The organism is Niabella sp. (assembly GCF_030150205.1).
In the GTDB taxonomy this organism is placed as follows: Bacteria; Bacteroidota; Bacteroidia; order Chitinophagales; family Chitinophagaceae; genus Niabella.
This window is the reverse complement of record NZ_JASLGT010000002.1, coordinates 173,015-288,357: the sequence shown is the minus strand read 5'-3', so window position 1 is coordinate 288,357 and position 115,343 is coordinate 173,015. Positions and strand designations below refer to the sequence as shown.

99 protein-coding genes (2 of these 99 running past the window's edge) are annotated in these 115,343 nt (G+C 46.1%); 42 read left to right on the top strand and 57 right to left on the bottom strand.

Annotation, left to right across the window (positions count from 1 at the left end; translation table 11 throughout):
* The 7 genes from gyrB to Q1V85_RS01770 all read right to left on the bottom strand — a co-directional run.
* Positions 1-298: the 5' end (the start) of a DNA topoisomerase (ATP-hydrolyzing) subunit B gene (gene gyrB / locus Q1V85_RS01800; protein ID WP_300596825.1), read on the bottom strand. Its footprint begins 1,682 nt before the window's first position; only the first 298 of its 1,980 coding nucleotides appear in the window; the start codon lies at positions 296-298; its stop codon lies beyond the left edge, outside the window.
* A gap of 272 nt (positions 299-570) precedes the next feature.
* A complete protein-coding gene (locus Q1V85_RS01795; protein ID WP_300596823.1) occupies positions 571-984 on the bottom strand; it encodes an SRPBCC family protein in 414 nt (137 codons plus the stop codon).
* Positions 985-1,028: 44 nt separating this feature from the next.
* A complete protein-coding gene (locus Q1V85_RS01790) occupies positions 1,029-1,439 on the bottom strand; it encodes a DoxX family protein (RefSeq protein ID WP_300596821.1) in 411 nt (136 codons plus the stop codon).
* Positions 1,440-1,941: 502 nt separating this feature from the next.
* Positions 1,942-3,603, bottom strand: a complete 1,662-nt coding sequence (locus Q1V85_RS01785) for a hypothetical protein (RefSeq protein WP_300596819.1) — start codon at positions 3,601-3,603, stop codon at positions 1,942-1,944.
* 204 nt (positions 3,604-3,807) lie between these two features.
* Positions 3,808-5,211, bottom strand: coding sequence for a bifunctional UDP-3-O-[3-hydroxymyristoyl] N-acetylglucosamine deacetylase/3-hydroxyacyl-ACP dehydratase (locus Q1V85_RS01780; protein WP_300596817.1), 1,404 nt, complete (start codon positions 5,209-5,211; stop codon positions 3,808-3,810).
* A gap of 93 nt (positions 5,212-5,304) precedes the next feature.
* Positions 5,305-6,339, bottom strand: coding sequence for a UDP-3-O-(3-hydroxymyristoyl)glucosamine N-acyltransferase (lpxD, locus tag Q1V85_RS01775; RefSeq protein WP_300596815.1), 1,035 nt, complete (start codon positions 6,337-6,339; stop codon positions 5,305-5,307).
* Positions 6,340-6,356: 17 nt separating this feature from the next.
* Positions 6,357-7,580, bottom strand: a complete 1,224-nt coding sequence (locus Q1V85_RS01770; RefSeq protein ID WP_300596813.1) for an HD domain-containing protein — start codon at positions 7,578-7,580, stop codon at positions 6,357-6,359.
* A 210-nt stretch (positions 7,581-7,790) separates the two neighbouring features.
* Here Q1V85_RS01770 and Q1V85_RS01765 point away from each other — a divergent pair, with 210 nt between their 5' ends.
* The 7 genes from Q1V85_RS01765 (at position 7,791) to Q1V85_RS01735 (ending at position 12,066) form a co-directional block, all read left to right on the top strand.
* Complete coding sequence (locus tag Q1V85_RS01765; RefSeq protein WP_300596811.1) at positions 7,791-8,081, top strand: hypothetical protein; 291 nt, start codon at positions 7,791-7,793, stop codon at positions 8,079-8,081.
* 153 nt (positions 8,082-8,234) lie between these two features.
* Complete coding sequence (locus Q1V85_RS01760; protein ID WP_300596809.1) at positions 8,235-9,014, top strand: MBL fold metallo-hydrolase; 780 nt, start codon at positions 8,235-8,237, stop codon at positions 9,012-9,014.
* A 130-nt stretch (positions 9,015-9,144) separates the two neighbouring features.
* Positions 9,145-9,417 (top strand): DUF2089 family protein, encoded by a 273-nt coding sequence (locus Q1V85_RS01755; protein ID WP_300596807.1) that lies wholly within the window; start codon positions 9,145-9,147, stop codon positions 9,415-9,417.
* Positions 9,410-10,009 carry a hypothetical protein gene (locus Q1V85_RS01750; RefSeq protein WP_300596805.1) on the top strand — a complete coding sequence of 200 codons (600 nt, stop codon included), beginning with the start codon at positions 9,410-9,412 and terminating at the stop codon, positions 10,007-10,009. The genes Q1V85_RS01755 and Q1V85_RS01750 overlap by 8 nt, the downstream gene beginning before the upstream one ends.
* Positions 10,010-10,060: 51 nt before the next feature.
* Complete coding sequence (locus tag Q1V85_RS01745; protein ID WP_300596803.1) at positions 10,061-10,558, top strand: DUF1648 domain-containing protein; 498 nt, start codon at positions 10,061-10,063, stop codon at positions 10,556-10,558.
* Positions 10,559-10,563: 5 nt separating this feature from the next.
* Positions 10,564-11,064 (top strand): PH domain-containing protein, encoded by a 501-nt coding sequence (locus Q1V85_RS01740; RefSeq protein ID WP_300596801.1) that lies wholly within the window; start codon positions 10,564-10,566, stop codon positions 11,062-11,064.
* Positions 11,065-11,133: 69 nt separating this feature from the next.
* A complete protein-coding gene (locus tag Q1V85_RS01735) occupies positions 11,134-12,066 on the top strand; it encodes a sugar phosphate isomerase/epimerase family protein (protein ID WP_300596799.1) in 933 nt (310 codons plus the stop codon).
* Between the two features lie 39 nt (positions 12,067-12,105).
* Here the strand turns inward: Q1V85_RS01735 and Q1V85_RS01730 are convergent, their stop codons facing one another.
* The 3 genes from Q1V85_RS01730 to Q1V85_RS01720 all read right to left on the bottom strand — a co-directional run bounded on the left by Q1V85_RS01730 (position 12,106) and on the right by Q1V85_RS01720 (position 16,891).
* Complete coding sequence (locus Q1V85_RS01730; RefSeq protein WP_300596797.1) at positions 12,106-12,864, bottom strand: HEAT repeat domain-containing protein; 759 nt, start codon at positions 12,862-12,864, stop codon at positions 12,106-12,108.
* A 33-nt stretch (positions 12,865-12,897) separates the two neighbouring features.
* The gene (locus Q1V85_RS01725) at positions 12,898-15,168 is read right to left on the bottom strand and encodes a S9 family peptidase (protein WP_300596795.1); all 2,271 of its coding nucleotides are present in this window, start codon (positions 15,166-15,168) and stop codon (positions 12,898-12,900) included.
* A gap of 253 nt (positions 15,169-15,421) precedes the next feature.
* A complete protein-coding gene (locus Q1V85_RS01720; protein WP_300596793.1) occupies positions 15,422-16,891 on the bottom strand; it encodes a glycine--tRNA ligase in 1,470 nt (489 codons plus the stop codon).
* 228 nt (positions 16,892-17,119) lie between these two features.
* Here Q1V85_RS01720 and Q1V85_RS01715 point away from each other — a divergent pair, with 228 nt between their 5' ends.
* Positions 17,120-17,605, top strand: coding sequence for a GNAT family N-acetyltransferase (locus Q1V85_RS01715; RefSeq protein WP_300596791.1), 486 nt, complete (start codon positions 17,120-17,122; stop codon positions 17,603-17,605).
* Between the two features lie 280 nt (positions 17,606-17,885).
* Complete coding sequence (locus Q1V85_RS01710; RefSeq protein WP_300596789.1) at positions 17,886-18,824, top strand: hypothetical protein; 939 nt, start codon at positions 17,886-17,888, stop codon at positions 18,822-18,824.
* 99 nt (positions 18,825-18,923) lie between these two features.
* Here Q1V85_RS01710 and Q1V85_RS01705 read toward each other — a convergent pair whose 3' ends face one another.
* The 10 genes from Q1V85_RS01705 to deoC all read right to left on the bottom strand — a co-directional run bounded on the left by Q1V85_RS01705 (position 18,924) and on the right by deoC (position 33,559).
* Positions 18,924-20,099 carry a hypothetical protein gene (locus Q1V85_RS01705; RefSeq protein WP_300596787.1) on the bottom strand — a complete coding sequence of 392 codons (1,176 nt, stop codon included), beginning with the start codon at positions 20,097-20,099 and terminating at the stop codon, positions 18,924-18,926.
* 13 nt (positions 20,100-20,112) lie between these two features.
* Positions 20,113-21,354, bottom strand: coding sequence for a YaiO family outer membrane beta-barrel protein (locus tag Q1V85_RS01700; protein ID WP_300596785.1), 1,242 nt, complete (start codon positions 21,352-21,354; stop codon positions 20,113-20,115).
* A gap of 52 nt (positions 21,355-21,406) precedes the next feature.
* The gene (locus tag Q1V85_RS01695) at positions 21,407-23,470 is read right to left on the bottom strand and encodes an LTA synthase family protein (RefSeq protein ID WP_300596783.1); all 2,064 of its coding nucleotides are present in this window, start codon (positions 23,468-23,470) and stop codon (positions 21,407-21,409) included.
* Position 23,471: 1 nt separating this feature from the next.
* Positions 23,472-24,896, bottom strand: a complete 1,425-nt coding sequence (locus tag Q1V85_RS01690; protein ID WP_300596781.1) for a glycosyltransferase — start codon at positions 24,894-24,896, stop codon at positions 23,472-23,474.
* A complete protein-coding gene (locus tag Q1V85_RS01685) occupies positions 24,893-25,975 on the bottom strand; it encodes a hypothetical protein (RefSeq protein ID WP_300596779.1) in 1,083 nt (360 codons plus the stop codon). The genes Q1V85_RS01690 and Q1V85_RS01685 overlap by 4 nt, the downstream gene beginning before the upstream one ends.
* 49 nt (positions 25,976-26,024) lie before the next feature.
* Positions 26,025-26,402: a response regulator gene (locus Q1V85_RS01680; protein ID WP_300596777.1), complete on the bottom strand. Its 378-nt coding sequence runs from the start codon at positions 26,400-26,402 to the stop codon at positions 26,025-26,027.
* 296 nt (positions 26,403-26,698) lie between these two features.
* Positions 26,699-28,474, bottom strand: a complete 1,776-nt coding sequence (locus Q1V85_RS01675) for an ABC transporter ATP-binding protein (RefSeq protein ID WP_300596775.1) — start codon at positions 28,472-28,474, stop codon at positions 26,699-26,701.
* Entirely contained in the window at positions 28,475-29,674 is a 1,200-nt protein-coding gene (locus Q1V85_RS01670; RefSeq protein WP_300596773.1) for a hypothetical protein, read from the bottom strand. It abuts the gene before it with no gap.
* A gap of 9 nt (positions 29,675-29,683) precedes the next feature.
* Positions 29,684-32,275: a glycosyltransferase gene (locus Q1V85_RS01665; protein WP_300596771.1), complete on the bottom strand. Its 2,592-nt coding sequence runs from the start codon at positions 32,273-32,275 to the stop codon at positions 29,684-29,686.
* Positions 32,276-32,890: 615 nt separating this feature from the next.
* Positions 32,891-33,559 (bottom strand): deoxyribose-phosphate aldolase, encoded by a 669-nt coding sequence (deoC, locus tag Q1V85_RS01660; protein WP_300596769.1) that lies wholly within the window; start codon positions 33,557-33,559, stop codon positions 32,891-32,893.
* Positions 33,560-33,814: 255 nt separating this feature from the next.
* Between deoC and aspS the strand changes: the two genes are divergently transcribed.
* The 3 genes from aspS (at position 33,815) to Q1V85_RS01645 (ending at position 37,465) form a co-directional block, all read left to right on the top strand.
* On the top strand, positions 33,815-35,641 hold the full coding sequence (gene aspS / locus Q1V85_RS01655) for an aspartate--tRNA ligase (protein WP_300596767.1): 1,827 nt from the start codon (positions 33,815-33,817) through the stop codon (positions 35,639-35,641).
* Between the two features lie 503 nt (positions 35,642-36,144).
* Entirely contained in the window at positions 36,145-36,495 is a 351-nt protein-coding gene (locus Q1V85_RS01650) for a hypothetical protein (RefSeq protein WP_300596764.1), read from the top strand.
* 76 nt (positions 36,496-36,571) lie between these two features.
* Positions 36,572-37,465 (top strand): alpha/beta hydrolase, encoded by an 894-nt coding sequence (locus Q1V85_RS01645; protein ID WP_300596762.1) that lies wholly within the window; start codon positions 36,572-36,574, stop codon positions 37,463-37,465.
* A gap of 82 nt (positions 37,466-37,547) precedes the next feature.
* Here Q1V85_RS01645 and Q1V85_RS01640 read toward each other — a convergent pair whose 3' ends face one another.
* The 8 genes from Q1V85_RS01640 to Q1V85_RS01605 all read right to left on the bottom strand — a co-directional run bounded on the left by Q1V85_RS01640 (position 37,548) and on the right by Q1V85_RS01605 (position 45,365).
* Complete coding sequence (locus tag Q1V85_RS01640) at positions 37,548-38,000, bottom strand: hypothetical protein (RefSeq protein WP_300596760.1); 453 nt, start codon at positions 37,998-38,000, stop codon at positions 37,548-37,550.
* A gap of 9 nt (positions 38,001-38,009) precedes the next feature.
* Positions 38,010-38,684, bottom strand: coding sequence for a hypothetical protein (locus Q1V85_RS01635; RefSeq protein ID WP_300596758.1), 675 nt, complete (start codon positions 38,682-38,684; stop codon positions 38,010-38,012).
* A 24-nt stretch (positions 38,685-38,708) separates the two neighbouring features.
* Positions 38,709-39,401 carry a hypothetical protein gene (locus Q1V85_RS01630; RefSeq protein WP_300596756.1) on the bottom strand — a complete coding sequence of 231 codons (693 nt, stop codon included), beginning with the start codon at positions 39,399-39,401 and terminating at the stop codon, positions 38,709-38,711.
* Between the two features lie 15 nt (positions 39,402-39,416).
* On the bottom strand, positions 39,417-40,184 hold the full coding sequence (locus Q1V85_RS01625) for a hypothetical protein (protein ID WP_300596754.1): 768 nt from the start codon (positions 40,182-40,184) through the stop codon (positions 39,417-39,419).
* 198 nt (positions 40,185-40,382) lie between these two features.
* Positions 40,383-40,946, bottom strand: coding sequence for a hypothetical protein (locus Q1V85_RS01620; RefSeq protein WP_300596752.1), 564 nt, complete (start codon positions 40,944-40,946; stop codon positions 40,383-40,385).
* 130 nt (positions 40,947-41,076) lie between these two features.
* Complete coding sequence (locus Q1V85_RS01615; RefSeq protein WP_300596750.1) at positions 41,077-41,844, bottom strand: hypothetical protein; 768 nt, start codon at positions 41,842-41,844, stop codon at positions 41,077-41,079.
* A gap of 702 nt (positions 41,845-42,546) precedes the next feature.
* Complete coding sequence (locus tag Q1V85_RS01610; RefSeq protein WP_300596748.1) at positions 42,547-44,631, bottom strand: ATP-binding protein; 2,085 nt, start codon at positions 44,629-44,631, stop codon at positions 42,547-42,549.
* A 2-nt stretch (positions 44,632-44,633) separates the two neighbouring features.
* Positions 44,634-45,365: a LytTR family DNA-binding domain-containing protein gene (locus Q1V85_RS01605; protein WP_300596746.1), complete on the bottom strand. Its 732-nt coding sequence runs from the start codon at positions 45,363-45,365 to the stop codon at positions 44,634-44,636.
* Between the two features lie 252 nt (positions 45,366-45,617).
* On the opposite strand from Q1V85_RS01605, the gene Q1V85_RS01600 reads away from it, so the two are divergent.
* From Q1V85_RS01600 to Q1V85_RS01590, 3 genes are all read left to right on the top strand, one after another.
* Entirely contained in the window at positions 45,618-46,199 is a 582-nt protein-coding gene (locus tag Q1V85_RS01600; protein ID WP_300596744.1) for a GNAT family N-acetyltransferase, read from the top strand.
* Positions 46,200-46,462: 263 nt separating this feature from the next.
* Positions 46,463-49,405 carry an insulinase family protein gene (locus tag Q1V85_RS01595; protein WP_300596742.1) on the top strand — a complete coding sequence of 981 codons (2,943 nt, stop codon included), beginning with the start codon at positions 46,463-46,465 and terminating at the stop codon, positions 49,403-49,405.
* Positions 49,406-49,653: 248 nt separating this feature from the next.
* Positions 49,654-50,247 carry a rhodanese-like domain-containing protein gene (locus Q1V85_RS01590; RefSeq protein WP_300596740.1) on the top strand — a complete coding sequence of 198 codons (594 nt, stop codon included), beginning with the start codon at positions 49,654-49,656 and terminating at the stop codon, positions 50,245-50,247.
* Positions 50,248-50,878: 631 nt separating this feature from the next.
* Here Q1V85_RS01590 and Q1V85_RS01585 read toward each other — a convergent pair.
* The 3 genes from Q1V85_RS01585 to Q1V85_RS01575 form a co-directional block, all read right to left on the bottom strand.
* Positions 50,879-51,223 (bottom strand): translation initiation factor, encoded by a 345-nt coding sequence (locus Q1V85_RS01585; RefSeq protein ID WP_300596738.1) that lies wholly within the window; start codon positions 51,221-51,223, stop codon positions 50,879-50,881.
* A 293-nt stretch (positions 51,224-51,516) separates the two neighbouring features.
* Entirely contained in the window at positions 51,517-52,374 is an 858-nt protein-coding gene (nadC, locus tag Q1V85_RS01580) for a carboxylating nicotinate-nucleotide diphosphorylase (protein ID WP_300596736.1), read from the bottom strand.
* A 66-nt stretch (positions 52,375-52,440) separates the two neighbouring features.
* Positions 52,441-52,833, bottom strand: coding sequence for a DUF4783 domain-containing protein (locus tag Q1V85_RS01575; RefSeq protein ID WP_300596734.1), 393 nt, complete (start codon positions 52,831-52,833; stop codon positions 52,441-52,443).
* A 212-nt stretch (positions 52,834-53,045) separates the two neighbouring features.
* On the opposite strand from Q1V85_RS01575, the gene gpmI reads away from it, so the two are divergent.
* Both gpmI and uvrC read left to right on the top strand, forming a co-directional pair.
* Positions 53,046-54,587, top strand: coding sequence for a 2,3-bisphosphoglycerate-independent phosphoglycerate mutase (gene gpmI, locus Q1V85_RS01570; protein ID WP_300596732.1), 1,542 nt, complete (start codon positions 53,046-53,048; stop codon positions 54,585-54,587).
* Between the two features lie 231 nt (positions 54,588-54,818).
* Positions 54,819-56,618, top strand: a complete 1,800-nt coding sequence (gene uvrC / locus Q1V85_RS01565; RefSeq protein WP_300596730.1) for an excinuclease ABC subunit UvrC — start codon at positions 54,819-54,821, stop codon at positions 56,616-56,618.
* 427 nt (positions 56,619-57,045) lie between these two features.
* Here uvrC and Q1V85_RS01560 read toward each other — a convergent pair whose 3' ends face one another.
* Together Q1V85_RS01560 and Q1V85_RS01555 are read right to left on the bottom strand one after the other, a co-directional pair.
* Positions 57,046-58,341, bottom strand: a complete 1,296-nt coding sequence (locus Q1V85_RS01560; RefSeq protein WP_300596728.1) for a hemolysin family protein — start codon at positions 58,339-58,341, stop codon at positions 57,046-57,048.
* On the bottom strand, positions 58,341-58,958 hold the full coding sequence (locus tag Q1V85_RS01555; RefSeq protein WP_300596726.1) for a phosphatase PAP2 family protein: 618 nt from the start codon (positions 58,956-58,958) through the stop codon (positions 58,341-58,343). Before Q1V85_RS01555 ends, Q1V85_RS01560 begins: the two co-directional genes overlap by 1 nt.
* Before the next feature lie 215 nt (positions 58,959-59,173).
* On the opposite strand from Q1V85_RS01555, the gene Q1V85_RS01550 reads away from it, so the two are divergent.
* From Q1V85_RS01550 to Q1V85_RS01540, 3 genes are all read left to right on the top strand, one after another.
* Entirely contained in the window at positions 59,174-61,147 is a 1,974-nt protein-coding gene (locus Q1V85_RS01550) for an LTA synthase family protein (protein WP_300596724.1), read from the top strand.
* 239 nt (positions 61,148-61,386) lie between these two features.
* Positions 61,387-62,775 carry a phosphoglucosamine mutase gene (gene glmM, locus Q1V85_RS01545; RefSeq protein WP_300596722.1) on the top strand — a complete coding sequence of 463 codons (1,389 nt, stop codon included), beginning with the start codon at positions 61,387-61,389 and terminating at the stop codon, positions 62,773-62,775.
* A gap of 189 nt (positions 62,776-62,964) precedes the next feature.
* Positions 62,965-64,092, top strand: a complete 1,128-nt coding sequence (locus Q1V85_RS01540; protein ID WP_300596720.1) for a cysteine desulfurase family protein — start codon at positions 62,965-62,967, stop codon at positions 64,090-64,092.
* Positions 64,093-64,416: 324 nt separating this feature from the next.
* Here Q1V85_RS01540 and Q1V85_RS01535 read toward each other — a convergent pair whose 3' ends face one another.
* The 4 genes from Q1V85_RS01535 to Q1V85_RS01520 all read right to left on the bottom strand — a co-directional run bounded on the left by Q1V85_RS01535 (position 64,417) and on the right by Q1V85_RS01520 (position 71,306).
* Positions 64,417-65,358 carry an RICIN domain-containing protein gene (locus Q1V85_RS01535; RefSeq protein ID WP_300596718.1) on the bottom strand — a complete coding sequence of 314 codons (942 nt, stop codon included), beginning with the start codon at positions 65,356-65,358 and terminating at the stop codon, positions 64,417-64,419.
* A 627-nt stretch (positions 65,359-65,985) separates the two neighbouring features.
* Positions 65,986-68,241, bottom strand: coding sequence for a hypothetical protein (locus tag Q1V85_RS01530; RefSeq protein ID WP_300596716.1), 2,256 nt, complete (start codon positions 68,239-68,241; stop codon positions 65,986-65,988).
* 172 nt (positions 68,242-68,413) lie between these two features.
* The gene (locus Q1V85_RS01525) at positions 68,414-69,187 is read right to left on the bottom strand and encodes a LytTR family DNA-binding domain-containing protein (RefSeq protein WP_300596714.1); all 774 of its coding nucleotides are present in this window, start codon (positions 69,185-69,187) and stop codon (positions 68,414-68,416) included.
* A 307-nt stretch (positions 69,188-69,494) separates the two neighbouring features.
* A complete protein-coding gene (locus tag Q1V85_RS01520) occupies positions 69,495-71,306 on the bottom strand; it encodes an ABC transporter ATP-binding protein (protein ID WP_300596712.1) in 1,812 nt (603 codons plus the stop codon).
* A gap of 320 nt (positions 71,307-71,626) precedes the next feature.
* Between Q1V85_RS01520 and Q1V85_RS01515 the strand changes: the two genes are divergently transcribed.
* Entirely contained in the window at positions 71,627-72,427 is an 801-nt protein-coding gene (locus tag Q1V85_RS01515) for a glycosyltransferase family A protein (RefSeq protein WP_300596710.1), read from the top strand.
* Between the two features lie 4 nt (positions 72,428-72,431).
* Here Q1V85_RS01515 and Q1V85_RS01510 read toward each other — a convergent pair whose 3' ends face one another.
* Positions 72,432-74,501 (bottom strand): tetratricopeptide repeat protein, encoded by a 2,070-nt coding sequence (locus tag Q1V85_RS01510; RefSeq protein ID WP_300596708.1) that lies wholly within the window; start codon positions 74,499-74,501, stop codon positions 72,432-72,434.
* A gap of 145 nt (positions 74,502-74,646) precedes the next feature.
* Between Q1V85_RS01510 and Q1V85_RS01505 the strand changes: the two genes are divergently transcribed.
* Positions 74,647-75,336: a glycosyltransferase family 2 protein gene (locus Q1V85_RS01505; protein ID WP_300596706.1), complete on the top strand. Its 690-nt coding sequence runs from the start codon at positions 74,647-74,649 to the stop codon at positions 75,334-75,336.
* Positions 75,336-75,683, top strand: coding sequence for a DUF2304 domain-containing protein (locus tag Q1V85_RS01500; RefSeq protein WP_300596704.1), 348 nt, complete (start codon positions 75,336-75,338; stop codon positions 75,681-75,683). The genes Q1V85_RS01505 and Q1V85_RS01500 overlap by 1 nt, the downstream gene beginning before the upstream one ends.
* Before the next feature lie 209 nt (positions 75,684-75,892).
* Here Q1V85_RS01500 and Q1V85_RS01495 read toward each other — a convergent pair whose 3' ends face one another.
* The 5 genes from Q1V85_RS01495 to Q1V85_RS01475 form a co-directional block, all read right to left on the bottom strand.
* Positions 75,893-77,440, bottom strand: coding sequence for a YifB family Mg chelatase-like AAA ATPase (locus Q1V85_RS01495; RefSeq protein WP_300596702.1), 1,548 nt, complete (start codon positions 77,438-77,440; stop codon positions 75,893-75,895).
* A gap of 165 nt (positions 77,441-77,605) precedes the next feature.
* A complete protein-coding gene (locus Q1V85_RS01490; protein ID WP_300596700.1) occupies positions 77,606-77,911 on the bottom strand; it encodes a hypothetical protein in 306 nt (101 codons plus the stop codon).
* A 34-nt stretch (positions 77,912-77,945) separates the two neighbouring features.
* On the bottom strand, positions 77,946-78,671 hold the full coding sequence (locus Q1V85_RS01485; RefSeq protein WP_300596698.1) for a hypothetical protein: 726 nt from the start codon (positions 78,669-78,671) through the stop codon (positions 77,946-77,948).
* Positions 78,672-78,735: 64 nt separating this feature from the next.
* The gene (locus Q1V85_RS01480) at positions 78,736-79,398 is read right to left on the bottom strand and encodes a hypothetical protein (RefSeq protein WP_300596696.1); all 663 of its coding nucleotides are present in this window, start codon (positions 79,396-79,398) and stop codon (positions 78,736-78,738) included.
* Between the two features lie 92 nt (positions 79,399-79,490).
* Entirely contained in the window at positions 79,491-80,102 is a 612-nt protein-coding gene (locus Q1V85_RS01475) for an outer membrane beta-barrel protein (RefSeq protein WP_300596694.1), read from the bottom strand.
* Positions 80,103-80,310: 208 nt separating this feature from the next.
* On the opposite strand from Q1V85_RS01475, the gene Q1V85_RS01470 reads away from it, so the two are divergent.
* Entirely contained in the window at positions 80,311-82,248 is a 1,938-nt protein-coding gene (locus Q1V85_RS01470; RefSeq protein ID WP_300596692.1) for an ATP-binding protein, read from the top strand.
* On the top strand, positions 82,235-82,879 hold the full coding sequence (locus tag Q1V85_RS01465; RefSeq protein WP_300596690.1) for a response regulator transcription factor: 645 nt from the start codon (positions 82,235-82,237) through the stop codon (positions 82,877-82,879). The genes Q1V85_RS01470 and Q1V85_RS01465 overlap by 14 nt, the downstream gene beginning before the upstream one ends.
* 70 nt (positions 82,880-82,949) lie before the next feature.
* Here Q1V85_RS01465 and Q1V85_RS01460 read toward each other — a convergent pair whose 3' ends face one another.
* Positions 82,950-83,393, bottom strand: coding sequence for a tail fiber domain-containing protein (locus Q1V85_RS01460; protein WP_300596688.1), 444 nt, complete (start codon positions 83,391-83,393; stop codon positions 82,950-82,952).
* Positions 83,394-83,461: 68 nt separating this feature from the next.
* Positions 83,462-83,698: a hypothetical protein gene (locus tag Q1V85_RS01455; protein WP_300596686.1), complete on the bottom strand. Its 237-nt coding sequence runs from the start codon at positions 83,696-83,698 to the stop codon at positions 83,462-83,464.
* 249 nt (positions 83,699-83,947) lie between these two features.
* Here Q1V85_RS01455 and Q1V85_RS01450 point away from each other — a divergent pair, with 249 nt between their 5' ends.
* Positions 83,948-84,397, top strand: a complete 450-nt coding sequence (locus Q1V85_RS01450) for a GNAT family N-acetyltransferase (protein ID WP_300596684.1) — start codon at positions 83,948-83,950, stop codon at positions 84,395-84,397.
* Positions 84,398-84,504: 107 nt separating this feature from the next.
* Positions 84,505-84,918: a DUF5684 domain-containing protein gene (locus tag Q1V85_RS01445; protein ID WP_300596682.1), complete on the top strand. Its 414-nt coding sequence runs from the start codon at positions 84,505-84,507 to the stop codon at positions 84,916-84,918.
* Positions 84,919-85,056: 138 nt separating this feature from the next.
* Here Q1V85_RS01445 and Q1V85_RS01440 read toward each other — a convergent pair whose 3' ends face one another.
* Entirely contained in the window at positions 85,057-86,130 is a 1,074-nt protein-coding gene (locus Q1V85_RS01440) for a porin (RefSeq protein WP_300596680.1), read from the bottom strand.
* A gap of 370 nt (positions 86,131-86,500) precedes the next feature.
* Here Q1V85_RS01440 and efp point away from each other — a divergent pair, with 370 nt between their 5' ends.
* The 8 genes from efp to Q1V85_RS01400 all read left to right on the top strand — a co-directional run bounded on the left by efp (position 86,501) and on the right by Q1V85_RS01400 (position 96,416).
* Complete coding sequence (efp, locus tag Q1V85_RS01435; protein ID WP_300596678.1) at positions 86,501-87,067, top strand: elongation factor P; 567 nt, start codon at positions 86,501-86,503, stop codon at positions 87,065-87,067.
* Positions 87,068-87,259: 192 nt separating this feature from the next.
* The gene (gene accB / locus Q1V85_RS01430; RefSeq protein ID WP_300596676.1) at positions 87,260-87,733 is read left to right on the top strand and encodes an acetyl-CoA carboxylase biotin carboxyl carrier protein; all 474 of its coding nucleotides are present in this window, start codon (positions 87,260-87,262) and stop codon (positions 87,731-87,733) included.
* A gap of 114 nt (positions 87,734-87,847) precedes the next feature.
* On the top strand, positions 87,848-89,188 hold the full coding sequence (gene accC / locus Q1V85_RS01425; RefSeq protein WP_300596674.1) for an acetyl-CoA carboxylase biotin carboxylase subunit: 1,341 nt from the start codon (positions 87,848-87,850) through the stop codon (positions 89,186-89,188).
* Positions 89,189-89,541: 353 nt separating this feature from the next.
* A complete protein-coding gene (locus Q1V85_RS01420; protein ID WP_300596671.1) occupies positions 89,542-90,138 on the top strand; it encodes a c-type cytochrome in 597 nt (198 codons plus the stop codon).
* Positions 90,139-90,506: 368 nt separating this feature from the next.
* Positions 90,507-93,437 carry a two-component regulator propeller domain-containing protein gene (locus tag Q1V85_RS01415; protein WP_300596669.1) on the top strand — a complete coding sequence of 977 codons (2,931 nt, stop codon included), beginning with the start codon at positions 90,507-90,509 and terminating at the stop codon, positions 93,435-93,437.
* A 9-nt stretch (positions 93,438-93,446) separates the two neighbouring features.
* Positions 93,447-94,508: a sensor histidine kinase gene (locus tag Q1V85_RS01410; protein ID WP_300596667.1), complete on the top strand. Its 1,062-nt coding sequence runs from the start codon at positions 93,447-93,449 to the stop codon at positions 94,506-94,508.
* Positions 94,505-95,542 carry a histidine kinase gene (locus tag Q1V85_RS01405; RefSeq protein ID WP_300596666.1) on the top strand — a complete coding sequence of 346 codons (1,038 nt, stop codon included), beginning with the start codon at positions 94,505-94,507 and terminating at the stop codon, positions 95,540-95,542. The genes Q1V85_RS01410 and Q1V85_RS01405 overlap by 4 nt, the downstream gene beginning before the upstream one ends.
* A gap of 109 nt (positions 95,543-95,651) precedes the next feature.
* Positions 95,652-96,416: a LytTR family DNA-binding domain-containing protein gene (locus Q1V85_RS01400; protein WP_300596665.1), complete on the top strand. Its 765-nt coding sequence runs from the start codon at positions 95,652-95,654 to the stop codon at positions 96,414-96,416.
* Between the two features lie 7 nt (positions 96,417-96,423).
* Here the strand turns inward: Q1V85_RS01400 and Q1V85_RS01395 are convergent, their stop codons facing one another.
* The 10 genes from Q1V85_RS01395 to Q1V85_RS01350 form a co-directional block, all read right to left on the bottom strand.
* The gene (locus Q1V85_RS01395; protein WP_300596664.1) at positions 96,424-97,515 is read right to left on the bottom strand and encodes a lytic transglycosylase domain-containing protein; all 1,092 of its coding nucleotides are present in this window, start codon (positions 97,513-97,515) and stop codon (positions 96,424-96,426) included.
* A 79-nt stretch (positions 97,516-97,594) separates the two neighbouring features.
* Entirely contained in the window at positions 97,595-99,214 is a 1,620-nt protein-coding gene (locus Q1V85_RS01390) for a cell envelope integrity protein TolA (RefSeq protein WP_300596663.1), read from the bottom strand.
* A gap of 62 nt (positions 99,215-99,276) precedes the next feature.
* Complete coding sequence (locus Q1V85_RS01385) at positions 99,277-100,614, bottom strand: type VI secretion system contractile sheath protein TssC (RefSeq protein WP_300596662.1); 1,338 nt, start codon at positions 100,612-100,614, stop codon at positions 99,277-99,279.
* 21 nt (positions 100,615-100,635) lie between these two features.
* Complete coding sequence (gene tssD, locus Q1V85_RS01380) at positions 100,636-101,115, bottom strand: type VI secretion system tube protein TssD (RefSeq protein ID WP_300596661.1); 480 nt, start codon at positions 101,113-101,115, stop codon at positions 100,636-100,638.
* A gap of 19 nt (positions 101,116-101,134) precedes the next feature.
* Positions 101,135-101,584, bottom strand: coding sequence for a hypothetical protein (locus tag Q1V85_RS01375; protein WP_300596659.1), 450 nt, complete (start codon positions 101,582-101,584; stop codon positions 101,135-101,137).
* A 43-nt stretch (positions 101,585-101,627) separates the two neighbouring features.
* A complete protein-coding gene (locus Q1V85_RS01370) occupies positions 101,628-102,281 on the bottom strand; it encodes a hypothetical protein (RefSeq protein ID WP_300596657.1) in 654 nt (217 codons plus the stop codon).
* Positions 102,282-102,295: 14 nt separating this feature from the next.
* Positions 102,296-104,275 (bottom strand): hypothetical protein, encoded by a 1,980-nt coding sequence (locus tag Q1V85_RS01365; RefSeq protein ID WP_300596655.1) that lies wholly within the window; start codon positions 104,273-104,275, stop codon positions 102,296-102,298.
* Positions 104,276-104,291: 16 nt separating this feature from the next.
* On the bottom strand, positions 104,292-104,918 hold the full coding sequence (locus Q1V85_RS01360; protein WP_300596653.1) for a PAAR domain-containing protein: 627 nt from the start codon (positions 104,916-104,918) through the stop codon (positions 104,292-104,294).
* 14 nt (positions 104,919-104,932) lie between these two features.
* Positions 104,933-105,547 carry a DUF4123 domain-containing protein gene (locus Q1V85_RS01355; protein WP_300596651.1) on the bottom strand — a complete coding sequence of 205 codons (615 nt, stop codon included), beginning with the start codon at positions 105,545-105,547 and terminating at the stop codon, positions 104,933-104,935.
* 4 nt (positions 105,548-105,551) lie between these two features.
* Positions 105,552-107,465 (bottom strand): phage baseplate assembly protein V, encoded by a 1,914-nt coding sequence (locus Q1V85_RS01350; RefSeq protein ID WP_300596650.1) that lies wholly within the window; start codon positions 107,463-107,465, stop codon positions 105,552-105,554.
* A gap of 306 nt (positions 107,466-107,771) precedes the next feature.
* Between Q1V85_RS01350 and Q1V85_RS01345 the strand changes: the two genes are divergently transcribed.
* The 7 genes from Q1V85_RS01345 to Q1V85_RS01315 are packed head-to-tail and all read left to right on the top strand — an operon-like array spanning position 107,772 to position 114,706.
* On the top strand, positions 107,772-108,641 hold the full coding sequence (locus Q1V85_RS01345) for a hypothetical protein (RefSeq protein ID WP_300596648.1): 870 nt from the start codon (positions 107,772-107,774) through the stop codon (positions 108,639-108,641).
* Between the two features lie 39 nt (positions 108,642-108,680).
* The gene (locus Q1V85_RS01340) at positions 108,681-109,532 is read left to right on the top strand and encodes a TssN family type VI secretion system protein (protein ID WP_300596646.1); all 852 of its coding nucleotides are present in this window, start codon (positions 108,681-108,683) and stop codon (positions 109,530-109,532) included.
* 23 nt (positions 109,533-109,555) lie between these two features.
* The gene (locus Q1V85_RS01335; RefSeq protein ID WP_300596644.1) at positions 109,556-110,707 is read left to right on the top strand and encodes a hypothetical protein; all 1,152 of its coding nucleotides are present in this window, start codon (positions 109,556-109,558) and stop codon (positions 110,705-110,707) included.
* A 50-nt stretch (positions 110,708-110,757) separates the two neighbouring features.
* Positions 110,758-111,279 (top strand): type VI secretion system TssO, encoded by a 522-nt coding sequence (gene tssO, locus Q1V85_RS01330; RefSeq protein WP_300596641.1) that lies wholly within the window; start codon positions 110,758-110,760, stop codon positions 111,277-111,279.
* A gap of 25 nt (positions 111,280-111,304) precedes the next feature.
* Positions 111,305-112,396 carry a PKD domain-containing protein gene (locus Q1V85_RS01325; protein ID WP_300596639.1) on the top strand — a complete coding sequence of 364 codons (1,092 nt, stop codon included), beginning with the start codon at positions 111,305-111,307 and terminating at the stop codon, positions 112,394-112,396.
* A gap of 11 nt (positions 112,397-112,407) precedes the next feature.
* The gene (locus tag Q1V85_RS01320; protein ID WP_300596637.1) at positions 112,408-112,836 is read left to right on the top strand and encodes a GPW/gp25 family protein; all 429 of its coding nucleotides are present in this window, start codon (positions 112,408-112,410) and stop codon (positions 112,834-112,836) included.
* Between the two features lie 37 nt (positions 112,837-112,873).
* Positions 112,874-114,706, top strand: coding sequence for a hypothetical protein (locus Q1V85_RS01315; RefSeq protein WP_300596635.1), 1,833 nt, complete (start codon positions 112,874-112,876; stop codon positions 114,704-114,706).
* Between the two features lie 33 nt (positions 114,707-114,739).
* On the opposite strand, the gene hemW is transcribed toward Q1V85_RS01315, so the two are convergent.
* A protein-coding gene (gene hemW / locus Q1V85_RS01310) for a radical SAM family heme chaperone HemW (RefSeq protein WP_300596633.1) crosses the window boundary here: on the bottom strand, positions 114,740-115,343 show its 3' portion. The gene runs 518 nt beyond the window's last position; the window shows 604 of its 1,122 coding nt (coding positions 519-1,122); the start codon falls outside the window, past its right edge — the gene reads right to left on this strand; the stop codon is at positions 114,740-114,742.

The window sequence follows — 115,343 nt, the reverse complement described above, 5'->3', positions numbered from 1 at the left end:
CACTTACTCCCTGTTTTTGATTAATGCCTGTAGGAATCCCCCGGCCATCATCCTCTACAGAGATGTGGTTGTCCTCATGAATGGTTACAATAATATTTTTACAATATCCGGCCAGCGCCTCATCAATGGAATTGTCTACCACCTCATAAACCAGATGGTGCAATCCTTTTACACCGATATCTCCGATATACATGGCCGGACGTTTCCGCACCGCTTCCAGCCCCTCTAATACCTGGATACTATCTGCTCCGTATGCGGGGGGAGAAACCGCTTCAACATCCTTTAATTCTTCACTCATACAATATGAAAATTTTTAATGCGTGTTCAATTGAGTAGTCTACAAATTTACGAAAAAATACCCGTTTTTTGGGTATAATTTACCCCAAATGTGGATAACCGCAGATGCTGCAAAAATCAATATTTCAAATTGAATATCATACACTTATACATATTTCATAAAAGACAGGGGCAACCCTGCACTGTATATGTGCCTTAAACGACACCGGCCGAACCTCTTAAGAAGTCCGGCCGGTGCTGAAGGCGGTTAAAAAATGACGTGGTTCCGGCAATTTAATGTGCCTCCGAATAACGCTTAAAGTTATCCAGGATGGCCTGCCATCCGGCCTGCTGCATCTCAACTGGATTTGTTTGTTCCGCATCAAAGGTTTCGGTAATGGAAGTTTGATTGTCTGCTCCGGCAAAAAGAATAGTTACTTTCCGGCCATCCCCCATGGTATAATCGATCTGCTCATGGTTTTTCACTTCGTCGTATATACCACCGAAATCAAATCCCATGCTGCCGTCTCTTGCTTCCATCCGTGACGAAAAACGGCCTCCTGTACGAAGATCATTCTCCGCATGGGGCGTATGCCAGTCATCTGAAGCACTGTTCCATTTCTTTATATGCTCCGGCTCTGTCCAGTATTCCCATACTTTTTCCACGGGTGCATTGATCGTTGTTTCGACTGTAATTTTTGTAGCCATTATTGTAGTTTTTGATTTTTTTTAAAGATCGGTTTTATTTAAGATCATCCCAAACTGTATTGCAGCGAAGGATTGGAACGATGCTTTGTTTCCTGCCGGCGCAGTTTGTGATAATAATGATAGGACGCCGCCAGGATCAACAGCGCAACCAATGGAAATATGGTTTGTCCACCAAAGCCATCCACCATTGTATGCGAAACCGCTGCGCTGATAAAGTTAAAGGTAAAACCGGCATAAGCCCATTCTTTAATGCGTCCTTTGATAAAAGGCAGGGCCAGCAACAAGGTGCCGGTCACTTTGAAGACCGTTAATAATACCCGGAAATAATCGGGATAGCCCAGGTGGCTGATTCCTTGTTTGGCCAGTTCGGTATGTGAAGTAAGTGCGGGCATTACGCCATCCAGCAATACGATGAGCCCGGTAAATGTCCAGTAGAGGATTTTTGTCTTTTTCATTTTTATCGTTTTTAATTGTTTAAGATCTGATGCAATCACCATGCAAACATACTATGGCGCAGAACCGGATCTGCTGTGTAAAAACGACAATTGAAAAGGCTGTTTGCGACGGGGAATTGGGGGAATGTGGAAATGAGCGAATTTGAAAATTTGAAAATGCCGTTCCGCTTCGATGATCTTTACTCCGATCGATATTTGATGGACGTTTGATGTTAAATGCGAAAAAGCGCTTCAGCCATAAAGCGGTCTTCAGGTTTCAGTTATTCCGATGGAATCATGGGATCGAAAATCAGAAGCTGACCTGAAACGGTGAATGGGCAATCGTCTTTGGATCATTGTGTGTAAACGGATCCAACCCGCCATGGCAGGCAAGCCTGGAACATTGAATGTGGAACTATAAAAGCGGAACGCCGCTAGGGAGGCTTCATTTTGAGCTGGGGTCAATCACACTCTCAGTGTTTCTTTATACCATCCTCACGTTGTGCTTCTGAAACATTATTCTCTAAAATCTTCCAGGGAACGTAGGCGGTGCCGGCACTTTAAAATCATTCATCATCATGCGGTTCATCATTTGATTCATCATCAGGAAATTAAGATTGTTATTGTAGTATCTTACGGGCTTCCTGTAAAAGCGGTTGATGCCAAACTCAAAAGGGATGACCGTTTCAATAAAAAACGCAGTCCGCTTTTTATTCTTAACATTGGTAACAAGCTTATACCCGGAAAACAGATACTTCCTGATAAATCCGTTTGCAAGACTGTCTATTTCCGGATGAATGGAATTTAAAATTTTACCGGATCTAACCGCTCCCTTATGATCAATAAGTACGGAAACAAGCAGCGTTCCCTGGGCATTTACACTCAGGGCTTCATCATACTGTTTCGTAAGCATATAGTTGTCGAACTTTTTTTGAAGCGGGGCGATCTTAAAATCAAAATCCCGGTTTACAGTTTGAAATATTGTGTCTTTACCCTGTAAACGATAGGCGTTACGCAGTGTTCCGTTTTGAAACAAATAGTTGTAGGCAGATCCGTCAAAAGGGTCTATCACGGCATGTGCCACCATTTCATTGCCCGTCTTAATGACATTCTCACCCACGGCATTTGTTACCGAAACAAATTGAATCAAATCATCGCTCGCTTCTTCCCTTTTCCGTTTTTTACCATTTTCCCATTTTCCTCCAGCCAAATAATGACACGTCTGCCGGCCATGCTCATCAAATAGGTTTGTTTCTTTTGGCTCATCCTGTTTATACAAAATCGTTTCCCTGATCTTCCCGTCTGGATAATATAAAATAAAATCACCCTCTTTTATATTGGGATAAAAAGAGCTGTAATGTGCTGAAAATAATTTTGTCTTGTCCCTGTAATACTCAAAGGTCCATATAGAATCATGCCGGTCACGGATCTCGGCTCTGTAAGTGGCCCTGCCTGCGTCTCTTACCTCCTGCCAATATTGATCATAATAAACAGGACTCGCCGTTTGCTGGTTATGGTAATACGCAGCCATTTTGATGAGACATAATGTTGCATCATTTGACGATTGAGCCGCTTTAAATCTTTTTTCCATATTGGGAATCTGTGAAAAATACTTTTGGAGGCTTTTGTGTACGTTTCCCTTATCATTTAACAGTTCCCATGTATCACTATTATCGGCTTTTACAAGGAAGGTTTCAATAACCGGAGGCTTACCTCCATATTGCTGGGCTACGCCTGAAGGAAAGTAATAGTGTTTTACAAATGTATACCCATCAAAGCTAGCAATGTACTGTGCATACTCCCATTCATTTTTTTTCCGATCATTATGATAATAGTTTGAAATGGCAATAAAAGAATCTATACCAATCACAAACTGCTTTATTTCGCGGGGCCTGATCTTATCTCTCGATTCTGTTTTCCCGCTTTTGAAAAAGATTTTGTCCCCTTTAAACCGGATTAGTCCCGTTATCTTCCGGCCATCCGTATCAAAGTAATATCCCTTTTCATAAGAGTCCGAATAATAGATGGCCGTTATTTTTTCCTTTGGATTATAGGTCAGCGGATCAAAATACCCGTTTAATGGAGTACTATTAATATCATATTTTAAACCGACTGGAATTTGTGCCTGAAGCAATTTTGATAAAAAGGTCAGCAGTAGCAGGAGGGTAGCAATTTTCTTTTTCATTGATCACGTTGGATATAATACGTCAGTTAGATGTTTGATATTATAAATTAAATCTTCCGGTGTGCAGAATCAAGAATTGATACCGACTCCAGATGGCAAAACCGAAACGCTAAAACACATGCCTGGCATCAGCACCAGATCACGGAGTATAAAACCGGATCCAACCTGGAACTTTAAACGATAAACGCGGAACGCCGCAGGCGCTTACCGCTTTACGATCTGGGCCACCAGGTCGGCTTCTGTGGCAACCTTACCGCCTACATACACCGTACCGCGCATTTCGCAGATACCACGGCGGATGGGGGCCGTAAGCTCCATCTTCAGGATCATGGTATCGCCGGGGCGTACCATTTGCTTGAATTTACAGTTATCTATTTTAAGAAAATAGGTATCGTACTGACCTTCTCCGGCAAGATTGATGGCCAGGATGCCGCCACACTGCGCCAGTGCCTCAATCTGCAATACGCCGGGCATTACCGGGTTTTGCGGAAAATGTCCCTGGAAGAACCACTCGTTAAAAGTTACGTTCTTTACCCCTACAATACGCTCATCGGTAAGTTCGATGATCTTATCTACCAGTAAAAAGGGAAACCGGTGGGGCAGTGTTTTTTCAATATACTGAAGGTCGTAAACAGGCGGAACACTGGCATCATAATGCGGCACTCCTTTTAAATGTTTATTGGCCTTGATGTGTTTTTTGATCAGGCGGGCAAACTGCACGTTGGAGCTGTGCCCCGGCCGGTTGGCAATTACCCGTCCTTTTACCGGATACCCGATCAGCGCCAGATCACCCACGATGTCCAGCAACTTATGACGGGCGGGCTCGTTGGGGAAACGCAACTCCAGGTTATTGAGATAGCCCTCGCTTTTTACCTCGATATCGTCCTTGTTGAATATTTTTTTCAGGCGGTTGAGTTCCTCATCCCCGATTGGTTTATCTACCACCACGATCGCATTGTTTACATCACCGCCTTTGATCAGGTTGTGCTGAAGCAGCATTTCCAGCTCGTGTAAAAAGCAGAATGTACGGGAGGTGGAGATCTTCTCCTTAAAATTCCGCATGGTCTTTAATTCTGCGTGCTGGGTGCCCAATACCGGCGAGTTAAAATCGATGAGGGTGGTAATCTGGTATTCCCGCGCAGGCATGATCACCATTTCCACGCGTTTATCATCATCGGTAAGGTACAGGTTTTCATCAATCGAGTACCACAATTTGGTAGCATCCTGTTCTTCGATGCCCGCATCCTCAATAATCTCGATAAACGGCATGGCGCTGCCATCCTTAATGGGTATCTCCGGGCCGTTGATCTCAATCAGTACATTATCTACCCCCATTCCCACCAATGCAGCTAACAGGTGTTCTACGGTACTTACTTTAGCACCGTTCGACTCCAGGGTAGTACCCCGGCTGGTATCCGTTACCAGGTCGCAATCCGCTTTGATAATGGGTTTATTTGGCAAATCAACCCGTTGAAACTGAATACCAAAACCCGCATTTGCAGGTTTCAGCGTAAGATCTGCCAGCACACCGGTATGCAAACCGGTTCCGCTGATGCTAACAGATTGTTTCAGTGTATGTTGTTTGTCGGGGTTGAAATGATTATCCATGTATCTGATTTGTGGGCGCAAATATATTTATAAAATCAATGGGCCGCAATAATGAACGGTAGTAATCCTGAAAAGGGCACCGGAACCGTTATCTTATTTTTTTAAGGCATTTAATGCTTCTTCCAGCTCTTTTATCCGTTTTTCAAGATCCGGCAGTTTGCGGTTCAGCGCCTGGCTTCTCAGCGCCGCGGTATAGTCATAAGCAGGGGAACCCGTTACCGCTTTGCCGGGCTCAATATTTTTACTTACGCCGCTTTGAGCGTTAATTTTAGCGCCATCGCCAATATGCAGGTGCCCTACAATGCCTACCTGGCCACCGATCATTACACCTTTCCCAACCTTGGTGCTGCCGCTGATACCAGCCTGCGCCGCCACTACGGTGCTGTTACCAATTTCCACATTATGGGCGATCTGTATCAGGTTGTCCAGTTTAGCACCTGAGCGGATAATGGTAGAACCGATGGTGGCCCGGTCGATGGTAGCATTGGCTCCAATTTCCACATGATCCTCAATCACCACATTCCCGATCTGGGGCACTTTGGCAAACGTGCCATCTGCCTGTGGGGCAAACCCAAATCCGTCACTGCCGATCACCGTTCCGGCATGTACGGTTACATGGCTGCCGATTACACAGTTGTGCAACACTTTTACCCCGGGATGAATGACCGTATGATCCCCTATGGAAACATTGTTGCCGATATAAGCATTGGGATGAATTTTTGTATGATCCCCCACTTTTACATTTTCGCCAAGGTAGGCAAAGGCGCCAATAAAAACTTCGGCACCATACCGGGCTGTTTTTGAAATATAGGAAGGTTCCTGAATGCCTTTTAATTGCTGCTGCATGATCTCCTGGTACTTGCCCAGCAGGGTGGCAAATGCAGAATAGGCGTCTTTTACACGGATCAGGGTCGCTGTTACCGGCTTTTTCAGCTCAAGTGTTTCATTTACAATAATCACACTGGCCCTGGTTGCATACAGGTATTCTTCATATTTGGGATTGGCCAAAAAACTCAGCTGGCCTTCTGTGGCTTCTTCTATTTTTCCAAAATTCCCAACAGCAGCTTCCGAATTTCCTTCAATGTGGCCGTTGATCATTGCAGCAATCTGCGATGCAGTAAATGTCATATTGCAAATAAATAATTTTAATGACTCCTAAAAGAACAAATGTAATATTTTTTAACAGGGATCGTTGTTTTTACATTGATCAGCGCATGATCCACCTCCGAAATATCCTTTAAACTGCCATCCTTATAAAGAATGGTAATGGCCTCGTTCTTAGGATTGTATAAACTATTGCTGGCCTCTCCCCAAAAAACAAAGTAGGCGGCTTCTTCTTCGCTGATCCCCATTGCTGTGGCCATTTCACTACGGGTTTGCAACAGGAAGGCCTCCTCGAAAGGCCGGGCCTGCAACCGGATCTTCATGATTCTTCGTTCTACCAGCCCCCGGCAAAGATGCGATAAAACAATATCCCCGTGCCGGCACCAATTCTTGATGGTAGCCGCCATATCATGATCGTCCATGCTGCAAAAATCCATCAATAAGCGGCCGCGGTCCTCTGCTTTTGCAGCGCCGTGCAATAAAAAGTGTTCCAACGCATCGGTAGCCGCTGTTACACGCACGCCCTGTGCAATGAGCTCTTTTGCCCGGCGAATGATCATCACCAGCATTTTTTCAGCAGCTACTACGGTTTTGTGCAGGTATACCTGCCAGTACATCAGCCGCCTGCTCAGCAGGAACTTTTCGATGGAATAGATCGCCTTTTCCTCCACTACCAGGTTATCCTGCTGTACGGCCAGCATTTTCAGAATGCGGTCGTACCCGATCACACCTTCTGCTACACCGGTAAAAAAACTGTCCCGGTTCAGATAGTCCATCCGGTCTACATCCAGCTGACCCGAAACAAGCTGATGCAGGAATTTTTTGGGATGCTGATTGGTAAAAATAGCCAAAGCAGTTTCTAACTGATTGTTAAACTGCTGGTTCAGGTCCTCCATAATGGCCAGCGAAAGCTTCTCATGGTGCACGCCGGGTATGAGTTCATGCTCCAGAGCATGCGAAAAAGGGCCATGACCGATATCATGCAGCAGTATGGCGATCTTTGCCCCCAGCTCCTCATCCGCAGTGATCACCACGCCCTTCCCCTTTAACTCCTGGAGGGCCGTGCACATCAGGTGATAGGCTCCAAGGGAATGAAGCAAACGGGTATGAACGGCTCCGGGATATACCAAGTGTGCAAAAGCCATTTGATGAATGCTTCGTAAACGCTGGTAATAGGGATGGGAAATGATGGCCAGTAGCAGGGGGTGATCAATCGTAATAAACCCATAAACCGGGTCGTTGATAATTTTGCGAACGTTTGCCATTTTTTAAGTTGCGGTAAAGTTAGGAAAATGTGGAAATGCGGGGAATGTGAAAATGTGAGAATGTGAAAATGTGAAAATGAAGGAACGTTGTTGTTCCATGTTTTTCACTGCGGATAAAATTCCATCCGTTTCAGGAACCGGGAAACTAACAAAGACCAAAGAACCGATATCAGCAACGAAGACTATCTTTGTTGTTATTGAAAGAAAGACATGATCAAGTACACACAAAACTCCCTGAATAAACTGGAAACGATACCGGAGCAGTGCGGCTATGTGCTGCGCTATGAACGGGGCACTTTTCAAAGCGGGTACTGTATCCTGGATAACAAGAAAGTGGTGGTGCTCAATAAGTTTTTGCAAACAGAAGGGCGGATCAACGCGCTCCTCGAGATCATTCCGCAGCTGGATATTGACACCACGCAACTGGATGAAAGTGCAAAAAAGCTGTATGCGGAAGTAGTGGAAAATGCGGCACCGGACGAAGAACAGCCTGAGAGCTAAAAGCTATAGACTTATAATCAGGAATATACCGGTAACGAAAAATATCAGCGCCTGGGATTGATTATCAATGAAATAAAAGCTAAATTAATGAACTTAAAAGCCATCCGCAAGCAATGCGCACAAGCGTTAAGCACTATGCCTTAAGCATTTACCATGTCCTACCCTTCCCTCCATATCACCTTCCTTGGTACCGGAACCAGTTCCGGGGTGCCCATGGTAGCCTGTGATTGTGTGGTTTGCAGGTCGGCCGATCCTAAAGACAAGCGCCTCCGGTCGAGTATCCTTGTACAATCGCCCGAAACCACGCTGGTGGTGGATACCGGCCCCGACTTTCGCTACCAGATGCTGCGCCAATCCGTAAAAAGACTCGATGCTGTGCTCCTTACCCATAGCCATAAAGACCATATTGCCGGGCTGGACGAGGTACGCGCTTACAATTACTTTCAGCAAAAACCGATGGAGGTCTTTGCTACTGAAGCCACTGCCAATCGTGTGAAAATGGAATTCGATTACGCATTTAGCGAACATCCGATTGTTGGTGTGCCATCTATTAACCTGAATTATATTGACGAACAACAGCCTTTTTCAACCGGTGACCTCGGGGTAGATCCCATCCCGGTTTGGCATATGCGCATGCCGGTATTGGGATTCCGCTTTGGTAATTTCACTTATATTACTGATGCAAACCGCATCGATAAAACCAGCAAAGAAAAGATCCGCGGATCAAAGGTATTGGTATTGAATGCGCTGCGCCATGAACCCCATATTTCCCATTTTACACTAAAAGAGGCTATTGCAATGGCCGACGAATTGGAAATTCCCCAAACCTATTTCACCCATATTTCCCATCAAATGGGATTGCATCAGGACATTGAAGATACGCTGCCGCCCGGCCGCAACCTCGCATTTGACAACCTGTCCATTAGCTTGTAAATTATTGAGCCTTTTTGTAACCGGTTAAAAAGTTATACCATTGGATGACCACTACATCGGTCCCAGCGAAGTATTTCACCTTTTTGAATAATTATTTTAATTTTATTAAAATATCATTTAACTTTATTAAATGAAACTCCCTATTTATTGTCCCAGCTGTGAAAATCCATTGAAGGTAAGTCAGCTACAATGCGATGCCTGCCACACACAGGTAAACGGCAACTACGAGTTACCGCTTTACCTGAAACTAAGCCGGGAGGAGCAAAATTTTATCATGGACTTTTTCCTGGCCAGCGGTAGTATCAAAGAAATGTCGAAACAGGCCGGGATCAGCTATCCGACCATGCGCAATAAAATGGACGATATGATTGAAAAAATTAAAAAAATGTCCCCTGATGTCTAAAAACTGGAAAACTATTTTCAATCCCTTTGAACGCTACCCTGAAAGGGATTTAGCAATCGGCGGAATTATTGGCCTCCTGCTTTCCATATGGCTGTTCTGGTGGGCGCAACAAACCAACGATGGAGTATATCATGTATCGCCCAGGGCGGATTTATCCCTGACCGGAGCCATAACGGAAGCGGTAGTATGCACATTATTGGTCTGTGCATTGTTATCCGGCGTGGGCAAGGCCATTAATCCCAAAACAAGGATCATCGACATCCTGAATGCCACAATGATCCACCGTATTCCCTTAAGCTTTGGTATCCTGGTCCTGCAGCTTCCATTTATCCGAACTGTTATGGATCAGATTATGCAGGCGGTGAAAAATAACCGTCTGGAAACGTTGTCCGGGTCTACACTGTGGATATCTACATTAGTCAGTTTACTGATGCTGGGATTTTTCGTCTACGCCATTGTGCTGCTGGTAAACGGGTTCCGGACAGCGGTGCACGCCCGAAAGGCCACACACTACCTACTCTTTGCTGCTGCCCTGATTATTGCCGAAGTTATTTACCGCCTGCTGCTTTATCCCTTGCTGCAGCAGCTTTAAACAATGTGTTATGGGAAACCGGATCTTTACTACTACTATTAAAAAAAAGCCATGATACCTTCTACACAAGAAGCAACTCCTTCACCTGCAAAACCACACCGCCTGTTAGTCCGGCTGGCATGGCTGCTCCAGGTTGTATCATTAGGCATTGCACTGGGCACCCTGCCCCAACTGCCGGAACAAATTCCTATTCATTTTAATATCCGGGGAACAGCGGATAATTTTGGGAGCAAATACACCCTGTTACTGTTGCCCGCAATTTTTACACTTGTACTCCTGTTGCTTCATTTTGTAAAAAAAAATCCCAGCAGATTCAATTACCCGGTCACCATCACATCGGAAAACAGGGAGCGCCAATACAGACTGGCGCAACGTATGTGTACCTGGCTTCAACTTGCAACCGGAATCCTATCGGTGCTACTTGTGTTTTTCATTCGTTATTCAACGCTCCATGGTACTAATCCGGCAGGCCGTTGGCTGGTCGTTGTGATCATGCTGATCTATATTGCACCCACAATCGTTTACCTGTTTCGTGCCTTTAAAAAATAAGTTTTATGAAATTCAGTGCTTCATACGATCTATCAACCAAAATCATTACTGCAAGTGTCACGCTTCTACTGCTGACCGTACTGGGCATTACCGGCATTTATGAAAAAGCCGTCCGCGGCTTTCCGCTTGTTCTGTTATTGCTTATTTGCATACTTACACTGGTGCTGTCGTTTGGGCTTTCTGTAAAAAAATACCGGATCAGCAACGAGAAACTCACCATCTGCCGCCCCTTTGGGAACAAACGCATCCCGCTAACCACACTGGTATCTGCCAAAGTTATTGATCCAAAACTGCTGCGCTGGTCCTGGCGGATATTCGGCAGCGGGGGCATGTTTGGCTATTATGGAATCTTTGGCAATAAGCAACTGGGCACTATGAAATGGTATATGACCCGGAAGGATAAGGCGGTGCTTCTTGAAACGGTAAATCACAAAAAAATTGCATTAAGTCCCGATGATCCTGACGGCTTCGTAAATACATACCAAATGCTCAGTGGCCGTTCATAAAACGTTTTCGCAGTTTTATTGGTTTATATAACCAGGGGTACCGAAATTCATACCTTAAATACGATCCGTATGAAACGAAGCTTACTGTTTTGTTTTACATTGTTTTTTATCGCGGGTGCGGCATTAGCGCAGCCCGTTCAACACCGGCCGGGGAAGTCCTATATAAAAACAAGCCTCAATGCTTACTCGTTTTCAAAAATGCTCAATGACCATCTTAAGGATACCGCATCCGGTATGAGCATGGAAGCACTTCTTGAATTTGCAGCAGCGCATAATTTTGATGCGGTTGATATGACCGGTTATTATTTTCCGGGGTATCCGCAAAAACCAGCCCCTGAATTTATTAACCGGATCAAACGCAAAGCCTTTTTATTGGGGCTGGATATCAGTGGTACCGGCGTTAAAAATGACTTCGCACATCCGGATCCTGCAAAAAGGGCGGCCGATGTGCAGCTGGTAAAAGACTGGATCGATGTAGCCCAACAACTGGGCGCTCCGGTTGTGCGCATTTTCTCAGGGAATATTCCGCCAGGCTATGAAAATAAATGGGATAGCATTGCCGGCTATATGGCAACCTGTATAAAGGAATGTGTGGCTTATGCAAAAACAAAAGGTGTTTTAATTGGTATACAAAACCATGCAGACTTTCTGAAAACTGCGGAAGAAACCATCTACCTGCTGAAGCTGGTCCATTCAGAATGGCTGGGCGTGGTAGTCGACATCGGCAGTTTTGTAACCCGTGATCCCTATATCGATGTGGAAAAAGTAATGCCCTACGCCGTCAATTTCCAGTTTAAAGAAAGTCCCTTCGGAGCAAAGAGCGCGGTAAAAACAGACATTGCACGCGTGCTGGCCATTATAAAAAGATCCGGCTACCGGGGGTATATTCCCATTGAAACATTATCCGGTCCCAACAATACCAACAGCATGGGCGCCCCCTATGATCCCCTTAAAAGCGTTCCGGAATTTCTGGCTGCTATTAAAAAAGAAATGCGGAATTAAACGGATAAGACTATTGCCGGTTGCGCCGGTTTATGACTACTACTTAAAATACACCCCCACCATTATCCTTGCTTCCTCCTGTGTAAGCACGGCAAAATCCTTATACCGGTCGTGCACATCAATAATCTCCTCCAGCGCATCTGCCACCAGCGCCGTGTTCTTCCAGGTTTGCAGATCGGCCAGTACAAGGGGCAAACATCCTTTTTTATAAGCGATCTGCCCCAGTACATGCACCAGTGTATTCCGGACCCTGGCAGTTTGATCAAATTCCAGCTCCTTTAGCAGTGGCAAAATATCCAGGGGATACTTCCGGCCGCGCAGCTCAATGCCATGACAGATCTCGCGGCGGATTTCCTTATCTTCATGGTGCAGATATTGTTTTGCCCATTGAAGCACTGGTGCGGGATTCACCTCCCCCATCTTTTTTACAGAACCGATCACCGCATTTCGCACCGCATGGTGTTTATCAAACAATCCTTTATCAAAGAACGATTGAACGACCTTGAAATCCTTCTTTCCAATCTCACCTGCTGCATTTACCACCGTTTGCCGCACATAGAAGCTCTGGTGCGTTAACAGCAGCTCCAGCATTTTTAAAACAGCCATTTGCTGATCCGGCTCCGCAGCATAAATCCGTCCCATAGCCAGGTAGACCGTTTTACGGATATAGGTATCGGCATCGTTAAAATATTGGACGCAATCCTTACGCCTGCCATTTCGCAGCGCCCGCTCCAGCATCTTGCGGATCTCATCAACCAGTGCCGCACGGACTGTTTTAGAAAGATCGTAAAAGGCCATGGATACCCGGTTATGTTAATTTCAAAACGATCATCACTTTAAATACTGCGCTAAAAAGCCCAGCATTGTTTTATAAAATGCGATCCGGTTCTCTTCCCGCTGAAATCCGTGTCCCTCGTTATATTTCACCATATACGGCACATTAAAACCTTTAGCGCGCAACGCTTTTACGATCTGGTCCGATTCATGAATATTCACCCTCGGGTCGTTGGCGCCCTGTACCACCAGCAATGGCTTTTTGATTTTATCCAGCTGGTAAAACGGTGAAACTTCTTTTGCGATTGTTGCTTCCTCGGAATTATCCAGGTCGTACCAGATCTGTTTTACCATTTCTTTATACGGCTTCCAGTATTCAGGAAAGGAAGCAAAGAAGGTCTCAATATTCGACACCCCCACATAATCGACCCCACAGGTATACAGGTCCGGCGTTTTTACCAATCCCATCAATGTGGCATACCCACCATGGCTTCCGCCATAGATCGCCTTCTTACCGGGATCGGCCCATCCCTTTTCAACTACATATTGTACACCGTCTTCGATATCATCCATCAGCTTGCGGCCAATTTGTTTAAAGCCGGCTCTTAAAAAGTCTTTACCATAGCCACCGCTGATCCTGAAGTTTACCTGCAACGTAGCGTAGCCCCGGCTGGCAAACAATTGTGTTTCCGGGTTAAAACCCCAGCTATCCCGTATGCCCTGCGGGCCTCCATGCGGGTTCACCACCAACGGAACTTTCTGGCCATGCAGTGCCGCCTCCGGAAGCGTAATATAGCCATGGATCATTTTACCATCACGGCTCTTAAATGAAATGGGTTTCATAACAGCCATATCAGTCTCTTTCAGCTGTGGCATTAAATCATATAAGAAAGTGGTTTTACCGGAAGCCACATCGTAGATATAATATTTACCTACCAGCCGGTCGCTGGTCACATACACCAGGTATTTACTTTCATCATCCGTTTTACCCGTTATAACAAACTGATACGCGCTGAATTCCTTTTTCAGGTTGGCGCTCATTTTTTTAAACAGTGCACTTACCGGGATCACTTCCTGCTTTTCACCTTCGTAAGAATAATAGTCAATTTCATAATTGCGTTTACGGGAAAGGCCCAGGCTTCCTGCGTCATAATCCTTATTCGCAAACAGCTCCTTAACTTTTGCTTTCTTTTTAAAATCGTATACGATAATCCGCGACTTGTCAGAATCCAGGTTGGTTAACACATAGGCTTCATCCGGATTTGACGGGTTGTAACTAAACGAGAGAATATTAAAATTATCATCCCAGTTATTGGTAAAATACAATTCATAGTCTTTAGCGCCGGACGGTTTATAAAAATATTGCGATTTTATCCCCTGGAACATTTTTGTAAATCCCCGCAGGTTACCATCCTTATCAAAATCATAACCGGCAATGGGATTGTTCACATCTTTATTTTCATACAGTTTCTCCAGCTGGCCGGTAACAACGTTTACTTTATACGGTTCAAAGATCTGTTTATTATCCTTATTCATTGAAATGATCATGTAATTCTTCTGATCTTTCAGGATCCGTTCGATGCTGGCCTGCACGCCATCAAAAGGCGTCAGATCCAATACATTGCTGCCATCTACATTGGCCGCATAAATATGATAATTTTCATTACCGCCTTTATCCATGGAATAAACCAGCCGCTCATCATTGATCCAGCCGTACCCTTTTATTAATTCTTCTTTTTCTTCAATGGCACGGCTCACCTTGCCCGTCGTTATTTCTTTTACATATACATGGCGTTTGCCGGCATCATCCTTCTCCATATAAGAAAGATATTTACCTCCGGGCGATAGCTGGAACTGCGATGATTTTGGCCGGGCAAAATAATCCTCCACCCTGTATTTATAATTGCCTTTGTCCTGCGCCATAATTTCCTGCAAGGCCGCTTCGGAAGATGGCAGGGTCGTATCACCTGGTTTTGTAACAAGCGTTTTTGTAAGGACCAAAGGAATGGTCATTCCCGCCTGTTTAAAATCACCGGTAATGGTATTGCCGCTCAGGATACCACTATAACTGATACCGGCGGCTTTCACCGCAAGACTCAGCTTTTTATCGGCAAAACCGGTACTGTCGATGGGGATACCACTGGCACCCTGCTCCGGGCTATCCATGGTGGTTACCAGCTTATCGTTTTCATTTTTTATATGAAAGACCAGGGAGATCTTTGCTCCCTGAACATCCAGGGTTCCCTTCCAGGAACCGGTAATTGTTTGTGCATTCATCATATTTACAGTAAATAGTGCAGCTGTTAAGATAAACAGGATTTTTTTCATAAATCATTTTTTTGCAAAGTACGCAAATTGTTGAAGTTGTTTAAACTTTTGAACGCGCGCATAATTCCCGCAGATTTTCGCAGAAAATCAATCCGCGGTAATCAGCGGTGTATTGCATCCGTCTAAAATCAGCGGGAAAATCAAACGATCCGCTTTTTTGGAGAAAAAGTTCAACCAACTTCGCTATAAAAAAGACAACACATCCGCAAAACCAGATGTGTTGTCTTTTTATGATTTGTTCTTTGGGTAATGCTTATTTTATGGCCGCGCTCACCAGTTCCCCGATCCTGTCAATAGGAATCCGTTCCTGTTCCATGCTGTCTCTGTAACGGATGGTAACCGTATTATCTTCCTTGGTCTGATGATCTACCGTTACGCAAAAGGGCACACCCAGCGCATCCATACGGCGATAGCGTTTGCCGATGGCATCCTTTTCCTCATAAAAGCATTTAAACGTGCCCCGGTGTTTTGCCATAATGTCTTTGGCAATTTCCGGCAAGCCATCCTTTTTCAGCAATGGGAATACCGCCAGCTTGATGGGCGCCAGTTTGGCCGGAAACTTCAGCACCACACGGCTATCCTGCTTCTCTGCAGTACTCAGATCCTCTTCTGTATAGGCAGCGCAGACCATGGAAAGAAACATCCGGTCTAAACCGATAGACGTTTCAATCACATACGGGATATAATTACCGATCGGCTTGCCGGTTTCGGGATCGATATCATTATCGAAATACTGCATTTTCTTTTTGCTGTATTCCTGGTGGTTTCTCAGGTCAAAATCCGTACGGCTGTGGATCCCTTCCAGTTCTTTAAAGCCCATTGGGAAATTGTATTCAATATCACAGGCAGCATCCGCATAGTGCGCCAGCTTTACGTGATCGTGAAAGCGGTATTCTGTTTGCGGCACACCCAGTTCCAGGTGCCATTTCAGCCGTTCCTGTTTCCAGTACTCATACCATTCTTTCTGGGTGCCGGGTTTGATAAAGAACTGCATTTCCATCTGCTCAAACTCCCGCATGCGGAAAATAAACTGACGGGCTACGATCTCGTTCCGGAATGCTTTACCGATCTGCGCAATACCAAAGGGGATTTTCATCCGCCCGGTCTTCTGCACATTCAAAAAGTTTACAAAGATCCCCTGGGCTGTTTCCGGACGCAGGTATACTTTATTGTTCTCGTCTTCTGAAGAAACAGTAGATCCGAATTCAGTGGAGAACATCAGGTTGAACTGGCGGATATCCGTCCAGTTTGCCGTGCCGCTGATCGGGCATTTGATCTTGTTGTCATCAATGATCTTTTTCAACGCCACCAGGTCACCGGCCGCATCTGCTTTTTCCATTTCGCTAATAATCGCCGCCGCTTCCGCCTCCTTGCCATCGGCCGTTAACAGGTCGGTATGCGATTCAATCAGGTGGTCTACCCGGTAACGTTTTTTGCTGTCCTTATTGTCGATCATCGGGTCATTAAACCCATCTACGTGTCCGCTGGCCTTCCAGGTGGTCGGATGCATAAAGATGGCCGCATCGATACCAACAATATTGTCCTGCAGCTGCGTCATCGACTTCCACCAGTAGTCCTTAATATTTTTTTTCAATTCTGCCCCCCACTGACCGTAGTCGTACACAGCCTGTAATCCATCATAGATCTCGCTGCTGGGGAAAATAAACCCGTATTCCTTACAATGCGATATAATCGCCTGAAATTTATTACTATCCGTTGCCATAGGCCGCAAATTTAGGTTGAAAAGTTGACAGGTTGATCAGTTGGCGGGGAATTACTGTTTCGCACTACCAGGTGTTAGCTATTGAGCGATTAGCCATCAGCAATTAGCCTTTAGTTTTAAAACACCAGCAACTGATTACTGACACTGAAAACTGATGACTGACCACTGATGGCTGATTGCTGACCACTGAAAACTAATGACTGCCCGCTAATAACATACCTTTGCAGCATGAGCACTGTTACAATCAGACCGGTTGAGGTACAGGATAACGCCCGGCTTGCCGGCATCATCCGCACCGCTTTTTTAGAATTCGGAGCACCAACAAAAAATACGGTTTTCGAAGACCCTACTACCGATCACCTTTTTGAGCTATTTAAAACCGCGGGAGCGCTGCTGTTCGTGGCCGAACAGGACGGCGAGCTGCTGGGCTGCTGCGGCATCTATCCTACAGAAGGTCTGCCCGCCGGTTGCGCTGAACTGGTAAAATTTTATCTTTCCGGAACCGCAAGGGGTAAGGGCGTAGGAAAAGCATTGTTTCTTAAATGCCTGGAAGCTGCGGCAGCCCTGGATTACAAAGAACTATACCTCGAAAGTTTACCCGAATTTGCCACTGCTGTCGGCATGTATGAAAAGATGGGGTTCCGGAAACTGCAGCATCCGCTGGGCAATTCGGGGCATACCGGTTGTAATATCTGGATGCTGAAAACACTCTGAGTTATCCGGGTTGCATTCAAAAAAATCGATTCTCCCCTGCGCTGTTCATTTGCCCGCATTCCCAAAGAAAATTGCCGTTTTTCGGGCATTGTGCTATCTTCACCACTAAACCAGGTATCCCTTTATTCAGCAGTTACCCGTTAACAGCCTTTTAAACAGCGCTGTGGCCATTGATTAAAAAACAATAATAAAACCAACGTATTCCATCAGCCAATAACCGCTGTTTATCAAAGCAGTTTCCCTTTTTGATTGCTGGAGCACACAATTAACGGCATTCGTTATGTATAGAAACCCGACTCAACGAGCAGTAAGAACCGGAACTTTATTCTGTTTACTGGCGGCCCTTCTTTTAGCTGGCTGTAAAAAAGATTCCCTGGATGTAACCGGGATACCTCAAACAACTGCAGATCCGCAGCGTTCAGCGGGTAAACCCGGTAACCCGGTGATACCGGGCATTAACCGGCCGCTGGGCACCTGGTGGTGGAGTGTAAACAAGAAAGACTGGAATACTTATCTAAATTTTGCCCAGCAAAACGGTGTTACCGAAATCTATTTTTCCACGGTTGATTTTTCAGAAACAACCGGCGGTTTTATTGAAAAGGCCGCAAGCAAAGGCATCCGTGTGTACCTGTTGGCGGGCAGTTATGTGTGGATATCGGATCGCAGTGGTTTTATTACCCTTATGGACAAATACACCCAATACCAAAATACAGCAAGCGGCACCCGGCGCTTTGCAGGCATTCACCTGGATGTAGAACCACACCAGGATCCAACATTTTCAACACGCCGCGCTATCATCATGCAACAGTATATCGATTTTGTTTCCTGGGTTACCAGTCAGTATACCACTGCGGGGAATATCGATTTCGACATTCCCTTCTGGCTGGATGATGTTGTATCGTATAAAGGCGAAAACCGCCTGTTATATGAAGCCGTAATCAGCGAAGCTACGCGTGTTTTTATTATGTCGTACCGGGATACTGCTGCAAAAATGTATGATGTATCAAAAGAAGAACTTACGTTTGCCGCGTTATTAAACAAGCAGATTTTCCTGGGAGCAGAAACCGCTCCATCCAAAGAAGGAAATGCGGTTACCTATGCCGAAGAGGGCAAAACATATATGTACAATGAATTGAGGAAATTAAGTACGCTTTGCGGCAATGTAGATTATGGTGTATCCATACACCATATAAGCACCTGGTACAGCTTGAAAAATTAATACGGCATTTGAAACGTCCCGCAACTGCGCATAAAAAGAGCCTTCAGATTTTAACCGGTCTGTACTATATAATTGAAACCAGGGGCCACCTGTATGTTATCAGCGGCCGGCCTTCTTGTTTTCCATATAATATTCATGCAGGATGGTACTGATCAGCGGCCGGTAAAAACTCCAGAAAAAACTTTTCCGCTGTGTTTTATCCAGCCGGTTCATAAACAGGAATTTGAATTGTTCGATCCCTTTAAAATAAGAGGTATTGAACGATATGGGATTATCACAAAAATCACCTGAAAAATACCAGAACTGGTAGTCCTTTCCTTTGTGCGATTGTACAGCAGGGAACATAACAGGAATGCCATACTGCTGCAGCGTCTTTCTGCCGGATGCGGTAAGATCGAAGGAGAATTGTGCCTGTACCTGGTTAATTGCTGTATCCGGAACCACCACATCAAACCAGTAAGAGTAGTTGATCTTTTGAGGTAAGCGGTAATGATCCCGGAAAGTTTTTTCCGTTACAATATGCGGGAGCGCCGATACCAGGTCTTTACCTGCTTCCAGCACCACGATGGTGTTGCCTTCTCCCACAAAAACGACGCCTTCATTTTTAAACGGCCAGCTATTATTATGCCGGCTCGTATATCCTTTCACCAGCCAGTGGGGAATATCTTTATTTTTGGAAGTATCCAGTTCATCAAAGTACCGCCCGATCCATCCCGTCCATTTAAGGCCAAATAACTGCTCAAAACGATACCGTTCTGTAAGCGCCGAAGGAGAACCAATGGTATTAAACTCCGCCACAACCAGCTTCCGTTTCTGCTTCATTTTTTCCATAAAGTCAACGTCCTCTGAACTCAATCCGCCATATACCATACCGGAGCGTTCAGCAACCTGCTTCTTCAAATACCATTCATTCGCATACACACCATAGGTATCGGTATAATACGCCAGGTCCGCGTCATTACTCAGCTTATCTAAAAGCGATGCATCAAAACGCTCCAGGCCTTTTAACCGGAACTTTTCCTGCTGCTTCGGAAAAAAACCAAAATAATCGCTGCTTACCTGGTACAGATGATGTGCATCCTTGGTATACCGGTAGTGATTCAAGATCCAGGTCAGCGAAATATGCTCCTGCCCTGCGGATGTTAACGCCGTTTTATCCACGATGGCCGCCACCAGTTTTTTTTTGGGTGTCAGCAACCAGCATACCCACATTAACAGCGGCACCAGGAGCAACACCCAGGGGAAAAAATAAGCATACCTGCGATTTATTTTCATAACGCTTCTTCTTTTAAAAGCGCCGGATATAACCGATACCCGCCTGGATCTGGTTGCCCCTTGTATCCGGCATATATTCCTGGTTGATCAGGGAGGCGCCTAATGTAATAATGTTTAATTTGAATGCATGCCTGAAATCAAGATTGGCCTTATAGGTTTTTAACGGATAGGCCGTATTCAGCTGCTGGGCCAGGTACCGTTCATCCGGTGAAATACCCGTTCCAATATTCAGCCCGATATAATCATCGGCACCGCCAAAATAATAACGGCCAAGCAGGTTATAAGAGGCGGAGTTCCGGGTGGTTTGGGAGGGGATCAGATAAGTACGAGCACCAAATAAAAAGCTCCGGTAATATTTCCCGATATATGCGGTATAGATATTTGTGGTAGTGGTAAAGTACAGGTGCCGGATGCCCAGCTCGGCTTCAAAACTTTTGGGAAGATTGGCATATACCGAAAGTCCCATACGCCAGCGGGGAAAAACGCCCACATTATTGGAATAGCCGGCATTCATATACAAGTAAAATGTATTGGAGATCCGGGGATAGGCATCTACTTCAAACTGCACGCCGTTTTCGCGAAACCGGTTGGCATAGTTTACCCGACCGATCACCGTTCCGATCCCCGTCCGGCGACCGTAGTCGATACTGGCCAGGTGCCACGCATCATTAAACTGTTTATCAAAATATACATAGTCGTAAGATATACCAATACGGTTCAAAGAACGCTCATCTTTTATGCGGTTGCCCAGTGCCAGCGCCTCCGTATTCTTTTTATCCTTTTTGAGCAGGGTGTCCACTATATTTCCCGCCGCTCCGTAACGATGCAGGGCGGCCAATATTTTGGCCTTGCGCAACAGCAGCTCCTTCGATGCCGGGTGGTAGCCGAGCCCCGTATTCACGCGATCCAACGCCGTCGCATACTGATCGTTCCAAAACTCAAGGTCGGTATATGCAACCGTTGCATCCTCGTAATCCGGCTGCTCCTTCAGCACCTGCTCAAAACAGGCACGCGCACTATCGGGTTGTTTGCTCCAGGTATACAGCCGCCCCAGGAAAACCCGGACATCCGCATACTTCGGACTCAGCTCCAATGCCTTTACTGCATATTGCTTTGCCAGTGTATAGTTCTTATTTTCAAATGCCGCATGCCGCGCAGCCTGGAACAGTCCGTCAGAGGTAGTGGTATCTGCCTGGGCAAACATTTGTAAACTGCTCAGGAGCAGGATCCACAACAGGTAAGGTTTTATGGGCATAGTTATTCATTTTTAATGTTCGATACCGATTTTATACGGCCAGGAATGCTGTTTATTTTCCGGTTGTATACCGCTGGTATATCGAGTCGGGTATGATCCCTGCACCATTGATCACCTGCTGATTTTTTCGCTTAAACCGGTCAAAGGCGCCGCTTACCCGGTTTAATAATTCCTTTGAATCATCTGGTATTAAATCCAGCTGGGGACTTATGGTAAATAAGCTGCTCATGTTGACCATATGGGTGCCCTCTATAAAATCAACCAGGTCATTTTTATCCTGCATCATCGGGTATGCATGTACATTCCGGAAAATCCGCGCGGTATCCAATCCTGATCCGATCCAACTTACCAGTGAGGGCAACTGCATCGGGTAATTATTTTTTAAAAACGCCAGCAGGGAAGGCGTAATGTCAAAATGCGAGACAACGGAAGAGAAGGTGGCCCTCCGGTTCAGTAAGGGGGAATAAATCAGCAGCGGCACATGATAGCGGTCTATTTTACTGTTCAGTGGTAATTCCGGCATCTGGTGGTCTCCGGTTACCAGGAAGACCGTGTGTGCAAAATCGGTTCTTTTGCTATAAGCCGCAAAGAAGTCGCGCAATGCATCATCCGCGTATAAAATACTGGCATATTGATCCCGGTAGTTCCGGGCCATCTGTTTTTCCGGTTCCGGAAAATGCAGCTCCGTCAGGCGCTGTTCAAACTTTTTAAAATACGCTTCCTGCTCGTTTACTAAAAAGGGACTATGAGTTGCTACCGTAAGCAATACGGATGCCTTTGGTTGTGGTGAGGCAGGTTCCTGCGAATTCAGGTACCAGCGAAACAGTTCTTTATCTCCGTATCCCCATGAAAAGCCCGTATTGGCCGCCGGCAACTTCTGGTATCCCGCAGGAAAGCTTTTTATATCCTTGATAGTGCCCACCTGGTTCTGTTGCATAAAGAGATACATATTATCAAAATGAGCATCTCCACCATAATAAAAAGCCGTACGGTACCCGTTATGCTTTAACAACGAAAGCAAACTGATATGTGCAGGCATGGATGCACCCAGTTCTGCAAAACCACTCCTGGCAAAGGGGAGTGATGCCAGCAGACTGGGCAATACTGAAAAGGTTCTTCCGGAGGTGCTCAAACAATTTTCCCAATAAAGACTGGCTTGGGACAGGGAATCTAAAAAAGGCGTAAAGTTCCCCAAACGGGCGCCGCTGTTTGCAAAGGCAGCTCCCAGCCCCTCCACAATGATCAGCACCACATCGGGCGGACCGGCGGTTTTATTAAAAAAGGGAGAAAGCTGGTCCTGCGTATCTTCCATTCGCAGGAAGGGATACCGGGCCTCATCAACATATTTAAACGTGCGGAGTGAATCAACCATCGTTGAACCACTGTCATAGTCGCCGGAATAAAAATCGCTGTAAATATCAGTTTGCAGCTCCGGCGGATTAAAATACCCGATCGTACCGGAATAAAAGTTGAAGGATTTATTGGCCGACAAATTATTGGCATACTCATTTCCCGGGCGCAACCTTGAAGCCAGCAATGCAGGATGGAAAGGCACCAGCAGTGCCAGAAAAATGACCACTCCATAAGTAACGCCCGCCGGCAGCCTCAACTTCCGCGGCAGGATAGCCAGTACCGATACGATCAGCGCCAGAACTGCTGCAAGCGCTACAAAGATCCAGGCGCTAACGCCCGCCGCACCTACCGTTTGCCGCACATCTGAAAGCTTATACTGCCACAGATCGCCTCCCAGTAAATTGAACGAGAATTGAAAATAAAAAGCCAGGGCCAGTTGTATCAGGCATAAGGCACTCCCCAGCACCATAAAAACGATACGGGCCCCTTTCCGGCTGGCCATATAACATACCAGGTATACCAGGTACAGCAGAAAACCTATGCCGGCTATAAAAGCAAGATCCTTTAATAAACCGGTAAAAAGTACGTTCCAGAAAAAGGCATTGAACCGGTGCCGGAAGGTATCGTACCCCATCTCAAAAAGACGCAACACCAGGAACAGTCCTGCCAGCACCAGCAACCGAGGCACGAAGTCTTTGCAGGAGCCTTTTAAGCTTCGCCTGAAGAACGATTCATTGTTAACGGGTTTATACGGGTGCTTCATCTTATGTACGCTTTTTATCAAATCCCTCCCGGGCCATATCTCCCCAGCTATGCTGGTTCCTGAAAATATCTACCAATCCCCTGATGCTGCTCCATACCACAAACGGATGAAAATTAAACGGCTCGCTCAGACTTGTCAGCAACAGCTTTGCGATATCGGTTCGCCGCCGGTACTGGTTATAGGTTTTTACTTCCATATACACTGCAAAGACGGAGTACAGGTAATTGAACCCGATCACTACGGCAAAGAGGGCAAAGAAAAGTTCCCAGTCTACAAGCCCTGCAAACACCATCACCAGGAAGGCGATAAACCCGAGAAATTCAATCACCGGTGCCAGCAACTCAAAAAAGAACCAATAGGGATAGCTCACCATTCCCAGCAACCGGTACCGGGGATTGAAAAACATGATCTTGTGAAACTTTAATGTTTCATAGGTTCCCCGGATCCAGCGGTTCCGCTGCCGTCCCAGCACTTTATAGGATGCCGGAGCCTCCGTCCAGCACAACGGATCGGGAATATAGGTAACCTTATACGGTTCTTTACGTTCCTCCATATAGCGCCGCATCCGTACCACCAGCTCCATGTCTTCCCCAACCGTATTGCGGTTATATCCGCCACATTTGATAACGATCTCTTTATCGAAAGCTCCAAAAGCACCAGAGATCAGCAATAACCCGTTGAGCCGGCTCCAGGCCATTCTTCCCAATAAAAAAGCACGGATGTATTCCAGCGTCTGCATACGCGGAAGATAATCCTTTGGCAGCCGCACTTTTACCAGGCTGCCGTGCTCTACCAGCGATGAATTGGCGATCCGGATCACCCCTCCGGAAGCGATCACCCGCCTGGTAGTGGCTTCCATAAAGGGCTTCACCATCTTCAGTATAGCATCCTGCTCCAGCACACAGTCTACATCTATGCAAATGATATAGTCGTTACTGGCAATATTCACACCCACGTTCAGTGCATCTGCCTTGCCTCCGTTCTCCTTATCTACCACCACTACTTTCCGTAATACGGGGTTACGGCTTTTATATACGCCCCTCACCTGTTTGGTAGGAATCTGGTCCGGAACAAAAAAATCGATCTTTTCCAGCTGGTAGGCATCGATCAGCTTTTGCAGACTATTGTCCTTACTGCCATCGTTTACGATGATCACTTCCAGGTTATAATAATAAATGGAAAGCAGTGACCGCACATTATCTACGATCGTGAGTCCTTCATTATAAGCAGGGGCAATAATGCTTACTGATGGTGCGTGCAGGGAGGAGGCGATCCTCCGGTAATCCGTTACCCGGTTCTGGTGAATATATTTGCGTGTTTCCCCGATGGAAAAAACACCAATGAATACATAAAACGCAAAAAGCACAATGGAGTATAAAAATATCCCAAATGCAAATATTTCCAGTATCAGGAAGCCCCAGTTCATTTTTTTAATTCAAACCTTAGGTGATTATAAATTTTCCGGAAAGGCGATGGCTGTTCCAATGCTTTTGCATCCAGCACGGCCCAACCATCGCTGCAACAGGCAGCGAGCACACGGGCTGCACCCAGTTTCAAAAAAGCATTCTCATTATCCAGCTCCTTCACCAGGAAGTTGCGTTGCGCATCACCAGCAATAACGGCCAAACTATTTAACAACACCTGCTGGTTCCGTACCGTTTCACCGGCATACTGGTTACAAAGGATGTCCGCCGTTGAATCATCGGCGATTTCTTTCAGCGTTTTTGCCGCCTGGCTTCTTACGGCTTCATTTGCATGCGTTAAACAATTGACTACATCCTCATGTACTTCAAAACACTGATAGATCTCGGTAAGCCTTAATGCAAATATGACTACGGTATCGTTCTCCGAATGCAGCCAGCCGCTTAAGCCCGGAATCGGCTCCGGGTCTATCGGCCGCAGCTGTTCAATTAAATTCAACTGCTGCCAGTCGGAAATGGAATGCGTCAGTACATTGAGGAACCGCAATCCCTTGAATCCATAAAAATTAAACATGGCAGACTGCGCCTCTCTCCGGATGTATTTATTCCGGTTATTGGTTAGTTTAAAGATCCGCGCATTCATATCTTCCTGCTGCATTACCGACAGTTCGTTAATGCCCTTTACTTTCTGATGCCATACAACGCTACCCAGCTTTTTCAGGGAATCTTCTTTAAATCCCAGCTCCAGGTACAGGGCAACCACTTTATCGCCCACGGCACCGGCCACACTCTTTTTTAATTCCAGCAGACTGTTGAGCGCAAACTGGCGGTTATTCGGCCGCTTCAAATGTTTTGCGAATTTAGCAGGCACCCGGATTTCATCTGCATCTTCCGCATCCTCAAGGATCCATTTGCTTACCCAAAGTTCAAACCCCATCCGGAATGATTCCGGCTGAAAAAAGGCAATTTTCCGTTCATAAAGATTCCAGTAAATCAGGATCAGTAAAACCACAATAAGCACTGCGAAGACAGCCGCCGTCGCATAAAAAAAACCAGGTTTAAAGAGGTCGAATATTGAAAGCAAGGACAATAATGTTATTCAAGAAATCAAACCGGAAGCAGCATGCTGTGCATCAGGAATGGGGTTCAGGGTTCAGGGTTCCCAGCAACCGCCGGATCCGCATTTCCAGCTCTTTCAGTCCAAAGGGTTTTACTACATAATCATCTGCACCCAGCAGGAAGGCCTCTTCCACGGCATTCTCCTGCCCCATGGCAGAAAATACAATAACGGGCATCTTTTTATTCTTTGCTTTGGCAGCGTTTAACACCTCCAGGCCGGAAACAAAGGGTAGCATAATATCGGTAATAACCAGGTCCGGAGTAAAGGACTCCAGCTCCGCCAATGCCTGCCGGCCATCGGCACAAGGATGCACGTCATACCCGATTTTCTTCAACTTCAACTCAATCGCACGCAGCAACGCTGTTGCATCTTCAACAAGTAAAATTTTCATAGTTTAGTTTTTTTGATATAAACAAAATCTATGCTCAATAATAACAAAACAAATACCGAGGTAACAATTTAAAGGGCCGTTACAGGGTATAACAATTACAGCAAAGATAGATAAAAAGCGGCTTTATTTTGCCAGGCGTGCCTTTTTGTTTACGGAAAACGCAGCCGGGGCAAACAGCTTTCCGGAGAAAAATCTCAAAGCGTTAGCAGAACAGGTATGGGCTGTTTTCAATGCCCTTATGAGGAACGGTCCTCTTCTTCTGAATATAAAAACATGGGGGCAACGAAGCCGGCAGGCTATAATGATTGGGCATACAAAGTTTTCTTTCCTTCCAGGTAGGCGGGATCGGGATTTCGTATGATATCTACGATGGTACCTTTTTCAAGATGCAGCACAATATTGCATAACCGCAGGGTATCAAGACGATGCGTAACCAGGAAGGTATTCCGTCCTTCTACCAGCCGCCCGATGGCTTCAATAACCAGCTGTTCGGTATGCATATCTAAAGAGCTGGTCGGCTCATCGAGCAACAAGACCGGTGCATTTTTGATAAATGCCCGGGCAATAGCGATGCGTTGTTTTTCACCACCCGACAACTTTGCGCCTCTCTCGCCCACCTGTGTATGATAACCAGCCGGTAAATTCATAATAAAATCGTGCGCATTGGCATTTTTTGCCGCAGCGATAATTTCTTCCTGCGACGCTTCCGGCCGGCCGTAAGCAATGTTTTGAGCAATCGTTGCAGATAATAATAACGGCTCCTGCAGCACGATCGCAAACTGATTGCGATAACTGGAAAGTTCGATCGTGCGGATGTCTGTTCCATCGAGTTGTATGGATCCTGAAGAAGGATTATGAAACCTCAATAATAAACTCAGCAGCGATGACTTTCCGGAGCCGGTTGAGCCGATAATGCCCAGGCGGTCGCCGGGCTGAAGCTCCAGGTTGACGCCGGAGAGTACCGTTTTTTCCGGATCATACGCAAAGGATACATTTTGCAGGGAGAACCGGCCCTTTATGGCCGGACAGGGAATATGCGGCATCGCTGTGTTAAATTCCTGCGGCTCATCAAACAGCGCATAAGCCCGTTTAATGCTGGTAAGCGAAGACTGAATTTCGGTAATATTTCGCGTGATCTTTTCCACTGGCCCATATATTTGCGCAACATACGCCAGAATCAGGGTCAGGTCGCCCAGTGTCATACGGCCATCTTGAATTTCATGAGCGCCCACATACATAAAAATTGCCGTAACCGTTGCAAACAACATCCCCGCCGCAAAGTAGAACCCTGTACTTGACCGGGCCACGCGCATCTGGCCACCCACCACTTCGTTTGCCCGATCTGTAAACCGTTTCGCCTCGATACTTTCCTTTCCAAAAGATTTGATTATCCGTATGGCACCCAGTACTTCGTTCATTATCGACATAGCGCTGCTCTCTCCGGTTTTTAAAATTTCCCACTGCCGCTTTAACCTGGCGGCGGACCTGCGCATGAGCAGCGCCACCACAAGGATCAACCCCAGCAGCACCAGCGAAAAAACAGCGTTGATCGAAAACATTACCACAAGCATGGCCACCAGGGTTACCAAAGAAATAACAAGCTGTGAAATATTATTCAGCAATAGCGTTCTGATACCGGTAGCATCATATTGAATGCGGTACAAAGCATCTGTTATTCCTAAATTATCGTGGCGCGTAATCGATAACCGTTGTACGTGATTAAAAAGGGCACTGCGAAACCGAAGTACCAGCTTTTCGCCAATAAACGTATTGAGCAGCCAATTGGCCACCATATAGCAGTTTTCCAGCAATGCAACACCCAGCACCAACGCTATTGAAAGCCACACCACGGTACTGAAATCAACGGTATTTCCCGGAAAAAACCCCGCAATAAAGCCGGGTAACGGCATATGGTTAAAACCGCTGTCGATCAGGATCTTTAATCCCAGCGGTTTTAGCAGCATCATGGGTACCGCCAGTACATCCAGCAATACTGTAAGGCCCAGCAGCAGCCAGTACGGTCGCGCCTGTTCCAGTACACGAACCAATAAGGATCTTTTTTTTATGGTCATTTACCGGGCACTAATTTTATCAATTAAAGGAACAAGCACTTTACTACTTTCAAAATAAACTTCTGCCAGTTCTCGGGCCGCCCTGCTATGGCGACCAGGATCGGCACAAACGGCTTCAACAGCCTCCAATGCAGAAGCAGCATCGGTAAAAGCAAACAGGCCCTCACCCGCAGCAATCGTTTTTGACCACCCCGTTTCCTGTGTAATTACCGGTTTACCGGCTGCGAGGTAACAGGCAGACCGGTCCGAAAACCAGCCGCAGTTAGATTGAACGTAGGCATTTTTTGCCACTGTTAATTCTGCACCAGACCCGTAAATATACTGTTGGTATGCTTCAGCCGTTGCTATAGCCACCCGGGGGTCCTCAATATTCCAGTCATTATGCCACTGTGCAAGATTATTCCACGAAGCCTCAAATTGAGATGGTACTGCCAATACCATCTTAAAATCTGCGGATGGATATTGCGAAGGGATGTGTACTACCTTTCCGAATTCCTTGTTTTTCTGGCCCCAGAATTGTCCTGCATATACCATATCGCTGCGCACAGACCAGTTCATCACTGTGCTAAAGACGATGCGGGAACCTCCGCGGGCAACATGATGAACCCAATAACGGAGACAAACCGGCTGACGTGTAGGAATCCACTCCAGGTTCAGCATGGGCACCAGGCAATCCGGCTTGCCAATATTTTCCCCGAAAGTAAAGCGATAGTCGTACCATGTGTATTGTTCCCTGATCTCCCGGGCAGATCCTTCGGGATCCGCCTCCTGCCAGTATTGCACCTGGGTAAACATTGGATCCGTATCAATCAGTACTTTTTTGGGAATACGTGTGTAAGCATCGTTCCGCAGGCTGGTTGCTCCGGAGATGTTGATGAATATATCCGCCGTCTGCATCCATTCTTTTATTTTGTCTTCGGACAATCCATAACAGGCTCCGGATCCTATATCGCGATACGCCCATCGTTCCCGGAAGCCATGCTGTTCCATTATATTTTTCAGATAGCGGATACTTTCTGTAGCATCATCCCAATCCTGGTTTTCTTTCTGGTACGTGGAATATTGCCCCGTATCTTCAAGATACAGCACATCATGCCCGAGATCCTTCAACCCTGTAAGGTATTGCAGGTAGTGCCAGGTAAGACCGCCTGTGGGAAAAAGCCCTATATATCCTCCTACAATAATACGCAACTGCTCCATTTCTTTCGTTTATTCGGTTTCCGCAGATATCGATGCTATGAAAGCATCTCTTATTTTTAATTGTATACCCGGTATCAATACCTCGCTGTCCTCCGCCGCTGCCGGTATTGCTTTATATTGCAGCTGATGAAAAGCCGGCAGTATCTGACGCAAAGATTGCCGGTATCCCTGCCAGAGCTCATAGATGAGTACAAGCAATAATCCTGCTAATAACGCAGCTCCGGTCCATTGCTGCCGCACCACTTCGAAGACAGCCCCCATCAAAAGCAACATGCCAATAGCAACCGGGAGGCGGAAAAAACGGGGCCGGAATTTTAATTTAAGATATTGCCGGCCCTGGCCATGCTCTTCAACCAGCACCGAGCTGCGCATGGCCACTACTAAATGATGCGTAGATTCCAGGTCCCAGCGATCAAATGCACGCCCCCGTTTTACCTGGGCACCCGATGCCTTCAGGTTTGTTTCCAATACCATAAGCCACTCCTGTGCAGCCTTCCAGGTTTCGGACCATACCGCCCGGCCGGAAGTTACAGCGTGCGCAGCATCATGTGCGGCCGTACCACCCGTACGTTTTCTCCAGGGCGTTAAACCATTCTGCACACGCCCTATTAAACGCGCCGCAGGTTGTACCAGGTGCAGCAAAGCTATCATCCAGAAGTACTTAGGATGACATCTTAGTCTTTTACTGTTTTTCCAGTTCTTACCTGCGCTGTACAGGATCTGTGTTAATGAAGCGGCTATGCAGATGGCCAGTACCACCCATGCAGCGAACCATACCGGCCATAACCAACCCAAACATCCAAGGATGCCAATTGCCACACAAAGCATTCCCCACTCCGGCATCAACGGGATCAATCCCCACCAATTCTGGGAAGAACTATATACCGATTGAAACAGGGCGCTACCCCAACTGCCGAAAAATATCTTTTCCTTTTTCCAGGGTATGGGAAAAGTAGTGCCGGCCCCGTAAATACTGCCACCCCAATTGTAATGACCAAGTGCATTGTACCGCTCCGGCCATTTCTGTTCCAGAAGGGCTTCTGCCTTTCCATAGCCTTTTTGCTGTTTCCAGTAAGCGCGAAACGAATTTCTGCGGTGATGCCAAACCATGGCACCCGGATGATATCCAATAGTGCCGCCGGCTTCCTGCAACCGCCAGCATACATCCACATCGTCTCCGGCGGTACGATAGCGCGGATCAAACCCTCCGATGTCCAGAAGGGCCTGACGGCGGATCACCATATTACAACCGGGAATATGTTCGGCTACTTCATCCGTAATCAACACCTGCAAAGGGCCGCCCGGCGCACAGCCTACACAGGCGGCAAGATCACCATCTTCATCGGGTACCAGGTTCGGCCCGCCCACAGCAACATGATCACTGTGCGTAAAGGCATAGGATAAATAGTTCAGCCAGTCCGGATCGGGGTAAGCATCATCATCAATGTAAGCAATCACCTCCCCCTGTGCAGCCCGCATGCCGGTATTCCGGGCATTGCTCAGTCCCATATTTGGCGTACGGATCAGCTGAACCGGGTACCGGCTCACAATCTCAGCCAGGTTATCACGCGAGCCGTCATCCACAACAATCACCTCATAATTTTTATAGTTTAGTTGCAGGATCCCCTCCAGGCATTGGGCAATGGTTCTGCTGCCGTTGTAGGAGCATACGACAACGGAGAAACGGATTGGCGCAGGGTTGATGCTTTGTGCCATGCCGGTAAAAGTAGCTGCTACAGCAGCCATTGCCGGCTTTGCAACCCGCTGGCGGTCAACAAGCCCAAAATCCCAATCCAGTATCTCCAGCCCTCCCCGCCACCACTCATCGGTCCAACTGAAAATAAACAGCCCGGCACATCCTTTTCCAAGGATCATCCGCATTTGCCAGCCAACAGCGGCAGCTTGTTGTTCCAACCCGTTACGCAGGCTGTCCAGGCCGGTTTCTGCCAGCAGCAGGGGCCGGTCGCCACAAAGATTGTGCAGGCGCGCAAGGTAACCCGACAACTGCTCCGGGGTTTCCAGGTACACATTGATGCTGTAAAAATCAAGGAAGTCCAGCTCCAGATATTCAGTGGTAGGATAATTTACATAGGTTACCAGCCCTTCGGGATCGGCAAGTTTTACCGTATCAAATAACCGGCGCAAAAACCGTTCTACTTTCTTTTTTCCATACCATCGTACAATGGGTGCCGGAATTTCATTGCCGATCGTGTAGCATAAAATTGCGGGGTGTTGTGCGCAGGACTCCACGGCGTTCCGCACACGTTGAATAATAGCGTCGCGGGTCTGCTTGTCAAGAAACGTCAGGTGTTGCTCCCAGGGCAGACCGATCATTATTTTCAGGCCGTATTGGGCGGCCAGACCAAGCAATCCGGCGGGTGGTACCGTATACGTGCGCACACTGTTGATTCCATTGGCCTGCATCAGCCGGAAATCCTGTTCTACCTGCCGGAGAGGTGGAAACTGATGGCCCTGCTCATCCGGCGCAAACGTTCCGTAGGTGACGCCTTTTATGAAATATTTTTTGTCACCACAAAAGATAAATTTTCCCCTTACCTGGGGGCGTTCTAACCCGACTGCCTCATTTGTTTTGGTTTCCATTTCTTACCCTTTAAAGTTTTGCACTACTAAAAATCGGAGAAGAAGGGCTTTCTTTTGACGGCTGATACCATTCCTGTATGAGCCATGTGCATTTCCTGAAAGGTTGCAATTCATTAATACCGGGGACAGCGTAAAGAACATACGATCCCGCTTATTTGTAAAAAGCCTCGCTGAGGCGCTATGAACGATCACATCGCTCCGATGACAAAAAATCAAAGATCCAATCGTTCCGTCCGGCTACCCCGTCCCGGATTATCAGCGCACGGCAACAAGCATCCGTATTTCTTTTAAACAGGATGCGCGGTTATTAAGACGACAAAATTATGTTCAACAAGAAGAATTGCGCATAGTCTCCAGGGTCATTTGCAATACGAAAAGCGCTTCAGTTTCTTCGGATTAAAAAAATTACGGATCTATCACTGACCTCTCTAAAGCAGTTGCTTCCGGAAGCCTACTCAAATGTATAAAAAATGTAAATGATAATCAATGGGGAGCCAACATTTTTTTGTTTTGATAACACTCGGCGCCGTTACCCGTTACCGGTGTTTATAAAGCGTTGCTGTTATGAAAAGCATGTTTTTGTCCCGGACCGGCGCATGATGCTGCACGGCAGGATCAGTAGTTCCCCGTTCCTTTTTCCCCGTTCACGATGGCCACGCCGGCACTGCAGCCGAGGCGGGTGGCCCCGGCATCTACCAGCTCTTTTGCAAAGGCGTAATCGCGGATACCGCCGCTGGCTTTTATCTGCACGTTAGGTGGCAGGTGTTTTTTAAACAACTGTACGGCATGCACGCTGGCGCCCTTTTCTGCATACCCGGTGGAGGTTTTTAAATAGTCGATACCGGCCGCACCGTACAATTCGCAGCATTTAATGATTTCATCATCGGTTAACACACCGCTTTCAATAATGATCTTGATCACCTTACCCTTTTCCCGGATCACCGGCATCAGGTGATTGATTTCGTTAGCCAGGTATTGCCAGTCGTTATTCTTCAACGCGATGAGATTGATCACAATATCCAGTTCATCCACCCCATCTACCAGGGCCAGTAATACCTCCGCCAGCTTGGCTTCGATGGCCGAATAGCCAAACGGGAACCCGATCACCGTAGCCGTTTTCACCGCCGAACCCTCCAGCAGGGCCTTTGCTTTTTTTACAAAAGGAGGTGGCACACAAACAGCTGCAAAACCATATTGCTTTGCCTCACTGCACAGTTTTTCGATGTCGCTTACCAGGGTGGTAGGCTTCAGGATGGTATGATCGATGTATTGGGCGATGTCCATTGTTCTTATTTTTAAAGTGCAAACCTACTGATTTCTGACTGCTCAGCATTTGAAAATTTGAGAAGATAGAAATGTGAAAATTGAGATGCCGTTACAGTGCCATGAACCTCCTCCGGTCGATATTCTATAGACGATCGATATCTGGTATCTTGTGTCTGGCTTCAGGCATAAAAACGAATCCTGCCTCAAACCTGAAACTTGGAACCTGGAACTTTAAACCGCCCCCAGCCCTTATCTTTGCCGAAATTTTGAAGCATGTTTCGTACACAAACCTGCGGTGAACTAAGAATCGCAGATGTTAATAAAGAAGTGACCCTGGCGGGCTGGGTGCAAACCGTTCGTAAGTTTGGCAGTATAACTTTTGTGGATCTCCGCGACCGTTATGGCATTACCCAGCTGCTGTTTTCCGAAGCGTTGAACAGCCAGTTGGACGCCAACCCGCTGGGCCGGGAATTTGTGCTGCAGATCACCGGTAAGGTAAGCGAGCGCAGCAATAAGAATAAAAACATCCCTACAGGAGATATTGAGATCATCGTAGATCATTTTTCCGTGCTGAATAAAAGCATCACCCCTCCCTTTACCATCCAGGATGATACCGACGGCGGAGATGACCTGCGGATGAAGTACCGTTTCCTGGATCTGCGGCGCAATGCGGTAAAGAAAAACCTTGAGTTACGGTATGCAGTAAACCGTGCCACCCGCAATTACCTGCACGAACAGGGTTTTATGGATATAGAAACCCCGTTCCTGATCAAATCCACTCCGGAAGGCGCCCGTGACTTTGTCGTTCCTTCCCGCATGAACCCCGGCGAATTTTATGCCCTGCCCCAATCGCCCCAAACCTTTAAGCAATTGCTGATGGTAAGCGGGTACGACCGGTATTACCAGATCGTAAAATGTTTCCGGGATGAAGATTTGCGTGCAGACCGTCAGCCGGAGTTTACCCAGATCGACTGTGAAATGGCCTTCGTGGAACAGGAAGACATTCTCCACATGTTCGAGCACCTGATCAAGCATATTTTTAAAGCCGTAAAAGGGATCGACTATACCGAAACCGTTGAGCGCATGAGCTGGGAAGAAGCCATGTGGCAATATGGTAACGACAAACCGGATATCCGTTTCGGCATGAAACTGCTGAACCTGAAATATCCTTCCCATGTATTTGGCGGAAAAGAAAACAATGCGCACCTGATCGCAGACGCCGGTTTTGGAGTGTTTGATGATGCAGAAACCGTACTGGCCATTGCAGTGCCGGGCTGCAGCGAATATACCCGCAAGCAAACGGACGAAATCACGGAATGGATAAAACGTCCGCAGATCGGGATGAAGGGCCTGGTATTTATCAAATGCAATGCCGACGGCAGTTTTAAAAGCAGCGTAGATAAGTTTTACAGCGAAGACCGGTTAAAAGCCATTGCCACCGCAACAGGTGCCCAGGCAGGCGACCTGATCCTGGTGCTGGCCGGTGCCGAAGAGCGCACCCGCAAGGCCATGAGCGAGCTCCGTTTGGAAATGGGCAAACGGCTGGGACTTCGGAAGGAGAACGAGTTCAAATTGCTGTGGGTACTGGATTTCCCGCTGTTTGAATATGCGGAGGAAGATAACCGCTGGGTTGCGCGGCACCATCCGTTCACCTCACCCAAGCCATCGGATATTGAAACTATGATCGGTAATAACCCGAAGATTGAAAATCCGGCAGAATACCTGAAACATCCTTATGCCAATATCAAGGCCAATGCCTATGATATGATCCTGAACGGAAACGAGATCGGAGGTGGTAGTATCCGTATTTATCAGAAAGAGCTGCAGCAGAAAATGTTCGAAGCACTGGGTATGGACGAGGCAGAGCAATTGCATAAATTCGGATTCCTGCTGGGAGCCTTTGAATATGGTGCGCCTCCGCACGGAGGTATTGCTTTTGGGTTCGACCGGTTATGCTCCATCCTGGGCGGCAGCGAAAGCATCCGTGATTTTATTGCCTTCCCCAAGAACAACAGCGGAAGAGATATTATGCTCGATGCTCCGGCCACCATCGACAACAAGCAGCTGGATGAATTGCAGATAAAGATCGATTTGAAATAACGGCTGCCTGCTAGCAGCATTATAGAACAAATAATTTAGGACCGGTGGTGATCTCTTGTCAGAATTATCGCCGGTCTTTTTTATGCCCGACGTTACGACAGATCTGTTAACCCGCGGAAAGGGATTTGAGAGATCTCTCCGCTCCCGATCGAGGTGACGGTACTCTTCCGTCGTTTCGAGCTTGCCGGGAAACCTCTACCGGATTTTCGTTCTATCCAGGTTTTAAAATTCCTCAGGCCTGATGATAACGGAAAGACCTCTCCGCTTCGGTCGAGGTGACAGCAATTTTACGTCGTTTCGAACTTGCCGGGAAACCGCTACGGGATTATCCTTCTAACCGGGTCTCAAAATTCCTCCGGCCTGGTGATAACGGAGCGACCTCTCCGCTGCGGTCGAGGTGACAGCAATTTTACGTCGTTTCGAGCTTGCCGGGAAACCGCTACCGAATTATCCTTCTATCCAGGTTTTAAAATTTTTGTATTTTTAAGACCAAATATTAAACCATGCTGCAAATTTTGATCCGGAGCATACCACAACTGATCATTTTAGGAGCCCTGCTCTTCTACCTGGTCAAAAAAAGAAATACACTCAGTGTTATCCTTTTCGTTAGTTGCCTGGTAAGTTATGCGATCGGCGAACTTCAGATCCAGAAATCCATGTCTTTTCAGAACGACCCGGGTGAAAGGCTACGGACGATGCAACTGCTTGGTACCCTTTCACTGCTTTCTTATACCGTTTTTGCCGTTGCCTTTTTAGTGCTGATCATCAGCATTCTTAAACCTCCGGCACCGGGCTATCAGTTCCTCGACGATTCAAAACAAAGCAATGAAGAGCCTCCGCAAAATCTTCTGTAAACCATTGACCGAAGCAGGAAACGGCATACATCATCCCGATTCACTATTGACCATTCACCATTCATAAACAATTATCATGAAACGGATTCTTTTATACACCCTTTGTTTATCGCTCTTTATTACCGCCTGTAACAAGGACGATCATTTCAAACCGGGTGAACCGACCGTAACCGCAGAAGCCCAAACTTTAAAAGATGTGGCATATGGCAGTGATAACCTTCAAAAAATGGATGTTTACCTGCCGGCGAACCGGTCTTCCGCAACCACTAAAGTATTTATCTTTATACATGGCGGCGCCTGGGCAGAGGGTGACAAGGCCGATGCGGATCATGCCCCTTTAATTGATTCATTAAGAAGACGCCTTCCGGATTGGGCGATCTTTAATTTAAATTACCGGCTCGCCAGCCTTAACGGTATCACGTTGAAAAATAAATTCCCGGCCCAGGAAGAAGATATCAAAGCCGCGATCCGATATATCTACGACCGCCGCCAGACCTTTACGATTTCTGATAAATGGGTATTCGCCGGAGCCAGTGCCGGCGCGCACCTGGCTTTGCTACAGGGATACAAGAATAACGGAACGATTCAGCCCAAGGCGATCATCGACCTTTTCGGGCCCAATGACATGACCGCTTTATATAATACTTATAGCAGTTCCGACCCGGGTGAAGCGTTCCTGATCAGTTTATTATTAAGTGGTACGCCCACCAACAATGCCGTCATGTATCATGACAGCAGTCCCATTAACTATGTAACAGCTCAATCGGCTCCCACGATTATTTTTCAGGGTGGCCTGGATGACGTGGTACCCAAAGAGCAGTCTTACGCTTTGCGGGACAAACTCAACAATGCCGGTGTTAAAAACCAATTCGTTTTTTATGATAATCAAACGCATGGCTGGTCAGACCCCGCGATCTGGTACGACTGCCTGAATAAGGCACAAAACTTTATTAACGCCAATGTGCAGTAAATTTAAAGGATAAAGCTGCTGCCCAATCTGCGCATCTGTGGCTTTAAGAAACCGGCATTGATCTATGATTGATTAAACGTTCCTATGGCGTATATACCTCCGTTAGTTTTACAATTTTCCCCAACACGATCTCCAGCCGGTATAGGTTGCCGGCATATCCTTTTTTTAACTGCGCCAGGTCACTTTTATACAACCGGGTCCCACCCACCCGGATGAGTTGTATCGCACAGCTATCCGCCACCGGCAGCGTTCTAAGTTTTCGCGATTTATTTTCAATGTAAAAATCATTGGGCACATACCAGGTCGTATCGCCATTATGTTTATCCTCAAATTCAGCGTCTCCCGCCTCCCTGGCGGCTTTCACGGCCCTGGATCCGGTAAGCATCGTAACATAATCCACCACTAAAACATTCACCTTGTTTTGAACAGCAACCTGGTTGATCCATACCAATTGAGATGCAGGTGCCGTTCTCTTCTGAGCCTGTGCGCTCAGGTCAACCAGGGGCAATAGGATCAAAAAAAGAAGCGGCTTCATTTCCTGTCATTATTTCGGTGTTACAAATTCAAACTGCTCGCCGCCGTATACCAGGGTGGTAAATCCGCCGCGGCCAATTTGCCAGGGATGGCTATTGTGACTGTCTACCTTAAAAAAGTCATACTTAAATACAGAAAGGTTGTTGGAAAATATCAGCGGGAATGTAAGCCCCGCCGGTAATAGATGCTGGTATTGTTTTAAATCCTGGTCATTATAGCAAACACCATATTGCCGTACCTTGCCCGGGCCATCCGCATTCCAGGGCTTTATTTTAACGGATTGAATATTGCCCCATACCGTAGTTCCTTTTTGAGCAGCGGCTGCATCAATGGTTACATCAACATAGCCCAGGCGCTCCGGTTCAACAATAAGCGGAAAATTGAGCGTGGTGGAATCATTGGAAACAAACGTATAGAGTTGTATGCGATAATTTCCTGCTGAAGGCGAGCGTAAACCCAAACGACTGATAAATCCATCTTTATAAGTAATAAAGCGTACCCCCACCTGGAAAGATCCCGGGGAGCCATCAGAAGTAGCATTCTCCGGATCCAGAGCGTCAATATCCACCATAGGATTAATGACCACTGCCGGCACTTTTACGGGTGGTGGGTCTACATCTCTTTTGTCTTTTTTACAGGCTGCAAGGGCAAGTAAAACGAGGAATAGTATAGCTATTTTCTTCATTGTAAGTTCTTATAAATGGATCATTTATTTCACAACAGGCGCAACGGGCCTGGAGGCCGGCAACCCCGGTATTTTTTGGCTTACCTGTAACGGATCCGGGTAAACCGCACTCCAGACTCCTTTTGCCGTTGCTAACTGAATGGGCTGTAAGCGTAAGTATTCCTTATACCCATCCGCAAACGTAAGCGCAACGGAAAAGCTGGCAAACATTTGCTGCCCGTTACCACGGCTGTAATAACCGGGTATCCAGCGCACACCTAATCGCAGGTAGCTATCTTCTTTTTCAATAAAATCGCGGTACTTAAAATCACCTTTAAAAGGGATCGTATAAACTTTGGTGAAGAGATTACCGTATGCTTCATTTGTTTTCTGCACTGAATTTACAGAAGGGCTATTCTTTAGGTCAAGTGAAAAAAACACACCGGTATAGTCATGTTGTCCCTGCTTATTGGAAATACGCATCAACTCTGCAATACAACTTTTATACGGAAAATTGGCAACCGCTGCGCTGGCATTGCTAACATAAAACTCCATTTTCACAAGCCTGTTATTCAAAAATGCCTCCTGTTCTTTTACATAGAGGCCGGCAACACCTGTTTTTTCAGCAACCGGCCGCTTCCGGTTAATGATCTGTGCATACATACCCTGTGCTAACAGAAGCAGGAATACAGCCATAAACGCGGGCAGGGCAATCTGCGTTAGTTTGTTATTGCTCATCATTTATTCTTTAAATTATCGTTTTATCCATTCAAAACTACTTTCCAGGTTTTCCCATTCATTACTATACACAACGTTGGTTTTTATGGCGTATCCATCAGCATTATACTCCTGTGTCCGGGTTTCAGTATAAGTGGTACCAGCGGGCAGGGTTTTAACGGTCGCACTGGCAATTGCATGCTGATTGCAGAAACCAGAGTTCAGCCGCTGCATGGTTAGCTCGGGCTCTACATAGTATTCACTTCTTTTACTGGTATAAGTAAAAGTCTTTTCCTGGGTTTGGGTTCCGGCAGCGTTATAACTTTTTTGTACGGCTATATTCTTCCCGTCTGCCGTAAATTGATATACATCCTTACCATTCAGCCCGCCCGATGGATTGTAGCGCGCCGCCTCATAGCCCGTAGCCGTATAACTGTAAATCGTATAAGTGACCATGGAGCCGCCCGGAAGGCTGTAAAAATTCATTTTGGCCAGCTTCCCGTTTGCATCGTATTCGTAGGTCCTGTAGCCATAAGTGACATTATCAAAATCGGCACGAACAATTCTTCCGTTATTATCCCGTTGTGCCGTTAACACATAATTTCCCAAAGAACCGGAGGATATCATTTGAGTCATTTTTCCACCGGCGTCAAAAGCATATTCCATGGTCCAGGATGAATTGCCCTGCACATGACTGCGTTTTTTCAGCAGGTAGGTCTTTTCTGGTGCGGCCTCAACATCTTTATCCTTTTTACAGGAAGTAAGGGCACCTGCTAATAAGCATACAATAAATAGTTTTTTCATTTTGATGGTTTTAATCTTACACCTCGAAAATACCATGCAGTACCAATCCGGCACAAACAAACCGACGAACGGAAACAAAAAACCGATGAAAGAAATTTTTTATAAGAACAGGCACTGGATGCTAGATACTGGATATTAGATACCAGATGTTAGACGATGATGTCTATTGTCTAGTATCCAGTATCTAATATCTAAAGACTAAAACGGCAACACAGCATTTACAACCCTCTTTTCGCCATCAGCGTTAAACAGGACCAGGTCTTTGATCTCCACAGTCCGGTTTTTTACGGTAATGCTGCCGGTCGACTTTTCACTCCCCGTAAATTCTTTACTGCTGAGACCACTTCCCACTCCAGTCAGGGCAACAGACACGATACCAGGCTCCGGCTCCGTCATCGGCAGCGTACTGCCACCATCATATATCTTTAAAGCCGGGTTGGTGGTGGCATCCTTTTCGCTGAGAAAAGTAACCTGCAACAGTTCAAAATTGGGATTAGCAGCATCGCCTTCATTGTGCTGACACAATAAGGAGAAATTAGACTTTTCCTTGTCGCTGCCAAAGTACTGGGTGGTAACTTCCGCACTTACCTCCTTGCCATCAAAGCTGAATTTTCCTGTCTTACCGGCTTCACTACCCGGTTCTATTCCGTTGGCCGATGCGGCTTCTTTTATCGTAGTTGTTGTCTTTTTATCGGTGTTGCTGTTTCCACAGGCTAAAAGCAGCAGGAAAAAAGCAAGTGCTGGAAAAATGGTTTGTTTCATTGTTTGATTTTTATGGTATTTAATTTTTGTTTTGCTATGATCATCGGAGAGGAAATCATGGATTTATACTTCGACCTGGATAAATTTGTGCGGGATTACAGGAAAAGTCGATCACTTTTTTATCAGTTTCTCAGTATATATACGTATAAGTGATCGTTTCGGTGTTGATGCTTCTTTTTGCGTCAGGATCATACCAGCTGGTGACCACCTGCAGCGGCAGACCGTTGCGGTATTGTGTTGGTATTTTCGGTCCGCCCGGCTTATAGGTATGCACTATTTCCCGCGCATAGGTAATCTTCCGGGTAGCAATATAACGGGCTTCTCCTAACTGCTGCCAGCTATGATTATTTTTACTCAATGGCTTTTCATCCATATAGCCCCCGGTAAATGCCAGCGGATTTGAACTGTGATCGTACCGGTCAAACAAAAACGGAGCCGCTCCATTGCCGGAAAATTCAACCTGTTTTATATTACCAGATTCATCGTATTGATAAACAGTGGTACTGCCGCTGCTTTTTACAGTTACCCGGTTGCCATCCCTGCTAAAATCGAAAATATTTATCGTATCGGGCTTATTTGTCTTCTGAGTGTTTACCAACACCATTCTTTCAACCTGTTTGTTGCAGTTGTAATAAACCGTTGTTTTCTGAGGCGAAATCTTTACCTTATACGTTTTAACGTAGCTGATCAGCTGCCCGGCGGTATCAAACAAAAAGTTATCAATGGTATAATGCAGTTTGCCGTCCTGTTTATAAACGATCTTTTTTATATGCAGGCGAGCGTTATATTCATAGCTGGTTTCAGACGTAAAATCATTGCCCTTAACAACCATTTTACCAAGTCGCATTTTTTCCGGAGGCTGTGCGCGTACTATCTGCAGGCCCGGTAACAGTACCATAACAGATATTACTATTTTACTGACCATATATCATTCCTGTTTTACCAAACTATTATTCATAAGCAGTTTTCGACGGTACCGCATACCAAAATAAAATACAGCTGATTTCTCTTAAAAATCTTACCGACGAACGACGGCAAATAATCGATGAACGGAGCGGCGGGGAGGTATTTGGGAATTCAGATTTGAGGTTCCAGACAAAACACAGACATCATCCATTGTACATCGCACATTGACCATTGCCTATTCAATGCCGTTTCCTTAAGCGCCTTTTTATAGTTGCCGCCGCTGATTGCACCTGCTGCACAGCCTCTGGGATATTGTTGAATACGAGTTCGATTCAACCGCAATGGACGCAGTGTATCCGCAACGGTCGCAAAGAAAAAGTTCTGATAGATATCCTTGCGTAGCCCTTGGTTCCTTGCGTAGACCATTGCCTATCCTCGCGGTTGCATTCAGCTACCAGGACGCCAGGGGCCGGGATTTATAAAAGGCAGTGCTATGGCAATATACTTTTCGGGGGCGCTATTTGAAGCTTTAAGGAAACGGTATTGATTGCCTATTGACCATTCACTATTTCACAGTCTTGTATTATTGACCTGAGAAAGCTCACGGAGCAAGAATGTTTTTCATTCCCACATTTCCACATTCTCACATTTCCACATTCTTATCCCGCCCAAACGGAACAAGTTTCCAAATCGCTCACTCAAATACCAAACAAGACCAGGTATAGGTGCCATCGTAATGAAAGGATACAGTAGCATGGATCTTCCGGCTCAGCTCATCTACCAGCCGCAATCCCAGGCCCGACAGTGATGTTGTGCTCTGTTCCTGGCGAATCAGCTGTTCGTACTGCTGCTGGGTAAATGCAGCTCCCTGGTTTTTGATCACCAGCATCGTTTTTCCTTTTTCATTCTTTGCGTCAATCAGTATTTGGGTGCCTTCGGGCGCGGCTTTAATCGCATTTTGCAACAGGTTCCGGATGATCGTTTGCACATAGTTTGCATCGGTTTGCACGGTCAGTTCTTCCGGTATTTCAGTTTTATACGCAATATGCCTGGCATCGCTGTTGAGTAGCAACAGGCGCTGACAATCCCTTACAATTGCCGTTATGTTTATCTGTTGCTTTTGGGTCTCAAAAGCATTCATCTGCGTTTTGCTCCACAACAACAGGTCTTCCATCGTTTCCAGCAGTGAACCGGTAGCATTTTGAATTTTACTGTTCAGCGCCGCTTTTTGGTCTTCACTTAATGCATCGGGATTGAGCTGTTGCAGTTTCAAAAACTGGTATACCTGGTTAATAGGGCTCCGCAAGTCGTGACTGATAATTCCAAATAATTTGGCCTTTGTCTTATTGGCCTCATCCAGCGCTGCATTCAGTTTTCCCAAGGCATCCGCATTCTTTTTCTTACTGCGGTAAAATAAAAATAACAGCCCCGCCAGCAACAGAAGCGTAGCCATTCCAGCCACCAGCCATAACCGCTGCTGCCGCGCAAAAGAAAGCTGTACCTTTTGTGCTTCTATTTCCTTTATCTTTTCCTTATTCTGAAAACGGGCTTCAGCATTGGCCATACTTTGCTGCGCTGATTTTGCATCTATCGAATCGCGTACCGGCAAATATTTCTTATAATAAATGGCAGCGTTTTGCCATTGGTTCAGGCCCTCATAGCAATCGGCCAAAGCCCTCAGCAGCCTTGCATATACGGCCGTACTAAAGGCACTCCCGGCCTTTTCGGCCTTTTGCAGATAAGGCAATGCAGCAGCGTAGTTTTTTTGTACCAGCAGGGTTTTACCCATCGCATATTGAAAACTGCTCACTTCTAAAGTTCCGGTAACCTTAGTACCCGCAAGGGCTTCCGCCTGTTTTAAATACGGCATGGCTGCCGCGGCATTTTGCAGATCCAGGTAATGATCTGCGCCCGCAAGGTATAATTCCAACAATATACTCCAGCCCGCATTGTCATTCAGCTTTTGTTCCACCATATTTCTTAACGAATCGGTGTACTGCTGGGCCGCTATGGCATTTCCAAGCTTCAATGATGTAGTAGCCATTCCCTTATAATAGGAACAAATACCTGCCAGGTAGTTCCACAAAAGCGGTTGGGCATAGCGGTAATATTCCCGGGCCTTTGTGTATTGGTGGAGTTTTTCGTATAGATCTCCAACATTAAAATATGCTACGCCAATATTAGTAGAATCGGAATCGGTGTTTTTATACTTTCCCTGCTTCATATCGGCTACCGACAGCTCAAGCCCCTGTAAGCGGTAATTCAGTTCCTGTTCATACCAGCCTATTGCAGAATAGTAATCGGCTAAAGAAGAGTAGCAGCCTATTCTAACATCCGCATTGGTAGCAGTATCTAATATATTGTTCAGTTCGGCTGCAGTCTGGTCCCTTTGTGGTATATAGCCATCAACGTTGATATAGATATATAACAGTTCCTTCAACACATTCCTGATCCGCTTGTCATTTTTTGCAAGGCGTGCATGATGCAAAGAGCTTTCATAATAAAATATAGCCGAATCGTTTACTGCGCCCCGGTAGCTGACGCCTGTATAAAAATAAAACAGCGACTGGTTATAATGATCATTTGCATCTGCAACAGAAAGCGCAAAACGCGACACCAGCCGCATTTTATCGTATTGCTCCAGGTAGTTAAGCGAGTCGCATTGCTTTGCCAGCTGCTGCAGCTGTGCCTTCTTTGTTTCAGCAGGCCCGGGCATACGCTGCGCGCCGGAATGCATTAAAGACAGTACAAGACAAATAGCAGAAAGCAGTCGGGGCATTTTTAAAATTTCATTTGTGACACCATACTCCTGTAGGTTTTGCCAATAGGTATCGCGGTACTTCCGCATACAAGCTTATCCGCATGTTGTTCGCGCACTTTTTGTACAGACACCGCGTAGCTGCGGTGCACCCGCAGGAATTTTTTCCCCGGGAGCCGTTCGAGCAGCCCGGTAAAGGTAGCAAGCGTCATATAATTTTTGTGCTCCGTTACCACCTTGGTATAGTCCTGCATGGCTTCCAGGTAAATAATCTCGTGCTGCGGAAGCTTTATATGGCTGTGGCCATCCTTTATCACCAGGCTTTCTTTTTCAACCAGCACTTCATAAGCCGTTGCCTTTTCCCGGATCTCAAGGTATTCGGTTATTTTTCTTACGCAAAGCTCCAGCCGTTCGGCTGTAAGCGGCTTTAAAATATAATCCAGTGCCGCATGCTTAAAACCATCCAGCGCAAATTCTGCGTATGAAGTAATAAAAACGCAGGCCGGCACCCTGTCTTTTACCTGGGCGATAATATCGATACCGGTAAGCCCAGGCATATCTATATCTAAAAAAACAATATCCGGCGGATGTGCTTTTATAAAAGCCAACCCTTCCGATGAATCGGCAAAATAGCCACAGGATTTCAGCGCCGGGTATGCGGCCATATATTCGCGAAATACCAGCTGGTCAACCAGCTCATCTTCCAATACAGCAAACTGAAAACCTTTCGTCATAAACAAAGTTAATGTACTCAAAGATAATCTTTTTACGCAAGCTCCCTGGGCCCGGCCATCCGGTGTATGCTCCGTACTTCCCCGCTCCGATATCGCATTAAAACCCAGCCGCAGCAAAAAAGGCATGCAGCAGCTTCCCCAAACCTCCCTTGTCACGTAACGCCGTACGCCCTGTGTATTTGCCGCAAAACCAACCACAGCACCGCCGCCCATAAACGGAGTTTATACGGGTGTATACAGACCCCAATCATTTTAATTACATTTGATACAGCAATGAACAAAGAACACTGCTTAAACGCAACGACTACATTTGAAACGGAACGACTGTTGCTCCGCCCTACAGGCGAAGAGGACGCCTCCTTTCTTTTTTACCTGATGAATGCCCCCAAATGGCTCAAATACATCGGTAACCGGGACATTACATCTGTTGAAAAAGCGCGGAACTATATCTTGCAACGGATCAAACCACAACAGGGCCGGCTGGGTTTTGGCAGCTTTACCGTTATCCGCAAAACGGATCAGAAAAAAATGGGCACCTGCGGGCTCTACCACCGGGAAATATTACCCGCGCCGGATATCGGCTTTGCCTTCCTGCCCAGGTTCGAGCAAAAAGGCTATGCTTTTGAAGCCGCCCGCAAGATCCTGGAAGCAGGATTCAACACGTTTCATCTCGAGCAGATCTTTGCCATTACTACCCCCGGCAATGCCTCCTCTCAAAAACTCTTAACAAAACTGGGGCTAAAACAATCGGGTACCATCCGGCTTCCGGGCGATGCGGAGACCTGCTGTCTTTTTGAACTTCAGAAATCCGCCCATACACTCCAGCCGCTCCCGGAACGCCTCCCCTATGGATAAACTGCACTCCTAATAGTCTCTTTCTTCTTGCTTATTTGTCTCTTTTTTTAAAAGGCGTTTTATGGCGCAGGAATACAGGATAGCTTCACGTATAAATAAACGAGCAATCAATTGTTGATATCATCCGGCTTCGAAAATACCGGCCACCCGGTTTTAGAAAAAATTAAATAAAACACCATCGCACCCCATCCATTTTAAAAATATTTAAACCAGGAAGTATCCATTTTATTATTTTTACAGAAACGATCTCAATACAATTATTTATGAAATTAAAATTAATTGCTTGTGCGGCTGCCGGTATGCTCATCAGCCTCAGCACCCGGGCCCAGCAAAAGAATCACCAGTGGTCTGCCGGTACCACCGATGGCATTCCTTACAAATATGTAACGAATGACCCCATGAAGACCCGTTTTTACACATTAAAGAACGGATTAACCGTCATCTTAACGGAGAACAAAAAAGAGCCGCGGATCACTGCCAAAATCGCCGTGAGAGCGGGAAGCAATACCGATCCGAAAGACCATACAGGGCTGGCGCACTACCTGGAGCACCTGCTGTTTAAAGGAACCGAAGAAATGGGCACCACCAGCTTTGCAAAGGAAAAGCCCTACCTGGATCAGATCGAAGCTTTATACGAGCAATACAACGCTACCACCGATACCGCAAAACGGAGGGCCATTTATAAAACCATTGACCAGGTATCCGGGGAAGCCGCTAAAATCTCCATCGCCAATGAGTATACCAAGCTGATGGCCACTATGGGTTCCCAGGGCACCAATGCACATACCTGGGTAGAAGAAACCGTTTATGAGGAGAACATTCCATCTACTTCCCTGAACAAATTCCTGAAAGTGCAGGCCGACCGTTTCCGGGACCCCGTTTTCCGGATCTTCCATACCGAACTGGAAGCCGTTTACGAGGAAAAAAACCGTACTCTTGACAATGATGCCTGGAAGGTGATGGAAGCCTTGCACCGCAACCTGTTTCCTACTTCCAATTACGGACAGCAAACCACCATTGGTACCATCGAACATTTAAAAAACCCATCCCTCAAAGCCATCCGGGAGTACTATAACAAGTACTATGTGCCCAACAATATGGCCATTATCCTTTCGGGCGATTTTAATACCGATGCGGCCATCAAACAGATCAACCAGCAATTTGCTTACATGCAGTCCAGGCCTGTAACCGGTTATGAGCATGCGCCCGAACCTGAAATAAAGGGTCCGGTGGTAACAGAGATCCTTGGTCCCAGCGCAGAGAACGTTCAGATCGGGTTCCGCGCCGGACCCGAAGGCAGCAAAGAAGCGATGATGGCCGATCTGCTGTCTACGATCCTTGCAAACGGAAAAGCGGGTTTGATCGACCTCAACCTGAACCAGCAGCAAAAGATCCTTTCCGGCGGTGCTTATTTAAGACAGTATAAAGATTATGGTGTTTTTGATATTTATGCAACCGCCAAGCAGGATCAATCCCTTGAAAATGTAAAAGACCTTTTGTTTGAACAGATCGATATCATCCGCAAAGGTGCCTTTGATGATAATCTTTTAAAAGCCATTGTTGCCAATTACAAGTTAGATGAGATCCGCGGACTTTCCAGCAACAACAACCGGGCAAGCCAGCTGATGCAGGCCTTTATTGCCAATAAGGGTGAGGGCTGGATCAATAATGTATCCTACCTGCAGGAGCTTTCAAAGGTCACCAAAAAAGACGTGGTAGATTTTGCAAATAAATTCTTTAAAGACGACAACTATACCGTTATTTATAAACGCAAGGGCGAAGACAAGAGCATTGTAAAAGTAGACAAGCCGGCGATCACGCCTGTGGCAACCAACGACGCCTTAGAATCGGACTACGTAAAAAAAGTAAATGCCATGCCGGCCACACCGGTCAAACCCCTGTGGATCGACTATAACAAGGCCATCCAGAAAGGAAAAGCCGGGGCAGCCGAACTGTTGTATGTTCCCAATAAAGAAAATGAACTGTTCAGCCTCTATTACCGGTTCGATATGGGTTCCTGGAATAACAAGATCCTGCCGGTTGCCGCCAATTACCTTTCTTATATTGGTACGGACAAAAACACCGCAGAAGCCATCAACAAAGCCTTTTACAATATCGCCTGTGACTATTCCGTAAATGTAGGTACCGAAAACACAACGGTTACCATCAGCGGACTGCAGGAGAACTTTGAAAAAGCCGTACGTCTTTTTGAAGACCTGCTGTTAAACTGCAAGGCAGATGATGCGGCGCTTACTGCGTTAAAGGGACGGCTGGGCAAGGCAAGGGCCAACCGCAAGCTGGATAAAAGCTCCATTATGCAGGGGTTGAATGCCTATGCCACTTACGGTGATAAAAACCCCTTTAACTATACCCTTACCGATGAGGAGCTGAAAAACCTCGACAGCAAAACGCTGGTTGATGCCCTGCATCAGCTTACCGGCTATAAGCATACCGTAATGTATTTTGGTCCGTCTGCCATTGCGGATGCATCCAAAAAGATCGGCACGCTTCATAAAATACCGGCACAGTTTAGCGCTTATCCGAAAGGGCTGACCTTTACCCGCACGGCTCAAACCGCAAACCAGGTACTGTTTGCCAACTACGACATGGTGCAATCGGAGATCCGGTGGATCCGCAACACAGATCCGTACACGCCGTCAAAGGAACTGACCGTAGATGTATTCAATAATTATTTCGGCGGAGGCATGGGTGGCATTGTTTTTCAAACCATCCGGGAATCAAAAGCGCTGGCCTATTCTACTTATGCGCTTTACCTCACGCCTTCTAAAAAAGAAGACCGCTACAGCTTTATGGGGTATGTGGGCAGCCAGGCCGATAAAATGAATGACGCCATTGCCGGCATGAATGAGCTTATAACCACTTTACCAAAATCGGATAAAAGTTTTGAAAGCGCCAAGGCCAGTTTAAAAAACGACCTGGAAACCGACCGCATTACCAATGAAGGAATCCTGTTCAGCTACCTGGCGGCACAACGCAAGGGCCTGGATTACGATATCCGGAAACAAAAATACGATCAGCTGGCCCACGTAAGCTTTGGCGACATCCAGGCGTTCCACCAGCAGGAGCTTTCGGGTAAGCCCTACACCTATTGTGTGCTGGCCTCCGATAAAAAAATAAAGATGGAAGATCTTCAAAAGATCGGGCAGGTCAAAACCCTGACCCTGGAAGAGCTCTTTGGATATTAATCACCAGGATATTTGTTTTCAAAAAAGCCGGACAATCGTTCCGGCTTTTTTGTGTTTTACAGCCCCTTTATGCTAAATTGCTTCAACAGGTCTGGTTATTTGGTTGCCGGCGCCGGCACTGCTATCGGCTTTGCTTGCGTCGCACACTTCAGCTTTAGTAATAAGATCAGCATTGAAACCGCGGCCTGCCGGAAGGCTCCTATGCAACCGGAAAATAACTAACTTCATCCTGTAAATAAACAGTGACAATGAAACCAGGTACATTCCTTCTTATTTTATCCATGCTCTTGATAGCACAAACAGGCTTTGCTCAAAAAGCTGCTGCGAAAGCAAAAGTAGACTATGATGCTTTTGCACAGCTGGTAAAAGAAGTAAAAGAGCACCGGCAAAAACGGCTGGTTTCCCTGGATGCATTTTTAAAGCTTAGCGAAGCAAATGGTGTAGTGATCCTGGACACCCGGTCTGATGATATGTACCAGCGCAAACATATCAAAGGCGCTTTGCATTTAAACTTTGCCGATTTTACACAGGCAAATCTTGCCAAAATAATTCCGGCCTTTGATACGAAGGTGTTGATCTACTGCAATAATAATTTTGACGGGGATCAGCGAAATTTCGCTACAAAAGCGGTAGTGCCGGCGACAGCACTCAAAAAAAACAAATCCCTTACACTGGCATTGAATATTCCTACCTATATCAATTTATATGGATACGGATACCGGAATGTTTATGAGCTTTCCGAGCTGGTAAACGTCAACGATCCCCGGCTGAAGTTTGAAGGCACGGAGGTTGCTCAACCCGAAGCATTACCAACCGGTGTAACGCTGATGTCGAAGCGATAAGATGCATGAAATAGACGAATTTGAAAATTTGAATCCGGTAGCTATCAGGAGTGAAAATGGAGATGCCGTTACTGCTCCGTGAACTTTCTCCGGTTGATATCTGGAGATAATGGGGAATAGCCAGTAGTCAGTAGGGAAAAGCGAAGTTCATTAAACATAAAACCAAACCGCATCCAGCGTCTGGCATATAACATCTTACACTAAGGGAATTTTTCAACATTCAGGTTCCCATTGCGCCTACTTTGGTCCATTGCGGTTACAGTTTAAACGCAAGGGGCACAAGGGTTCCGCAAGGTTCGCGAGCGACATTAAGATCAAACAGGTTTTCATTGCGTCCATTGCGGGTTCATTGCGTCCATTGCGGTTACCACTGGAACCTTCCTTACGGGTTGAAAAATATTAAATGTAAATTGTGGAGGAATGTGAGCAGGTGGAAATCTGAAAATGAAGAAGCCGTTCCTGCCTGTTGACTTTCGCGTCGTCCGGTATTTGCATGTAATTGAAAATGGCGGGTAGCCTGCAGGAGAAGAGCCTTACATCAAGCGTAAAAACGGATCCAACGTTGAACTTTAAACCTGTCTCAACACTTCTACATTGTAAATTGGTTCTTTGTCATTTTATATTTCCCGGCTTATCCGCCGCTTTTCTTTGTTTGGGTATAGCCGTTCTTCTGAAACCACTGAAGCAGTTTATCACGGTGGTCACCCTGGATGATGATCTCCCCGTCTTTGGCATTGCCGCCTGTTCCGCAAAATGATTTCAGCTTTTTTGCCAGGTCCTGCAAATCATCATCGGTTCCAATAAACCCCAGGATCACACTGGCCGTTTTTCCTCCCCGGTGTTTTGTTTCCAGCTGTATCCGCAACCGCTGCTGCGCCGGCGGCAGGGTTTCCGAATGACCGGCATCCGGTTCAAACTTAAAATCGGGGTTGGTACTGTATACAAACCCATGCTGATCTGATTTATTCTTTGCCACGTTCTTCTTTTGTTTAAAGTTCCAGCCCGCCCGGACGACCGTCCGGACGGGGTTTAACGCCCGCCTGACCGGACGGGCAGGTTTCAGGTTGAGTTCCCGGTTAAAATTGAATATTTATACACTACTCCTGATGACTGATAACTGATAGCTGATAACTGACTACTGACTGATGACTGCTGAATACCGTTTCAGATCTGTTCTGTGAAATGTTTAAAATTATCTGCCTATACCGCATCAATGAGCAATGACATCAAACAGGATACGCATCCAATCTGAAACTTTAAACATGAAACCTATATTGCCGCTTTCAAACTCAGGTCAAGGCTTTGCGCCTGGTGAATCAATCCGCCCACGCTCACAAAATCAACACCGGTAGCGGCATAGGATTCAATCGTATCCAGGTTAATACCGCCGCTGGCCTCTGTTTCAAAAGTACCTTCAATAACGGTGAGCGCCTCCGTAATTTGTGCGGGTGTAAAATTATCCAGCATTACCCGGAATACTTTTCCCTGCCCCACGGCCATTACCATTTTTACATCCTCCAGCGTACGGGTTTCAATTTCGATCTGTATAGAAAGCTGGTTCCGCTGTACATAATCATGCGCTTTTTCAATGGCATTTTTAATGCCTCCTGCATAATCAATATGATTGTCTTTTAACATGATCATATCGTACAATCCAAACCGGTGGTTTACCCCTCCGCCGATGCGTACCGCCTCTTTTTCCAGCAGCCGGAAGTTCGGGGTTGTTTTGCGGGTGTCCAGCAGCCGTGTGCGGTAGCCCTGCAATTTATCGGTGTACTTTTTTGTAAGGGTAGCAATGCCGCTCATCCGCTGCATACAGTTCAACAATAGCCGCTCGCATTGCAGGATGGTATGCTCCAGTGCCTCCACTTCAAACGCAATATCGCCCGGCTTCATATCAGCGCCGTCATTCATAAAGCAGGTCACCAAACTGCCCGGCTCCTTAAATTTAAGGATCTTTTCCGCCACCTGTACCCCGGCCAGTACACCTTCCTGTTTTACTTTTAATACCGCCCTTCCTTTTGCAGCCGGGTCGATGCAGCACAATGTAGAGTGATCACCGGATCCGATATCTTCCCGCAGCGCTTCCCGTATCAGATGTTCGAGTTTTTCCTGAAATGCGTCCATAGTTGTAAAAATAAACAGCCTCTCATTAGGAGAGGCTGTTTTATCACTAAATTTTCACAGAATTTCTTATTCAATCAGCTGAAAGCGCAGTTCCTTAATTACCTCTCCGCCTTTTTCCTTCCGCATAAAGATATTTACGCGGTAGTTTCCACCGGCAGTTTGCAGGGTTCCAATGGCATAGTTACCATTGGGTGAACTTCCTTTGTGCTTCAGCTCAAATCCTTTTACGCTTGCTTTTCCAAAAAAGTCCTTTAACGCCTGTTCTGCCTGCGATTTATTGTAGGTATTGCTTTTGTCGGCGATCGTTAACTGCATGTTGTCACCAACATTGCCTACAAGCTGCGCAGCATTCCCGGTTTTAAGACTGTTTATCACACCATCCACACTCTGTGCATGCAGACTGGTGATCAGTAAGCTGGTTGCAAAAGCAATTAAGGACAATCGTAAAAAATGTTTCATTGTATTCATCATTTTTGTTATGATCCGTTGTTCAAGGTGGTACGAATATATTAAAAAAACCTGCGTCGCCAACCTTTAATGAAAATGTGTGTAAATAGAACTCTTTTTAGTCACCCATTCTTCAAACATTCTTTTTAATTTTACTGCTTCGGCTGCAGAACCCTTATACTTCTGATTTCGCAGCCTTTAATTTTTAACTAAAAGCAAGTTCAATGTCACAAAAAAGAGCAATTTTACTAATAATGGACGGCTGGGGGCTCGGGAAAGTTGCATCGGCAGATGCCATCCAGAATGCTAACGTGCCTTTTACCAGATCTTTATACAGCAAATATCCCAATACTACCCTCACAACCTTTGGTGAACTGGTAGGTTTACCGGAAGGCCAAATGGGTAATTCTGAAGTGGGCCACCTGAACCTTGGCGCCGGACGCATTGTGTATCAGGAACTTCAACGCATCAATGTAGCGGTTAAAACCGGAGAGTTGGCGGCCAACAAAGCATTATTGCGGGCGCTCACACATGCTAAAGAAAACAGCAAACCCTTACACCTGTTAGGTTTGGTGAGCAATGGTGGGGTGCATTCGCATATCAATCATCTAAAAGCACTAATAAACATTTGTAAGGACAATAATCTGCAGGAAGTGTTTATCCATGCATTTACAGACGGAAGGGATACAGACCCCAAAAGCGGACTGGGATTTATTGAAGACCTGCAGCAACACCTGGATCAGACGGGTGTGGGCCGCATTGCAACCGTAGACGGCCGTTATTATGCCATGGACCGCGATAAGCGTTGGGAACGTGTGGCACTGGCCTACGAAGCGATGGTAAACGGTAAGGGCGAAACAGCTGCTTCAGCCATTGAAGCCATTCAAAACAGCTATGCCAATAATATTACGGATGAGTTTATTAAACCCACAGTGATCACCAACGCGGAAAATCAGCCAGTAGCCACGATCAAAAACGGGGATGTCGTGCTTTGTTTTAACTTCCGTACCGACCGTTGCCGGGAGATCACCGAAGTGCTGACCCAGCAGGATCATCCGGAACAGCAGATGCACACACTGGACCTGGATTATACCACCATGACCGTTTACGATCATACGTTTAAAAATGTACATGTATTGTTCCACAATGAAGATCTTACCCAAACCATCGGGGAAGTGATCGAAGCCAATCACCTGAAACAGATCCGCATTGCCGAAACGGAAAAATATCCGCATGTGACCTTCTTCTTCAGCGGTGGACGCGAAAAACCATTTGAGGGCGAGCACCGTATTTTAAAGCCCTCTCCCAAGGTGGCCACTTACGACCTGCAACCGGAAATGAGCGCCCGGGAACTGACGGAGGCCATCCTTCCGGAGATCCACAATAAAACCGCCGATTTTATTTGCCTGAACTTTGCCAATGCAGATATGGTGGGCCATACCGGTGTATTTTCTGCAGCTATAAAAGCAGTGGAAACCGTTGATCAGTGTGTAGAGCAGATCGTAACCGAAGCCCTGAAACAGGATTATGTAGTCTTCCTTACCGCCGATCATGGCAACTCCGACTACCTGGTAAATGAAGATGGCAGTCCGAATACCGCACACAGCATGAATCCAGTGCCCCTGTTCATTATCGACAACAACTGGAAGGGTACCGTAAAAGAAGGCAAGCTGGGCGATATTGCGCCGACCATTCTTACCTTTATGAAATTGCCGATACCGAAGGAAATGACCGGGGATATACTGGTAGATAAGGATTCGATATAATAGACAGTTTATCTTATTGTTTAAATAACTGACGAACGGGCCGCGTCTTGCGGCCCGTTTGTTATTTGCGTTCGCAGACCCTGCAATGTTTAAATGACGAGGATCTGCAGGCCGATTCAGCACTGATATCGTCGCATTTGTCGCCCCAGTCGCCCGGTTGTTTTTACAAAGCATTTTTTAAAACAAGATTTACCGGTTAATTTTGTACGTTTCCAAACACCTTTAGCAACATTGACACAGGAACAGTTTTCAAATATTGCATCCACCATTCCGCACCAGCCGGGCATCTATAAGTATTTTGATGAAACCGGGAAGATCCTCTATGTAGGCAAGGCAAAGGACCTGCGCAAGCGGGTGAGTTCTTATTTTAACAAGACCTTTACCAATTACAAAACGCATGAGCTGGTGCAGCGCATTCATCACCTCGAGTTTACAATCGTAAACAGCGAGCCGGATGCTTTCTTCCTGGAGAACTCGCTGATCAAGCAGTTCCAGCCCAAGTATAATATCAACCTTAAGGACAGCAAATCTTATCCTTATATTGTTATTAGGAACGAGCCCTTTCCGCGCATTTACCTTACGCGTCAGCCGGTAGACGACGGGTCGGAATACCTGGGGCCTTATACCTCCGTTTTTAAAGTACGGGAGCTACTGGAGTTTATCAAACGCACCATCCCCATGCGTACCTGCAGCCTCAACCTTTCGCAGAAAAATATTGAAAAAGGAAAATTTAAGGTTTGCCTGGAATATCACCTGGGTAACTGCAAGGGCCCCTGCGAGGGATTGCAAACAAGGGCCGACTATGATGAAAATACCGGGCAGATCCGCGATCTGTTAAAGGGAAACCTGCGGCCGGTGATCCGTCATTTTAAAGAAGAAATGCGGACGCATGCCGAAGCCCTGGAATTTGAAAAGGCCGAACAGGTGCGCAAAAAGATCGAATACCTGGAAGACTATTATCAATCCAAATCGGTGATCACCGGTATCAGGGGTGGCGACAAAGATGTGTTTTCGATTATTAAAGATAAGTCGGTTGCCTATGTCAACTACCTGATGATCCGGAACGGAACCGTAGTGCAAACGCAAACCAACAAACTGGAAACCCACCTGGATGAACCGGTAGAAGAGATACTGGTATATGCCATCAGCCAGCTGCGCATGACCTTTAACAGTCATGTACCGGAAATTGTGGTACCCTTTGAGGTTGATTACCCCGAAGCCAATGTTGAGCTTGTAGTGCCCAGGGCCGGCGACCGCAAAAAGCTGCTGGAACTTTCGGAGAAAAATGCCGGTTATTTTATAGAGGAACTGAAGAATAAAGAACGTATAAAGATCAACCGTAATGTAGACCATGTAAAAGTACTGGAACAGTTGCAGCTGGATCTGCAACTTCAGGAACTGCCGGTGCATATCGAATGTTTTGATAACTCGAATTTCCAGGGCAGCTATCCTGTATCGGCCATGGTTTGTTTTAAAAACGGCGTACCCAGTAAAAAAGACTACCGTCACTTTAATGTAAAAACCGTAGAAGGTATCAATGACTTTGCCAGCATGAAAGAAGCCGTTTACCGTCGCTACCGCCGCCTTACAGAAGAAGGAGAACCCTTGCCGCAGCTGGTGATCATTGATGGTGGTAAGGGACAGCTGAGCGCCGCACTGGAAGCGATTGAGGACCTGGAGCTACAGGGCAGTATTACATTGGTGGGCCTTGCTAAAAATGTGGAAGAGATCTTCTTTGCTGGAGATAAGGATTCGCTGAAGCTTCCGTACAACAGTGCCAGTTTGAAACTAATCCGGTTTATCCGCGACCAGGTGCACCGTTTTGGTATTACCTTTCACCGGCAAAAAAGAAGCAAGGGCACCTTTAAGAACGAACTGGAGTCTATAAAAGGCATCGGGAAAAATACAGCAGAGGAATTACTAAAAGAATTCCGTTCCGTTAAAAACGTCCGGGAGCGATCGCTGGACGAATTGGCCGCCGTCATTGGCAAGGCAAAAGCACAATTGGTAATTGATCATTTTGCATCCTGAGCCGGAGGAGGCGGTTTAATGTGAAAATGTGGGAATTTGAAAATTTGAAAATGGGATTTTGCTTCTCCGGGGGAGCTTGGAGGGAAAGAACTTAAATGATCCGATGTAGAAGATTAAAAGTAGCAATTTTGAGTGGTCAGCTTTCAGCCATTAGCTTCTAGCGACAGAGAGCAGCGCATAAAAACATCACGCCTGTGCCGGATGCCAAACGCCATAGCCGAAACATTGCACGTGAGAATCTGAAAGCTTGAGAACCTGGAAATAGTCAATGAAGAGCAGATCTTCGCGTAAACCTGAAACAAAGCAACAGTTTTCAGCATTTAGCGTTTGATGCACCTGAATCACACTTAAAATGTGACAATAAAACATTCCGGAGCATATAGCTTTTTACTAACAACATTTCACTAACAACATTTCACTATATACCCTACCCCTCATCCATCTCCTCTTTCAAGGTGTCACTGATATGCACCAGCACTTTATCAATGCGGTGTCCATCCATATCAACGATCTCAAAATCAAATCCATTCCAGTCGAGCTTATCACCCGTGGCCGGTATCTGTTTCAGCCGGTGCAGGATGAAGCCGGCAAGGGTATCAAATTCCTGCTCGCCTTCATTCATCCATTCCGCCTTATCAAAATAGGAAAGAAAGTCGTAGAAAGGAATCTGTGCATCTACCAGGAAAGAGTGATCATCCCTGCGGGTGATTTCATAGTCGTCTTCATTCTCTTCGGGCATTTCACCGATGATCGCTTCCAGGATGTCATTCAGGGTGATCATTCCCAATACGCTTCCGTATTCATCCACAATAAAGCAGGAGTGCAATTGCGACTCTTTAAATTTTTCCATTACCCGGAATGCCGTATTGTTTTCGGGTACAAAAAGCGCCGGACGCATCAGGTCTTTAAACGGAACAGTATCTTTATTGGTATACAGATCTTTTAACGAGATCACTCCCTTGATATTATCGATCTCTTCATCACAGATCGGATAGATCGAATGCGGCTCTTTTAAGATTTTCCCCCGGATCATTTCCTCCGTATCATCCACTTTAAACCATACAATATCGCTGCGGTGTGTCATCAGCGAAGTAATGTTCCGGTCGCTCAGGTGAAACACCCGCTCAATGATCTCCTGCTCGGTTTCTTCCAACGTGCCCTGCTCGGTACCCTCACTAATGATGGCCTTGATCTCCTCTTCCGTAACCTGGCTGTTCTCGCTTTTAATATTGAACAGTTTTCCGATCAATCCGCTCGATTTTGTAAGCAACCAGATAAACGGATAGGTAATCACAGACACCCATCGCATGGGTTGCGCCACAAACTTCGCTATTTTCTCAGGACTTGAAAGTCCGATGCGCTTGGGCACCAGCTCCCCGAAAATGAGTGTAAAGTAGGTAATGATGATCACTACAGTAGTGGTTGCCATCCCCTTGCTGTAAGGAGCAAGTGCCGGAAACTGCTCCAGGAAGGACGCAATATGCCCGGTAATTTTTTCCCCGGAATAAATACCGGTTAAAATACCAATGAGGGTGATACCGATCTGAACGGTAGACAAAAAAACATCGGGATGGTTGGCCAGTTTCAGCGCAGCTTCTGCCCGCTTATCGCCTTTATTTGCCTGTGCTTCCAATCTTGCTTTTCTGGCGGATACAAGCGCTATTTCTGCCATTGAAAATAGTCCATTGAGTAAAATCAATAAGGCTATTATGAATACTTCCATTAATTTATTTCGGTTGATTCCTTATCGAAGATAGGAAATCCGATCCTTTTATTAAATAAGTTTGCCCAAAACAGTCCAATTAAAATTCCCAGGGTTGCCCCGGCCAAAACATCCAGCGGATAATGCACGCCCACATATACCTGTGCCAGGCCGATCATACATGCCCAGACCAAGGGAACCCAGGTATATGGAAAAAAACGCCGGAAAGTAGCAAAAAAGAACATGCTGATTCCAAAATGATTGATGGCATGGTTGGAAACAAAACTGAAACCGCCGGAACAACGCCCCAGCACCAGTCGCACGTGCCCCTCCATTTCCGGATCGTTACAGGGGCGCAGCCGCTCAAAAATATTTTTAAATAAATGCGCCCCGACCAGATCGGTGCTGGCCGCGGTGCAAATAAACAAAAGCAGCCAGAGCGCGCCCTGTTTTTTAAAATTGATGAGCACAAAAACGACCACAAACAGGTATAGTGGACCCCATACATACGGATTGCGGAAAATCGGGAACACCGCATCCCCCACCGGGCCGGCACTTTTTATATTAATCAGTTCAAACAACCAGCGATCGGCCTTCACTAACCAATCGGGGAACGGGATATATAAAAATGAGGTCATTAAGCAAATTTAGTAAATGTGACAATTTGAAGATTTGAAGATTTGAGAATGTGGTAATGGTGAATGGTTAACAGTCTGTAATTGTTGTCACTCCATGGGCCCCTTAGTCTCAATAGCACTTAGCATTTAGCATGCATCAGCAGGTATCAAACCAGGCCGCCGCATCCGGAACTTTAGGTTTTTAACCTGAAACTTTTAACTAAGTTTGCAGCTTCATGTTAGCGCGGCTAAAAATACCGAAAACGATCCTATGGGTTATAAACACCGGACTGGTACTATTTGCCTTATTTTTTATCTTCCGGCTCATCACATTTTTTGCATTCAATCCTCCGGGCATTGATTTTGATGACTGCATCCCCTCGTTTGTATTGGGTGTTCAGTATGATCTACGGTGGATCGCTATTTTCTTGCTGCCGGTGATCCTCTTTAGTTATCATCGTTCGTTTTCCCCGTTTTATTCTGCACGAAACAAACGTATCTGGACCTGGTACCTGGCCGTGATTACCTTCCTTGTGTTCCTGTTCTTTATTGCGGATATGGTTAGTTTTTCCTACAACCGTACACGACTGGATGCCGGTGCCATGAATTTTGTGGAAGACCCCGGCATTTCCCTGAACATGATCTGGCAAACCTATCCGCTGATCTGGATCCTGGTAGGCCTGGCAGCAGCGGTCATCTGCTTTAAATGGGCGCTTAACAAAAGCCACTGGCAGGTGATCAACCTTACAGACGGAAAAGCCATTATGCATCGCAAAATGCCTTTTGTGGTAACGGCACTGGTACTGGGGCTTTTTATTTATGGCAGGATCGATGATAAACCCTTAAAATGGAAAGATTCTTTTGCACTAAAGGACAGCTTTAAAACCTACCTGGCCTTAAACCCGCTGCAGAACTTCTTTTCAACGATGCAATTCCGGAAACCGGTAACCAATGAAAAAGGCGCCCGCGAGTCATTTCCGCTTATGGCGGAATTTTTACAGTTTCCTCCGAAGGCCCCATTTGGCTTTAAACGCACCGTTGCGCCCCACAGTGCCGGTCTTGAAAGCAAACCCAATGTGGTATTGGTTATTTGCGAATCATACAGTATGTACAAAAGCAGCATGAGCGGCAATGTGCTGAATGCCTCGCCCTATTTTGATTCACTGAGCAAAAAGAGCATTTTTTTCGAGCGTTGTTTTACACCGCATTTCTCTACAGCCCGCGGGCTGTTTGCTATATTAACCGGCATCCCCGATGTGCAGCTGTTTAAATTTTCAACCCGCAACCCGGAGGCCATTGATCAAAACACCATTGTGAATGAGTTTACCGATTATTCCAAACATTATTTCCTTGGGGGCGACCCGGGGTTCAATAATTTTGAAGGTCTGCTCATGAACATCAGCAATCTCCAGCTGCATACGGAACAAACGATCAACGCACCGCGAATCAATGTTTGGGGCATCAGCGACAAGGATCTTTTCCTGGCAGCCAATACTGTTTTTAAAAAGGAGCAGCACCCTTTTTTTGCCATCATACAAACCTCAGATAACCACCGGCCCTACACCATCCCCGAGACCGATCACGATTTTCAAAAAAAAGCGTTTCCGAAAGAAATACTGGAGGCGAACGGATTTGAATCCCTGGAAGAATACAATACCTTCCGGTATGCCGATTATTCCATTCAAAAATTTATAGAGGCTGCTGAAAGGGAAAACTACTTCCACAATACCATTTTTGTATTTATCGGCGATCATGGTGTAGCCGGTAACGCCACCAGTGTATATCCTTCTGTATGGACCACCCAACGGCTTTCTGACGAGCATGTTCCATTCCTGATCTATGCGCCTCATTTGGTTGCCCCTCAGCAAAGAAAGGAAACCGTTTCCCAGGTTGATGTGCTGCCTACGATTGCGGGCCTGCTGCAACGCCCTTATGACAATTTTACCCTGGGCCGCGATCTTCTGGCTCCCGATAAAAAAAGAAACCTCGCATTCATAACCAATACTGCCGGTAAAATCGGCATTGTAAATGATCAGTTTTATTATGTAAAAAGCCTCGACTTTGCGGAAGAAGACCTTACGCCGCTTGATACAACGACCGTATACACCCGGCAGGTCCTGGATTCCGTGCGTAAAAAAATGAGCAAACTAACGGACGCTTATTATCAAACAGCCCAGTATCTTTTGCTGAATAACAAAAAAATGCCTTGAGCAGGCTGTATTTTGCCGGTTTTCATGAAATTTTCTGGCTAAACGGTGTCCGCTGCAATAAAAATGCCTTTCAAACAGCGCTTAAAAGGCAGCCAGGCATCTAATCCGGACATCATCACATTCCATAAAAGTAATGTTATATCTAAAAGAATGTCGCGGAAGCAGCGTACTTTTGCAAGCTCAAGAAGCCTGCGAAGGTTCAATTCAGGCCCTGATTCTAAAATTTTAAACAGCATATTGTGTCTCTTATAAAAAGTATATCCGGAATCCGTGGAACTATTGGCGGAAAGACCGGGGAAACACTTTCCCCCGTAGATGTGGTTAAGTTTACAGCAGCGTATGGCTCCATTCTGAAACAGGCAGCGCCATCTCAGAAAATAAAAGTTGTGGTAGGACGTGACGGGCGTATCAGCGGTCCGCTGGTGAGCAGCCTGGTTACAGCAACACTTAATGCCTTAGGCATCGATGTGATTGACCTGGGGCCCAGTACTACCCCCACGGTTGAAATGGCCGTACCCATGGAAAAGGCAGACGGAGGTATCATTCTTACCGCCAGTCATAACCCCAAGGAATGGAACGCACTGAAATTGCTGAACAAGGATGGCGAATTTATTTCTGCAGACCTGGGAAAGCAGTTACTGGACATTGCAGCAGCGGAAAATTTTGAGTTTGCACCGGTAGACAAACTGGGCAGCATTCAGCAGAACGATACCTATATGCAAAAGCATATTGATGCCATCCTGGCTTATCCGCTGGTAGATAAAGAAGCGATTGCAAAGAAAAATCTTAAGGTAGTAGTAGATGCCATTAATTCTACCGGGGCCATTTTTGTGCCGGCGCTGCTGAAAGCATTGGGCGTGGAAAACGTCGTTGTGTTGAACAGCGAGGTAACCGGCAATTTTGCACATAACCCGGAACCCCTGCCCGACCATCTGTCGGAACTTTCGAGCGTAGTGGTTAAAGAAAAGGCAGATCTTGGTATTGCCGTAGACCCGGATGTTGACCGTCTTTGTTTTGTAAATGAAGATGGCAGTATGTTTGGAGAAGAATATACGCTGGTAGCCGTTGCGGATTATATCCTTTCAAAACGCAAGGGCAATTCCGTAAGCAATATGAGCAGCACCAAGGCATTGAAAGAGATCACTTTGAAACATGGCGGAGCTTACTACCCTTCTGCTGTGGGAGAGGTAAACGTGGTGTCAAAAATGAAGGCGGTTAATGCAGTGATTGGAGGAGAAGGCAACGGGGGCATTATTGTACCCGACTTTCATTGCGGCCGTGATGCACTGATCGGTATTGCCCTGTTCCTGAGCCATCTTGCACATCACAAAGGAAGCATTAAATCTCTACGCAGTGTGTACCCCGATTATTTCATCAGCAAGAACAAAATCGAGCTGGATAAAAGTACCGACCTCCCTTCCATTTTTGCCCGTATCAAAGAAAAGTATAGCAAACTTCCTTTGAATGATGAAGATGGTCTTAAAATTGAATTTGATGAAGACTGGGTACATTTAAGAATGTCGAATACAGAACCCATAATCCGTATCTACTCTGAAAGCGATTTTGAGGTAAAAGCCAAAAATATCGCACAGAAACTGATGCAGGATATTAAAGAGAATATGGGGTAGAACCGGCCAGCGCCCTGTTTCCAGGTTTAGGTTCAACATTTAACGTTAGATTCAGGTCTGACGCTGAATGCGATATCGGAACCAGGAACTTATTCCCCGTAGTCTACAAAACTCATATGCGATTGCTTCATTAACTTTGCGATCATTTTCGCCGGGAGGAGACATACCGGACAAAAGGAAGAAGCGTTCATGGAAAAAATATACTTAGACAATGCCGCAACCACTTGCCTCGACAAGGAAGTGCTGGATGCGATGTTACCCTATATGACCTCCGGGTTTGGCAACCCGTCTTCGGTTTACTCTTACGGAAGAGAAACCCGGCTGGCAGTAGAAACCGCCCGCAAAACAGTAGCGAAACATCTCAATGTAAAACCCGGAGAAATCTTCTTTACTTCCGGCGGAACAGAAAGCAATAATACCGCGATCAACGCTGCGATCCGGGACCTGGGTTGTACGCATATCATTACTTCCGGTATCGAGCACCATGCGGTACTGCACACCGTAGAACATTACAGTAATAGCAATGCCGTTACCTTTAGCCTTGTAAAACTATTGCCCAACGGGCATGTAGATCTGAAGGACCTGGAGGAGCAACTGGCCAGCCAGGAATGCAAATGCCTGGTTACCCTGATGCACGCCAATAATGAAATCGGGAACCTGTTGCCCATTAACGCCGTCAGCGCTTTATGCCGGAAATACGGCGCCATTTTTCATTCGGACTGTGTACAGACTGTTGGACATTACCCCATCGATCTGCAACGCATTGATATTGATTTTATCTCCGCGTCTGGTCATAAATTTCACGGTCCAAAAGGTTCCGGCATGCTGTACGTGAATGGCAACCTGGAGATCAAACCGTTTATTTTTGGTGGCGGACAGGAACGCAATATGCGGGCCGGAACCGAAAATGTGTATGGCATTGTTGGTTTTGCCAAAGCCCTGGACCTGGCGATGCTTCACTATGAAAAAGAAGCCGCCTATATCCGCGAACTTAAACAATATATGGCGGAGCAACTTCAAAGCAAGATCCCCTCGGTTACTTTTAACGGGGATGCGTTCGGCAGCTGCCTGTACACGGTGTTGAGTGCTTCCTTTCCACAGACGGACCGTTCGGAAATGTTGCTGTTCAACCTCGACATTCATAATATTTGCGTATCAGGCGGAAGTGCCTGCAGCAGCGGGGCCAGCCAGGGTTCTCATGTAATTGCAGCATTAAACAGTGCTGCAGACCAGGTACCGGTCCGGTTTTCGTTTAGCAAATACAATACAAAGGAAGAGATCGATCGTACGATAGATACACTAAAGGAGTTGCTTTAAGGCCGGAAATGGCTGCTGCTTTCATCAAACGCTACAAAGGCAGCTACGGAATCGCAGGATGCGCACTTTCCTCCGCTACGATGAAGCCCCTCTATCCGCGCACTCCTCCATAGCAGTCATCAAATACATGATACGCTTCTGCAGACAGCCGCTGCGTTCATGACTGCTTGCTAATTATTAACGCATACAGTATTCAAAACCGCTTCTGACGGGTGCCTCGCTGCAGATATTCATATGCAGTAAAGCAATGATCCCGTTTTGAAGTAGACGCCCTTATTTACTTCAAAACAGGATCCGCAACTTATATATCAGCATGGGAGCGCCCTACCAGGGACCGTTGACAGATAGCTTTAAAACATAGGGACCTCCATAGGTCCAGGTGTTATAGTTATCCGTAGTATAGGAAGACCCGCTGAAAGACCAATTCCGGATGCCTCCAAGATTTCTCATTGATACATAGGTGGTAGAAGATCCGGAACTTTTGCTAATACTAAAGGTATATTGATATGTAGTATTAACATAAAAGGTCCTGGAAGTACCCGGCACAATATTACTGATGGTTGTTTGTGCAAGAGTGGTCTGATTTGTCAAAACTACATCTCCGGTAAAGCCATCTGAAACAATCGTCATTGTTTCTCTTGCAGCAGGGTCACTCACTCGAAGAATAGGAATCAACCGCCATTTTTGATTTAAACCGCCTAAGGTGCTTGATAATTGTAATTGCGTTCCGGTGCCTGGACTTGAACCCGGTATGGTCAATATACTGCCTGCAGAATTTTCTATCCGGTAGTAGCCATCATCGGTCGGTATAAATTTCCATACAGGTGCCGAAGAGCTGTAATATTTCAATCTAAGAGTACCACTAATATTTGCCATGGCATATTCAAGGTTATAGAAGTTCATGGTATAACTTATTGAACTTCCACTGAGTGTCCATGCATAATAGAACCTTGAGATACTGTCGTTATTAACCAGTTGTAAAAGCCCGTCTACCGGATATACAGGTGAATAGGAAGTTGTATCCACGCCAATCTCGTAATTTGAGTCCAGTGCTGATACGATGTGATAAACACCGCCCGATACAATGGGGGGAGGGGCAATACTTTCACCGACCCGCATACCTTGTGTCTGGCTGGCATTTCCGTCACATAAGCCTCCTCCAGGACACCCCCGGGTTGCATTTTCGGCATTGGTAAGTGCAGATTTCGAACAGGCAGTGGTTAATACTACGACTAACGCCAACAATAATACAGCTAGATTTTTCATGATGTTTCATTAATTTGGTATAAAAAGGGGTTTAGAGACGTTGTTCATTTGGTAATACCAAGATAGCATAGTTCATGCTCATTGGCAATACCCCATAGCGCGTATTTTATACGTATGAAGCAGCACATTATTTAAATGATGTGGAAGAAGCCGATCTTCCCGGAAATGCACAATAGATAGAAGCGCAGGATTGGGATAGCCCAACAACCGGAAAGTAAAACGACGTTCGGTGTTGACGACGCTCCGGGTCGTCCCCTATAGCCAGAAGCGCCCACACAACAAACCAGTTAAGTTCCTGCCCCCCTCAGCGCACCGCTATTGAAAGTATCGATTTTAACTTTTCAAAGACAACGAAAAACCAACTATAGTTCAGGAGGCACAACATCCCTTTCAACTTCTATTTGCGAAACGGATCCGCAGTCCGAACAACGCCACGGGCTCCCATTCATTTTACTAATCAATCCCATTGCCTCAGCATTTATTCTGCTCATCAACACCATGTAATATAATCCAGGTTACAAACCCTGGATATACATATAAAAAGAGCGGTCTCAAAATTGAGACCGCTCTTTTTATAAATCTTATTCTTTATTCAACAATCCCAGATTGCTGAGGAGAATATTGATCTTATTTTCCGTAAGAATCAGCGAACTGAGACAGAGCAGCAGCGTTGTTCACGTTGATACCTCTTGCAGCAGCAGCTTTAACGATATCTCCCGGGATTACAAACACCTGTACCTGAACCAGTGGTTTGCCTTGGAACCAGCTTGCCGGCTTACCGTTCTTAATGCGAACTTCCGGCAATACATTGTAGCTCAGGAAGTTAGCATATGCAGGATGGCCTACTGTTACAGCAGTGCCCAGCACTGAACCAAACAGGTTGTTGGCATTTACTCTGTAGTAGTTGTTAGCAGGTACACCATCTTTCCAGTAAGGGATGGTAGTATTACCTACTCCTAACAGTGGGTTGTAGTAGTTATACATACCGGTGTAATAGTTACCACCAACCCAGCTATCATCAACAGGGTTGATAGAGTTGTTAGGATTCACCAGTGTAATAGGACCAAAAGGAACTTTGGTTGCAGTATCACCCCAGTTGCTACCAGATTGGATTTTCCAGTTAACCCGGAACTCACCACTTCTTGCGATAGTATTTGATTTACCAACAACTTCCAGGCTCTGATCTTGAAGGATCCAGTATTTATGAGTATATCCTCCAAAATGCTGTGTAGTACGGTTTGTTGAAGGGTATGGACCAGCTTCAGCATATACCGCTGGATTCACATTGTAACCCCACAGGTATCCTTGATTGAATACATCAAAACCTTGTACACCACCACCAGCTACAGTTACACCATGCAAAGATGCACTACCACCTATTGCTGGCCAGGTTTGCGTGGTCATCACATCTCCGGGACCGTAAGTAACACCACCCAGGGTATAGTTATACAGGTAAGGAGTTGCTTCGTACCAGCCAGCCTGGTTGCCATTGTTATAAGAACCACTACCAGCAGGAGTATCATCACCAAATTTGCTGGAAGTTGCAAAGATGGTATTGCCAGTCAATGGGTTTACGTAGCGGTATTTCAGGAATACTTTACCATCCTGCTTGTATTTTTCCAGCTTGGCGCCTAAACCTGCGATTGTATTCAGATTCAGATAGCTTTCGGCGGAATATTCTGCATGGTATTTACCCTGAGTATTTGCCTGTGCATCTGCCAATTCAAAAACAGATGCATTTTTGATCCTGTAGAAGTTAATACGATCTCCATCAGCAACCTTGCTCAGGTCTGGATTATGAACAGTAGGAGTTGCCGGGCTGCTTGAATAAGCAAAAGCCGCATAGGTCCAGTATTTAAACCCTTCACCTGCTGCTTCTTTCATACGGTTGATATCCACCTGGCTCAGGGTAAATTCTTGAGTACCAGAAGAAAGTGTACCATCATAGTTTGAAGCACCGGAGAAATTCTGTGTATAACGGAATTTCATATTTACTCTTGCCCAACCGTTTACACCACCTAAATGGAAGATCGGATCATCCAGCTCAGCTTGGCTATATCCGAAATCGTTTGCAGACTGAGGTACTTTGTCAAAAATACCAGAACCAGGAACACTTTCGAAGATCATCTCCCGGTTTAATCCCCAGCCCGGATACCTTGAAATACGGTTCCTATCATCCGCGTTAAAATAGAATTGGCTGGCACTGATTTCACCCTTATCAAATTCAGCTTTATGATCCTGACCATTTTTCCGGTAAACCTGAGTTACTTTGTCCAGGCCTACTGTGAGGTAGAATGTCTTGGCAGCATTCGCTGCTCCGATAGGAAATACGTTTGCAACCCAGGGAGTAGCACCTGCTACTTTAGGACCGTAGAACGTAGAAGTATTTGTATCAAAATAGTAATCACCCACATTACCAGTAGCTGATGAAGGCGCACCGGCTCCGCTCAGGAACTGAGTTCCGGGATCACCTTTAGCACCAGTTGCACCAGCGGGACCAGCAGTACCCGGAGCTCCAGCAGGGCCAGCAGGACCAGTTCCTCCAGTTACACCTGTTGCTCCTGTTGCACCTGTTGCACCGTTAGCACCATTACCGCCTAAAACGGTACCAGTACCCCAGCCTGTAGCTGTTTTAGGTCCATAAAGTGTTTTAGTTGTTGGGTTGAACCAATAATCTCCTAATTGTCCACCAGGATCAGTGGTTCCAGATAAAATCTTAGTTCCATCAGCACCTGTTGCACCTTTGGCACCTGCAGCGCCGTCAGCACCTTTGGCCCCTGTAGGACCAGCAGGACCCGCAGGACCGGTGTCCCCTTTCTTACAGGAATCCAAACCTGTAAGCAGGGAGGCTAGAACTAGGACGGATAAGAATGTACGTCTCATAAAAGTTTAATTTAATTTTATTTACTAGTTAATGATTAAATAATGCCTACTCTAAAAACTGCTTTTCGGCTTACGCAGGGTTGATTTTTTTATTATGCCACAAGAATACGATGTTCTGTTTTTACTTTTACTAACAAAGGACATAAAGTGATTTTTAAAGGACGAAACGCAATCAAAAAACAATACGTCCTTCGTTTTTACGGTTAGTTGACACAATTTTATATAAGCGGCTCATGCCAATTTTGCTAAGCGATTTGTTAATTTCGTTCCCGTTGGTCAATTTTAACTTACACTCTTTGTTAAACACATCACTATCAAGATATACAATTTTTGAAATGTTAATGATGGTGCTTTTATCGATACGGACCAGCTCCTTCAGATGGATGCGCTGATCAATAAACGTAATGTTTTCATTGACCGTTTTCTGGGAACCGTCCTTAAAAGTGATCTCACAAATATTCCGGTTGGATTCCACAAAAAGAATATCACGCTGGTTGACATATAACAGCGAGCGGTTGGCCTTTAGGGTAATAAAATGATCTTCGATCAGGTCTCTTGCCTCTTCCTGAAGGAGCCCGATCACCCGGCCAATCGACTTGCGGAGATCATTCGAATTAATAGGCTTCATGATCAGGGAGGTAACCCCGATATCAATAATGTTCTGCAGCTGGCTTAGTTGGTTGGATGAGGCCACAACAACGATCTTGACCCTGAAAACCTTTTGACTGATCAGGCCCTCAATGATCTCAAATTCTTTGTTTTTCAATAGTTTAAGATCGAATATCAGGATATCGGGCCGATGCATAAAAATAGCGCCAATGGCATGTTCCATCGTGGAGCAGTAATCCAGGAATTGCAATTGGCTATCGGTTACGCTTTCTATTTTAAACTTCAGCAAATTCCATGATACCTTATCCTCATCAACAATCTGAATTTTAAAACTCATAGATAATTACAGCTTGTTTAATTTGTTAGTTTTTCGCAGTTATGTTTTACAAATGACACGTTAACTTATCCGGCTTCCCATTACTGAAAAAAACGTATTGGTAGGTGCAATATATATTAAGTTTTAAAAAAATATTAACTTTTATTCATTATTTTTTTTTACACATTATTTTAAATAATTACAAATCAACACTTTAATAAAAAGTTGGCTGGAAAATAATTTTCCGGAGAAGCAATTTTTTATATGCCTCAAAAGCAGTGGCCAGCCCCTTTAAAAAAACACACCAGATTGGCAGGAACTAACCTATCTAAGAAGGAACGACCTCATAAGCTTCCTTTTTTCGTTCACCGATCTGCTGTCGCCACATGGCATAATAAAGTCCTTTTTGCAGCAGCAAGGCATCATGATTACCCGTTTCAACAATTTCGCCTTTCTCCAGTACATAAATGCGATCTGCATGAAGAATGGTGCTGAGCCGGTGTGCAATCAATACAGTGATCTGGTTCTTCTTTGAAGAAACCAGCTTAATGGTTTTGGTTATTTCTTCTTCCGTAATCGAATCCAAAGCAGAAGTGGCTTCATCAAAAATCAACAGATGCGGATGCCGCAAGAGAGCCCGTGCAATGGCAATGCGCTGTTTTTCTCCACCGCTTAGTTTTAATCCGCCTTCGCCGATCACGGTGTTCAATCCTTTCTCTGCACGCGCCAGCAAGCCCGTACAACTGGCTTTTTCCAGTGCATCGTTCAGGTCACTGTCGGTAGCTCCGGGGTTTACAAACAACAGGTTTTCCTTTATCGTTCCGGCAAACAGTTGCGTATCCTGCGTTACAAATCCGATCTGCACCCGCAGTTGATCAAAGTCTATTTCATCTCCATCTACCTGGTCATAATAAATCGTTCCCTTTGCAGGGCGATAAAGCCCTACCAACAATTTTACCAGGGTACTTTTCCCGGAACCGCTGGGGCCTACAAAAGCGATCGTTTCGCCTTTTTTTACAGTGAAAGAAATATCATTCAGTGCGTTAAAGTGCGCCGTCTGATGCCGGAAAACAACGTTCCGGAATTGCAGCAATTCGATCATCCCGATCTGCCGGGGATTGGCAGGCCGTGGTTCCGCTTTTCGCTGCATAAGCTTGTGAAAATTATTCAGCGATGCTTCGGCTTCACGATAAGAGATGATAATGTTCCCGATCTCCTGCATAGGCCCAAAAATAAAAAAGCCATAAAAAGAGAGCGAGAGGTACTGACCGGGAGAGATGGCATCTTTAAAGATCAGCCACAATAATGTAAAGGCAATCACCTGCTGCAAAAAGTTTACCATGGTACCCTGGATAAAACTCAGCGCCCGGATGCTTTTTACTTTTTTTAGCTCCAGCCCCAGGATCTTAAAGGTATTGTTATTGAGCCGCTGCACTTCCTGCTCTGTAAGCCCCAGGCTCTTTACAATTTCAATATTCCGCAGGCTTTCGGTAGTGGTACCTGCCAGTGCTGTGGTTTCTTTTACAATATTTTTTTGAATGACCTTGATGCGCCTGCTGAGCAAACTGGTCACAAAGGCAATAGCAAAAATACCAACAGCATACACCGGCATAATGGACCAGTGCAGCTGGAAGGCGTAAACAGAAACAAAGACAATACTAACGATAATAACAAAAAAGACATTAATAAAGCTGGTAATGAACTTTTCGGTATCAGTTCGCACCTTGGTAAGGATCGAAAGCGTTTCACCGCTTCGCTGATCTTCAAAATCCTGGTAAGGCAATCGCATGGAATGCTTGAGACCGTCTGTAAAGATGGTAGCGCCAAACTTCTGAATCACCACGTTTACAAAATAATCCTGGAAGGCCTTGGCTATCCGGCTTACCATTGCCGTACCAATCAGCAGCACCAGAAAGAACAGCAACCCATGATACCCATTTCCGCCAAACAGGTATTGGTGTTCCGAACGCGGTGCAGTTTTAGCATGATCGAAATGGTGCGGGTGCGTGGCAAAAAGATCGAGCAGTTTTCCGCTGATCAGGGGTGCGAAAAGTGAAAATATCTGGTTTACAGCAGCAAGGAATAAGGCGAGTGCCACCAGCCAGCGATAGGGTTTTATATATTGAAGAAGGATGCGCATCTGTAGATTTTTTCTAAAAAATATCCTCAAAGTAAAAATTTCCTGTGTACCGGAAAATTTTTATTTACACCAACAATTAAAAACGATAATGGTTGGAATCGTTTCGGGGTTACAGAAAAGAATGCGGCCGGCAGTCAAATCGCGCGCCTCCCGTCATCTACCGTACGGCATAAAGCTACGCCACCTCACTCAGTTTATAAAAAACAGCTCCATTTACCAAGTAGCCCTTATTTTTGACTGGTCATATGCCAGGATTTTGAGATTTTTAGGACAGCAGGAAAATGGCGATGAACCGTTACCGATAACGTTTATAGATTAAGATGATTTTAGCTAAAGCGCACACATTTGTAGTACCGGCATACAGGGATTCGCCGCATTTAGAACATTGTATCAAAAGCCTGCTGGACCAATCCGTTCCAACCAATGTGCTGATCGCCACCTCTACTCCTTCTGATTATATAAAGAATATTGCGGTCCGTAATGCGATCCCTTATTTTGTTTCGGATGCGCCCAGCTCTATTGCTGGCGACTGGAACTTCGCTATGGACCAGGCTACCACAAGATATGTAACCATCGCCCATCAGGACGATATCTACAGTCCCGGTTTCGCAAAAGAAGTACTCGAAAAACTGGAAAAGTTCCAAAATAAAAGGCCACTGATGGTGTTTACAGATTATGGCGACCTTGTAAACGGGGAGGAACGAAAAAGCTCGCTGAATGCTTTTGTAAAAGACGCCCTGCTGCTACCCTTTCATCTCAAAAGTACCATTCAAAGTAAGTTTATAAAGAAAGCGGTATTGGCCCTGGGTAATTCCATTTGTTGTCCTTCAGTAACTCTCGACCGGCAGCATATTGACGGGATGCGTTTTTCTCCGGAATATACCTGTGTTTTGGATTGGGTGGCCTGGCTTACGCTTGCCAAACAGGATGGGGCATTTATCTTTATCAATAAAAAACTGGTGCAGCACCGGATCCATATCGATTCAGAAACCACGAACCAGATCAAAACAGGAAAGCGCCAGCAGGAGGAACAGGCCGTGCTGCAGTCCGTTTGGGGCCGGTCTTTAGGACGACTGATTTCTAAACTTTACAGCAAGGGGCTTACAGACAACGAGGTTTAAGCACCTATAATTTTTGCTGAATAGCCCATTTTAAATTGGCCGGCGCATTCGGATGATTGGGGTTTAATTGCAAGGCCTTCAGACAAGCCTGTCGCGCCTTATCCCACTCTTTTAGCATATTGTAAGCCGCGCACATATTGTTGTAGGCATCCGCATTGTCCGGATCCACCGATAATGCCTGTTTGCAGGTATTGATGCAGTCTTCATACTTCCCTGCATTGTATTGTTCCAGGCTGATATTGATATAATTCACTACAGAAACGGCACTCACCACATCATCAGGAAGCGGGGCAACTGTTTTCCGCTGTTGAGCTGCCTGTAAATACTGTAAAGCCTTAGCATCGCCGGGGTTTAACTGAAGCGCAGCTGTAGCCGTTTGTTTTAAGACATCCCACATACTTAGCCCCTGCAAAGCTCCCATTAATACCTCATAAGCCATATACGACCGGTTGTTGATCGCCAAGGCTTTTTCCGCCATATTTTTGGCGTCTTCAAAGCGGTGCTGTTCCAGAAAATAGCGGCCAAAATAGCTGTAGCCTACATCGTCCCCCGGCGCCAGTCTCAGGGCTGTTGAAAAGTTCTCTATGGCTTTGTTGTGCTCCTTCAGCCCACCATAGGCAATGCCCAGGTTCGTGTATACCGTACTATACCCGGGGTTCAGGTCTCTTGCTTTAGCAAAGATCACTGCAGCCTGCTTATAATCACCCTTTGCCATCAGTGTTAGCCCATAGTTCATCCACCCTCTCCCATTATTGGGACTTTTTTCAGTTACGTCTTTCCACAGCGTTTCTTCGGTATCCCATACCTGGTTGCGTTTATATACGCCAAATGCATTCGCAGCAATTATTAAAAAGGCCGCCGTGATGAGATACCGGTAATGCCGACTCCTGGCAAAGAATGACTCCCTCCTGATAACCCAAAGCCACAAAGCAGTAACAACACTTAAGGTAAGCCCAACAAAGGCAAAATACATCCGGTGATCGTTCATCACTTCGGCAAAAGGCACCAGTGAAGTGGGGAGCAAGGAAGCTGCAAACCAGATCAAACCAAAGGCAATAGGCCGGGTTTCGGCCCGGCGGGAAGTTTTAAAAACAGTAATGATCAACGCAATCACAAACAGGACACCTGCGATAATGCGCCAATCAAATGGATTGGTAATCACACCCAGGTCGGTATCTGCGCTAAGGTCAAAAGGCAAAAAGAACGACCGGAAATAGTGTAACCAAACATAGGTCTGCGTAAGCAAATTATATCCCAGGGGGTTCGACATGCCATGAGAGGCAGAAGCCTGCGACATCCTGGAAAGCGTATACAACTGCGTACCAGCTACCAATATCACCAATGGCAACAAGGACCAGATCGTACTTCCTACTTTTTTAATATTTGAACGTTTGAAAAGATCATACAGCGAAAGTTCTTTTTCAAAAAGCAGGATATAAAAGAATAAGAGAATAGGCAGCACCGGAACCGTTTCTTTGGCGAAAACCCCAAGTACTGCCAGCAGGATATACAATCCATACTTTCTTTTTTGGGGATAGGCTATATACATCAGGAAAGAAGCCACAATAAAAAAAGTTGATTGCACATCTGACCTGGAAATAACATAATTGATGGTTTCAGCAATAACCGTATGCAGTCCAAACCAGCCAGCACCCATCAATGCGATAAATGGAGTCCACTTGTGTGTACTGACCTTCCCGACCAGCCTGCGGTACATAAAAAACAACATAATACACAACCCAATGTGCCAAAGAAATGTGGAAAGTTGAAACATGAACGGCTGTAAACCTCCGGCCAGCCAGTAATCGATGGCCAACGTAGTGGTTACCAAGGGGCGCAAGCCACGGTGATTGGTGCTGGCGCTAAACATATCCGGGTTGGTAAAAAACTCCGGGATATTACTAAGCTTACGAATGGCTACATTCTCCTGAATGGTATGACTGTCGTCGAAATGAAAATCATTGTCGAAATGATTGGCATAGGCAAGAATTAAAAGAACGAGCAGCGCAACACCGGCTATAATCAAACTTTTACGCTCTTTCGTATTTAACGGATCTCCAATTATTTTGGTCATAGTCGCTTTCTTTTCCTGTAGATTTATCTTTCCAATGCCGGGATATGGGATTGGCAGACGGGAATTAACGGCCGCAAAATTAACCCAAATGGCACAATCTTGCACAGATCGCCTAATTTTGTATATAAAATAAAACTAATCGCGGATGTCTTTAAACAAATCTATATGCGTGGTGATTCCTACCTATAATGAGGCGGGCGTTATCAGGGAAACACTTAACAGCCTGTTCGCATATGGATATACCATTGTACTTGTAGATGATGGATCATCCGACAATACCCGGGAGATTGTAAAAGACCTGCCCATCTATTATCTGCGTCATGCCGTAAACCTGGGCCAGGGAGCCGCCATTCAAACCGGGTTAAACTTTGCAAGAACCCTTGCGCATTGTGATTATTTTGTAACCTTTGATGCAGACGGGCAGCACCCCGCAGAAAAGATCAACCCGATGACGGAGTTCCTGATTTCCGCCAACCTGGATATTGCGCTGGGATCCCGGTTCCTGGGAACCAAGGCACTCAATATGACTAAAACCCGGACCTTTCTTTTAAAAATAGCCCGGCTTGTTAATTATTTGTTTTCCGGGCTTTTTCTCACCGACGCGCATAATGGTTTTCGCGTAATGAACCGGAAAGCGGCTTATGCCATCCATCTCAACGAAAATGGAATGGCCCATGCTACCGAGATCCTGATACAGATCAAAGCGCATAAACTGGCATATGCTGAATTTCCTGTGGTGATCACCTATACCAGTTATTCGCTTCAAAAAGGGCAGCAAAACCTGGATAGTGTGAAGATCCTGCGTCAGATATTGATCAATAAATTTTTTAAATAATGAACAGCATTCAAATCATACTGATCATTTGCGTTTCGCTGATGACCTTATATATCACCAGTATCTTCAAACCCAATAAATTACTCATCCTTTTTTTGTTCCTGGCATGCGTATTTATCATCGTCTTTCCCGATGAGCTTACGGGCATTGCGCACCTGGTTGGTGTAAACCGCGGGGTGGACCTGCTTTTTTATTTTACCTTTCTTTTCCTGTTTCTTACCATCATTGTTCTGTACAAAAAGATCCGGGATCTGCAAAAAAAAATTACCAAACTGATCCGCAACGATGCAGTCAATAATGCACAGCTTCAGCAACCGGAAACCGGACAGCCTGAAACACAGGTATAAGAAATACGCTATCCTTTGTTTATTTTTTGGTCTTCAATGATTCCTGATGCATACGGTGTAATGTTCCGTTTCCATAAAATCGGCTACCCTGGGTTTAGGATAAAGTTCGATGATTCTGGCATGCGGATACGACAGGATAATAGGCGAATGCGTTACAACGATCAGCTGGCTTTCCGTTCGTACCAACGCATGTAACTATCATTCGATCTTTAGCCCGCCCAGTTTTCCCGGTCGAGACTGCGATATTGAATGGCCTCCGCAAGAAACTCAGGCCGGATCGTTGCCGCACCTTCCAGATCGGCAATGGTACGCGATACCTTTAGAATACGGTCATAGGCTCTTGCCGAAAGACCCAGTTTCTCCATCGCCTTTTTTAGCAATGCCTGTCCGATATTGTCGATGACGCAGATCTCCTTTAATTGTTTGCTGCTCATTTGTGCATTGCAATAGATACCCGGTGTGCCTTCAAAACGGGCCAGTTGAATCTCCCGGGCGCGGATCACCGCCTCCCGTATCGCTGCCGAAGTTTTTTCGCTACGCTCAGATGATAGTTCATTGAAAGGTACCGGCGTTACTTCCACATGCAGGTCGATGCGGTCCAGCAAAGGACCCGAAATTTTGTTGAGGTATTTTTGTACTGCTCCCGGAGGGCAGGTACAGGCCCGCTCCGGGTGATTGTGAAATCCGCAGGGACAGGGATTCATCGATGCCATCAGCATAAAACTTGCCGGAAAATCGACCGCGATCCGGGCGCGGGAAATCGTTACTTTCCGCTCTTCGATGGGCTGCCGCATTACTTCCAGAACAGACCGCTTAAATTCAGGAAGCTCATCCAGGAATAATACGCCATTGTGCGCCAGCGAAATTTCGCCGGGTTGCGGGGTACTGCCACCGCCCACCAGGGCCACATCAGAAATGGTATGATGCGGCGACCGGAACGGCCTTTTTGAGATCAGGGTGGCATTCTCCGGTAGTTTTCCGGCAACGGAGTGAATCTTTGTGGTTTCCAACGCTTCCGGCAATGTAAGTGGGGGAAGAATGGTAGGCAGGCGTTTGGCCAGCATCGTTTTCCCTGCACCGGGAGGACCGATCAGCAGCGCATTATGCCCGCCTGCAGCTGCAATCTCCAGCGCCCGTTTGATATTTTCCTGTCCCTTAACATCGGAGAAATCGATGTCAAAAGCATATTGTGAATCAAAAAATTCGTCGCGGGTATTCACCACAACCGGAGTAAGGCCCTGTTCCCCATTTTCAAAAAAGTCAGTCACTTCCTGTATATGTTCTACTCCGTATACATGCAGGTTATTGACCATCCCCGCTTCACGAGCATTGACTTTTGGCACGATCAATCCTTTAAAGCCCTGCTTACGCGCCTGGATGGCAATTGGCAAAGCTCCTTTTACAGTGCGCAAGGCCCCGTCAAGGCTCAGTTCGCCCATGATCACATAATCCGCTAATGCCGTACTATTCTTTAATTGCTCTGTTGCCGCCAGCAACCCGATGGCAATCGGCAGATCAAAGGCTGCTCCGCTTTTTTTGATATCAGCGGGTGCCAGGTTAACGACCACCTTGGTCCTGGGCATTTCATAGCCATTGGTCTTGATGGTGCTTTCTACCCGCTGCCAGCTTTCTTTTACAGCATTGTCCGGAAGACCAACAATCATAGGGTCTTTACCAGAAGGCATCCAGTTAACTTCGATAATGATGGGGATGGCTTCCACTCCATAAACAGCACTGCCATTGATTTTCACCAACATGAAATGAAGTTAGTGCATTTTATGCGCATTTATGTCACCGGGTGCTGAAACATTGAAGATTTTCCTGATCCGATTTACCGCTGGCAGCAGCTGCAGAAAGATGCATAAGGAACGCTTTTTGAGCAGGCGCTGATTTTATGGCGGCTTTAGAACGAGTAGTGCAGCCTAATACACTTCCCGGTTCGTTTTGTATTTGCGCAATCGCTTTTCTACCCGTTGCAGTTTTCCATAAATATCATTTTGCTCTTTCGCGCTCATATAATCATCAGCCTTCGCCCGTTCGATCGTTTTACGGATAGCCTCCTGCTCTTCCAGCAATTTATAATATTCTTTGGGTGTTACCTGTTTTTTCCGGAAGGCCGCTTTAACCGCCGCTTCCTGGTTTCGTTGTTGCTGTTCCAGATCCTGGGCTTCCGCCCGCAGGCCGGCTCCTAATAGCAGCAGGCATAAGATGATCCTTATTGTTTGCATCTTTAAAAATTTTACATTCCTGTTTTGATGAACATCATTTCACCGGAACCAGCCCCTTTTCCGTAATCATCATTTTTCGAAGATCCATCTTATGTTGCTTTAAGAACCGGTTATAAACCATATCCGAATCCTGTTGTTGCTGTATTTTATTACCTTCCTTCCGCGAAGCTTCATAAGGCTCATTTGCAAAGATCAGGTCATAGAGCAGGTACTCCGCAGCTTCCTGCTTTTTCTGGTTCGACCAATCGCTAACATGGATCATTGCACCTACCTGGTTCCGCACCGCATGAATCTGCGCTGCGGCAGGATCAGCATACCGACCGTTGGCAATACGCCATATACCTAACAGATATGCGCTAAAAGCATCTGCATAATCATGTTGTACATCCAGACCCCGGCCTTTTAAATAACGAACATAGGCCGGGAAAGGATTGTTCCGCTTCAGCGCTGCCTCCAGGTTATTTCCCGAGACCGGATTCTTTTTTTTAAGATCATTAATAATCGCCTGCGCTACTCCAACTGAAACACTGGTATCCGGAGCAAATAAAAAAGCATGACCAGAACGGGAATCCTTCAATGCTGCCGCACCGCTTTTACCACGCCCCAGCCGTATTTTCTCCTGTTCATATTCACTCCGGATCCGCTCCCGTTGAAAATCATGTATGGCAATATTGGCGATGGTGGCGCTCAGCATATCCTGCGCCCCGGCCCTTCCAAAACACAGGCTTAACAAGCCGTATAATAAAAAAACTTTTTTCATTTGTTATACTTGTCCGGTTATAAGCACATACACTTCCGAAATACCAGTTTTGGAACAGACTGCATCAGGGTAATTGAACTGCTTTAAAATAATCTACCTGCATCGTTGAATATTTACGGATCTTAAAACCCGGCTGATCCAGCGTACCATTTCCCGGCGAAGGCATGGCAAACAGTTCTTTATCATTAACGTAAAACCGCAGTTCATTATTCTTTAAAACAATACGCAGTTTATTAAACTGGTTATTGCGGATCGCACTGTTCAACACCCAGTCTTTATAAAGCACATACGGTTTTTCGGATCCATCAGGGTATCCCCATATCGAATAATACCCGTCATAGCTTATTTCAAAATAAAACCCAGTATAAACATCGGTACTACTATTTTTTCTCAACCCCCAAATCAGTCCGCCTTCGCCATTATTGGCGCCGCTGTTGGAGCTCAGCTTTACACTGGCCTCAAGGGCCATTCCTCCCGTTGTTCCGGAGAAGATCTGTCCCGTCCATACCTCCCGGCCGCCGTTACCACCTACCATGGTATAGTAGCCATTACCAATGGTGGCAGACGCGCCACTGCTGCCTAAATTACCGGTAGGCCAGTGTCCGTCATCATTGCTGAAGTCTGTTTCATACAATACTGTTTCCTTTTTTGATACATCGTTTTTTTTACAGGAAGCAACGGCAACCAGGGTCAAAAGCGGAATCCAAATCCAATTGTGTGTTTTCATTTCTATTTTTTTAAGGTCGGTGATCCAGGCTGATGATGATCGTTCAAAACAAGCTGTTCATTCTTCTACCCGGGCATGCAGCGGATGCCGTATTAAAAATAAAAGCCCAGCCCAAGAATGGGAGCAAACAGGTTTTCTTTCATCCGCAGGTCTTTATTTGCCTTGTTCTTCAAGGCACTATGGGAGTAACGTAATCCCAGCTCAACAGAAGCCTGTTTACTTATAAAATAGGCGCCTCCCAGTACGCCGCCCAATGTAACCCCCGAAAACTTATTCGTATCATCTCCCGCCCCCTCCAATGCATATATTACACCGGCCTGCACATAGGGTCGCAACTGTTCACCAACCGGTAAATAATAACAGACGCCGGGACCCACCGACAAACTGGATGTGCGCGCTTCGCCGGTGGTACCATTACTGTACGCTGTTGTAGTTTTTGAAGTCTTAAACAATACCTGAAAACTCAACTGCAGATCTTTCATTACAAAATAACCACCGTAGGGACTAAAATTAAATTCATTATAACGCACAGATCCTCTTTGTTCCCCATCAAGGGTGTACTGTTGCTTACTGCCCGTAAAGCTTAACTCTGAACTACCTCCTGCTGTGATGCGGCCTTTTTCCGTTTGACCATTGGCAGTTAAGGTAGCAAGCACTAGGCTACCGGCCAGTACATATCTGAATATGTTGCTGTTCAATTCCATTTACATGTTTTAACGGGTTAAGAGCATTTTTGAAGTGGTTATATGATGACCGGCACAACCGGTGTTTGTTGCTACGTTTTGCAATCTTCGCACTTCAAAGGTGCATTGCATTTACAGATCCGGCAATACTCCCAAGGGAGTATTTTTAATCGACCCGGTTGCTTATCAAAAAAAATATGTAACATTACCATTCAATCCCCCAGGTTGCGTGAACCGATTTGTATATATCACCATTGTATGTATGCTGGGCTTCCAGGTTACTATGGCACAATTGTACCAGCGCCGGGCAGACAGTCTGCAGCAACTGTTGAAACATGCATCCAGAGATACTACCCGCATTTCATTGCTGGGTGAATTATCCAACACCTACATTAACCTGGGCGCCACCTCCAACGCCCACGCGCTTGCAGCCCGTGCCCTTGCTTTAAGTGAGCAAATACCAGGCAGTTACTATAAAGCCATAGCACATCACCGGCTGGGTTATGTATACCTGATGTCAGCCCAGAACGACAGTGCCATCGAACAATTCAACCGGTCCCGCCAATTGCTGGCAACAGATACCGCCAGCCTTTTATCAAAAAAATTATATATCCGCAGTACCAACAATCTAGCCTTTGCCTATGACAATAAAGGTTATTCTGAAAAGGCGTTGGAGCTGGTCATTGCCGTGCTCCCTGTTATCGAAGCCGTAAAGGACACAACCCTGTACGCAGTGGCACTGCATAATGTTTCCGCAGGACTCACCACCATGCAACAGTATCAAAAAGCATATCCTTACTTCCGTAAAGATCTGTTGCTCCGGGAACAGAAAGGCCAACCGGATGAGTTAGCTACCGTTTATCTTAGCGGCGCCTTGCTGATGTACCTGATGGATAGTCTTGAAACGTCAAAACAATACCTGGATCTGGCAAGAACACAATTGAATAACATCGGGCCAACAAAGCTCTGGGGGCGCTATTACAGTTACCTGTCGTTTTACTATACGGGCAAAAAGCAATACGATCTTGCAGCAACAGCCAGCGAAAATGCATTCAAACAAACGAACATCTATCCCGGCAGGGAAAACCTGTATGATGCCTATGATGCCCGTAAAACACTGGCGGCTGCCCGCGGAGATTTTCTGCAGGCAAGAGAAGCAGCCTACACCATTAATAAGATGGCAAACGAAGATTCCGTCTCCACATATATGCTTTCTTCTTTAAAAGATATCGCTTATTTTTCAAAACAGGCGGGCGATATGAAGACCGCCTTCCATTACCTTACCCAATATACCCAGCTAAAGGACAGCCTCGACGAGCAACAGACAGCACTTAAAATGAACGAGTTGGAATTGCGCTATCAATCTTCACAAAAGGAGCGCCAGATCCTGGAACTGGAAACAAAATCCAGCATGCAAAAGCTCCTGTTGTGGAGCGCACTGCTGTTGCTGACACTTACCATCCTGTTTTTTATTTACCGGGGCAAACAAAAAAGGATCCAGACCACACAGCAATTGAAATCATTGGAGCAGGAGCAGCAGCTGCAGGTATCCAATGCGCTCCTGGTTGGTGAAGAGCGGGAACGCAGCCGTATGGCCCGCGACCTGCATGATGGTTTGGGCGGCATGCTCGCCGGCATAAAACTGAATCTTTCGGGGATGGTGTATCATTACGAGCAGCACCGCGGTAGCCTTGAGCTGCACCCGGTTATTGACCAACTCGACAATTCCGTAACGGAGCTCAGAAGAATTGCCCGCAATATGATGCCTGAATCATTGTTACGATCGGGTTTACAGGCGGCATTAAAGGATCTTTGTGAAAGCCTTACCTGCCCTGGCACCTCTATTATCTTAAATGCATTTAATATTCAACCCGGTATTCCCCAGCAGGCACAGCTGATGATTTACCGCCTGGTACAGGAAATTGTAGGAAATGCGGTAAAACATGCGCAGGCTAGTAAGATCATTGTGCAGTGCAACCAGGCAGACACCACTTTTTTTATTACGGTTGAGGACAATGGCTCCGGCTTTGATCCCCAGCGCAAAGACCTGGAAGGAATCGGCCTTAGCAATATTTACAGTCGCGTAAATTTTCTGAAAGGATCCATACATATCGACTCTTCTGCAGAAGGAACCATTATAAATATTGAACTCAATGTTACCGCCTGACCCTGTCATCCATATCGCCATTGCAGACGATCATCCCATCGTAATACAGGGACTTAAAAATCTGCTGGAGGGTGTGCCCTTTTTTTTGGTAACCGGTGCTTTTACTACCGGAAGCGGTCTGCTGCATTTCCTTGCAGCACATACCGTCGACATTCTCCTGCTGGATATCAGCTTACCCGATGGTAACGGCATTCTTTTTTGCAGGGAGATCCGGAAAAAATATCCGGCTGTAAAGATACTGGCCATCAGCAATCTCAGCGAACGCAGCATCATTACCCAAATGATGCAAAATGGCGCCTGCGGCTACCTGCTTAAAACAGCCGCCGCTGAAGATATACTGGACTGCATTTACAGGGCACTTGCAGATGAGACCGCTGTTTTCAGCAAGGAGATCAGCGAGATCATGCAAAAGCCCGAACCCAACGTACTTCCCGCATTACCCGATCTTACCAAGCGGGAAAAACAGATCTTGTCGCTGCTGGCCAGTGGAAAAAAATCTGCGGAAATTGCGGCAGCACTTTTCATTAGCCCCCTTACCGTAAAAACGCACCGGGCCACACTATTGCAAAAATTCGGAGTTAACAATATGGTATCACTGGTTAACCGGGCAAAGGAATACCATTTTATTTAAATAAAAGAGCCGGCCCGGCCCCAGTCTCTTTGTAACTCCGGCACCGACCCTTTCCTGTAGTATCTGCCGCTTATTTTCCGGCTGTTTCTTTTTTTAGTTTCATCAGTTCTGCCTTCAGCAGTTCAATCTCTTCCTGTTGTTGTTTAATTGAAGCTACGAGTACGGGTATGAGGCCCGATTCATCGATGGTGCTGACACGTGCATCCCGGTAGGCATTTTTGCCAAACATATAGGACACTTTCTTTTCTTTTACAAGATGAGGGAAAACCGTTTTTACATTTTCTGCCATAAAACCATATTGCGCTCCTTCATCCAGCTTCAGGAATTTATAATCCTTCGCTTTATATTCAAACTGTTTTGGTTCAAGCTGTATAATTTTCTGTAACGGGCTTTCAATTTCGGCCACCCGGGTCTTCAGTTCTTTATCGGTTAAGGTTTGTGCGCCGGCAACAAAGGCCATCGAGGAGCAAACAAAAGCGCTCAGTACTGTTACAACAATTTTGCTGTTCATCATGATCATCCATCATTTAAAGAGTTAAAATAAAATCCGGGACGAGACATCCCTTTAAACATAAACTGCTTTTATGCAGCCGTTCGCGGAGGCGGTGTAGGAACAGGAGTATACGGTGTTTGAACATGAGATTTCCGGAAACCGGCAAACATCTTTGCGGAAAGCCCCCTGAGCTGTAGTAACTGAAAACCACTGTTAGCAATTAACGCTTCTTCCGGCAGCAACTCTTTTATTTCGCAGGTCTTTTTTTCTGTTCCAGCCCCGGCAGCAAGGGAGATATCGTCCTTGCTTCCAGGTTTTTCATACATCAGCAGGATGTGGGATGAAAAAGCCGCGAACGCGATGACCAGGCATAAAAAGCCGGCGACAATATATCGTATTAAACCAGGCATAAGCACCGCAAAGATAACTGAACCGGTTATGGTCCGCAAATGTTCGCACCGGAAATGAATCGTTAAGCTGGTTAAAAGCACTCAATAAAAATTTTATATGTCCCTATTTAAACGGCTTCTCAGACTGACAACGAACCAATACAAAAAACATCCTAATTTGCAGCCATGGAAATAAACATTCGAAGAGCCGTGGCCGCAGACTGTCAGCGAATATTGGAACTGGTGCAGGAACTGGCCGATTATGAAAAAGCGCCGCAGGAGGTTACTGTTACCCTGGAACATTTCAGGGAAAGCGGTTTTGGCCCCAACCCGGTTTGGTGGGCATTTGTGGCGGAAACCGAAGCCGGCATTGTAGCCTTTGCCCTGTATTACATTCGTTTCTCTACCTGGAAGGGACAGGCCATGTACCTGGAAGACATTCTCGTAACGGAAGCCATGCGCGGTCATAAGATCGGCGCCCGGCTGTTTGACCGGTTGTTTGAAGAAGCAAGGGAAAAAGGACTGAAGCGCATCTGCTGGCAGGTGCTTGACTGGAACGAGCCGGCCATTAATTTTTATAAAAAATACAATGCTCAATTTGACGGAGAATGGATCAATTGTGCGATAGATATTTGATCCGATACGGGCAAATTTGTTAATAATAAGTTTGAAAAGAGTGCGGCGGCCGCGGCATTTTTTATACCTTGTGTGTCTAAATCATTTTAAACTTAAAACAACCTACTATGTACGAACAACCATTGCCCACCGGCTTTATTGCTGGTTCTTTTATCATAACGATCATTGTAATTATTGCCTTGTGGAAGTTATTTGAAAAGGCAGGTCAACCCGGATGGGCCGCAATCATTCCTATTTACAATATCTACATATTGCTCAAAATTGTTGGGAAACCCACCTGGTGGCTCCTGCTCCTGTTTATCCCTTTTGTAAATGTTGTATTTGGTATCTGGATCACCAATATGCTGTCCAAAAGCTTTGGTAAAGATGAAGCATTTACGGTTGGGCTTCTTTTGCTTGGTTTTGTATTTTATCCAATCCTCGGATTTGGCAGCGCCACCTATTTAGGTCCCTATGGCGATCCGGAAGCCTTTCGTGCGGCCCGGGATAATAACCGGTTCGACTTTGAAAAAAGTCATTGATAACGGTTTCTCTTTTTAAGGTTCTGATAACGACCTTCCGTTAAAGTGGAAAAGCTCAGGCTTTTCAACAGCGGTAATACCTGCAACAAAAAGCCCCGTTATAAACGAGGCCTTGATAACCAGCAGTCATGGTCCCTATCAGAAAGCATATACGGCAGCAAGCAGGAAGGTGCCGGTGCTTTTTGTGCCCGCTCCGGAATTATTTGTAAAAATGGGATCCTTTGCACTATCGATCCGGAATTCAGGAATGATCATCAATCCGCTGGCCGGTTTTATATTAAAGGACAAAGTGCCCTGTACCACCGATGTGCCCAATAGCGCGCTGCCGTCCGGGTTCGTGATCACTCCTTTTTTATCATCAAAATATTCACCACGCAACGTGATCCCAAATTTCTCAGAAGGATCTATATTCACATACAAGGCAGATCCCCACCAGCTTTGAGAAGCACCGGCATCAGGTTTTACCATTTTTACCGTACCATCGTATCCCAGTGAGAACAGATCATTCACCTTTGCGGTGGCGGTTAGTCCCAGCTGGTTCGAGGCAAGCCCGGCCGTATCTTTTCCACCCACATAATTCAGATACACATTTACCGTCTCAGACGTTTTGCTGACCTGTCCTACAATGAATTTTTTATTCCATGGGGCGGAAAGATAATCGGTAGGATTGGTAACGCCGGCCATAATGCCCAAACCATCGCCCAGTGTAAAATCCGCTTTCAAACCGGTGTGTGAAAAAGGGCCATAAGAAAACATATAACTCATACTATAGTTCCGATTCAACTGCGGATCCAGCAACTCATACCCTACATGTGTACCCCATTTTCCCGCAGATAATTTGATGTGATCGGTGGGTGCATAGGTAATATAAGCCTGCTTAATGGCCTGCGTAACGCCGGTTTCATTATAAGAAAACTCCCGGGCCCGGCTTCCGAAACCCAAATCGACCACAACCCCGGCCTTTCCTTTGGTATAGCTGGCCTTTAAGGACGCCATACCCAGCTCAAATGAATTGTGCGAGTTTGTAAAACTGGTAAAATTGTTCGCCTGCTGAACCGATTTGGCATGATTGAAATTAAACCGGTAGTACGCATCTACGGATCCATTGAGCTGCAGTACACCTTTATCCTCGGTTTCGGGTGCAGTTGCATCCTGCGCCAGCAGCGCTCCTGAAATAAAAATTGTTTTTGTGAGCAAAAGCATTTTTCTCATTCAATAAAATTTTAATTTGTTTAAACTGGTTGTTTGTTTTTTCAACAGCAAGGCTCGTTTTGATGACTTTTCAGGCTTTTCGCAGATAGAATGGGCGTAAGAAGCTTTCAATTTTAAAATATGTAAAAATATTAAAATACAATATATTTCAAACAAAAGAGAAGAAATTAAAATAAAAAACAAAATTAATATAGAATTATTTTCAATAAAAATACAAATCAAACACTAAAATCGATAATATTTTTCATATTTTTTTATTTAAAATATAAATATACGGCAAATAATGATCCGCCTTTGCAGGATATTTTTCCAAATGGCTATTTGCGAACTTATCTGCAACTGTTATCTTTGCCGCCTCAAAAAAAATTACATGGCAAATACAGCAGACATCAGCCGCGGCATGATCTTAAAGCTCGATGGCAACCTTTATTCGGTGGTAGAGTTTGGCGAAAACAAAACTGCACGTGCTGCAGCGAAAGTTTGGGCTAAATTAAAAGGTGTCGATAACACCCGTACAATTGAGAAAACATGGAACTCGGGCGACACAATTTACCCGGTTCGTGTTGAAAAACGGGCTTATCAATACTTATACCAGGATGAAACAGGGTACAACTTTATGGACAACGACACTTTTGAACAGATGAGCGTTGCCGAAAACCTGATCGATGCGCCACAATTTCTGAAAGAAGGCCAGGAAGTTGGAATTGCCATCAATACAGAAACCGAACTTCCCGTTAGCGTGGAACTTCCTGATAAAATCGTAATGCTGGTTACTTATACCGAACCCGGACTAAGAGGTGATACGGCTACCCGTACCCTGAAACCGGCCACTGTTGAAACCGGCGCTACTGTAAACGTTCCTTTATTCGTAAACGAAGGAGAACTCATCCGTGTAAATACAAAAACAGGTGAGTATGTAGAACGTGTAAAAGAGTAATACAAGATAACCCTGAAAAATGGCTTAAATCTTCCGGTTTTAAGCCATTTTTCGTATAAGTTGCGGTATTATTCTTAAAATATCATAGAAATGCTATTGAATTCTTTACCTTAGCTTTCCGGCATTTTTATGTCGGTTTTCCGTTACCGATCACAAAAAAACTGATCCAAACTATTTTAAATCTTGAAGCATATGGACTTTAAACAAATTCAGGAGTTGATCAAAATAATCAACAAATCTAATATTGGCGAACTAAGTATTGAAGAGAAGGATTTCAAGATCACCATCCGCCAAAAGGAGGAACAGGTGACCCAGGTAGTTACAGCTGCACCTGTACAGCTTCAACAGGCACAGGCACCTGCTGCGTTGCCTACACAGGCCGCCCCTGCTCCGGCTGCGGCATCCAAAGCAGCAGAAGTAGCTTCCAATACCATTACCATCAAAAGCCCGATGATCGGTACTTTTTACCGCAGACCGGCACCCGATAAACCCAATTTCGTAGAAGAAGGCGATGTGCTGAGCCCCGGCAAAGTGATTTGTGTAATTGAAGCCATGAAACTCTTCAATGAAATCGAAAGCGAAATAAGCGGTAAAGTTGTAAAAGTACTGGTAGATGATGCATCCCCGGTAGAGTTTGACCAGCCATTGTTCCTGGTAGAACCATAATTTAATTTGATAATTAACCAATTGAAGACTTGAAAATGGAGCACTGTTTTCAAAATGCTTTAATTGGTTTTTTATTTTCAAATTGGCATCTTTTCAAATTATCAAATTAGAAACATGTTTAAAAAAATATTAATTGCAAACAGGGGTGAAATTGCCCTGCGTGTTATCCGGACCTGTAGGGAAATGGGTATTCAGACCGTGGCGGTTTATTCTACCGCAGACAGCGAGAGCCTGCACGTAAAATTTGCAGACGAGGCTGTTTGTATTGGAAGACCTGCCAGTGTGGATTCGTATTTAAATGTGCCCAATATTATGGCCGCAGTGGAAATTACCAATGCAGATGCCGTGCACCCGGGCTATGGGTTCCTTGCTGAAAATGCCAAGTTTTCCAATATTTGTAATGAAAACGGAATCAAATTTATAGGCCCCACTGCTGAAATGATCAACAAGATGGGCGACAAGGTTACCGCAAAAGAAACCATGATCAAAGCGGGCGTTCCTGTGGTTCCCGGCGGTGAAGGATTGCTGCAAAGCCTGAGCCATGCCAAAGGCGTGGCAAAGGAAGTGGGCTACCCGGTTATTTTAAAAGCAACGGCCGGCGGTGGTGGTAAAGGAATGCGCATTGTTTGGGAAGAAGCAGATATGGAGCGCGCTTATGATACCGCCAAAGCCGAAGCAGCCGCAGCCTTTAAAAATGACGGGATCTATATGGAGAAATTTGTAGAAGAACCCCGCCACATTGAGATCCAGGTAGCCGGTGACCAGTACGGCACCGTATGCCATCTGAGCGAGCGCGACTGCTCCATCCAGCGCCGGCACCAGAAGCTTGTAGAAGAATCACCCTCTCCGTTTATGACCGACGAATTGCGTCACGCAATGGGTGAGGCAGCTAAAAAAGCTGCAGGAGCCATTGGCTATGAAAGCGTGGGTACCATCGAGTTCCTGGTAGACAAGCACCGGAACTTTTATTTTATGGAGATGAATACCCGCATACAGGTAGAGCATTGCGTAACAGAAGAAGTGATCAATTTTGACCTGATTAAAGAACAGATCAAAATTGCAATGGGTGAAAAAGTGTCCGGAGCCGATTACCTTCCTCAAATGCATGCCATCGAATGCCGCATCAATGCAGAAGATCCTTATAATGATTTCCGGCCTTCACCGGGAAAAATCACGAACCTGCATGTACCGGGCGGTCATGGCGTACGGGTAGATAGTCATGTATACGCAGGCTACACCATTCCCCCCTACTACGATTCAATGATCGGTAAACTGATCACTGTTGCACGCACACGGGATGAGGCCATTAATACCATGTACCGGGCGTTGAGTGAATATGTGATCGAAGGTATTAAAACCACCATTCCCTTCCACCTGCAGCTGATGCAGAATGAAGACTTCCGTTCCGGAAACTTTAATACCAAGTTTATGGAAAGCTTTGTGATGAAAAAATAAGCGATTCAATCCTATTAAATACAACCCCGGTCCGCCGGGGTTTTTTGTGCGGTTATATTAAAAGTCTTCACATAGATTTTGAATCAAATTAAAATAACAACCTGCTGCTATAAACCAACTTTTGAAATACGACCTCTTTTCCATACACCTTTCTGTAGCCTGACCATACTTCCATAGCAGATGGTAACCGGCTACAACCTGCTTCATAACAGCGCGCGAACGCCTTTCGTCTTCTATCTTTTCAATTTATCTATAAAAAAGCACAGTTCATACGCCCTATGACTGATCATAACATTTATACGAGTATTTTTACGTTCAACCAGAATATTTTTCAACAACCATAAAAAAATAACATGCGTACATTACTCTTACTGGCTGCTTATGCAACAGCTACTTTATGTTTTTCATGCGATCAGGCGGGCAAGGCCAACGCGTCTGCTACTGACAAAACAACAACTACAGACTCTGCTACACTGGTTACGCGCGGTGAATACCTCGTAACCATCGCAGGATGTAACGACTGCCACTCGCCTAAGAGAATGGGACCAAACGGTCCGGAAGTTGTTCCTGAAACCATGTTGTCCGGATATCCTGCCGAACGGCCTGTCAGCAGTTTCGACAGCGCATTGGCTCAAAGAGGTATCGCCCAGTTTAACGAGGATATGACAGCAGCAGCAGGTCCCTGGGGCATCAGTTTTGCATCAAACCTCACCAGCGACGACAGTGGTGCCGGAAGCTGGCCCCTTGAGAACTTTAAAAATGCCCTGAGACATGGCAAATTTAAAGGCATGGATGCTGCCCGTCCCCTGTTGCCTCCAATGCCCTGGTTCAACCTGGCAAAGCTTACGGACGAAGATATACAAGCGATTCATGCATATCTTAAAAGCACGAAGCCTGTTAAAAACGTGGCACCTGCACCGATGCAGTTTAAGGACATGGCAAAGAAATAACCAACAGGAAAAATACTGCAACGGAGCTGATACACTCATCAAATCCGTTGTTTTTAAAACAATCGAAACAGGTTTGGTTTCCTGATACCGATACAAAGAAAAGGTCCCGTCTTGCTCAAAGAAAGAGGCGGGATCTTTTTCTTCAGTAAGTATACAGGAGCGGAACCGCATTTCATGCAGTTACACCCAAAGAAAGGTCCGGATTGCAATATACGCCGTATGAACTGCCGATTTCGCTGCCCCGGTTGTGCACAGCTCTCGCTTTTTTGCGGTAGATTTGTTTTACAATCCGATTTTTTTTGATCAAACGACTGTTGTGTTTCATCTTACTGCTTGGGTGCTTTACAGCAAATGCGCAGCAAAACTATTTGTTTGCGCACCTTGGCCTGCGTGACGGTCTTGCCAGTAATACGGTCAGTAAAGTACAGCAGGATGGAAAAGGCTATATTTGGATGGCCACCCCCAATTGCCTGCAACGTTATGATGGCTATCGTTTCCTGAATTTTTTTACAGATGGCCGCCAGCTTCCGCAGGGCGCGCTGAACGATTTGTATATTGATCGAAAAAACCGCGTTTGGATGATCATTGCCGATTCTGTGTTGGGCTATCTCAATACAACCGATTTTAAATGGCACGCAGTAAAAGTAAACCGGCCGGCACATATCCGCCCCCGGAATGCCAGCCTGTATGTAGACAAGGATGAGCACATCCTGCTTATATACCGGCTACAGGGCTTTATGACTCTGAATGCAGCTGCAACAGAGATGAGCGAACGCTACAACTGGTTTCAATTGCCTGCCGGATGGCTTCCCACCCAGTTTTACCAGGATGCTGACCGCAATTACTGGATCGGTACCGGGAAAGGGCTGGTAAAATACAATCCGCTCCGCCGCCAGCTCTCATATGCCGGCTCAAATACCGATAACGATTCTGCTATTCATGCCTTTAGAAATTTGCAGATGGTAAACTTTTTTTACATCGACGCTGAAAAAAGAAAATGGATCGGGGCCTGGCCTGCCACCGGGCTGATCATACAAAGCATGGATATAACCGGGCGCATACAGCGATGGGATGATGTAATCCTGAAAGCCCTGAAAAGCGAATATTTTACCGCATCCGGTATTATTGAAACGGATGGCGCCACATGGATGGCCGGCGATAATCTTTTTGCCAAGCTGAACCCTTCGCAGCACAAAGTGGACCTGATCGAAAAAAACGGGCCGGGAGCCTATAGTTTACGCTATGATATTGTGCATCACCTGTTGCAGGACCGGGAAAAAAACATCTGGCTGGCTACCAATAAAGGACTGTATCATTTTAATCCACCGCAACATGTGTTCAACTTTATTAATAACCGCATAGCCGGCAACGATGCACCTTTCAAACAGGATGTAACCGATATCCTGGAAACCCGTACCGGTGAAATCCTGGTGAGCACCTGGGGGCATGGAATTTTCTCTTACAACCAGCAGTTTCAGCCGCTGGCAACCGGCTTCTTTCCCAACAATGCCGGTTTAAAAGAAGGAATGGTTTGGTGCATGGAGGAAACCCGCAACGGAGATATTGTATGGGGCATTCAAAACGGAGGCGTAGGTTTCTATAATGCCTCAGGGAAAAAAATCACCCGCATCTATCCCCCGGTCTTTCAGCACACAACGGTACGGCAGGTGGCTGAAGATAAAAACGGCAACCTTTGGTTTGGAACCCAGGGCGGACATATCGTAAAATACCATCCCGGAGCACAAACCTGGAAGCTCGTCGAAAAAACAAATTCGCCTGTTTGCCGACTGCTCATCAGCCAGCAAAATGAAGTGTGGGCCGGAACCATCTGGGACGGGTTATACCGGATCGACGCCGCAAAAGAACAAAGAACCGGCCATTATACACCCAATCTGCCGGAAGGAAAAAGAATCATGGGCGTGGCTGTGCCGGATATAGCGGAGGCCAACGACAGTACCCTGGTGTTCAGTTCTGACGGGCTCAATATATTCAATACAAAAACCGGAACCTTCCATTATCAACAGAAAAAAGCGGCACTGGCAAACCTCGCTATTGACCGGAACGGGGTAATATGGACCAGCAGCCCTACGGGCATTACAGCCCAGTGGGTAGATAAAAAAGCCGGTGAATATGCCTTTGATGAACGCAACGGGCTGGATGACCTCAGCTATAACTATGCAGCGGAAGCCCACCTCAGGGACGGCCGGATCGTTTTTGGCACCAACCATGGTCTTGTAATCTTTAACCCGGCCAGCATTATAGGTCATAATAAAGGCCATGCAGCACCGCAGGTACAGCTCGCTGAATTTTATATCAATGATGTACCGGTTCCTGTAGATTCGATACGCGCACTAAAAACGCTCCGGCTCGGGCCGGGAAGGGTCGCGCTCAAAGCAAGGTTCACCACCAATACCTTTCATACCATTTACCCGGTTTATTTTCAGTTTGAGGGTATGGACAAAAACTGGAAGCCGGCTACCGCCACCGGGGAGGTCCTGCTAAACTACCTGCCCTCCGGCAAATACCGGTTGAGCACCGCATTGCTGAATGAAGGCCACGCGCTTGCCGGTATCTTTACCATTCCTATTGAAATAGCAGCGCCCTTTTATAAAACGCTCTGGTTTTATATATTGCTGGCCCTCCTCACGTTATTTTTATTTTATATGTTCGACCAGTACCGGATGAAACGCCGGGAAGAGATGGAAAAGCTGCGCACCAATATCGGCAGCAGGCTTCACAATGATGTAAGTAGCACACTGGAGAACATCAATATCCTAAGTGAAATGGCTGTGTTAAAGCACCGGTCAGATCCTAAAAAATCACAGGAATTCCTGGAGCAGATCCGTTTCCGGAGTTCGGAAATGATTGCTGCCATGCAGGACATGCTTTGGGCTATTGCACCCGAAAATGACAACACAGAACAATTGCTGAGGCGCCTCCATAAGTATGTTGGCATCCTGAACAACCGGTACCGTACTCATATTGACCTGGCCCACGACCCGAAGGTGCACCTGCTAAAAATGAATGTACAGCTGCGGTACGAAATTCTTCTATTATTCAAACGCAGTATAAAGGCCCTGCTGAACGCAGGGGTCGAAAACATTTGTATCCATTTCGGCTGTGATAAAAACCGGCTGCTGTATACCCTTCAATTCTCGCATCAGCACTGCGACAAAGAGCAGCTGCAACATTTCTTTACCAACCGCGAGTTTGTCAGCAGGGTAAAAAACATCAATGGCTGGATCTATTCCTCCGTACATACCAACCAGGCCGAAATTGAGTGCCGGATCCAACTATAGTTATCCGTTATGAACCTGTATTTTTCTACATATACCCGGAAGCGTTTTAAAACCATTGCGCTGATCTGTATTTCCATTACACTGGTCGTAAATACCATCTACTTCGACTGGTCGTATTACACCAGTCTGCCTTTTTTTGGAGCGGCCACCTGCATTACATTCATGGAGCTCTTGCTCGTTTCCCTTATCTGCATCTTTGTTTCCATGCGGCTCCGGACGCGTTTTCCAAAAGAAGAACAGGTTATTAAAAAGCTAAGCCTCCTCATTGTTACTTTTATTCTTGTCAGCATGTTTTTCAAATACCTGCTTTTCAAAACCTATGCTGCCATTCCCTTTTTTGAAACAGAATTCAACGAAAACCGGCTTGCCTGGATCTATCTTTCCGTATCCATCATTACCATTTTTCTTACCTTCCTGATGGAAAGCATCCACCGCTTTCAGGCGTGGAAAACAGCCTTGCAGGAAACGGAACAATTAAATACCACCTATAAACAAAGTCAGCTGAATGCATTAAAAAACCAGGTCAATCCGCATTTTCTTTTCAATTGTCTGAACTCACTCAGCAGCCTGATTGAAGAGAATGAAGAAAAAGCAGAAGACTTCCTGGATGAGCTCACGAAGGTGTACCGCTATCTGCTGCGCAACGATCATGAGCAGCTGGTAACAGTGTACACGGAGCTTGGATTCTTAAATGCCTATATTCATTTGCTGCGCGAGCGTTTTGGAGAGGGTTTGCAGGTAACCCTTTCGATAGATGAACAGGACCAGGAAAGGCTATTACCCCCCCTCCTGCTACAAGCACTTATAGAAAATGCCTGTACACAAAACATCATCAGCAAACAACAACCACTGATCATCCATATTGCTTCTGCCGGCTATCATGTACTGCGTGCCACTTATAACCTGCAACCCAAAACATTCTCAAAAGATGCAGATCATGACAGTTCGCTAGACATCATGACGAAAAAATACAAACTGCTGGGCCTGGAACTGATCATTACCAAAAACCGGAAAGAACAGCAACTGATCCTGATTCCGCTGATATCCGGTAAAAAAGAGGAGGAACAATGAAACAACTTAAGTGGCCAAAACTGCGGCTATATTCATTCCTGTTTTCAATGCCTTTTATTACGGCAATGCTACACCTGATTATGTTTGGAGACCGTATCTGGAAAGAGCCGCTCATCTGGTTGCTTTCCTCGCCCCTGATCTTTGGATTTGGCATGATATCGATGGATGCGCATACCCGGTATGATACCTGGATCGAAAAGAAGTATCCTGAGCTCAGTCAGACCCGGCAACGTATCATGGGGAAAGTACTTGTAACGTTTTTTGTAATGACCCCTTCCGTATATATCATCTTCCTTATTTACCACGGTTTTCATATTTTCAGCTATCGCCTCCAGACACAACACCTCTGGCAGGGTGCCCTGGTAGGGCTTTGCGTAAACCTGGTGTTTGAGCCTCTTTATGAAACAGATTATATTTTCAAAAAATATAAAGAAAGCGCCACAGGCAGGGAAATGCTGCATCAGCTTTCGCTGCAACAGGAGTTCAGTGCCCTTAAAGACCAGGTGAACCCGCATTTTCTTTTCAACTGCTTCAACACCCTGTCGTCGCTGATCAGTGTTGAAAAAGAACGGGCCATCCGGTTCCTGGATGAATTGAGCAAGGTGTACCGCTATCTTTTAAAAAACAACCGGGAAACGCTTAGCACACTCACGGATGAACTTCAGTTTATCCGGTCTTATTTCAAATTGCTGCAAACCCGATATGAAAATGCCATTGAGTTGCATATCAGCATCGACAAGCAGTACTATACCTACTTCATTCCCTCCCTTACCCTTCAGCTAACTGTAGAGAATGCGGTAAAACACAACACCATTTCCAAAAACAGTCCGTTGATCATCGAAATATTTACCGCCGGTGAAAACAAGCTGGTTGTAAACAATAACCTGCAACGGAAGACCACCCTGGTTCCCACAAACGGCATCGGGCTTCAAAATATCCGGGCCAAATACCAACTGCTTCAGCAACCGGGTTTCCAGGTGATGGAAGGACATAAGAATTTCACCGTTGTATTGCCGCTTCTCTGGAAAGTATAAGCTAAAACTTCCGGCATAATGGCAATTCATACGCGTATAAAACAGTTAATACATATAAAAACACCATTCCCGGGGCATTTATTTAATTTTATCCGTCAAATGTTTTTTTATGAGAGTCCTGATCATCGAAGACGAAGAATTGGCGGTTAAAAAGCTGGAGAAGACCCTGCTGACAGTGGACCCTTCTATTGAAGTAATGGGCGTAGCGGACAGTATTAAAAATGCCGTAGACTGGCTGGATAGCAACCCGGACCCGGACCTGATCCTGATGGATATTGAGCTCAGCGACGGCCAGAGCTTTGAGATCTTCAACCTTACAGAAATCAAGGTACCGGTGATCTTTACTACCTCATACGATGAATTTGCGCTCAAGGCATTTAAGGTAAACAGTGTTGACTACCTGCTAAAACCGGTTCAAAAAGACGAGCTCCGGAAGGCGTTGGAAAAGTTCCGGCAAAACTTTTCAAAACGGGACGAGCCAATGGGCTTTGAGCACCTGGTAAAGGAACTGCAGCAAAAATTACAGCTTAAAGAGTACCGCAAACGTTTCCTTGTAAAAAGCGGCAGCCGCCTGGTAAGCGTGGATATTGATGAAATTGCTTATTTCTACAGCGACGGCCGGTTGATCTTTTTTAAAACAAAAGACCAGCGGAAGTTTATTGTAGACTATACCATGGAAGACCTCGAAAACATGCTCAACCCCGCCGAATATTTCCGGATCAGCCGTTCTTTCTTTGTATCCATCGGGTGTATTGAAAAGATCGACGACTATTTCGGGAACCGGCTTATTTTACAGCTAAAACCCGCTGTGGAAAAAGAAGCCCTGGTAAGCCGGGAACGCGTCACAGATTTTAAGATCTGGATGGGTAAATAAAGATGCACTATTTTTCATAGACCAGGTTCTTTAACAATACATCAATCCGTTTGCTGGAAAGCAGGTCCGTTAGCAATATGCCCTTTTCCTTATTGGTATCCAGCAGGGTCACATCATGGTCATAGCCCAGTTTAAAGTAAACGCGGTCGTCGATGATCCAGCCCTGTACCCCAAATTTGTACCCCTTATAGGAAAGACCTTTACGAGCCGTTTGCAGGTCTTCATCAAGCACTACGTCTACGATATCGCCGTCCTGAAAATTCCGGATCCGGCCCAGTACGTGCGCCATTACATATTCCTCTTTTACCACCGCTTCCTTCTTGTTGGCATTTTTTGCCACTTCTTTTTCAATATCCTGCAATACATCCGGATCATTCACCACCTTCAGATCCCTGGGCGCCGGCATATTTTTGGGCCCCGACTTCGGATTGAAAATATTATACCCGAATTTGGAGTTATAGAGTTCGGGATATTCAAACAGCTCCTTTACCGCAATGATCTTATACACATACAGAGCCGTTTCGGGGTTTAGCTTCATCGTAAAATAATTATACCCCTGTGCTTTTACAGCCTTTACAATATTACCAATTCCAAAGTTATAGGCAGCAATCGTCAGCGGCCAATTGGTACTGCCCACATAACGGATCAGCATGTTGTAATTATCTTTGATAAGCGTGCAGGCCAGGCGGGTGGCCTTATCGAAGTTCTCCCGCTCATCCCTGGTTTCATCAATCACCAGCCCATAGCTACGTGCAGTGGCCGGCATGATCTGCCAGATGCCTTTTGCACCTACTGCAGATTCCTCTTCTGTAAGAAACCCGCTTTCTACGATCGGCAGGTATTTCAGATCCCGGTGCAACCCATATGCCGCCAGGTAACGTTCTACCAGCGGAAAGTAAGCAAAGGCCCTGCGACGGAGCGCCGGAAAATTGACCACATTTACCTGTTTGCGGATGGTATTGATCAGCTTGTCCTGTATAAACTGCTGATCCATGGGCACGGGCTCTCCGCAAAAGGAAACAACATGTTGTGCATTTCCCCTGGTTGACAGAAAGGCCAGGAAGGTGCCGATAAGCCAATATTTTTTATATACATTCAACGGCTTGGTTTTTTATACAAGGGCTATTCATGATCCGTGGCGGTGATAACGGCTATGCGTTCCCTGGTTATGCCTGAATTTATTTTTTACGTTTTCTTGCCCGGGAATCACTATTCATTTCGGGTGCGGCGGGTTTCCCAGAGGCAGGTATCCCCACTTTTACCTGGACTTTCTCCAGTTCCCGGTTATAATCTGCTCCCGGGATCACGATACTGGCCGTTCCTTTTTCTTTTCTCCGTTCATCTACAAACAACACCAGGCTCTCGTTGTTGACCACGTTGGGAGAACGTGTTACAAATACCACATGCTGCGTGGTTTTGGGCCGCACCAGTGGAAAAAAGCCGATATAGGTAAGATAACTTCCTTTTACCATCATCTTTGCCTGCTCTGCCCCATCATACCAATACATGTACGTCCGGCCCATCAGAAAATCCTCATCCGTATTGTTTTCAATTTTCAGTTTATAATAGGTATGTACATCTTTAAATACAATATTCTCCAGGGAGATCATCACGCCTTTGTTGATGGGTTTATCCGCAGCGATACTGAGCTTTTCCGGGATATCGGTATGAATCAAAGAGTCGGAGATCCGGAAGTTCCGCAGCGTATCCTGCACTACATAAAAATCTGAATTTACCGTGGGTACCTGGTTCCTTGGAAAATTATAAAGATCAATTCCCTTCTTTCCATAGCGTTGCCAGATACCGGCTTCCGAATAGGCTTTTTCTGCTTCTTTCTTTTTATTTTCAGCTTCAAGCCTTGCCAACCGTTCCTGGGCTTCCTTCCGTGCTGCTTCTTTACGAGCCAGCTCATCGGCCGCTTTTTTCCGTTGTTCTTCTTCCAGCTTTTTCTTCTGTGCCCATTGCTCCTGTTGCCGTTGCTCCTTTTCCGCTGCTTCTTTTTGCGCACGGGCCAGGGCTGCTGCATCCTGCTTTTCTTTTAGTTCTTTTTGCTTTTTTTCATCCTGTTCCTTTTGCAATGCCAGCTGCGCGGCTTCTTTACGAGACTGTTCATCTGCTGCCTTCCGGGCTGCTGCTTCTTTTTCTGCAGCCAGTTGCAGTTGCTGTTCTTTTTCCTTAGCCTCCTTACGCGCAAACTCCAGTGCCGCTTCCTTTTGCTTGCGCTCAGCTGCAGTTTCTTCCATCGCCCGCGCCGGAGCCTTTGTTACAGCGGGCTCTTCCGCCTTCTTTTGTGCTGCCAGTGCTTCCTCCCTGCGGGCTGCGGCTTCCTTTTTTTGCCGTTCCTTTTCCTTCACTAATTCATCGCCGCCCGTTGTTTCAGCAGGATCTTTCTGATTCTTAACAAAGGTTTTTAGCTCCTTTAAACTGGAATGATCGTACCAGAGCGGAGGCCGGCTGTCGTCGTTGATATCATATGTCGAATCGAAAAGTACCCGGAACATATGACTTCTCCCACCTTCATTTACCAGCAGCCCGGTAACCGGCCCGCTCACTTTCTCTTTATTGAACTGGATAGAGATAGAGCGGTCTTCCCTTCGCTTAGGTATATAGTAGTCATATGCCGCTTCATCAGAGAAATTAATGTTCACTACTTTATCGGGGAAATTAATGATCGTGATGCTTTCCCTTCCCACAATGATCTTTTCACCGTTGATGTTCTGAGAACTGGCTTGTGCATGATAAAATGCACCGCACAGTACGATCAATAAACATTTCTTTAAATAACCGGAACTATACATATTGATATTTAATTTTGAATTCGATATTAAATTACCGGCCTTCGGCCTTCAGTTTCGAACCGCTACGAGTCGTCATAGTCTGTCGCCCAGATCTTGCCGTCGTCATTCTTTTGTCCTTCCATTTTAATCAGAAAGTTTTTTGCCGGGAAATAGGGTTTCATATAAATATCCAGGTGGATATTATCCTTTTTTACAGCATCCTGCTCAAACCGGCGGATCGTAAAATTTTCAACCAGTTTCCGCGGCCCTGAAATACCATCCAGGAACAGTACCATCTGTGTCATCAGTTCTCTTCTTGTATTGGCATTAAAGTTTTCAAACGCCCGCCGGTTCAAAAAATCGATCAGCACCTTGGTTACATAATCAAATACACGGACTACGGAATATGTTTGCAGCCCCATATTATCTCCGTTAAACAAAGTCTTTGCGGAAAATGCCACCACATGTCCCTGTTCCTTTACAATGGGAATCAGGCTCATTTTTTCCAGGTGGGCGATCTCGCTTTTCTTCAATTCAAATGCCACGCCGTTTATGCCCCGCAGCACTCCAAATTTTATTCCCGCAGCCACCTGGCTCATTAATGTAGCATAAAGCTTTCCGGCCAGTGCAGTGGAAGGTGGCATAAACAGGTCTTCTTCTTCACCGGCATCCGTATAGGCACCTCTTGCTACCAGCCAGTTACAGGTCATCATCACACTGGATAAAAATTTTTCACCTCCCGCATGCTGCACCCGGTCAAATAATTCCATCACATCATCCGGTGCATCCAGGTGTTCAAAATCAGTAACCAGCATCACCTTATGTTCATGCGCCAATTTTGCCCATACTTCTACTACGCCCCTGCTGCCCAGGTACCCCGGAATGACCAGCAGGCTATAGTGATCCCGGAGATCCAGGCGGTCATAATTCTTTTTAAATTCTTCCCGTACAAAATCGATAAAGGCAGGAGCATCCGTGTTTTTCAGCTGTTCTAAACCCGCATTTAAAAACGTTACATTGGGTACCTGGTCTTTTTCAGTATTGGCGAAAAATGCATGAATGGAGCGGTACATGCATTCCAGGTTTTTGCTATGCTGCAACACCATGTTTAGATTTTGCTGATAGCGGCTTTGCAATTCTTCCGCTGCGGCTTCGCAATGACCGGCCAGCTCCCCGGCATCCATATCTGTGTTCAGCAATGCATCCCAGATACGAAGACGGGCCAGTAAGCCGGCGCGTTCCTCCCGGAAACCGGCTTCGTTCAGAAACAGATCCTTCTGCGCCTTCCGGCCTGGATCCAGGTATTGCATCGCTTCTATAAAAGCTAGAAGCACCGCATCGTTATCTTCCCGGATGGACTGCACCGCATCCGTTTCCGGCATCAAAAACGATTCTTCCATATCATTTATACGCGTTGTCATTTGCAACCAGGTGCTACCTTATTAATCGGGGATAAAAGAGCTAACACCCCCGCCGGAGGCATTATTATTCGTGCTTTCCGACGCTCCGGATTTGCCTCCGGAACCGGCACCACCCCAGAACTTAGACTTATCAAATACCTCACCATCGATTTCCATTTTACTACAGGAGATCAATAGCCCGATGGTCATTGGATTTTCGCCTGACCCGGTAAAGGTTTCTGAATAATTCATGCAATACCCATTCGAAAACCGAACCCTTCGCATCGCTGCTTTTGTATCCCGCTTCATAAAGATGATTTCTCCCTCCTGCGTCATGGTAGGCGATAATATCCATTTAACAAATAAGGTATCCAGGGAAGATTCAATGGTAAGACTGATCATTCCACCATCTGTTCCTACTCTTGGTTTGCCGTACTGATCGGTTGATTTTCTAAAATCATACGCAGCACTCAACACATTATAGGTCTTGCCCGAAATTTTTAATATCGCTGAAAATGACATACAAATTTTTTTAATTCATTTATAAATGTTGTTCCAGTAATGCCATCATTTTTTTTATACCCGCATGCACTTCCAATCGCTTTTCCCGCGATGTCAGGCTCTGTCTTAAAGAAGTATCCACCCTTAATAACCGGGCGATCTTCAGATATTCCGCAGCCAGGAACTTCCCCTGTTTTAGTACGTCGCTTTGGCTGCCGATCTGTTCGGGCTCAAAATCTTCCAGCCTGCGAAAACGCAGCGTTTCCGGTGCATTACCACCGGTTGCCGCTTCCAGTGTCAGCGTTATCTCCGGCTGATAATGCGCAAACACCATTTCCAGGTTCTGCAAGCCATATACGGCAATGGGCTTTAAAGGTGCATGCGCGGTAAATAATCCGGCAATCAGCGTCCGGTTCGGTGCAATCTCAGCCACCGTTTCTGTGGGTTGCCGCTTGTTGTTAAAATGTTCTGTATCCATTTCCGCTGTCATGATCCATTATCTGTTTTACGTTATGCATAGTTCTTGTTACACACTATACCCATCCCGGCAAATACACAGTGGGCATCGAAAGTATGGTAGTGCCGGTTGTTATATAATCTGCTGCCCCCGAAGCCTTCAGCCGCTCCATTGCCTGATGAATACACTGGGTAGGACGTTCTTCATACGGGTGCCAGGTATACGGATCCCGGATCGAAACCTGTACCCGCATCAAAAAAACCGTTCCCCTCCGCAAGGCGCGTAGCAGATAGGCCCGTTCATCCGTTTCCCGGTTGTCATATGGATTATAATCCCCATCCAAACGCCAGTGCACTTCATCGATGTTGCCGTTGGCATTCAACCAGTCTTCCGAATCATAGTCTTCCTGGCTGATCGGAGGCGGATGTCCATCATCTACCCCTCGCCCGATAATACTTCCCGAATCGTCATGCGGGCGGGCGCGCAGCTGCCGTCCGATAGCATCAAAAATCTTCGACCGGATCCGTGGATTCGCATTGAACAAATCGCTCAACTGCGGTTCAGAATATTCACTGCCGCCGCCATGCCGGTAGTGCCGCAAATGCGCCCGGGCATTGGGTTGCGGCGAGATCCAGGTCCAGTAATTCATAATTGAATTATAAACCTGCTCATCCGTTGCCCCGGTACAAATTGCCCGCGCTTTTAAATAGTCTCCTAATCCGTCGAACATGATTACATGTTTTTTCAGGACGCCTCCTTCCTCATGGCCGGAATCGCATCCTGCGCTGCTCCCGGACTGCCCTGCGTATATTCATTTTTCTCCAGGTTGAAGAAATGTGAAGCCCCTGAATTCACCATGTAATCCAGGTAACCGGTTTCTTTGTCGATCACCTGCAATACCGGTCCATACGCTTTTTTCAACATCTGGTTGTGACTGTTATAAATAAAATACAAACTGTTTGCGTCCTTATGCACCGGGTAGTTATTCCGGTTTAAAAATCCCTTTACTCGTTCCAGTTCCGCATCAAAATTCTTTATGGAGGTTTTTAGACCCGGCTCTTCCGGGGTACCTTCATCAAAATCACCCAGAACCGTTCCCGTTAACTGCCTTAACGGAGCAAATGCAGCATCACCTGTCAGCTTTGAGAGAAAGCCGTTTACACCTCCAAGCGGCAGGTATTGCAATATTTCGGCATAAAACTTTTTCTTGGAGGGCATCATGGGCAACAACAGGGCTGTAACTGCTGTTGCAACGCGGGCTTTATCTTCCCCGGACAGATTCGCCTTACTCAGATCCAGATCCTGCTTTTCGGTTACCCCTGCAATGCAGGCCCTGCAGGTATTGATCATGGTTACAGACTGATCATATGTTATGGCAGCCATAGATTGAGGATCCGGCGCCTGCCCTTCTTTCTTTGACTCTTCCGCCGCTTTCTGTGCCGCTGCCGCCATCTGTGCCACTTTTTCCAGGTAAGCATCCACGCCCAGGAACGTTACCGTATCATTTTGCGGTGCCCGGATCTTTTTTACTTCAGCCTGCTTCATCAACTGGTCAAAAGTGGCATTGGATGTTTCGGATCCTACCGAAAACAACCGCAGCATCTCGGTAAGCTTATCTACCAGGGGACAGAGAAAATTCAATATCTTTTCCTTTTTGATGCGGCTGGTATCCAGACTGGTACCCTGGGCTGCACGCTTAATTTCATCAATGAATTTTTCCAGCCGGTTTACCGATTGCCCGGGTATCGCATCAAGGCCTTTTAACAGCTGATCAAACTTCGGAAGATCCCCGGGCTTTACCAGGTCCGGAGCAACATTTACAAGGCTTTTGACAGCGCCGACACATTCCTCAACCAATCCACGTACTTCATCCTTTGTTTGTTTTAACTTATTTAAATGCCCCTCGTTATCCTTGCCTGTTCCAAATCCGTCGATGCTCAGCAGGTTGGCTAAAGCCGCTACCAGGTGCATTTTGATCTTGCCGGTAAACACAGACACCGGGTTGGCATTGCATCCGGCAATCAGCTTCCGCAATGTGTCGTTGGGTTCAAAATATTCGATCACCTGGGCGGTCAGATCAAAACGATTGCCAAAAGCATATTTCCGTCCCTTTCCTTTGAAGGCAGCCGCCTCTTCAAAAGTATGCTGGTAACGGTATAAGGGTGTAGCTACATAAACCACAGACTGTATCCACCATTTATTTTTAAACCCTTCATCCTGGCTTAGCTCCCGGATGCATTCATTGGCCACATTACCACCTTGTCCCAGCCCTATAAAATGAAAACAGGAACTGTAACCTTTCCAGGAAGCTGTTTTTGCTTTTACCTGTGCGCACAATTTCTGTCCTTCCTTTTTCCGGCCATCTGCATCAGCAGCATCAAATTCAAAAACCAGCACTTCATTATCAATATGCAATTTATCAGAAAGTGCCGTTTTCATTTTCTTTATATAAGCATCCCAGTCATTATAATTCTTATAGTAATTGTATTCCTTGTCGCTTTTTTTTTCCGGTTCTGTTTCCTCCTTAAAGAACAGGCTGAGGCCGGGTATAGCCGCCGCAGCCGACTCTGCTTTATCAACCGCACCCTGTACGGAATCCGAAATACCACCCAGCATCGCATCGGCCCCTGCAACACCTGCAGGCTGGTAACGTACGAGGACCAACATCTGCCGGATGTCGTTCAATTCAAAATCCTGTTTAGTATCGGCTCCTTTTCCCGACATATATCCGTTTATTTTTCTATTTCAGAAATGACACCGTACAATCAGCGGTGGTGTATCCGTTCAGGGGTTCCGTGGCACCTCCGGCGTTCGTTTTCCCTTCATGCATCTTGCCATCATTGGTCCGGATCTCATATCGTTTTCCGGCAACGGATTTTTGCGCTTCGTCCTTCAGCGTAAAGCTGGCTGTAAAATCTTCACGGGTTGTTTTTTCCGCAACCACATCGCCTTTTTTTGCCGCTTCTTTCAATACCCGGGCATTGGCCATATCTTTAGCCTGAGCTGCTCCGATCTTTCCGCTTTCAATTAAACCTCCCCCGATGCCGGTACCTCCCCCGGCACCGCCACCAGCAGCATCCCCGATCAACACCGTAAAACATCCCAGCATGATACTACCTCCGTGAGCGGTTGTATCGCCCATTCTTGCCGCCGGTCTTCCACCAATCAATACACCAGCGCTGCCCAGCACAATTACGTCAGGAGGGCCCGTGCACACGCACATATCGCCCATTGTTGCAGCGGGCATTCCGCCAATCAATACATTCGGTACCCCCGCCGGCAATACGGGTCCGCCCACATGGGGCACCAGCCCGTTAATCATTGGGCATACATGCATATCTCCGATCCTTGCTGCAGGCTTTCCCATTTATTGTTGCTTTTTTACTCAATAAAAAATCTTCTGCGTTTAGGAGGTGCTTCCGTAACGGAGGGCGGCTCCTCCCTAAACACTTCGGCCTTCTCCGGCTTTTCAACCGGTAGTTCCTGCACTTCCGTTTCCTGTACCATACGATCCGGAAGTATCGCTGCTCTCTGTACCGTTGCCCTGGTGAGCTGATACCGGTCGTCCGGTTGCCATTGATCCAACAATGCATTGTCTGCACCCTCCGTATAAAAACAATCGAAAAACTCAAAAAACTTTATGCGTTCTTTTTCGCTCCATCCGGGTAACTGTTGCAACAATACCCGGGGATCCCATACCCGGAAATAAACGGGCCCGGTGTCCGTATGCCGGTATACAAACTGCTGCAGGAATGGCACAACCGCCTCCATGGGTTCATCCGTTTCCAGCAGCATACAATGATCCAGCCGGATCAGCGCATTGTTGCTTCTCAGATCATAGAAATTGGAATCCACTTCAAAAAGATACGGCGCCGCATCCCAGATCTGTTCATCATCTGTGCCCTGAAAAAGTGAGCAGTAACGCGGATACTGCTGCAGAAGCCGCATCAGTGTGTACTCCTCATTCAGGGCCGTATCGTAGCATAAGAATTGCACAGTATCAGTTTATTTTAACCAGGGCACCGGTCAGTGAAGCAATGCCATCCCCCTTCAGATCCAGCATGGCACCCGCTAATTTTGCCTGGGCCGAACCGTTAAGATCCAGGGACGCATCGGCATCCACTTTTATATCCATGGCCGACAGTTCAGCAGACTTTTTGCTTTTTTGTGAAAGCTTGTCATCCGCTTTTATATTGATATTGACCGCATTCAAATTGATCTCATTTGCATCCAGGTTGAGGGTCTTCTTTGCCTTGATATTGATCGTCCCTTCCGATGTAATATCCATAACGGTACCATCCTGCTGCATATCGATTTTAAGGATCACCGTGCCGCCGCTTTTTACACCAATTGTAGCACGCCCCTTATCTCCATCAAGGAACACCACCGAAAAATTATCATCGTCATTACCACTGGAAACTTTTATAAATTTTTGCTCCTTATTCTTCAGCATATAAAGCCGGTTACCAATATCGTTGTCAAAATCATCCGCCAACATCATCTCTCCTTTCTCATCATCCATTTCCAGCCGCCGTCCTGTTTTGGTTCCGATCCGCTTTATATGATTTCCCTTTTCAGGTATTTTAGGCTTATGCTTTTCTGTATACAGCGCGCCGATCACGTAAGGCCGTTCCGCATTATTGTCTGTAAAATGCACCATCACTTCATCATCAACTTCCGGAAGGAACCGGAATCCCTTGCTATCGCCTGCGTGTGGTACTACAAGCGGGATCCACGGACTTTTTTCATCATCACTCATCCAGGGAAACTTCACTTTCACCCGGGCCATACCGGCGTCGTCTTCATTATCGGTAACAATACCTACCTGGGAAACGGCCCGGGGAAAGACAGTAGCGTTGGCATAAGGCGGGATCTCCGATTCAAGAGGCACGGCGGTAAAATGATTACTGTAGTGATCCGCACGCATCGCGCTGTGGTGGATCTGCGTAATGATAAACCGCTTTCCGCCCGAATCGTCCTGGTCTTTTATTTGAATGATGCGGCCGATTGCCAGCTGGTTGTTACGGGTACTGCCGGTTATTGCAGCTGAAGCGGTATAGCGGGACTGCTGGTCAATACGGAAAATATAGTCCATCATTTCCTGGTCGAACCCTGATGCCACAAAATCATCGCCCCGGGTTTCCAGCGCTTTTTCCCCTGCGTCCCGGGCCGCTTTGATCATGGCATTATCCGGTACGGTTTCTTCCTTCGATGAACGAAGTGCGGTTCCTTTAAAGCTATCGGTACCCACCACTGCCCGTGGGTTGCGGAGTACATGCGCATGAATATTCAGATTGAACACATCGTTTGGCGCAAATAGCGCTATAGACTGACCTTCGGGCTTTTTCCCCAATACAAAGTGCTCCCCATCATAATACGCCCATTCTCCAAAACGCATGGCCAGCGAAGTGGTGAAATCAAATAAGGTCTGATTATATTGAACGGTGTAATGTAAGGGCCGGGTATACTGGGGGTTCTTTTTCACAAGGGATTTCAGCTCCGAATCCTTATACGCCCTGTCGAGCACATCCGAAAGCGTTTGCTTGTAAAAAGAATGAAACTCCGGTATCTTGCTGATCTTACAAAAAAGGCCGGAACCGCTGATCTGAAATTCGTAATAGTGCTCATCGATCAGCGATGAATTCACTGCTTCAACAACCCCTTTAAACCGGTGCCGCGAGGCATCACTGCTGTCCTTGAACTCAATCTGCAGTTCCTTTCCCAGAACCGATTTTTTAAAGTTGATGATCGCATCCAGGGTGGCATGGTCATCATCAGCCCGCATGGAAAAAGAAAAATGGTTTACGTTTATAAGCGCTTCATCCAGCAGAAGATTTGAAAACAAAACAGGTTGACTGTTCTTATATTCCTGGATGACAATTTCCGTTTTACTTAAAATGGCGTCGTTCGACATGTGTTGTGATTTAAGCCGGCGTTTAAACAGATGAAATGAACCTTCCACTGTATATAAAGTACGTCACCGGATCGGATACCCGATGCATACCTGTTGTCCTTTTCCAGATTACACAGCGCGCTATTGCCTAGTTTACAGAATAGGTTTTATTCTTCGTAAAAATAGATCATTGCCCTGCTACAAACCATCGCTATTATTAGGTATAGCCCGCCGCCGCCTTTTTTTCTACTTTTGGACAACCAGATTGTATTGATCGGGTTACGATGTCATAATTAAAACAACATGAGCTCCCGGGGTCACCATATTATGAAACCTCCGTTTCGCGCAGAAGCTATATGCGCGGGACTGATTGAGTCGGGAGCAATGCTGGAAAAAATCATCGTCCATGCAAAAGGCGGTTTTAAAAAAAGCTATAGCAGCGATGTATCCGAAATGGTCGCAACCGAAACTAACGGCGCTTTTGAGATGGTTGTAAACCGGGATGGCATCTATGACAAGCTGCCTGAAGGACTTTTTCATCAAACCAGGGGCAACAGCCGGGTACGCACGGTTCAGGACGCCGTAGATGAGCACAAGCGGTTTAAGGAAGAAGAGCGGCAGGCCCGGAGTTTCTTTGCCCCCCTTGAGCAATTATTGTTCCGCTACCAGGTTTTTGTAGAGGTTGAAGAGCGGAACGCATTGTTTACGCTGCAGAGCGGAAGACGTGACCAGGCATGGTTCCGGTTCTGGAACTTTAGCGAAACACTGCCGGAGGCAGCAGCCGGCCGGATGCTGCAACTGATGCCCTATCTCCATTTTATCAAGGGCGATCCGGTATCTACAGAAGCGGCACTAAGCCATATCCTTCTTAAGAAGGTAAGGCTGAAACGGGAAGAACGCTTAAACAGTATTGCCATGCAACACCGCGCTACGCTGACAGAAGCCTGTATGGGAATGAACAGTGCATTGGGACATAATACCCAGGAGCTTTTTCCTTGCTGGATCTTCACCATTGAAGGAAGATCAAACGACGACATGCAGCCATTTATTAAGCAGCCCGGCCAAACGACCATTCTTCAAAAATTTGAGGACCTCTTTATTCCCTTTGAAATAGATGTGCTGTTCGAATTTGAGATCCGGGAAGAAGCGGCCGGCAAAGATCCTGGCGCGGTATTGGGCTACGGAGCGCATATTTAACCAGGGCCTTATAAACATTTATTTCAAAACTTCAGCAATATGGCGTTAAAGTTTTTCATACTCTACGCAGGGATCTTTCTTTTCTCTTCACTGGCCTTGATACCCCTTACCCGGCAAATGAGCAGCACCTTCACCAATATGGGCAAAAAGCCCTGGGTCTTTAGTTTCATTACCGCCGCACTTTCATCCGGAACCGCATTTGCCATTACCTATCTTACGCAAAACCTGTTTACCACATTCTGGCTGCTGAGCGCCGTATTTCTCCTGCTGGGCTTTTTGTTTATACTACTGGTACATAAAAAATATTTCCGCGCCCGGCGCGACAACCGGAATAAACAATTATTTGCAGAACTACTCTTTGGATTCTCCATCCTCTTTCTTTGTGTAGCCGTATTCTCCTCCTTGCAATACTTTCTGAAAGACCGGAATTTTATGTACTTCCCGGTATTGCTTTGCATGCTTTTCTTTTTTGTTCCCTTATTACTGCTTCATACGTTTGACGCAGCCATCAGCATTCCTTCACCGGAATATGATGCCTGGAGTTATCCGCAGCAGGAGATCGAAATGCCGGATGAAAAAGAAGGGGAACACCTGTATGTGATCTGGTTCGAAATTGCAAAAAAAATCACCGGCGATCAGCAGCGCACTTTTTTCAGGGGAAAGGCTCCTGAAGATATGCTGCTGGGAGATCTGTTCTATCATTTTATTAACGAATACAATGAAGACCACAGCGAAACCCCGATTGAGTACAGCAGCCAGGGGAAAGCCGCTGATTGGATGTTCCGCACCCGTCCGAAATGGTATCGTTTTTCCAGGGTGCTGAATGCCACTACCACCGTGGCTCAAAATCATATAAAGGAAAATACCATCATCATTTGTGAACGCGTTTAATCATTCTTTTCAAAAGCTAAAACATGGATAACGGATTTAATTTTTTGCGGGTGAACTGGTCAGACGGCATGAAGCTGAACAAAGAGCTGTTTATTGCCCAGGATAACGCTGCCGCGGCAACCGCATACCAACTTGCGGCAACCTTGCTTTCATCCATCCGGTATGGATTGATCCCGGATGAAAAAAATTTTAATGTACGGCTGTCTATCGACAACCAGAACACGATCCGCGTATCGGTACTTGCACTGAAAGCGCTTACCCTGTCGGGCGTGCCCATCCTCATCGATGCTTTTACGGATACAGCCGCCACCGATGGTGTACCCGCAGTATCGCTGGAGTTAAACGGAAGCCAGTCAGCCACCCGCTGGGTGGTATTGCTGGCCAAACCGTTTGAACGGAATCCTGCAGGCACCATTGATCCGGAAGAATCCCCTGCCCGTTTTCCCTATGTGAAAGCCGGGTTCAGCGTACATATAGCAGATGAACACAGCATTCAGCAATACCATCAGCACCCACTGGCGATCATCATCGGTAAAATAGCTGTTAACGGGAACGGCGCCCATATCGAGGAAGAATACATTCCTCCCTGTATGGCACCTGCTGCATCTCCGGACCTGCTGGGATTGCACGCGGAACTGGACCAGTTTCTCGCAGGCCTGGAACAATCCTGCTCCATGATCGTTCAGAAAATTTATAAAAAAAGCCAGCAGAATGCATTATCGGAGCTGGCGCGCTTTCTTTGCGACCGGATGATGCTCTTCCTGGGACAATCGATCACTGAGTATCGCTGGAGCATTGTCTATGAAACGCCGGCAAAAATGCTTAGCCAGATCGCCGCTTTGGCAAGGGTTATAAAAAACACCATCGACCTCCGCATCGGCTCCGGAAAAGATGAATTGATGAGTTATCTGAGTGAATGGTGCGAGCTTAACCAGGGAGAGCTGGAAGGACTGCTCAATGAAATGGCACTCCTAAGATACAATCACAATGATATCAATGAAAATATCCGGCAGATCATACAATTTGCCAAAGTGATCGGCAAACTTTTCACAACGCTGAGCAACCTGGAATTCATCGGCAAACGAAAAGATTCAGGGCTATTTGTAAAAGAAGAACAATCTTTCCCGGTTAATGATACCAATGCGCCCAAACCCAAACGAAGATTTTTCGGTTAGCCTGCTGATGCTCGTTACTGACTATATACTCAACTTAAAACAGATCATTCATGAAACCCAATAATACCAACGAAAGAAGCAGTGCCTTTGCCCGGTTCCTGGTTTTCTTTTTACTGACCATTGCGCTGATTGTTACCACCATCTTTTTTGGTATCCGGATCCCTTATGCGGAGAATGAAAAGCTCCGTGAACAATTGGCCATTATCGAAAAAGAGAACCAGTTCAGGGATCACTTTGCCGGTGATATGTTACAGACACAATCCTTGCTGGATACGGTGAACATGGACCCTGCAAAATCCGGATTGATCGATGGGCGGATAACGCAAAAGATCCAGGACATGGACGCTCAACTGAATAAAAACGAAACCAGCTCAAAAGAAATTTACGCACAGATCATCAAAGCACTGAACAATACGCAAACCGACAAAAAGGGGTTACGGGCGGCCAGCAGTAAAGACTCCGTGGTTGCTATGTACAATGCACAGGTACAGGAGTTGAAAAATTCGCTTACGAAATGGCAGGATTCTTATAAACAATTGGAGATGCAGAACCTGCTGCTGCGTCAAAAATAACGGGTGATCTTAAATCTTTTACCGTATGCATTTTGTATATACCAAACAATGGGGCCGGTTAGATTTCAGGGTATGGATCTCCCTGATCATCGTTGCAGCAGTGACGGTGGTGCTGCTCAGCTATAAAGTGGCCACCAATGTGACCTGTCCCGAATTTCAGTTAAAGACCACCAGTAATATCAATCATATTTCAGAAGGTCCGCACACGTATTTTGTAAATGAACAGGTACGCTTTTTTGCAGCCCGCAATGATGCCAGCCTGATGGTTACCTGGAATTTCGGTGATAAATCGGCTACTCAAATCGGTGCTTCCGTAACCCACAACTTTATTAAAGAAGGTAATTATCTCGTTACTGCTGTTATTAACGGGCGGTGCAAAGAATCCATAAATATCCGCGTCATACAGAACAGCACACTGATCAGCACAAATAGCAGTCCACAGGTCAATCGCATCGTTTCGGATGATGTGGTATCTACCGGAAATGAAGCTGTTTTCAATACTACCGCCGAATCATCTGCATACAACTGGAGCATACAGGAACTGCCGGAACTGGGCCAGCAGGTAACCAGGGCAGCAAAATTTATTTTTACAAAGGCCGGCACCTTTACCATACTGTTAAAGCTGGATCAGGGTGCTTCGTATCAAAAAACCATCCAGGTTACCGATCCCCTGGGGCCTGCAAGTGCGCCCACATCCAATATACCCTTACCACCGGGGCCTGCCGAAGCAGGACCGCCCCCGCTTCCGGCTCAGGCACCTGAAAAAAAGCAGGAGGAAGCAAAACAGGAAGATCCCAAACCCGCCGTTCAGGAGCCTCCTCCGGCGGCCGCAAAAGTATATGATCAATTACCCGAACCAGCTATACAGGCAATGCTGGAAGAAGTAGCAGAAGGTAAAAAAACGGTAGCAGACTTTAATAATATCCTGTGTAATGGTGCCGGAACCAAAGTAATGGCCAATGACCAGCCTACTACATTTGCAGCGCTCTGCAATGAGCTGAAAGAAAAGAAAGGGTTACCCCTGCTGAAAAGAAAAAGAAGGATCCAAACCTTTAAAGTTGTAAGAGACCCAGCAGCCGGAAATTGTGTAAAGATCATTTACATCACCTACAAATAAATGCGGCACAGATGAAGGAATATTTAAAATTACCGTTGCGGTTCGACCAGTTTTTCGACCGGAAAAAGCTGCCATCCTGCGGGCTGGTAGATTCTATCTACCGGAACCTCCACCTGATCATAACAACCGTGCATGGAGAAAATAAAACAGACGCCGCTTATGGTGCTTCATTCTGGGAAACAGACTACGATATCCACCTCGACAATGACGCGCGGAAAGAACTGATCGTGGATAATTTAAAAAAACAGATCGCCTTTTATGAAAAAAGACTTATCCATGTTGAAGTACATGTAGACGTAAAACTGGCGATACTGAACACACAGAATGCCGATCTCCCAAGAAGAAAAATTGAGATCACGGTCAGCGGCCAGATCCAGAAAACCCTGGAGCCCTTCCGGTTTCAAACCGGGTTGTTCATCGGACCACTTACCCTGGATTAATGTCTGCCTCCCAAACTCATCTCAACCAGATTCAATTATGGAACTATTAAAAAAAGAACAGATCCGCGACCGGATGATCCGCCTGGCAGCCGCACACTGGCAGGTGCCGGAAAATGAAATTGAAGCAAACTTTGACCCGCTGCTGATGCTGATCTTCGACGTATTGGCCGGAGAAATAGAGCAGATCGGTTACCAGATCAATGATGTCAAAAGCCATTTGCTCAACGAACTGTCTACCATAATGCTTCCGCATGCACTGTTACGGGCCAAACCGGCATCCTGTATCTTAACGGCTACACCAGCCGAAAAGACCGCCATACTGGACCAGGACCATTGCTTTAATACCGTAGCCACTACCCAAACACCCGGAGCACCATCTACCGAAACCGAACTTTGCTTTACGCCCAACGGTGCGGTACAATTATTCCGCCTCCATACGCTGTTCTTAAGAACCGGCAACAAGGTATACAAACTGGGAGATGCCGGGCGTAAGGCGCTGGTATATGAAGATGCGCGGGACAAGGCCCCGGTTAATGAAATTCATTTTACGCTGCATACAAAAGACCTGTTTGAAAATCTGCAGGGACTGCAGTTCTTTTTCGACCTGAAAGGACATTCTGAAGCTTCAAATTTTTACTTTGCGATCCAACATGCCCGGTTATTGATCAATGAGCAGCAAGCTACGTTTACGAAGGGCTATTATCAGCAGCAGCAATATGAAGCCGGTTTAAAAGACAGCCTGGAAACGGAGGGCGATTACACCCGGAAGATCCGCAGAGAAGTAGCCGGAATTTATGAACAGCAATTCATTACAGTACAGCAGGAATCGCTTGCTGCTACGCCGGCGGATGCAGCCATTTTACAGAACCTGCCGGATAAACTGCAGGAAGAGCTCCGCGCAAAAGAGGTCATCTATATTACCCTGAAACTGAGCCGGTATTTTCAGCAGGAAGTACTGGAACGGCTATTGATCGGCGTAAATGCATTTCCTTCGTTAAACCGGAAGCCGGAAAAAGTTCATTTTAAAACCGAAAAATGGATCAATATCATTCCCCTTCCGGTTAAGGGCTCTTATCTTGATATTCAACGTATAGAAGGCACAAACGGCGGCCGGTACAAACTACGTCCCGATTCGGGTGAAGATCCCATCCATGAAGGACAGGCCATTGTAAGAACAGCAAAAGTAGGAAAAGAAAGCAGTCGTGATGTACGCAATACCATCCATAGCCTGCTGGAAACCATCCGGGATGAAAGTGCTTATTTCAGCAGAACGAGTAATGATTTTATTGCTTCCCAGCTTCATGAAATCTCCAAATTACTTACACGCCTGCAGGAACGCCTGGCCGTTTCAAAGGACGAGAAACCCGCCTTTAACTATGTGCTGTTAAGATCAAAGAAAGAACAGGAAACCGTGTTTGTTGAATACTGGTCTACCACACCGGAAGCGGCGGCGGCTGTAAAGGCCGGCGCAGGCTTCAAACCCATTACGCATGCATTAACTACAGGTCCTTGCTTTGCGCTTACCGCTGCTGGCGGAGGAGTAGAAACCTATAGCGATTATGCCCAGCAGCAAATGCTGGTACGCCAGCTTTCCTCGAGGGGAAAGATCATCAGTAAAGAAGACATCCGGCTTTTGTGCTATGAGCTTTTTGGCACCCGTCTCCAGAAAGTGATCATCAACAAAACCATGCGCGTGCTTCAGGGGCCCAAAACAGGCATCACCCGAACCATTGGGATTGACTTGTACCTGAAAGAGTCCGATTATACGGAAGAGGAATTAACCTATCTTCAAAAACAATTGCGTTACCAGCTGGAGACCAACGCCAGTTTTGCATTTCCGTTTGAAATAAACCGGGTATACAGCGATTAAATTGCGGACCGGAAGCCGCCGGTTGCCACCCTGCTATTCCGTAGCAAACAGGTCGGCCGCGATGCCATCCGCAAACAACTTACCTTCATTGGTGAGCCGGATACCGGTATCATCCATAATCACCAATCCGCGTTCCCGGTATGTTTCTGCCGCTTGCAGGATCCGCCGTTGCGCCGGTTCATCCAGCTGCGCTAATAAGATACCTTCCGTTGTACGGAGTGCAATCATTACATATTCATTCTGCCGTTGTACAGGTGTTAATACTTCCTCTTCATACGGAATATGCCCTTCGCTGATGGCACGGATATATTGCTGGTTATTCGCAACATTCCAGCGACGCAGCTCCCCGTTAAAAGAATGTGCCGCCGGTCCAAAGCCATAATAAGGCGTGCCTTTCCAATAGGCGCTGTTATGGCGGCTCCGGAACCCGGGCCTGGCAAAGTTGGAGATCTCATAATGTTCGTAACCCGCAGCCTGCAGCCAATCCATCAGCAACAAAAATTGCTCCGACTGTATATCACCATTCACATCTTCCTTTATATGTTTCCGGACCATTTTATCCAGCGGGGTCTGTGGCTCCACGGTAAGGGCATAACAGGACAAATGCGGGATACCCGCTTCTAAAGCAATATCCACA

Bases quoted from the DNA above. Each gene is read 5' to 3' on its own strand.
- Q1V85_RS01600 (WP_300596744.1), top strand. From the start codon at position 45,618: ATGAACAAAGAACACTGCTTAAACGCAACGACTACATTTGAAACGGAA.
- Q1V85_RS01755 (WP_300596807.1), top strand. From the start codon at position 9,145: ATGAAACTCCCTATTTATTGTCCCAGCTGTGAAAATCCATTGAAGGTA.
- Q1V85_RS01520 (WP_300596712.1), bottom strand. From the start codon at position 71,306: ATGCGCATCCTTCTTCAATATATAAAACCCTATCGCTGGCTGGTGGCA.
- deoC (WP_300596769.1), bottom strand. From the start codon at position 33,559: ATGGACATCGCCCAATACATCGATCATACCATCCTGAAGCCTACCACC.
- Q1V85_RS01780 (WP_300596817.1), bottom strand. From the start codon at position 5,211: ATGGATAATCATTTCAACCCCGACAAACAACATACACTGAAACAATCT.
- Q1V85_RS01540 (WP_300596720.1), top strand. From the start codon at position 62,965: ATGGAAAAAATATACTTAGACAATGCCGCAACCACTTGCCTCGACAAG.
- Q1V85_RS01645 (WP_300596762.1), top strand. From the start codon at position 36,572: ATGAAACGGATTCTTTTATACACCCTTTGTTTATCGCTCTTTATTACC.
- Q1V85_RS01550 (WP_300596724.1), top strand. From the start codon at position 59,174: ATGTTAGCGCGGCTAAAAATACCGAAAACGATCCTATGGGTTATAAAC.
- Q1V85_RS01405 (WP_300596666.1), top strand. From the start codon at position 94,505: ATGAAACAACTTAAGTGGCCAAAACTGCGGCTATATTCATTCCTGTTT.
- Q1V85_RS01760 (WP_300596809.1), top strand. From the start codon at position 8,235: ATGTCCTACCCTTCCCTCCATATCACCTTCCTTGGTACCGGAACCAGT.
- Q1V85_RS01490 (WP_300596700.1), bottom strand. From the start codon at position 77,911: ATGCAAACAATAAGGATCATCTTATGCCTGCTGCTATTAGGAGCCGGC.
- gpmI (WP_300596732.1), top strand. From the start codon at position 53,046: ATGTCACAAAAAAGAGCAATTTTACTAATAATGGACGGCTGGGGGCTC.
- Q1V85_RS01560 (WP_300596728.1), bottom strand. From the start codon at position 58,341: ATGGAAGTATTCATAATAGCCTTATTGATTTTACTCAATGGACTATTT.
- Q1V85_RS01795 (WP_300596823.1), bottom strand. From the start codon at position 984: ATGGCTACAAAAATTACAGTCGAAACAACGATCAATGCACCCGTGGAA.
- lpxD (WP_300596815.1), bottom strand. From the start codon at position 6,339: ATGACATTTACTGCATCGCAGATTGCTGCAATGATCAACGGCCACATT.
- Q1V85_RS01370 (WP_300596657.1), bottom strand. From the start codon at position 102,281: ATGTTCGACGGATTAGGAGACTATTTAAAAGCGCGGGCAATTTGTACC.
- Q1V85_RS01665 (WP_300596771.1), bottom strand. From the start codon at position 32,275: ATGGAAACCAAAACAAATGAGGCAGTCGGGTTAGAACGCCCCCAGGTA.
- Q1V85_RS01615 (WP_300596750.1), bottom strand. From the start codon at position 41,844: ATGGTACTGTTACCGGGCCTGCAGATAGTACGCGCACAGCCTCCGGAA.
- Q1V85_RS01365 (WP_300596655.1), bottom strand. From the start codon at position 104,275: ATGTCGGGAAAAGGAGCCGATACTAAACAGGATTTTGAATTGAACGAC.
- Q1V85_RS01485 (WP_300596698.1), bottom strand. From the start codon at position 78,671: ATGAAAAAAGTTTTTTTATTATACGGCTTGTTAAGCCTGTGTTTTGGA.
- tssD (WP_300596661.1), bottom strand. From the start codon at position 101,115: ATGTCATTTTCAGCGATATTAAAAATTTCGGGCAAGACCTATAATGTG.
- Q1V85_RS01595 (WP_300596742.1), top strand. From the start codon at position 46,463: ATGAAATTAAAATTAATTGCTTGTGCGGCTGCCGGTATGCTCATCAGC.
- Q1V85_RS01575 (WP_300596734.1), bottom strand. From the start codon at position 52,833: ATGAAACATTTTTTACGATTGTCCTTAATTGCTTTTGCAACCAGCTTA.
- Q1V85_RS01340 (WP_300596646.1), top strand. From the start codon at position 108,681: ATGGCGTTAAAGTTTTTCATACTCTACGCAGGGATCTTTCTTTTCTCT.
- Q1V85_RS01725 (WP_300596795.1), bottom strand. From the start codon at position 15,168: ATGAAAAAAATCCTGTTTATCTTAACAGCTGCACTATTTACTGTAAAT.
- Q1V85_RS01730 (WP_300596797.1), bottom strand. From the start codon at position 12,864: ATGGCCTTTTACGATCTTTCTAAAACAGTCCGTGCGGCACTGGTTGAT.
- Q1V85_RS01695 (WP_300596783.1), bottom strand. From the start codon at position 23,470: ATGAAGCACCCGTATAAACCCGTTAACAATGAATCGTTCTTCAGGCGA.
- Q1V85_RS01475 (WP_300596694.1), bottom strand. From the start codon at position 80,102: ATGGAATTGAACAGCAACATATTCAGATATGTACTGGCCGGTAGCCTA.
- Q1V85_RS01610 (WP_300596748.1), bottom strand. From the start codon at position 44,631: ATGCCCCGACTGCTTTCTGCTATTTGTCTTGTACTGTCTTTAATGCAT.
- Q1V85_RS01765 (WP_300596811.1), top strand. From the start codon at position 7,791: ATGATCAAGTACACACAAAACTCCCTGAATAAACTGGAAACGATACCG.
- Q1V85_RS01735 (WP_300596799.1), top strand. From the start codon at position 11,134: ATGAAACGAAGCTTACTGTTTTGTTTTACATTGTTTTTTATCGCGGGT.
- Q1V85_RS01530 (WP_300596716.1), bottom strand. From the start codon at position 68,241: ATGAGACGTACATTCTTATCCGTCCTAGTTCTAGCCTCCCTGCTTACA.
- Q1V85_RS01690 (WP_300596781.1), bottom strand. From the start codon at position 24,896: ATGAACTGGGGCTTCCTGATACTGGAAATATTTGCATTTGGGATATTT.
- accC (WP_300596674.1), top strand. From the start codon at position 87,848: ATGTTTAAAAAAATATTAATTGCAAACAGGGGTGAAATTGCCCTGCGT.
- Q1V85_RS01360 (WP_300596653.1), bottom strand. From the start codon at position 104,918: ATGGGAAAGCCTGCAGCAAGGATCGGAGATATGCATGTATGCCCAATG.
- Q1V85_RS01400 (WP_300596665.1), top strand. From the start codon at position 95,652: ATGAGAGTCCTGATCATCGAAGACGAAGAATTGGCGGTTAAAAAGCTG.
- Q1V85_RS01315 (WP_300596635.1), top strand. From the start codon at position 112,874: ATGGAACTATTAAAAAAAGAACAGATCCGCGACCGGATGATCCGCCTG.
- Q1V85_RS01745 (WP_300596803.1), top strand. From the start codon at position 10,061: ATGATACCTTCTACACAAGAAGCAACTCCTTCACCTGCAAAACCACAC.
- Q1V85_RS01420 (WP_300596671.1), top strand. From the start codon at position 89,542: ATGCGTACATTACTCTTACTGGCTGCTTATGCAACAGCTACTTTATGT.
- Q1V85_RS01445 (WP_300596682.1), top strand. From the start codon at position 84,505: ATGTACGAACAACCATTGCCCACCGGCTTTATTGCTGGTTCTTTTATC.
- Q1V85_RS01625 (WP_300596754.1), bottom strand. From the start codon at position 40,184: ATGAAAAAACTATTTATTGTATGCTTATTAGCAGGTGCCCTTACTTCC.
- Q1V85_RS01440 (WP_300596680.1), bottom strand. From the start codon at position 86,130: ATGAGAAAAATGCTTTTGCTCACAAAAACAATTTTTATTTCAGGAGCG.
- Q1V85_RS01670 (WP_300596773.1), bottom strand. From the start codon at position 29,674: ATGGAGCAGTTGCGTATTATTGTAGGAGGATATATAGGGCTTTTTCCC.
- Q1V85_RS01770 (WP_300596813.1), bottom strand. From the start codon at position 7,580: ATGGCAAACGTTCGCAAAATTATCAACGACCCGGTTTATGGGTTTATT.
- nadC (WP_300596736.1), bottom strand. From the start codon at position 52,374: ATGGACGCATTTCAGGAAAAACTCGAACATCTGATACGGGAAGCGCTG.
- Q1V85_RS01495 (WP_300596702.1), bottom strand. From the start codon at position 77,440: ATGTTGGTGAAAATCAATGGCAGTGCTGTTTATGGAGTGGAAGCCATC.
- Q1V85_RS01515 (WP_300596710.1), top strand. From the start codon at position 71,627: ATGATTTTAGCTAAAGCGCACACATTTGTAGTACCGGCATACAGGGAT.
- Q1V85_RS01555 (WP_300596726.1), bottom strand. From the start codon at position 58,958: ATGACCTCATTTTTATATATCCCGTTCCCCGATTGGTTAGTGAAGGCC.
- Q1V85_RS01460 (WP_300596688.1), bottom strand. From the start codon at position 83,393: ATGATGAACAGCAAAATTGTTGTAACAGTACTGAGCGCTTTTGTTTGC.
- Q1V85_RS01345 (WP_300596648.1), top strand. From the start codon at position 107,772: ATGAAACCTCCGTTTCGCGCAGAAGCTATATGCGCGGGACTGATTGAG.
- Q1V85_RS01710 (WP_300596789.1), top strand. From the start codon at position 17,886: ATGTATAGAAACCCGACTCAACGAGCAGTAAGAACCGGAACTTTATTC.
- Q1V85_RS01480 (WP_300596696.1), bottom strand. From the start codon at position 79,398: ATGAAAACACACAATTGGATTTGGATTCCGCTTTTGACCCTGGTTGCC.
- Q1V85_RS01375 (WP_300596659.1), bottom strand. From the start codon at position 101,584: ATGACAGCGGAAATGGATACAGAACATTTTAACAACAAGCGGCAACCC.
- Q1V85_RS01390 (WP_300596663.1), bottom strand. From the start codon at position 99,214: ATGTATAGTTCCGGTTATTTAAAGAAATGTTTATTGATCGTACTGTGC.
- Q1V85_RS01465 (WP_300596690.1), top strand. From the start codon at position 82,235: ATGTTACCGCCTGACCCTGTCATCCATATCGCCATTGCAGACGATCAT.
- Q1V85_RS01535 (WP_300596718.1), bottom strand. From the start codon at position 65,358: ATGAAAAATCTAGCTGTATTATTGTTGGCGTTAGTCGTAGTATTAACC.
- Q1V85_RS01350 (WP_300596650.1), bottom strand. From the start codon at position 107,465: ATGTCGAACGACGCCATTTTAAGTAAAACGGAAATTGTCATCCAGGAA.
- Q1V85_RS01650 (WP_300596764.1), top strand. From the start codon at position 36,145: ATGCTGCAAATTTTGATCCGGAGCATACCACAACTGATCATTTTAGGA.
- Q1V85_RS01740 (WP_300596801.1), top strand. From the start codon at position 10,564: ATGAAATTCAGTGCTTCATACGATCTATCAACCAAAATCATTACTGCA.
- Q1V85_RS01750 (WP_300596805.1), top strand. From the start codon at position 9,410: ATGTCTAAAAACTGGAAAACTATTTTCAATCCCTTTGAACGCTACCCT.
- Q1V85_RS01500 (WP_300596704.1), top strand. From the start codon at position 75,336: ATGAACAGCATTCAAATCATACTGATCATTTGCGTTTCGCTGATGACC.
- Q1V85_RS01635 (WP_300596758.1), bottom strand. From the start codon at position 38,684: ATGAAGAAAATAGCTATACTATTCCTCGTTTTACTTGCCCTTGCAGCC.
- Q1V85_RS01510 (WP_300596708.1), bottom strand. From the start codon at position 74,501: ATGACCAAAATAATTGGAGATCCGTTAAATACGAAAGAGCGTAAAAGT.
- Q1V85_RS01410 (WP_300596667.1), top strand. From the start codon at position 93,447: ATGAACCTGTATTTTTCTACATATACCCGGAAGCGTTTTAAAACCATT.
- Q1V85_RS01320 (WP_300596637.1), top strand. From the start codon at position 112,408: ATGAAGGAATATTTAAAATTACCGTTGCGGTTCGACCAGTTTTTCGAC.
- Q1V85_RS01700 (WP_300596785.1), bottom strand. From the start codon at position 21,354: ATGCCCATAAAACCTTACCTGTTGTGGATCCTGCTCCTGAGCAGTTTA.
- Q1V85_RS01505 (WP_300596706.1), top strand. From the start codon at position 74,647: ATGTCTTTAAACAAATCTATATGCGTGGTGATTCCTACCTATAATGAG.
- Q1V85_RS01680 (WP_300596777.1), bottom strand. From the start codon at position 26,402: ATGAAAATTTTACTTGTTGAAGATGCAACAGCGTTGCTGCGTGCGATT.
- aspS (WP_300596767.1), top strand. From the start codon at position 33,815: ATGTTTCGTACACAAACCTGCGGTGAACTAAGAATCGCAGATGTTAAT.
- Q1V85_RS01675 (WP_300596775.1), bottom strand. From the start codon at position 28,474: ATGACCATAAAAAAAAGATCCTTATTGGTTCGTGTACTGGAACAGGCG.
- Q1V85_RS01455 (WP_300596686.1), bottom strand. From the start codon at position 83,698: ATGTATGAAAAACCTGGAAGCAAGGACGATATCTCCCTTGCTGCCGGG.
- Q1V85_RS01450 (WP_300596684.1), top strand. From the start codon at position 83,948: ATGGAAATAAACATTCGAAGAGCCGTGGCCGCAGACTGTCAGCGAATA.
- tssO (WP_300596641.1), top strand. From the start codon at position 110,758: ATGAAACCCAATAATACCAACGAAAGAAGCAGTGCCTTTGCCCGGTTC.
- Q1V85_RS01715 (WP_300596791.1), top strand. From the start codon at position 17,120: ATGAGCACTGTTACAATCAGACCGGTTGAGGTACAGGATAACGCCCGG.
- Q1V85_RS01630 (WP_300596756.1), bottom strand. From the start codon at position 39,401: ATGAGCAATAACAAACTAACGCAGATTGCCCTGCCCGCGTTTATGGCT.
- Q1V85_RS01325 (WP_300596639.1), top strand. From the start codon at position 111,305: ATGCATTTTGTATATACCAAACAATGGGGCCGGTTAGATTTCAGGGTA.
- accB (WP_300596676.1), top strand. From the start codon at position 87,260: ATGGACTTTAAACAAATTCAGGAGTTGATCAAAATAATCAACAAATCT.
- Q1V85_RS01525 (WP_300596714.1), bottom strand. From the start codon at position 69,187: ATGAGTTTTAAAATTCAGATTGTTGATGAGGATAAGGTATCATGGAAT.
- efp (WP_300596678.1), top strand. From the start codon at position 86,501: ATGGCAAATACAGCAGACATCAGCCGCGGCATGATCTTAAAGCTCGAT.
- Q1V85_RS01620 (WP_300596752.1), bottom strand. From the start codon at position 40,946: ATGAAACAAACCATTTTTCCAGCACTTGCTTTTTTCCTGCTGCTTTTA.
- Q1V85_RS01640 (WP_300596760.1), bottom strand. From the start codon at position 38,000: ATGAAGCCGCTTCTTTTTTTGATCCTATTGCCCCTGGTTGACCTGAGC.
- Q1V85_RS01790 (WP_300596821.1), bottom strand. From the start codon at position 1,439: ATGAAAAAGACAAAAATCCTCTACTGGACATTTACCGGGCTCATCGTA.
- Q1V85_RS01720 (WP_300596793.1), bottom strand. From the start codon at position 16,891: ATGGCAACGGATAGTAATAAATTTCAGGCGATTATATCGCATTGTAAG.
- Q1V85_RS01785 (WP_300596819.1), bottom strand. From the start codon at position 3,603: ATGAAAAAGAAAATTGCTACCCTCCTGCTACTGCTGACCTTTTTATCA.
- Q1V85_RS01590 (WP_300596740.1), top strand. From the start codon at position 49,654: ATGAAACCAGGTACATTCCTTCTTATTTTATCCATGCTCTTGATAGCA.
- Q1V85_RS01705 (WP_300596787.1), bottom strand. From the start codon at position 20,099: ATGAAAATAAATCGCAGGTATGCTTATTTTTTCCCCTGGGTGTTGCTC.
- Q1V85_RS01335 (WP_300596644.1), top strand. From the start codon at position 109,556: ATGGATAACGGATTTAATTTTTTGCGGGTGAACTGGTCAGACGGCATG.
- Q1V85_RS01385 (WP_300596662.1), bottom strand. From the start codon at position 100,614: ATGACAACGCGTATAAATGATATGGAAGAATCGTTTTTGATGCCGGAA.